The 114,742-nt window shown below is 60.1% G+C and carries 107 protein-coding genes and 2 pseudogenes (1 of these 109 only partly in view); 57 read left to right on the top strand and 52 right to left on the bottom strand.

The genetic code is table 11. The features are described 5' to 3' along the window. On the bottom strand, positions 1-65 hold the 5' end (the start) of the coding sequence (locus tag FHT76_RS27230) for an accessory factor UbiK family protein (protein ID WP_007534115.1). Its footprint begins 196 nt before the window's first position; only the first 65 of its 261 coding nucleotides appear in the window; its start codon is at positions 63-65; the stop codon falls past the left edge of the window. Positions 66-344: 279 nt separating this feature from the next. Between FHT76_RS27230 and lgt the strand changes: the two genes are divergently transcribed. The 7 genes from lgt to FHT76_RS41465 all read left to right on the top strand — a co-directional run bounded on the left by lgt (position 345) and on the right by FHT76_RS41465 (position 6,816). Next, complete coding sequence (gene lgt / locus FHT76_RS27225; RefSeq protein ID WP_183861169.1) at positions 345-1,226, top strand: prolipoprotein diacylglyceryl transferase; 882 nt, start codon at positions 345-347, stop codon at positions 1,224-1,226. A 25-nt stretch (positions 1,227-1,251) separates the two neighbouring features. Continuing rightward, entirely contained in the window at positions 1,252-2,352 is a 1,101-nt protein-coding gene (locus tag FHT76_RS27220; protein WP_183861171.1) for a class I SAM-dependent methyltransferase, read from the top strand. A gap of 90 nt (positions 2,353-2,442) precedes the next feature. After that, positions 2,443-3,237: a peptidoglycan editing factor PgeF gene (gene pgeF / locus FHT76_RS27215; protein ID WP_183861172.1), complete on the top strand. Its 795-nt coding sequence runs from the start codon at positions 2,443-2,445 to the stop codon at positions 3,235-3,237. A gap of 5 nt (positions 3,238-3,242) precedes the next feature. After that, on the top strand, positions 3,243-4,394 hold the full coding sequence (locus FHT76_RS27210) for a Xaa-Pro peptidase family protein (RefSeq protein WP_183754215.1): 1,152 nt from the start codon (positions 3,243-3,245) through the stop codon (positions 4,392-4,394). Between the two features lie 148 nt (positions 4,395-4,542). Next, entirely contained in the window at positions 4,543-5,367 is an 825-nt protein-coding gene (locus tag FHT76_RS27205; RefSeq protein WP_183861174.1) for a hypothetical protein, read from the top strand. Positions 5,368-5,473: 106 nt separating this feature from the next. Continuing rightward, entirely contained in the window at positions 5,474-6,406 is a 933-nt protein-coding gene (locus FHT76_RS27200; protein ID WP_183754212.1) for a ribose-phosphate pyrophosphokinase, read from the top strand. 47 nt (positions 6,407-6,453) lie between these two features. Beyond that, the gene (locus tag FHT76_RS41465) at positions 6,454-6,816 is read left to right on the top strand and encodes a Kazal-type serine protease inhibitor family protein (RefSeq protein ID WP_405049290.1); all 363 of its coding nucleotides are present in this window, start codon (positions 6,454-6,456) and stop codon (positions 6,814-6,816) included. A gap of 26 nt (positions 6,817-6,842) precedes the next feature. On the opposite strand, the gene FHT76_RS27195 is transcribed toward FHT76_RS41465, so the two are convergent. From FHT76_RS27195 to FHT76_RS27180, 4 genes are all read right to left on the bottom strand, one after another. Then, positions 6,843-7,520, bottom strand: coding sequence for a peroxiredoxin-like family protein (locus tag FHT76_RS27195; RefSeq protein ID WP_183754209.1), 678 nt, complete (start codon positions 7,518-7,520; stop codon positions 6,843-6,845). Positions 7,521-7,607: 87 nt separating this feature from the next. Next, on the bottom strand, positions 7,608-10,853 hold the full coding sequence (locus FHT76_RS27190; RefSeq protein WP_183861176.1) for an adenylate/guanylate cyclase domain-containing protein: 3,246 nt from the start codon (positions 10,851-10,853) through the stop codon (positions 7,608-7,610). A 127-nt stretch (positions 10,854-10,980) separates the two neighbouring features. Then, positions 10,981-12,435, bottom strand: a complete 1,455-nt coding sequence (locus FHT76_RS27185) for a hypothetical protein (RefSeq protein WP_183861178.1) — start codon at positions 12,433-12,435, stop codon at positions 10,981-10,983. A 79-nt stretch (positions 12,436-12,514) separates the two neighbouring features. After that, positions 12,515-14,581 (bottom strand): bifunctional diguanylate cyclase/phosphodiesterase, encoded by a 2,067-nt coding sequence (locus FHT76_RS27180; protein WP_183861180.1) that lies wholly within the window; start codon positions 14,579-14,581, stop codon positions 12,515-12,517. 336 nt (positions 14,582-14,917) lie between these two features. Between FHT76_RS27180 and FHT76_RS27175 the strand changes: the two genes are divergently transcribed. From FHT76_RS27175 to FHT76_RS27155, 5 genes are all read left to right on the top strand, one after another. After that, positions 14,918-15,538 carry a 50S ribosomal protein L25/general stress protein Ctc gene (locus tag FHT76_RS27175; protein WP_183861182.1) on the top strand — a complete coding sequence of 207 codons (621 nt, stop codon included), beginning with the start codon at positions 14,918-14,920 and terminating at the stop codon, positions 15,536-15,538. Positions 15,539-15,722: 184 nt separating this feature from the next. Then, a complete protein-coding gene (locus FHT76_RS27170) occupies positions 15,723-18,083 on the top strand; it encodes an EAL domain-containing protein (RefSeq protein ID WP_259129456.1) in 2,361 nt (786 codons plus the stop codon). 22 nt (positions 18,084-18,105) lie between these two features. Next, entirely contained in the window at positions 18,106-18,825 is a 720-nt protein-coding gene (locus FHT76_RS27165) for an ABC transporter substrate-binding protein (protein WP_183861186.1), read from the top strand. 91 nt (positions 18,826-18,916) lie between these two features. Beyond that, entirely contained in the window at positions 18,917-19,633 is a 717-nt protein-coding gene (pth, locus tag FHT76_RS27160) for an aminoacyl-tRNA hydrolase (RefSeq protein ID WP_183754195.1), read from the top strand. Positions 19,634-19,636: 3 nt separating this feature from the next. After that, positions 19,637-20,098 (top strand): GNAT family N-acetyltransferase, encoded by a 462-nt coding sequence (locus FHT76_RS27155; RefSeq protein WP_259129455.1) that lies wholly within the window; start codon positions 19,637-19,639, stop codon positions 20,096-20,098. A 2-nt stretch (positions 20,099-20,100) separates the two neighbouring features. Here the strand turns inward: FHT76_RS27155 and FHT76_RS27150 are convergent, their stop codons facing one another. Both FHT76_RS27150 and clpS read right to left on the bottom strand, forming a co-directional pair. Continuing rightward, positions 20,101-20,484 (bottom strand): hypothetical protein, encoded by a 384-nt coding sequence (locus tag FHT76_RS27150; protein ID WP_183861192.1) that lies wholly within the window; start codon positions 20,482-20,484, stop codon positions 20,101-20,103. Positions 20,485-20,563: 79 nt separating this feature from the next. Next, on the bottom strand, positions 20,564-20,875 hold the full coding sequence (gene clpS, locus FHT76_RS27145; RefSeq protein WP_183861194.1) for an ATP-dependent Clp protease adapter ClpS: 312 nt from the start codon (positions 20,873-20,875) through the stop codon (positions 20,564-20,566). A gap of 180 nt (positions 20,876-21,055) precedes the next feature. On the opposite strand from clpS, the gene ychF reads away from it, so the two are divergent. Genes ychF through FHT76_RS27130 form a run of 3 tightly spaced genes read left to right on the top strand, consistent with a single transcriptional unit; the run spans position 21,056 to position 23,110 of the window. Beyond that, positions 21,056-22,159 carry a redox-regulated ATPase YchF gene (gene ychF, locus FHT76_RS27140; RefSeq protein WP_183861196.1) on the top strand — a complete coding sequence of 368 codons (1,104 nt, stop codon included), beginning with the start codon at positions 21,056-21,058 and terminating at the stop codon, positions 22,157-22,159. A 28-nt stretch (positions 22,160-22,187) separates the two neighbouring features. Beyond that, positions 22,188-22,649, top strand: a complete 462-nt coding sequence (locus FHT76_RS27135; protein ID WP_405049517.1) for a MaoC family dehydratase — start codon at positions 22,188-22,190, stop codon at positions 22,647-22,649. Next, entirely contained in the window at positions 22,646-23,110 is a 465-nt protein-coding gene (locus FHT76_RS27130) for a MaoC/PaaZ C-terminal domain-containing protein (RefSeq protein ID WP_016554707.1), read from the top strand. The genes FHT76_RS27135 and FHT76_RS27130 overlap by 4 nt, the downstream gene beginning before the upstream one ends. 9 nt (positions 23,111-23,119) lie before the next feature. On the opposite strand, the gene FHT76_RS27125 is transcribed toward FHT76_RS27130, so the two are convergent. From FHT76_RS27125 to petA, 4 genes are all read right to left on the bottom strand, one after another. Next, on the bottom strand, positions 23,120-23,662 hold the full coding sequence (locus FHT76_RS27125; RefSeq protein WP_016554708.1) for an adenine phosphoribosyltransferase: 543 nt from the start codon (positions 23,660-23,662) through the stop codon (positions 23,120-23,122). A 115-nt stretch (positions 23,663-23,777) separates the two neighbouring features. Next, complete coding sequence (locus tag FHT76_RS27120; protein ID WP_183861200.1) at positions 23,778-24,671, bottom strand: cytochrome c1; 894 nt, start codon at positions 24,669-24,671, stop codon at positions 23,778-23,780. 26 nt (positions 24,672-24,697) lie between these two features. Then, positions 24,698-25,975, bottom strand: coding sequence for a cytochrome b N-terminal domain-containing protein (locus FHT76_RS27115; RefSeq protein WP_016554710.1), 1,278 nt, complete (start codon positions 25,973-25,975; stop codon positions 24,698-24,700). Between the two features lie 13 nt (positions 25,976-25,988). Further along, positions 25,989-26,567 (bottom strand): ubiquinol-cytochrome c reductase iron-sulfur subunit, encoded by a 579-nt coding sequence (gene petA, locus FHT76_RS27110; protein ID WP_016554711.1) that lies wholly within the window; start codon positions 26,565-26,567, stop codon positions 25,989-25,991. 282 nt (positions 26,568-26,849) lie between these two features. Between petA and FHT76_RS27105 the strand changes: the two genes are divergently transcribed. Then, positions 26,850-27,782 carry an endonuclease/exonuclease/phosphatase family protein gene (locus FHT76_RS27105; RefSeq protein ID WP_183861202.1) on the top strand — a complete coding sequence of 311 codons (933 nt, stop codon included), beginning with the start codon at positions 26,850-26,852 and terminating at the stop codon, positions 27,780-27,782. On the opposite strand, the gene FHT76_RS27100 is transcribed toward FHT76_RS27105, so the two are convergent. After that, positions 27,738-29,657, bottom strand: coding sequence for an ABC transporter ATP-binding protein (locus FHT76_RS27100; RefSeq protein WP_183861204.1), 1,920 nt, complete (start codon positions 29,655-29,657; stop codon positions 27,738-27,740). The two genes, FHT76_RS27105 and FHT76_RS27100, sit on opposite strands and share 45 nt — an antisense overlap. A 182-nt stretch (positions 29,658-29,839) precedes the next feature. Here FHT76_RS27100 and FHT76_RS27095 point away from each other — a divergent pair, with 182 nt between their 5' ends. Next, positions 29,840-30,049: a hypothetical protein gene (locus FHT76_RS27095; RefSeq protein WP_016554714.1), complete on the top strand. Its 210-nt coding sequence runs from the start codon at positions 29,840-29,842 to the stop codon at positions 30,047-30,049. Positions 30,050-30,108: 59 nt separating this feature from the next. On the opposite strand, the gene FHT76_RS27090 is transcribed toward FHT76_RS27095, so the two are convergent. Beyond that, positions 30,109-31,965, bottom strand: a complete 1,857-nt coding sequence (locus FHT76_RS27090; RefSeq protein WP_183861206.1) for an ABC transporter ATP-binding protein — start codon at positions 31,963-31,965, stop codon at positions 30,109-30,111. A gap of 383 nt (positions 31,966-32,348) precedes the next feature. Between FHT76_RS27090 and FHT76_RS27085 the strand changes: the two genes are divergently transcribed. Beyond that, the gene (locus FHT76_RS27085) at positions 32,349-32,810 is read left to right on the top strand and encodes a tRNA (cytidine(34)-2'-O)-methyltransferase (RefSeq protein WP_183861208.1); all 462 of its coding nucleotides are present in this window, start codon (positions 32,349-32,351) and stop codon (positions 32,808-32,810) included. Positions 32,811-33,009: 199 nt separating this feature from the next. Next, positions 33,010-34,656, top strand: a complete 1,647-nt coding sequence (locus tag FHT76_RS27080; protein ID WP_016554717.1) for a Na/Pi cotransporter family protein — start codon at positions 33,010-33,012, stop codon at positions 34,654-34,656. A 3-nt stretch (positions 34,657-34,659) separates the two neighbouring features. Here FHT76_RS27080 and FHT76_RS27075 read toward each other — a convergent pair whose 3' ends face one another. Beyond that, positions 34,660-34,920 carry a hypothetical protein gene (locus tag FHT76_RS27075; protein ID WP_007789934.1) on the bottom strand — a complete coding sequence of 87 codons (261 nt, stop codon included), beginning with the start codon at positions 34,918-34,920 and terminating at the stop codon, positions 34,660-34,662. Positions 34,921-35,089: 169 nt separating this feature from the next. On the opposite strand from FHT76_RS27075, the gene hemF reads away from it, so the two are divergent. From hemF to FHT76_RS27060, 3 genes are all read left to right on the top strand, one after another. Further along, a complete protein-coding gene (gene hemF / locus FHT76_RS27070; RefSeq protein WP_183861211.1) occupies positions 35,090-36,004 on the top strand; it encodes an oxygen-dependent coproporphyrinogen oxidase in 915 nt (304 codons plus the stop codon). 91 nt (positions 36,005-36,095) lie between these two features. Continuing rightward, complete coding sequence (locus FHT76_RS27065) at positions 36,096-36,356, top strand: hypothetical protein (protein ID WP_016554719.1); 261 nt, start codon at positions 36,096-36,098, stop codon at positions 36,354-36,356. A gap of 122 nt (positions 36,357-36,478) precedes the next feature. Then, positions 36,479-36,664: a DUF1059 domain-containing protein gene (locus FHT76_RS27060; protein ID WP_016554720.1), complete on the top strand. Its 186-nt coding sequence runs from the start codon at positions 36,479-36,481 to the stop codon at positions 36,662-36,664. A gap of 1 nt (position 36,665) precedes the next feature. Here FHT76_RS27060 and FHT76_RS27055 read toward each other — a convergent pair whose 3' ends face one another. From FHT76_RS27055 to FHT76_RS27045, 3 genes are read right to left on the bottom strand one after another with little or no spacing between them, the layout of a single operon-like run. After that, a complete protein-coding gene (locus FHT76_RS27055; RefSeq protein WP_183861213.1) occupies positions 36,666-37,919 on the bottom strand; it encodes a CCA tRNA nucleotidyltransferase in 1,254 nt (417 codons plus the stop codon). After that, on the bottom strand, positions 37,916-38,566 hold the full coding sequence (locus FHT76_RS27050; RefSeq protein ID WP_183861215.1) for a CoA pyrophosphatase: 651 nt from the start codon (positions 38,564-38,566) through the stop codon (positions 37,916-37,918). The genes FHT76_RS27055 and FHT76_RS27050 overlap by 4 nt, the downstream gene beginning before the upstream one ends. Beyond that, complete coding sequence (locus FHT76_RS27045; protein WP_183754161.1) at positions 38,563-39,186, bottom strand: DUF1285 domain-containing protein; 624 nt, start codon at positions 39,184-39,186, stop codon at positions 38,563-38,565. The genes FHT76_RS27050 and FHT76_RS27045 overlap by 4 nt, the downstream gene beginning before the upstream one ends. 158 nt (positions 39,187-39,344) lie before the next feature. On the opposite strand from FHT76_RS27045, the gene FHT76_RS27040 reads away from it, so the two are divergent. From FHT76_RS27040 to FHT76_RS27020, 5 genes are read left to right on the top strand one after another with little or no spacing between them, the layout of a single operon-like run. Then, positions 39,345-40,355: a MoxR family ATPase gene (locus tag FHT76_RS27040; protein ID WP_183754159.1), complete on the top strand. Its 1,011-nt coding sequence runs from the start codon at positions 39,345-39,347 to the stop codon at positions 40,353-40,355. A gap of 12 nt (positions 40,356-40,367) precedes the next feature. Beyond that, positions 40,368-41,288: a DUF58 domain-containing protein gene (locus FHT76_RS27035; RefSeq protein WP_183754157.1), complete on the top strand. Its 921-nt coding sequence runs from the start codon at positions 40,368-40,370 to the stop codon at positions 41,286-41,288. Beyond that, a complete protein-coding gene (locus tag FHT76_RS27030; RefSeq protein ID WP_183861217.1) occupies positions 41,285-44,095 on the top strand; it encodes a DUF4159 domain-containing protein in 2,811 nt (936 codons plus the stop codon). Before FHT76_RS27035 ends, FHT76_RS27030 begins: the two co-directional genes overlap by 4 nt. Before the next feature lies 1 nt (position 44,096). Beyond that, the gene (locus FHT76_RS27025; protein ID WP_183861219.1) at positions 44,097-46,166 is read left to right on the top strand and encodes a hypothetical protein; all 2,070 of its coding nucleotides are present in this window, start codon (positions 44,097-44,099) and stop codon (positions 46,164-46,166) included. Positions 46,167-46,170: 4 nt separating this feature from the next. Continuing rightward, entirely contained in the window at positions 46,171-46,599 is a 429-nt protein-coding gene (locus FHT76_RS27020) for an N-acetyltransferase (RefSeq protein WP_183861221.1), read from the top strand. Here the strand turns inward: FHT76_RS27020 and FHT76_RS27015 are convergent. Both FHT76_RS27015 and FHT76_RS27010 read right to left on the bottom strand, forming a co-directional pair. Further along, positions 46,592-47,902 carry an MFS transporter gene (locus FHT76_RS27015; RefSeq protein ID WP_183861222.1) on the bottom strand — a complete coding sequence of 437 codons (1,311 nt, stop codon included), beginning with the start codon at positions 47,900-47,902 and terminating at the stop codon, positions 46,592-46,594. The two genes, FHT76_RS27020 and FHT76_RS27015, sit on opposite strands and share 8 nt — an antisense overlap. Before the next feature lie 73 nt (positions 47,903-47,975). Then, a complete protein-coding gene (locus tag FHT76_RS27010) occupies positions 47,976-48,476 on the bottom strand; it encodes a GNAT family N-acetyltransferase (RefSeq protein ID WP_183754150.1) in 501 nt (166 codons plus the stop codon). 270 nt (positions 48,477-48,746) lie between these two features. Between FHT76_RS27010 and FHT76_RS27005 the strand changes: the two genes are divergently transcribed. Then, the gene (locus FHT76_RS27005; protein WP_183861224.1) at positions 48,747-49,733 is read left to right on the top strand and encodes a glutathione S-transferase family protein; all 987 of its coding nucleotides are present in this window, start codon (positions 48,747-48,749) and stop codon (positions 49,731-49,733) included. 7 nt (positions 49,734-49,740) lie between these two features. Here the strand turns inward: FHT76_RS27005 and FHT76_RS27000 are convergent, their stop codons facing one another. Further along, positions 49,741-50,178 (bottom strand): NUDIX domain-containing protein, encoded by a 438-nt coding sequence (locus FHT76_RS27000; RefSeq protein ID WP_183754769.1) that lies wholly within the window; start codon positions 50,176-50,178, stop codon positions 49,741-49,743. A gap of 113 nt (positions 50,179-50,291) precedes the next feature. Between FHT76_RS27000 and FHT76_RS26995 the strand changes: the two genes are divergently transcribed. The 4 genes from FHT76_RS26995 (at position 50,292) to FHT76_RS26980 (ending at position 53,432) form a co-directional block, all read left to right on the top strand. Further along, positions 50,292-51,200 carry a metallophosphoesterase family protein gene (locus tag FHT76_RS26995; RefSeq protein WP_405049288.1) on the top strand — a complete coding sequence of 303 codons (909 nt, stop codon included), beginning with the start codon at positions 50,292-50,294 and terminating at the stop codon, positions 51,198-51,200. Positions 51,201-51,350: 150 nt separating this feature from the next. After that, the gene (locus FHT76_RS26990; RefSeq protein WP_183861226.1) at positions 51,351-51,911 is read left to right on the top strand and encodes a hypothetical protein; all 561 of its coding nucleotides are present in this window, start codon (positions 51,351-51,353) and stop codon (positions 51,909-51,911) included. Positions 51,912-52,081: 170 nt separating this feature from the next. Beyond that, on the top strand, positions 52,082-52,588 hold the full coding sequence (locus FHT76_RS26985) for an RNA polymerase sigma factor (protein ID WP_183754146.1): 507 nt from the start codon (positions 52,082-52,084) through the stop codon (positions 52,586-52,588). A 1-nt stretch (position 52,589) separates the two neighbouring features. Continuing rightward, positions 52,590-53,432: an anti-sigma factor gene (locus FHT76_RS26980; RefSeq protein ID WP_183754144.1), complete on the top strand. Its 843-nt coding sequence runs from the start codon at positions 52,590-52,592 to the stop codon at positions 53,430-53,432. 104 nt (positions 53,433-53,536) lie between these two features. On the opposite strand, the gene leuA is transcribed toward FHT76_RS26980, so the two are convergent. The 3 genes from leuA to FHT76_RS26965 form a co-directional block, all read right to left on the bottom strand. Next, on the bottom strand, positions 53,537-55,252 hold the full coding sequence (leuA, locus tag FHT76_RS26975; protein ID WP_183861228.1) for a 2-isopropylmalate synthase: 1,716 nt from the start codon (positions 55,250-55,252) through the stop codon (positions 53,537-53,539). A 329-nt stretch (positions 55,253-55,581) separates the two neighbouring features. Continuing rightward, positions 55,582-56,766, bottom strand: coding sequence for a benzoate/H(+) symporter BenE family transporter (locus tag FHT76_RS26970; RefSeq protein WP_183861230.1), 1,185 nt, complete (start codon positions 56,764-56,766; stop codon positions 55,582-55,584). A 368-nt stretch (positions 56,767-57,134) separates the two neighbouring features. Beyond that, positions 57,135-57,722 carry an ATP-dependent Clp protease proteolytic subunit gene (locus FHT76_RS26965; RefSeq protein WP_114713385.1) on the bottom strand — a complete coding sequence of 196 codons (588 nt, stop codon included), beginning with the start codon at positions 57,720-57,722 and terminating at the stop codon, positions 57,135-57,137. Between the two features lie 214 nt (positions 57,723-57,936). Here FHT76_RS26965 and FHT76_RS26960 point away from each other — a divergent pair, with 214 nt between their 5' ends. Both FHT76_RS26960 and FHT76_RS26955 read left to right on the top strand, forming a co-directional pair. Then, entirely contained in the window at positions 57,937-58,749 is an 813-nt protein-coding gene (locus FHT76_RS26960; protein WP_183861233.1) for a DUF2076 domain-containing protein, read from the top strand. Between the two features lie 176 nt (positions 58,750-58,925). Then, positions 58,926-59,729, top strand: coding sequence for a glycosyltransferase family 25 protein (locus tag FHT76_RS26955; protein WP_183861235.1), 804 nt, complete (start codon positions 58,926-58,928; stop codon positions 59,727-59,729). Positions 59,730-59,753: 24 nt separating this feature from the next. On the opposite strand, the gene queF is transcribed toward FHT76_RS26955, so the two are convergent. From queF to FHT76_RS26925, 7 genes and pseudogenes are all read right to left on the bottom strand, one after another. Then, entirely contained in the window at positions 59,754-60,218 is a 465-nt protein-coding gene (gene queF / locus FHT76_RS26950) for a preQ(1) synthase (protein ID WP_183754127.1), read from the bottom strand. Further along, the gene (gene emfA, locus FHT76_RS26945; RefSeq protein ID WP_183861237.1) at positions 60,219-61,133 is read right to left on the bottom strand and encodes a CDF family cation efflux transporter EmfA; all 915 of its coding nucleotides are present in this window, start codon (positions 61,131-61,133) and stop codon (positions 60,219-60,221) included. A 261-nt stretch (positions 61,134-61,394) separates the two neighbouring features. After that, positions 61,395-61,478, bottom strand: a pseudogene (locus FHT76_RS41285) ((2Fe-2S)-binding protein); the annotation flags it as partial. Positions 61,479-61,669: 191 nt separating this feature from the next. Continuing rightward, complete coding sequence (locus FHT76_RS26940; protein ID WP_183861239.1) at positions 61,670-62,389, bottom strand: DUF2161 domain-containing phosphodiesterase; 720 nt, start codon at positions 62,387-62,389, stop codon at positions 61,670-61,672. Positions 62,390-62,399: 10 nt separating this feature from the next. Further along, positions 62,400-62,636, bottom strand: coding sequence for a hypothetical protein (locus tag FHT76_RS26935; RefSeq protein ID WP_183861426.1), 237 nt, complete (start codon positions 62,634-62,636; stop codon positions 62,400-62,402). Between the two features lie 179 nt (positions 62,637-62,815). Further along, entirely contained in the window at positions 62,816-65,005 is a 2,190-nt protein-coding gene (locus FHT76_RS26930) for an anthranilate synthase (protein ID WP_183861241.1), read from the bottom strand. Positions 65,006-65,264: 259 nt separating this feature from the next. After that, the gene (locus tag FHT76_RS26925; RefSeq protein WP_183861243.1) at positions 65,265-67,388 is read right to left on the bottom strand and encodes a TonB-dependent receptor domain-containing protein; all 2,124 of its coding nucleotides are present in this window, start codon (positions 67,386-67,388) and stop codon (positions 65,265-65,267) included. A 263-nt stretch (positions 67,389-67,651) separates the two neighbouring features. On the opposite strand from FHT76_RS26925, the gene FHT76_RS26920 reads away from it, so the two are divergent. Continuing rightward, positions 67,652-68,503, top strand: a complete 852-nt coding sequence (locus FHT76_RS26920) for an extensin family protein (RefSeq protein WP_183861429.1) — start codon at positions 67,652-67,654, stop codon at positions 68,501-68,503. Positions 68,504-68,575: 72 nt separating this feature from the next. Here the strand turns inward: FHT76_RS26920 and FHT76_RS26915 are convergent, their stop codons facing one another. Beyond that, positions 68,576-70,255: a formate--tetrahydrofolate ligase gene (locus FHT76_RS26915; protein WP_183754116.1), complete on the bottom strand. Its 1,680-nt coding sequence runs from the start codon at positions 70,253-70,255 to the stop codon at positions 68,576-68,578. A 151-nt stretch (positions 70,256-70,406) separates the two neighbouring features. Between FHT76_RS26915 and FHT76_RS26910 the strand changes: the two genes are divergently transcribed. Then, positions 70,407-70,913, top strand: coding sequence for a TIGR00645 family protein (locus FHT76_RS26910; RefSeq protein WP_183754114.1), 507 nt, complete (start codon positions 70,407-70,409; stop codon positions 70,911-70,913). A gap of 262 nt (positions 70,914-71,175) precedes the next feature. Then, entirely contained in the window at positions 71,176-71,901 is a 726-nt protein-coding gene (locus FHT76_RS26905; protein ID WP_183861245.1) for a LuxR family transcriptional regulator, read from the top strand. A 10-nt stretch (positions 71,902-71,911) separates the two neighbouring features. Here the strand turns inward: FHT76_RS26905 and FHT76_RS26900 are convergent, their stop codons facing one another. The 3 genes from FHT76_RS26900 to FHT76_RS26890 all read right to left on the bottom strand — a co-directional run bounded on the left by FHT76_RS26900 (position 71,912) and on the right by FHT76_RS26890 (position 74,883). Further along, positions 71,912-73,030, bottom strand: a complete 1,119-nt coding sequence (locus FHT76_RS26900; protein ID WP_183861247.1) for a DUF2333 family protein — start codon at positions 73,028-73,030, stop codon at positions 71,912-71,914. Between the two features lie 105 nt (positions 73,031-73,135). Then, the gene (locus FHT76_RS26895) at positions 73,136-74,206 is read right to left on the bottom strand and encodes a hypothetical protein (protein WP_183861249.1); all 1,071 of its coding nucleotides are present in this window, start codon (positions 74,204-74,206) and stop codon (positions 73,136-73,138) included. A 74-nt stretch (positions 74,207-74,280) separates the two neighbouring features. Then, positions 74,281-74,883, bottom strand: a complete 603-nt coding sequence (locus FHT76_RS26890; protein ID WP_183861251.1) for a thymidine kinase — start codon at positions 74,881-74,883, stop codon at positions 74,281-74,283. 236 nt (positions 74,884-75,119) lie between these two features. Here FHT76_RS26890 and FHT76_RS26885 point away from each other — a divergent pair, with 236 nt between their 5' ends. The 8 genes from FHT76_RS26885 (at position 75,120) to ade (ending at position 84,031) form a co-directional block, all read left to right on the top strand. Next, the gene (locus tag FHT76_RS26885; RefSeq protein ID WP_183754104.1) at positions 75,120-76,073 is read left to right on the top strand and encodes a choline ABC transporter substrate-binding protein; all 954 of its coding nucleotides are present in this window, start codon (positions 75,120-75,122) and stop codon (positions 76,071-76,073) included. Between the two features lie 75 nt (positions 76,074-76,148). Beyond that, positions 76,149-76,994: a choline ABC transporter permease subunit gene (gene choW / locus FHT76_RS26880; protein WP_114713399.1), complete on the top strand. Its 846-nt coding sequence runs from the start codon at positions 76,149-76,151 to the stop codon at positions 76,992-76,994. Further along, positions 76,991-78,043 carry a choline ABC transporter ATP-binding protein gene (gene choV, locus FHT76_RS26875; protein ID WP_183861253.1) on the top strand — a complete coding sequence of 351 codons (1,053 nt, stop codon included), beginning with the start codon at positions 76,991-76,993 and terminating at the stop codon, positions 78,041-78,043. The genes choW and choV overlap by 4 nt, the downstream gene beginning before the upstream one ends. Before the next feature lie 32 nt (positions 78,044-78,075). Next, a complete protein-coding gene (locus FHT76_RS26870; protein WP_183861255.1) occupies positions 78,076-78,828 on the top strand; it encodes a HugZ family protein in 753 nt (250 codons plus the stop codon). A gap of 96 nt (positions 78,829-78,924) precedes the next feature. Beyond that, positions 78,925-79,242 carry a helix-turn-helix transcriptional regulator gene (locus FHT76_RS26865; protein ID WP_016554762.1) on the top strand — a complete coding sequence of 106 codons (318 nt, stop codon included), beginning with the start codon at positions 78,925-78,927 and terminating at the stop codon, positions 79,240-79,242. A gap of 267 nt (positions 79,243-79,509) precedes the next feature. Then, positions 79,510-80,838 (top strand): aspartate aminotransferase family protein, encoded by a 1,329-nt coding sequence (locus tag FHT76_RS26860; protein ID WP_183861257.1) that lies wholly within the window; start codon positions 79,510-79,512, stop codon positions 80,836-80,838. 254 nt (positions 80,839-81,092) lie between these two features. Then, entirely contained in the window at positions 81,093-82,196 is a 1,104-nt protein-coding gene (locus tag FHT76_RS26855) for a branched-chain amino acid ABC transporter substrate-binding protein (protein ID WP_016554764.1), read from the top strand. Positions 82,197-82,333: 137 nt separating this feature from the next. Beyond that, positions 82,334-84,031, top strand: a complete 1,698-nt coding sequence (gene ade, locus FHT76_RS26850; RefSeq protein ID WP_183861259.1) for an adenine deaminase — start codon at positions 82,334-82,336, stop codon at positions 84,029-84,031. A 3-nt stretch (positions 84,032-84,034) separates the two neighbouring features. On the opposite strand, the gene FHT76_RS26845 is transcribed toward ade, so the two are convergent. Continuing rightward, positions 84,035-85,684 (bottom strand): alpha-glucosidase, encoded by a 1,650-nt coding sequence (locus tag FHT76_RS26845; RefSeq protein WP_183861430.1) that lies wholly within the window; start codon positions 85,682-85,684, stop codon positions 84,035-84,037. A gap of 454 nt (positions 85,685-86,138) precedes the next feature. Between FHT76_RS26845 and FHT76_RS26840 the strand changes: the two genes are divergently transcribed. Together FHT76_RS26840 and FHT76_RS26835 are read left to right on the top strand one after the other, a co-directional pair. Beyond that, positions 86,139-87,059, top strand: coding sequence for a sugar kinase (locus FHT76_RS26840; protein WP_259129448.1), 921 nt, complete (start codon positions 86,139-86,141; stop codon positions 87,057-87,059). Between the two features lie 156 nt (positions 87,060-87,215). Further along, complete coding sequence (locus FHT76_RS26835) at positions 87,216-88,382, top strand: glycosyltransferase family 1 protein (protein ID WP_183861432.1); 1,167 nt, start codon at positions 87,216-87,218, stop codon at positions 88,380-88,382. Positions 88,383-88,387: 5 nt separating this feature from the next. Here FHT76_RS26835 and FHT76_RS26830 read toward each other — a convergent pair whose 3' ends face one another. Continuing rightward, the gene (locus tag FHT76_RS26830; protein WP_183861262.1) at positions 88,388-89,401 is read right to left on the bottom strand and encodes an alpha/beta hydrolase; all 1,014 of its coding nucleotides are present in this window, start codon (positions 89,399-89,401) and stop codon (positions 88,388-88,390) included. Positions 89,402-89,560: 159 nt separating this feature from the next. Between FHT76_RS26830 and FHT76_RS26825 the strand changes: the two genes are divergently transcribed. Then, the gene (locus FHT76_RS26825; protein WP_183754086.1) at positions 89,561-89,998 is read left to right on the top strand and encodes a MarR family winged helix-turn-helix transcriptional regulator; all 438 of its coding nucleotides are present in this window, start codon (positions 89,561-89,563) and stop codon (positions 89,996-89,998) included. Between the two features lie 15 nt (positions 89,999-90,013). Here FHT76_RS26825 and der read toward each other — a convergent pair whose 3' ends face one another. The 4 genes from der to FHT76_RS26805 form a co-directional block, all read right to left on the bottom strand. Then, the gene (gene der, locus FHT76_RS26820) at positions 90,014-91,438 is read right to left on the bottom strand and encodes a ribosome biogenesis GTPase Der (protein ID WP_183861264.1); all 1,425 of its coding nucleotides are present in this window, start codon (positions 91,436-91,438) and stop codon (positions 90,014-90,016) included. A 15-nt stretch (positions 91,439-91,453) separates the two neighbouring features. Then, positions 91,454-92,137, bottom strand: coding sequence for a tetratricopeptide repeat protein (locus tag FHT76_RS26815; protein WP_183861266.1), 684 nt, complete (start codon positions 92,135-92,137; stop codon positions 91,454-91,456). A 104-nt stretch (positions 92,138-92,241) separates the two neighbouring features. After that, positions 92,242-92,826, bottom strand: a complete 585-nt coding sequence (locus tag FHT76_RS26810; protein ID WP_183861268.1) for an NnrU family protein — start codon at positions 92,824-92,826, stop codon at positions 92,242-92,244. A 27-nt stretch (positions 92,827-92,853) separates the two neighbouring features. Beyond that, positions 92,854-93,111, bottom strand: a complete 258-nt coding sequence (locus FHT76_RS26805) for a hypothetical protein (protein ID WP_259129503.1) — start codon at positions 93,109-93,111, stop codon at positions 92,854-92,856. On the opposite strand from FHT76_RS26805, the gene FHT76_RS26800 reads away from it, so the two are divergent. Continuing rightward, the gene (locus tag FHT76_RS26800; protein WP_259129502.1) at positions 92,998-93,942 is read left to right on the top strand and encodes a polysaccharide deacetylase; all 945 of its coding nucleotides are present in this window, start codon (positions 92,998-93,000) and stop codon (positions 93,940-93,942) included. The two genes, FHT76_RS26805 and FHT76_RS26800, sit on opposite strands and share 114 nt — an antisense overlap. 230 nt (positions 93,943-94,172) lie before the next feature. Beyond that, entirely contained in the window at positions 94,173-94,439 is a 267-nt protein-coding gene (locus tag FHT76_RS26795; protein ID WP_114713413.1) for a DUF2277 domain-containing protein, read from the top strand. Between the two features lie 132 nt (positions 94,440-94,571). On the opposite strand, the gene sbmA is transcribed toward FHT76_RS26795, so the two are convergent. Then, complete coding sequence (gene sbmA / locus FHT76_RS26790) at positions 94,572-95,837, bottom strand: peptide antibiotic transporter SbmA (RefSeq protein ID WP_183754076.1); 1,266 nt, start codon at positions 95,835-95,837, stop codon at positions 94,572-94,574. A gap of 124 nt (positions 95,838-95,961) precedes the next feature. Then, positions 95,962-97,170: an MFS transporter gene (locus FHT76_RS26785; RefSeq protein WP_259129447.1), complete on the bottom strand. Its 1,209-nt coding sequence runs from the start codon at positions 97,168-97,170 to the stop codon at positions 95,962-95,964. Between the two features lie 127 nt (positions 97,171-97,297). Between FHT76_RS26785 and FHT76_RS26780 the strand changes: the two genes are divergently transcribed. Beyond that, positions 97,298-97,867 carry a PadR family transcriptional regulator gene (locus FHT76_RS26780; RefSeq protein ID WP_183861274.1) on the top strand — a complete coding sequence of 190 codons (570 nt, stop codon included), beginning with the start codon at positions 97,298-97,300 and terminating at the stop codon, positions 97,865-97,867. Positions 97,868-97,871: 4 nt separating this feature from the next. On the opposite strand, the gene map is transcribed toward FHT76_RS26780, so the two are convergent. From map to FHT76_RS26740, 8 genes are all read right to left on the bottom strand, one after another. Then, on the bottom strand, positions 97,872-98,630 hold the full coding sequence (map, locus tag FHT76_RS26775) for a type I methionyl aminopeptidase (protein ID WP_183861276.1): 759 nt from the start codon (positions 98,628-98,630) through the stop codon (positions 97,872-97,874). 106 nt (positions 98,631-98,736) lie between these two features. After that, a complete protein-coding gene (locus FHT76_RS26770) occupies positions 98,737-99,798 on the bottom strand; it encodes an LLM class flavin-dependent oxidoreductase (RefSeq protein ID WP_183861278.1) in 1,062 nt (353 codons plus the stop codon). Positions 99,799-99,949: 151 nt separating this feature from the next. Beyond that, a complete protein-coding gene (locus FHT76_RS26765; protein WP_183861280.1) occupies positions 99,950-100,366 on the bottom strand; it encodes a DoxX family protein in 417 nt (138 codons plus the stop codon). A 29-nt stretch (positions 100,367-100,395) separates the two neighbouring features. Beyond that, complete coding sequence (locus FHT76_RS26760) at positions 100,396-100,863, bottom strand: SRPBCC family protein (RefSeq protein ID WP_037132577.1); 468 nt, start codon at positions 100,861-100,863, stop codon at positions 100,396-100,398. 101 nt (positions 100,864-100,964) lie between these two features. After that, positions 100,965-102,224, bottom strand: coding sequence for an RNA polymerase sigma factor (locus tag FHT76_RS26755; RefSeq protein WP_183754064.1), 1,260 nt, complete (start codon positions 102,222-102,224; stop codon positions 100,965-100,967). Beyond that, the gene (locus tag FHT76_RS26750; protein ID WP_016554785.1) at positions 102,221-102,595 is read right to left on the bottom strand and encodes a YciI family protein; all 375 of its coding nucleotides are present in this window, start codon (positions 102,593-102,595) and stop codon (positions 102,221-102,223) included. Before FHT76_RS26750 ends, FHT76_RS26755 begins: the two co-directional genes overlap by 4 nt. Before the next feature lie 199 nt (positions 102,596-102,794). After that, positions 102,795-103,724 carry an MYG1 family protein gene (locus tag FHT76_RS26745; protein WP_183861282.1) on the bottom strand — a complete coding sequence of 310 codons (930 nt, stop codon included), beginning with the start codon at positions 103,722-103,724 and terminating at the stop codon, positions 102,795-102,797. A gap of 247 nt (positions 103,725-103,971) precedes the next feature. Beyond that, positions 103,972-104,742: an SDR family NAD(P)-dependent oxidoreductase gene (locus FHT76_RS26740; protein ID WP_183861284.1), complete on the bottom strand. Its 771-nt coding sequence runs from the start codon at positions 104,740-104,742 to the stop codon at positions 103,972-103,974. Positions 104,743-104,960: 218 nt separating this feature from the next. On the opposite strand from FHT76_RS26740, the gene FHT76_RS26735 reads away from it, so the two are divergent. After that, positions 104,961-105,923, top strand: a complete 963-nt coding sequence (locus FHT76_RS26735; protein ID WP_259129445.1) for a hypothetical protein — start codon at positions 104,961-104,963, stop codon at positions 105,921-105,923. Between the two features lie 129 nt (positions 105,924-106,052). Further along, positions 106,053-107,075, top strand: coding sequence for an acyltransferase family protein (locus FHT76_RS26730; RefSeq protein ID WP_183861288.1), 1,023 nt, complete (start codon positions 106,053-106,055; stop codon positions 107,073-107,075). Between the two features lie 66 nt (positions 107,076-107,141). Here FHT76_RS26730 and FHT76_RS41460 read toward each other — a convergent pair. Then, positions 107,142-107,282 (bottom strand): annotated as a pseudogene (locus FHT76_RS41460) (OsmC family peroxiredoxin); the annotation flags it as partial. A 38-nt stretch (positions 107,283-107,320) separates the two neighbouring features. On the opposite strand from FHT76_RS41460, the gene FHT76_RS26725 reads away from it, so the two are divergent. After that, the gene (locus FHT76_RS26725) at positions 107,321-108,403 is read left to right on the top strand and encodes a hypothetical protein (RefSeq protein WP_259129443.1); all 1,083 of its coding nucleotides are present in this window, start codon (positions 107,321-107,323) and stop codon (positions 108,401-108,403) included. A gap of 36 nt (positions 108,404-108,439) precedes the next feature. On the opposite strand, the gene glpK is transcribed toward FHT76_RS26725, so the two are convergent. Beyond that, a complete protein-coding gene (gene glpK, locus FHT76_RS26720) occupies positions 108,440-109,933 on the bottom strand; it encodes a glycerol kinase GlpK (protein WP_183861290.1) in 1,494 nt (497 codons plus the stop codon). A 178-nt stretch (positions 109,934-110,111) separates the two neighbouring features. On the opposite strand from glpK, the gene FHT76_RS26715 reads away from it, so the two are divergent. From FHT76_RS26715 to xdhB, 3 genes are read left to right on the top strand one after another with little or no spacing between them, the layout of a single operon-like run. Next, the gene (locus FHT76_RS26715; RefSeq protein WP_183861292.1) at positions 110,112-110,888 is read left to right on the top strand and encodes a 3-hydroxybutyrate dehydrogenase; all 777 of its coding nucleotides are present in this window, start codon (positions 110,112-110,114) and stop codon (positions 110,886-110,888) included. Between the two features lie 34 nt (positions 110,889-110,922). Continuing rightward, on the top strand, positions 110,923-112,389 hold the full coding sequence (gene xdhA / locus FHT76_RS26710) for a xanthine dehydrogenase small subunit (RefSeq protein WP_183861294.1): 1,467 nt from the start codon (positions 110,923-110,925) through the stop codon (positions 112,387-112,389). Then, complete coding sequence (xdhB, locus tag FHT76_RS26705) at positions 112,389-114,728, top strand: xanthine dehydrogenase molybdopterin binding subunit (protein ID WP_183861434.1); 2,340 nt, start codon at positions 112,389-112,391, stop codon at positions 114,726-114,728. Before xdhA ends, xdhB begins: the two co-directional genes overlap by 1 nt. Positions 114,729-114,742 lie beyond the last annotated feature (14 nt).

Below are 114,742 nucleotides of genomic sequence, written 5' to 3'. Positions count from 1 at the left end.
GCACCGGCCGCGTCCGTCATCAGCTTGGCGAACTCGTCCATGATGCGGTTTGCTCCAGTCGTCATGGCGGTTTTCTCCCTTTGCAACATACAATTACGACCGTTAGGCCTTTCAGGGAATGAGGTAGGGCTTCGCCAGTAAGGATGCAAGCGCTTTACTCTGGATAAGCCGGCCCGCCCTTTCGCGATCGCCAACAATCGACTTGACCGCTTTTGATCGCAGCGCCATCTTCCGCCCACATCGAGCTTGGCGCGCCTTCAGAAAGTCGCAAAGGACGCCTTGAAGAGAACTGCGTCAGACGCCCGATTCCATACCTCGGGCTTGCGCCAGCGAATGGGAAACCCTTGCCGACAGTAGCCAATCTCATGGCGATCATGCCGTTCCCCGAGATCGATCCGATCGCCTTTTCGCTCGGCCCCCTCTCAATTCATTGGTACGGACTTGCCTATGTCGCCGGCATCATGCTCGGCTGGTACTATGCGCGTCAGATCGCTGGAAACAACAAGCTGTGGCCGGGCGATGTTTCGCCTATCACCAAGGTTCAGCTCGACGATTTCATCATCTGGGTCGCGCTCGGCATCGTTCTCGGAGGCCGCATCGGCTATATCCTCTTCTACGATATGCCGGCGGTGATCGAGAACCCGATCCGCGCGATCCAGATATGGAACGGCGGCATGTCGTTCCATGGCGGACTGACGGGCACCACCATCGCCATGGCGATCTTCGCCCGTCGCAACAGCGTACCGATCTGGAGCCTATTCGATATCGTGGCAGCGGTCGTGCCGATTGGCCTCTTCTGCGGCCGTATCGCCAACTTCATCAATGGTGAATTGTGGGGTCGCCTGACGGATGCGCCCTGGGGCATGGTTTTCTGCAACCAATACATCGAGAGGAACAATGGCTATTGCCCTGGCGGCGACTTCGTTCGCCACCCGAGCCAGCTATATGAAGCCGGCCTGGAAGGCATCGTGCTCCTGCTCGTGCTTGCTGTTCTGATTTACGGTTTCCGCGCCCTGAAGAGCCCTGGATTCATCACCGGCGTCTTCGTCTGCGGCTACGCGCTCTCTCGCATTTTCGTCGAATTCTTCCGTGAACCGGATGCACAGTTGGGCTACCTGCTGGGCACCAATTGGCTGACCATGGGCATGGTGCTTTCCACGCCGATGGTTCTGCTGGGAATCTGGGCCATGCTTCGCGCTCGCCGTCAGGCTGCCCTGCAGCACTAACCGCAGCTGGACAAGAGGGGGATCCATGAGCACCGCGCTCGGTGAGAAGATCAAGGCCATCATAGAGGCGAACGGCCCGATCAGCGTCACGGACTTTTTCTCGCTGTGCCTCGCCGATCCCGAATATGGGTACTACAGGACCCGCGAGCCTTTCGGGCGCTCCGGCGACTTCGTGACCGCGCCGGAGGTCAGCCAGCTTTTTGGCGAAATGATCGGCGTCTTCGTTGTCCATGCCTGGCAGCGCCACGGAACGCCTGCCGGTGTCCGCCTCGTCGAGATCGGCCCCGGTCGCGGCACCATGATGTCGGATATGCTGCGCGTCATCTCCCGCATCGCGCCGCCGCTGTTCGAGGACATGACGGTGCACCTCGTCGAAACCAGCGAACGACTGCGCGATATCCAACGGGAAACGCTGGCGCCTCATGGCGACAGGGTCAGCTGGCATCAGGGTTTCGATGAAGTGCCGCCAGGATTTTCGCTCGTCGCGGCGAACGAGTTGTTCGATGCGATCCCGATCCGTCAGTTCGTGAGAACGCCGGCTGGCTTCCGTGAAAGGATGGTCGGCACCGACGCCGCGGGCGAACTAACGTTCGGCGCCGGCGTGGCGGGGATCGATTCCAGCCTCCTGCCATGGCCGGAAGAGGACGTGCTTCCCGGAACAGTGTTTGAAGTCTCGCCGGCTCGCCAGTCGGTGATGATTGCGATCTGCGATCGGTTGAAGGCATTTGGCGGAACCGCTGTCGCCATCGACTACGGCCACCTTGTGAGCGGCTACGGCGATACGCTGCAAGCCGTGCGCATGCACGAGTATGATCCACCGTTGGCGAATCCCGGCGAAGCTGACCTGACGAGCCACGTCGACTTTCAGGCCCTTGCGCAAGCCGCCGCCTCCGCCGGCGTTCACATGAACGGCATGGTGCACCAAGGTGATTTTCTCGTCGGCCTCGGCATTCTCGATCGCGCAGCCGCCCTTGGCCGTGACCGCGAGGCACATACGCGGCAGATTATCCAGACAGCAGTCGATCGACTGGCCGGCGAAGGTGAAGGGCGCATGGGCGAACTCTTCAAGGTCCTGGCGGTCTCGTACCCGGCCGTGGATTTGATGCCTTTCCGTTCTGTGGATTGACAGCGCGAGCGCCGCTGGGCCAACATTCAGCACAACCGAGCAGGTCTCGCCATCGAGCAAGGTGCACAACAATCAATCTTGGAATTTCGAATGAATGAAGCAGCAACTCCGGCACCGATCCAAAGCGCGCTGCTGAAAGAGGCAACCGGTGACGCCATTCTCCATGGCTATTTCACCCGGCAGGGCGGCGTCTCGGATGGCATCTATCGCGGCTTGAACGTCGGCCTTGGCTCGAATGATGAGCGCGTGAAGGTTCAGGAAAACCGCCGCCGCGTGGCAAACTGGTTTGAGTTGCCGGTCGAGCGTCTCGCTACCGTGCACCAGGTCCATTCGCCCGACGTCGTCATCGTCGACAAGGATTATGACGGCGCCCGCCCGGCAGCAGATGCGCTGGTAACGGCAACTCCGGGCATAGCGCTCGGGGTGCTGGCAGCCGATTGCGGACCTATTCTCTTTGCCGATCCGCAAAACGGCGTTATCGGCGCCGCGCATGCCGGTTGGAAAGGCGCCCTTACCGGCGTGCTGGAGAACACCATCGACACCATGGTCCAACTGGGCGCGAAGCGGGACGCAATTGTTGCCTGCCTTGGGCCGTCGATCAGCCAGGCGAGCTATGAGGTTGGCCCGGAATTCGTGGAGCGCTTTGTCGTGCAGGATCCATCGTACGAGCGCTACTTCGAACCCTCCGAAAAGCCGGGCCACGCGATGTTCGACCTGCAGGCCCTCACCGTCGATCGACTGCGCGCCACTGGCGTCCGGGCAGAGAGCTTAGGTCTCTGCACTTATCCGGACGCCGAACGCTTCTTCTCGTATCGGCGGACCACACATAATAGGGAGCCGGACTACGGCCGGCAGATTTCAGCAATCGCAATCAGGGAGATTTGAGCGGCATGGCCCTGCACTTCGACAGACCCGAATTCGCCGTCCGCCTCGCGCGTCTGACTGACAAAATGCGCGAAGAGAAACTGGATGCCCTGCTGCTCTTCGCCCAGGAAAGCATGTACTGGCTGACCGGATACGATACCTTCGGCTACTGCTTCTTCCAGACCCTTGTCGTCAAGTCCGACGGGACGATGGCCCTGCTCACCCGCTCGGCCGATCTGCGTCAGGCCAAGCACACCTCAATCTTGGAAAACGTCCACATCTGGGTCGACCGCGTGAATGCCGACCCGACCGTCGACCTCCGGAACCTGCTGGTCGAGATGGATCTGCTCGGCGCCAGAATCGGCGTCGAATACGATACGCATGGCATGACCGGCCGCGTTGCCCGGATGCTGGATGCGCAGTTGACGTCCTTCGGTCAGATCGTCGACGCATCCTATCTCGTCAGCCGCCTGAGACTGGTCAAGAGTCCCGCTGAAGTGGCCTATGTGGAACGCGCCGCGGTGCTCGCCGACGATGCGCTCGATGCGGCGCTCGGGCTGACCAAGCCCGGCGCTGACGAAGCGGACATTCTCGCTGCCATGCAAGGCGCGGTCTTTACTGGCGGCGGCGACTATCCCGCCAACGAGTTCATTGTCGGATCCGCCGAGGATGCGCTGCTCTGCCGCTACAAGGCCGGCCGACGCAAGCTCGACGCGAACGACCAACTGACGCTCGAATGGGCCGGTACCTTTGCGCATTATCATGCAGGAATGATGCGAACGGTTGTCATCGGTGAGCCGAGTTACCGCCACCGCGAGCTCTACAATGCCTGCTTCGAGACGATCCAGGCGATCGAGACGGTACTGAAGCCGGGCTACAGCTTCGGCGATGTCTTCGATAAGCATGCGAAAATCATGGATGAGCGCGGTCTGTCGCGCCATCGCCTCAACGCCTGCGGCTATTCACTCGGCGCCCGTTTCTCGCCGTCCTGGATGGAGCACCAGATGTTCCATGTCGGCAATCCGCAGGCGATCGAGCCCAATATGTCGCTCTTCGTGCACATGATCATCATGGATTCCGACACTGGCACGGCGATGACCCTCGGGCAGACCTATCTGACGACCGACGACGCACCCCGCGCGCTTTCCCGTCACTCGCTGGACTTCATCAACGTCTAGGCGGGAGACGGAGAAGCGTGGACAGCTCAGAGAGCCAGTCATCCTAATACGGCGCAAACCATTGCGGGCAAGAATCCGGAATTGACACAGACCGGCGCCGGCCTTCATAAAGTGCACGGGGCCGGCACTTGGAAGGATGAAACGAGGGATGACGCGAGTTGCGACTGCGCCGATGCTCCTTGCCTGCTTTGCCCTGTCCGCCTGCAACACCACCGACGCCCTCGTTCCGCTGGTCGATATTGGCGATTCCTCAGCAAACATGCGTTCATCGCCGGTAACGCAGGGCGACGCGGAACGCATGGCCGGCACGCCGCCGCGCCAGCAGGCTTTCGCCTCCCTGCAGCGGGCGAACGGATATCATCCCGCTTACCATCAGATGACGTACCGCCAGGGTTCCGGCGCACCGCCGACAACGATGGAAGCCCAGGCCATTGCGCTCGAAAACAACCCCTCCTCTCCCGCGGCCTCCGCTCCGATCAAGACGCAGACGCTGCCGGAGCCCATATCGAACGCCCAGGCCGAGGAAGAGGATATGGTGGAAGCGCCTGCCCGCCAGCCGCGGCAGCAGACCCAGACGGCTGCGCTGACCGCGAGCTCATCGTCACGCGGCTCGACCGTTCGCTTCCTGCCGATCATCGGCGCGCCCGTCCAAGCCGTTACGCCGCTGTCGCGCCAGCTCGGAGCGGAAGCGCGGTCGCACGGCCTCTCGATCAAGAGCTCGAACGACAGCTCCACCGCCTACATACTGAAGGGTTACCTGTCGGCCTTTTCCGACAGCGGTAAGGTGACCGTGGTCTATGTGTGGGACGTTCTAGACGGCGCTGGTGCTCGCCTGCACCGCATCCAGGGACAAGAAAGCATCCCTTCGGATGCACAGGATCCCTGGGCCGCCGTCCCGGCTTCTGTGATGCAGCAAATCGCCTCCAAAACCATCACCGAATTCTCGACCTGGCGTGACGCCCGTGACGGCTAAGCCACAAGGTTTTTAGAAATATGAGCGCAGATGACGCGTTAGCCCTTGCATTCAGAAGCAAGCTGGCTAAAAAGCGCGGCTATCAGCAGGAAATAGGCGGACCAAGATGAAGGTTTTCGCAGGCAATTCGAACCGGCATCTCGCCGAAGCGATCTGCAGCTATCTCAATGTGCCCTTGGGCAAAGCCAGCGTCAGAAGATTTGCCGATCAGGAAATCTTTGTCGAAGTTCAGGAAAATGTTCGCGGCGAAGACGTGTTCGTCTTCCAGTCGACGTCTTTCCCGACGAACGATCACCTCATGGAACTGCTCATCATGATCGATGCGATGCGCCGCTCGTCTGCGCGCCGCATCACCGCCGTTCTTCCCTATTTCGGCTACGCCCGACAGGATCGACGCGCCTCCGGGCGTACGCCGATCTCGGCCAAACTCGTCGCAAACCTCATCACGGAAGCCGGCGCCGATCGTGTGCTGACGCTCGACTTGCACGCTGGCCAGATTCAAGGCTTCTTCGATATCCCGACGGATAACCTCTACGCCATCCCGGTCCTGACACGCGATATCAAGGCCAATTACGACATCAGCAACGTCATGGTCGTTTCGCCTGATGTCGGCGGCGTCGTTCGAGCCCGCGCGCTCGCGAAACGCCTCGACTGTCTGCTGGCGATCGTGGACAAGCGCCGCGACCGCCCGGGCGAATCCGAAGTCATGAACATCATCGGCGAAGTCGAAGGCAAGGACTGCCTGCTGATCGACGACATCGTCGATTCCGGCGGCACACTCTGCAATGCCGCGGATGCCCTTCTTGCCCAGGGCGCTGCAAGCGTTACCGCGTATATCACCCACGGCGTTCTTTCCGGCGGCGCGGTTACCCGCATCACCTCTTCGAAGCTTCGCGAGCTCGTAATCACCGACTCCATTCAGCCGACCACCGCCGTCCAGTCTGCCCACAACATCCGCGTCGTCAGCACTGCAAGTCTGATCGGCGAGGCGATCAACAGGACCAGCCAGGAAGAGTCGGTTTCGAGCCTGTTTGACTGATCTGTTAGAGATTATCAGCGGTCGCTGACGTTTGAACTTCCCCGCAAATGCAACTTGCGCTAGGATTTCGTAAGAAATCCAGCCATGGGGGAAGAGTTATGACACTCGCCGGATTCCTATCGACACGAAAGCTCGCCTTGCTTGCGCTCATCCCGCTTCTTTCTGCCTGCACAGCAGACATGGGGTCCGGCTACTCGCGCCCGTCAACATCGCCCCCTCCTCGCCTGCCGACCAACCCGGAGATATGCACCAGGGAATATGCTCCGGTCTGTGGCCAGCGAGGGCCGAGTGTCCGGACATTCTCCAATGCATGCGAGGCGCGCGCAGCCAACTTCACGGTGATCAATCGCGGCCAGTGCCGCAGACAGCCGGGCATCACGGTGCGTCCAGCGCAGCCGGGTGGTATGTGAACCTGCGAGTATGATGCCGTCGAACACTAGGCAGCGATATGGGATGCGGCCGACATAACCTCCTCAGGCGCGGGCACGCCGAACATATGGCGTCCCTCGTCGGCAACCTCAGTGAAGCACCATCTGACGACACCATCGCGGTCGAGCAGGAATTCACCAACCAACTGCCCCTCGCCCGTCGCGATCATGCGCTTATCGTCGTCGGAGAATTCGTAGCCGTCGGCATTGTCGAGGAATTCGACAGCCGCCATCGGCGCCATCGGCTCAGGCAAATCCGGGATATCGACACGCATGGACGTGAGCGTATCGAGACTGACTTTGTATGGCCAGACTGTCTCTGATTGCGTGAACTCGAGGTTCGGGAGCCCAAAGGCGCGATGCGATACCCTGTCGGGATCGGACGCTGCCACCAGATTGGGCAAGGGATGATAGCGGAAATAGAGGCGGGCCCGGTCGATGGGCGTGTTCACGATCGTCAGGCTCTCGACTCCCTTCTGCTGGAGTTCACCCGCAAGGCTCGCCATTGAGGCAATTTGCCGCCGGCAGAACGGACAGTGGAGCCCCCTAAACAGGCCGACCAGCACGGGCTTCTGCCCGCGGAAGTCGTCAATCGAGATCTTGCCCTGACGGGTGATCGCATCGAGAACGATATTCGGCGCGCGGTCGCCGGGCTGCAACGGTCTTTCGCTTCGATTTGCGGGCATGACACCCTCCCTCACTTGCACGTCGGCGAAACGCCGAGCGGAAGAACAAAATAGCGAAAACTCAACACCTTACGTGGCGGCATTGAATCAATCCAGGAAAGGCAGCACGACAAGCGCGTCGGGATCCAGCCCGTGCCTGACGCAAACCTCCTGGGCGAGCGAAAAGTATCGCTCGGCCTCGGCCATGTCGTCTCTTTCCAGGTTCAAAGTGGCCAGCCCATCATAGCATGGAAACAAAAGCTGTGGTTCGCCGATTTCACGCGCCAGCTGAAGCGCCTCCTCATAATAGGTCAAGGCCAAGGCCGGTTTGCCGTGACATTGATGAATCTGCCCAAGCACGATGAGCGGCACCGCCAAGTGATCGCGCTGATCCAGAGCCCGGTCGATCTCGATGGCCTTCTCCGCGGCAGGCACCCCCTCCTTGGCGCAATTGTCCGTGAAGGTGCAGCAGGCAACAGCGAGATTGGCGAACAGCCGGGCTTGAAAGCCGAGATCGGAAATGCGGGTAGCAACGTCGAGGCCGCGGCGGCAAACATGAATGGCGCGCCCCGGATCGACGATCGTATAGAGCACCCCAAGATTGGAATAGGCGCGGCAGGCTGCCCCGAGAAGACCCGCCGTTTCGGCGACCTCCAGACTTCGTTCGACTTCCCTGACAGCTTCGCGATGCTGCCCGAGTCGGGCCAATGCCACTCCTTTCGTATTCAGCGCCTCCGCGCGCACTTGTGCTGCGTCCCTTGCGACCGGACCACTTTGATCAAAGGCGGCCGCGCTGAGGCAGGATAGCGCGTCGTCAGCCCAGCGCGCAGCCGCGTTCTGGTCGCCCATGCGAAAGGCAAGATGCCCGCGCTCCTGAAGCAGGTGGGCAAGTTCGATGGGCGCATTGCTCTCACTCAGCAACGACGCGGCCTGCGCATAGTCGGCGTCTGCAAGATCGGATCTGCCGGCTGCGAGATTGAGACGACCGAGCTTGCGGAGGATTCGCGCCGCCCCAGTCTGATCATCGCTCTTTTTGAAGATGGCCAGCGCACGCCCGTAGTGATCGCGTGCCGCCTCCCGCTCGCCCGCCGGGCCGCAGAGATCGGCAAATCGCTCATAGAGGGCAACCAACTCCGAAGTGGTCTTCGGATGATCCGGAATCGCCGCAAGCGCTTCGCGGTAGAGGCGCATCGCATCGTCATTGGCGTAGGTCTGGCGGGCGAGATCGCCAGCAGCCATGAGGTACCGGATACCCTTACCCGACTCGTCGGCTCGGCAATAGTGACGACCGAGTTGTGCGATGTCCTCAAGCCGAGAGGGTATGCCGTGATGCATCCGCTCGATGGCCGCACCGATGCGCGCGTGCAACTGCTTGCGGCGCTGTAGCAAGAGGTTACCATAGATGGCATCGTGCAGAAGTTGCTGCGGAAAGCGATAGGAGATCGCATTTGCCGAGGTAGCACGGGGCGTCTCCTCGAGAATCTCTGCCTCGCAGAGATAGTCCAGCCCTCGCTCGATGCGCGCGGTATCCGACGCAACCGCACGAAGCAGCGCAAGATCGAAACGCGGGCCAATGACCGCAGCCTCCTGCGCCAACAGCTTGACGTCGGGCGGCAAACGGTCGACACGCGCAAGCAGCATCGCCTGCAGGTTCATCGGTATCTCGGTTCCCATCTCAGCGCTGGCGATACACCAGGATCCGCCCGCGGAATAAAGCGCACCTGTTTCGATTAGAGCCCGGACGATCTCCTCGATGAAGAGCGGATTGCCGCCCGCTCGTGCGAGAATTCGCGAGCGCCTTTCAGCAGGTACGGAACTGTCGGTGCCGAAGAACTGGCTAAGTAGCTCCTGGCCATCCTGAACCGAAAGCGGCGCAAGCCGCATCAGCGTGCGGTTGATCCGGCTCGACTCCAGGCCCTCGCCTTCGGCAACCGAGCGCCCCGTCGTCAGCATCATCAGACGCGTTCGCTCGAGCCTGTCTAGCACAAACCGCAGCGCCTCGATCGAAGCAGCATCGGCCCAGTGGAGGTCCTCCACAACCAGCAACAGCGGGCTGAGCGACAGCCGCCGCTCAAAGATGGTACGCGTAGCGTAGAAGATCTGTCGCCGCAGCTGCTCCGGCTCGACGTGACGCAGCGCGCCATCAGGATCGCCGAGGCCAAACACATACGAGAGAACCGGCGTGAGGCCGGCAACCTCGGTCTCGCTGAAGCCCAGATCGATCAGTCCAGACGTCAATAGTTCCGCCGTCCGCTCGGCAGTTTCCCGCTCGGCGATTCCATAGGCGCTGCGCAACACCGATGCGAGCGTGCCATAGGATTGCTCCCCAAGCGGTGAACAGACAGCACGGCGCACCACAACCTCTCCGAACCGCTCGGCTTGACTGACCCTCTCCAGGAGCTCACGAACCAGCCTTGACTTGCCGATGCCGGCTTCCCCGATCAGCTGGACGAGTTGCGCGTTGCCGCCACAGGCAGAATCCAGGCAATCGGACATCCGCGACAGGTCTGCGTCGCGCCCGATGAGTTCGGCGTGTAGGCCCAAGCTCTCCAATCCGCGCGCAGTGTGCGGTGTCTCCATCCGCCCGATCAGACGATGCACCTGCACGTTACCCGTCCTCCCGCGAAGGGCCAGGGAGCCGAGATTTTCGAACGCGAACGCATGCCGCGTCAGACGGTAAGTCACCGGCCCGACCAGAATTTCGCCCGGGCCGGCCAGGCTTTGCAACCGCTGCGCGGTGTTCACGGTATCGCCGGTCACGGAGTACGACCGGGCGGCAGCGGCACCGAAGCCGCCTGTCACCACCGGCCCTGTGTTGATACCGACATGGAGCTGCAGCGGATCGCCACCGGCCAGATCCACCCATTTGGCACCGGGGCGCTCCGCCCCTGCAATCATCTCGAGCGCTGCGCAAAGAGCACGATCGGGATCGTCCTCGTGCGCAGTCGGCGCCCCGAACAGCGCCAGCAGCGCATCGCCCACAAACTTGTCGACGAAGCCACCATAAGCCTCCACGGCACGCGTCAGTTCCTCGAACAGCTCGTTCTGCAGAGAGCGCATGAGCTCGGGATCTAGTTTCTCGCTGAGGGTTGTGAAACCGCAAAGATCCGCAAAGAGTACGGTCAACGGACGCCGATCGGCGGCATCGTCAGGCGTAGATGGATGCAGTAGCGGCTCGACAGGAACCGCACGAATCTCGCCTCGGCCAAGGGGTGTTCCACACTTCGGACAAAAGGCGAAATCGGGTTGGCAGGCCTCGCCACAGGAGGAGCAGACGATAGGCTGTCTTGCGCCGCACTTCGGGCAGAACGCAAAACTGCTCTCGATCGCAAAACCACAGGCAGCACAATTCATCGGCCCGCCCCTCGGCAGCGCAGTGGCCCTCACTTAACCTTGCGCCGCCAAGACAGCATGAACCGGACATTGATTGCCCGCAAGTGGTCTCCGCCCCAGCACTTGGCGCGGCAACGCTGCGATAGCGTCAGTCAGCGCCCTTGATGACCTGGCCGTTGATCGTCACGGATCCGTTGCGCGCAACGCTGATATCCCAGCGCTGGCGCCCATCGGGATCTGTCTTGGCAAAGCCCTTGGCCATCATCAGGCCGAACGATACCTGGTTGAGATCGGCATTGGTCTTTGCAAGTTCCTGAACGGCGGCGATGGTCTTGTCCAGATCGCGTGCCAAAACTGTTGCATCCATGGAATAATCCTTGGACGTGTCAATTCGCCCGCGAACCTGTCCGGAAAACTCGGCGTCGTAAACACCCGAGACTGCGCTGATCTTCGGGAAATCCATGACCAACTCGCCACCCTTGAAGAGCCGCTCAGCCGCCTTCTTGCCGCTATCCTCCGATGAAGTGTCGCCGCTGAAATCAACCTTGAGAAACTCGTCCCCGAAGGCCGCGAAATCCATGTCGGCAATGGCAAACTGCAGCTGAAACTCATGAGGCACGAATGCGGAATAGGCAGCCGGAACGATCGCGCTGGCGAAACTGATTTGCTCCGCTGTCACGCCAACTCCGAAACGCGTCGCATCAGTCGGGCCATCAAGCGTAATTGCATAGTTGACGTTCTTCGCACCGCCGTTACCCGCAGCGCTGGAGACGGTCAGATTGTTGAAGTCGATGGTTTCGTTGAAGCTCGTGAGCAACGGGAACGCCTCGCGAAGCATTCCCTTCAACTTGTCGCTATCCGCCACGGCAAGCTTCTTGTCGTCGGCGTGGTCGACCGCGAACATGATAATGTCGCGAACCTTGCTTGCTGGCAGGCCGTTCACCGCCGCCGCGAAATCGATCGCGTCGGCGCGAATTTCGACCGGTGGCACCTCACGGCTGCTGATCTTTTCCAAGAATCCCGAAGCAGAGCCGCTGGTGGCGAAATTGGCAGTACCAGCAGTGGCACCCTCAGACGAGGTCAGCTTGTACTTCATGCCGTCAAAGCTGGCACTGACTTCCTCGGCTTCGGTCTTCGACGAAAAGTTCACGGCCTTTGTTGAGAAATCGCCTGAGCGAAAATAACTGATCGCCGGGTCGAAGACGCCGCTGAAGAGGAAGGCATCGATGGCGTAGGTGAAATCAGTCTTCGGTTGTCCCGGCGCCTTGAAATTCCCGGAAACATTCAGGGAATTGTTCCCCTCCATGCTCCATAGACCAGTTTCCAGTGGCGTTGCGAACATCGACCACGGGGTCAAGCCGGTGATTGCAAAGGTGCCCGGTTCGATCTTCTTCAGAAGCTTTGCGAAATCATAAATGATCTCATAGCGTGTGCCCGCCGGCTTTACGGTCACGAAGCCATCTTTTGCCACGCTCTCCGGCACGACCTTCGTCAGGCTTTCCTCGAGCTGTTTCGCCCCCGCCTGATTGATGTCGACGGCATAGGCTGAAGATGCCAGTGCGATTGCAATCGTGCTTGTTGCCGCAATGAGATTGAGCCGCATACTGAATTCCTCCGCCGCTTGAGTTTTGTGAGCATGTGAGGTTTCCGCAGGGCCAATGTCAAGCCGGGTTGCAACGCGGTCAGGCTGCCGCGTCGGTCCTCGCGGCGTCCGTCGGGCCATTGCCGTCAGTATTGACGAACGCCTCGATGTCGAGACGCGGCATCGGCTTCCCGAACAGAAAGCCCTGGACCTGCAAGCAGCCTTCGCGGCGAAGAAACTCGATGTGCTCCTCCCGCTCCACACCTTCTGCCAGCACCGGAATATCAAGACTCTGCGCAAGAATGAGCGTCGAGCGAACGATGGCCGCCGACTGCTTGTTGGTAACGACGCCGTCGACGAAGGCGCGGTCGATCTTGATCTTGTCGAATGGGAAGCTCTGCAGGGTCGATAGTGAGGAATAGCCGGTTCCGTAATCGTCCATGGCCACCTTGACGCCCAATGCCTTCAGCCGGCGTATGGCGTTCAGCGCGTGCCCGTGGTCGGCGATAATGCCGGATTCGGTGATCTCAAGCTCGAGCCGCGACGCTGCCAAGCCGGTTTCCTGCAGGATCTGCTGTACGATCTGCGGCAAGCGACTATCGGCGAGCTGCTGGGCAGCCACGTTGACCGCAATCCCCAAGGGATTCTTCCAGCTGGCGGCCTCCGCGCAGGCGCTGCGCAGCACCCATTCCCCGAGTTCCATGATGAAACCCGTCTTTTCGGCGATCGGAATGAATTCAGCCGGCGAGATGTAGCCGCGCGTCGGATGCTTCCAGCGTAGCAAAACCTCGAAGCCGAGCACCTCGCGTGTAACGGTATCGTTCTGCTGTTGATAGAAAAGCTGGAATTCGCCGTTCTTCAACCCTTCACGCATCTCCATCGCCAGCGCGCTTCGTTCCCGCGCAGCCTCGTCCATCGAGGGATCGTAGAAGCAGATGCTGCTGCCGGCCGTCGTCTTGGCACGGTACATCGCGACATCGGCCTGCGAAAGCAGGTCATCGACGGTGCGCGCCCTGTCTGGATAGCTGGAAATACCGATGCTGGAGCCGACGCTCAGCGACTGGCCGTTCCACTCCACTGGCCGTTCAATTTCGTCGAGCAGACGCTGGGCCCCGATCTTCGTCTCCGAACGGCCAACGTGATCTCGCATCACAACGACAAATTCATCACCGCCGACGCGGGCCACAAATTGCCCCTTCTGCATGACCTTTGCCAGTCGCTCGCCGATCGCGCGCAGCACCGCATCGCCAGCCGCATGACCATGGACGTCGTTGATTTCCTTGAAGCGATCGAGGTCGAAGCAAAGGACCGCGACGTTCCAGCCGATTTCATGGGTGCTCTTGGTAGCCGCGGCGAGATGTTCGTTGAGCGCCGAACGGTTCGCAAGGTTAGTCAGCGGGTCATGAAGCGACAGATGACGGTAGCGAGCGACCGCCGCTTCTGTCGACTGCATGTCGATGATGTAGGTAGACGCGCCGAGGAGCAAGATGATGATCATCACCGCACCGACCAGGCTGGTCATCACGCCCACGGAAAGAATTTCACGCGGAACGGCGACCGTGGTATCCGGCACGATCGTCATGCCCGCCATGGCGAGAAAATGCGTTGAAACGATCGCGAGGATGAGCGGCAACGCCGCGCCGACCGGGCTGAAGCGGGCAGTCGGTCGCGCAACACGGGTTGCCATCAGCGCGCCGAAGCCAGCCGCTGCAATCAGCGAAGTGATCACATAAGCGCTGTCCCACTGAATGTCGCCTGCCACCTTGTAGCCGGCAATGCCGACATAGTGCATCGCCGCTACGCCAAGGCCGACGATCGCGCCCCCAGCTTCGACCAGCGCATCCTGGCTACGCACCGAGGCAATCGTAAAGCCGATCATCGCCGAAGCGACGCCGATGAAAAGCGAGAGCAGCGTGAGATCCGGCTCATAGCCGCTGAGCGTCGGCGCACGAAAGCCAAGCATGGCAATGAAATGGGTTGTCCAAATCGTCGCGCCGCCAACGAAGCCCGATAGAAAAAGCCAATTGAACTTCTGCAGTCCTTGCGTGCGCCGAACTCGCGAGAAAAGCCGCACGGTGAGCAAGCAGCCAAGCAGGCAAATCACCGTTGCAAAGATCAGATGCGGCCAGCTGTGTTCAGCGACAATGCAGGTAAGGAGACGTGGCATCGGGAGGACCAAGTTGCGTTTTGGCCTTCATATCTGCAGCAACATTTTGTATTACTTAATCTCGCGGAAAATCCGGCTATATGGTTAAGCCTTCTCGATTGCTTTCAACTTCTGGAAATGCTGCACCTGGATTGTTCGCCATCAGCTTGTCCCGGGCCATGACCATCGCCAGCATCAAGCGATCAGCTTGCGTTTCCGTCACATCTATACTATAGCGCACGCGTCCGCACAGACACCCTTGGAGGCAATGCGGATGAGGATGGGGAAACCCGCCTCCAGTTCAGCGACAGGCAATGCCTGCGTCGAGCTCTCCAAATAACCTCGGAAGGAAAAGTCATGAGCCACGAAAGCTACGAGCTCAAGGCCGAGGCGCGCGAACGGGTTGGTAAGGGGTCCGCCCGTGAACTTCGCCGCAATGGTCTCATCCCGGCTGTCATCTATGGTGACAAGCAGGCCCCCATTTCTATCGCTCTCAACACCAATGAGGTGACGAAGCGCATTCATGCCGGTGGTTTCATGACCACGATCGCGACCATCGAAGTCGACGGCAAGAAGTACAAGGTTCTGCCGAAGGACTACCAGCTGGATCCCGTACGTGACTTCACGATGCACGTGGATTTCCTGCGCGTTTCCGGCAACACCCAGGTTACCGTTGAAATCCCGGTTCACTTCATCAACGAAGAAAAGTCCCAGGGCCTCAAGGCTGGCGGCGTTCTGAACATCGTTCGTCACGAAATCGAAGTTCATTGCCCGGCCGATGCGATTCCGGAATTCTTCAACGTTGACCTCAACGGCAAGAAGATCGGCGACAGCATCCACATTTCTGACGTGACCCTGCCGAAGGGCGTGTCGCTCGTCATCGCAGACCGTGACTTCACGGTCGCCACGATCATTGCTCCGGCAGGCGGCGTCGATGAAACCGCTGAAGAAGCTGGCGAAGGCGAAGCTGAAGCTTAATCGCTTCCATAATTTGTAAAGTATAGGGCCCGCTTTCTCCCGAAAGCGGGCCTTTTCAATTACGCGCAAAGGTCCTGTTTCAGCAACATTTAATACATTTCATGGAACCATGCCGGTACGTTTTGGAGACCCGCGGGCGTAGAAACCGCGGGCGTAGGAAGTGCGGCGGGGAGCAAACGGAACGATGAGTAATTCCGTTGAAAATCGTTTTCTGGCAATCATTTGCGGAGCGCTGCTCCTTTTCGTTGCTCCACTGTTCGTGCTGTTCCTTTTTCTTTCGTCCGAGCGTGCGGATAAGGAAATACGCGACCACATCTCCGTTCTTCTTGTCGCCAATTCTCAGGCGCTCGCAAAGCCGCTCTGGGACCTCGACGACGACAGCGTGACCCAGATCAGCGCGACGATCGTTTCGCAGGGTGCCATCGTCAAGGTTCAGGTTCGCGATCAATCGGGCCAGCTCGACGTCACACAGTCGACCATACCGAAGTCATTCAATGGCAATCTCGTCCAGGTCTCGCGCGCGATCATATACAACACGATCGATGGCCCAAAGAATCTGGGTACCATCTCGGTCTTCTATCCGGCGCTCGGTCTCTTCTCCGGCCTCAAGCACGAAGAAATCGTCTTCATGTCGATCTTCATCTTCGCGGTGCTTGCCGTATTCACCGCGGCTTTGGTCGGCAATCGGATCTTCATCATCCGCCCGTTGATGCGCCTGACGGCCGCAGTCGAGGCCACGCGCCAACTCGGGTCGCGACATCACGTCAACTGGCAGTCGAACGACGAGATGGGACGCCTGGCCCGGGGCTTCAACGAGATGCAATCGAAGCTCGAAAGCGAGGAACGCGAACTGAAGCTCGCGCATCGCCGCGCCGTCGACATCTACGACCTGACGCCTGCCATGCTGTTCTCGCTCGATGAGACTGACCGCATAACCGCTGTCAGCGACTATTGGCTCGTCGCGACCGGCTACGATCGGCCCCGCGTGATCGGCCAAAGATTCGCCGACCTCGTGACATCAGATACGCGCGAAGCCTTCCTGAAGCGGAAGAACGAACTCGATGGCGGCGCCGCTCTTGACGTTACGGTCAAGTTCATGTGCGCCGACGGCAACATCATGGACGTACTCATTCTGGAGTCGACAGCAGCTTCGGCGGGTCACAACCGGCTCTCTCTTTCTGTCATGACTGATGTAACCGAGCTGAAGGCCTCGGAAGCCCGCAACCATCAGCAGGCCATCAGGGACCACTTGACCGGCCTCCTGAACCGTCAGGGGTTCGAAGCTGTGCTGGACGCCAAAATTCGCGAAGCAGACGCAGCAACCCAGGAACTGGCCTGCCTTTTCGTGGACCTTGATCGCTTCAAGTGGATCAACGACAATCTCGGGCATGCCGAAGGTGACAGGGCACTACGCGAGTTTGTCAGCCGTCTGAAGACGCACCTGGCCCCATCGGATCAGGCTGCTCGTCTTGGCGGTGACGAATTCGCGATCCTTCTGCCTGCAAAGGATGCCACCCGGCGGGCTAGCGCAATGGCCGAGCAGATCGCCTCCATCTTCGTCGAGCCGTTCGGCCCAGACCTGCATCTGAGCGCCAGCGTCGGCATCGCCATTTATCCGCGCCATGCAGCGAACGCGGCAGAGCTTTTGCAGAAATCCGACATGGCCATGTACGCGAAGAAGCGCGACGGCAAGAACGGCGCACAACTGTTCGACAACGGCATGATGGACCATACTCGGGCTCGCGCCGAGATCGAGAACTATATTGAGACCGGTCTCGCCGAGGATTGGTTCGACGCCTACCTGCAGCCGATCGTCAGCCTGAACGGCCGCGATATCGCCGGTTTCGAGGCCTTGATGCGATTGAACCATCCGCAACGGGGCTTGATGGCACCGGCCGAGATCATCAACGTGGCCGAGGAAACGGCAAAGATCGTGCGCGTCGGCAACGTGGTCATGGAGAAGGCGATCGCACATCTTGCGGCCATTTCCCGTCTCCCAGGAATGCAGGACAGCTATCTCGCCATCAACTTCTCGCCGCTACAATTCGAAACCACCCTGCCCGCGCGCCTTGCCGCACTGCTTGGCCGCCATAGTATCCGCCCCCAGCGCATCGTCGTGGAAATCACCGAGGCGGTGCTGATGCACAACAATCCGCAAATCCGCACGGTTGTCGCCGAGATGCGCCGTTTCGGCTGCCGGATTGCCCTCGACGACTTCGGTACGGGCTATTCCTCGCTGAGCTATCTCAATCGCTTCCCAGTCGACATCATCAAGATCGACCAGTCTTTCACCCGGTCGATCAACGATGGCAACGACGAGGTGCGCGAGAAGAGCCGAACTCTAGTGGAAAGCATCGCGACGCTGTCCCACAAAATGGGCTGCACTGTCATTGCCGAAGGCATTGAGACCGAGGACGAATGCCAGACGCTGCACGAAATGGGTCTCGACTTCGGCCAGGGATACCTGTTCCATCGCCCCCAGCATGCAGCCGCTCTGATCGAGCGCCTGTCGAAGGCCGAACCGCCCATCGCGCGCGCGTCCTGAGCGGCCAAGGAAAGGCAACACCATGAAGAAACTGCTGCTTTTCACTCTTCTGGGCTTCGCTGCCGCGACCCACGCCATTGCGGCCAGCGTCACGCTCGCCACGGAAGAATACCCTCCCTTCAGCTATCGCGACGGCAAGGCGATCAAAGGCGCCTCAGTCGAACAAGTCGACAAGCTGATGAAGGACGCTGGGATCGATTACAAGATCGAGATGATGCCTTGGGCCAGGGCCTATAATCTCGCCCAGACGACACCTTTGAGCTGCGTCTTCACGACCGCTCACAATGCGAAGCGCGACCCGATGTTTAGATGGGTCGAACCCCTTCTGGTTGATCGCAACATCCTCATCACCCGATCAGGCTCCGGCGTCGTGGCACGCGACCTGGAGGAGGCCAAGAAGTACACGATCGGGACCCAGCGCGAGGACTACACGGAGACGACGCTGAAGGAGAACGGCTTCACCAAGCTGGACGTCGCCACCGATTTCAACGCCACATTGCGCAAGCTCCTCAACGGCCGCATCGACATGATGCCGATCTCTGAGATCTACTTCGCCAAACTCAAGGCAGAACAGCCATTGGACAAGGTGACGGTGCTGTCCTCACAGCAAATGGGGATTGCCTGCGAGAAGAACTTCCCGAGCGATTTGCTCACCAAGATGCAGGCTGCACTGGACAGACTGATTGCCGACGGCACACAGAAGACCATCTTCATAAAGTACGGCTTGAGCTCCGCGGACTAATTTTCCGCGTTTATGGCGGCTTCGCCTTGACTTTGGCGTCATTTCGCGATGGTGAACGCATAAAGCACATTTGCAAGGAAATAGACGAGCCATGCTGATTATCGCGGGCCTCGGCAATCCCGGTGGAAAATACGCCGGAAACCGCCACAACATCGGCTTCATGGCGGTGGATGCGATCCATCGCCGCCACAATTTTTCGCCTTGGTCGAAGAAGTTCAAGGCCGAGATCGCCGAGGGCGAGATTGCGGGCGAAAGAGTGCTGCTCATCAAGCCGCAGACCTACATGAACCTCTCCGGCGAAGCTGTCGGCGAAGCCATGCGCTTCTACAAACTGCAGCCCGCCGACCTGGTGGCGATCTATGATGAACTCGACCTGCCGTCGGGCAAGGCGCGCCTGAAGACGGGTGGCGGCCATGGCGGCCACAACGGCATCAAGTCGCTGGACGCCCATTGCGGCAGGGAGTATCGCCGCCTGCGCCTCGGCATCGGCCATCCGGGCGTCAAGGAATTGGTGCAGCACCACGTCCTCGGCGACTTCGCCAAGGCCGACCAGGCCTGGCTCGAGCCGCTGCTCGATGCGCTCGCCGACAACGCCGACATGCTTGTTCGAAAGGAAGACTCGCAACTGATGAACAAGCTGGCGCTTGCGGTTGGCGGCAAGGCCGAAGAGGAAAAGCCGAAGTCCGAAAAGAAGCCGGCGGCGAAGTCCCACATCCACCAGGCTCGCAATCACAACCAGCCAAAGCTGCCGGCAACCGGGCCGATGGCCGAAATGCTGAAGAAGATGTTCGGCAGCAAGGGTGACTGAGCCATGCCGACCGGCGAACTCGTCATCCGCGCCGCCGAGATAGGCGACCTGCCGGAACTACTTGCCCTCTACCATGAGCTCAACCCGGCTGATCCGGCAATGGATCGCGCGCACGCCGAAGAGCGGTTCCAAGCGATCCTCGCACAACCTGGCATGACGATATTCGTCGGACTCGCGAGTCAAACCGCCGCGTCGTCGGTGACGCTGATCATCGTTCCCAATCTGACCCGGAGCGGCGCCTCTTATGCTTTCATCGAGAACGTTGTCACGGCCGCCGACCACAGGCAGCGCGGCTATGGCCGCGCCTTGATCAACCACGCGGTTGAAACCGCGTGGAAGGCCGGCTGTTACAAGGTGATGCTTCTGACCGGCTCGAAGGATCACGCCACGCTACGCTTCTACGAGAACTGCGGCTTCACACGGGACAAGACTGGCTACCAGATCCGGCGACCGGCTGGCGACTGAGCTCATAGCAATCCAACTGCGTGCAGCCTGAAGAGAAGAAGGTTCCAGATCCACAGAATGCCGCTGTCGATCAACCAGGCCACGGCAATGGAGACGCCCGGGGAAAACAGCATGGCCAACAGCCCACCAACCACGGTCAACACACAGGAAATGCGGAAATTCTTGAGGCTGTCGAGACGATAATAGCCGGCGTCGTCATATTCCGTCCCGAAGAGCAGATCCGGCAGATCGTAACCGGACGATAGCGGCAGGTCCATCAACGGCCGGTCAGTCACCCGATCAGGGAGAACGTTAAAGACGGCCCGGCAAACATGGCCGATCGCACCAAGAAACGCAAAAAGCCCTGCGGCGACGAGATAGTGCCATGTTGCTGCTTCCCCTTGCATGAACACCCCCACCGATGCGGGCATACTGCCGGAAAACAGCGGATGTCGAATTAACGAGGGTGGTTAAGAAATTGCCAACCTATTCCTCGGGCTCAGCCGTCAACATCAACGGGAAACCGGCGTCCTTGGCGTAGTCCATCGCTTCCTTGACCTTGGTCTCCGCGATGTCCTTGGTGCAGACCACAACCACGCTTGATCCCATCTTGTGGGCCGTCATCATCACGCGATAGCCAGTCTCTTCGCTCATGCGGAAGACGGCCTTGAGGATCATCACCACGAATTCTCGCGGCGTGTAGTCGTCGTTGAAAAGGATGACCTTGTAAAGCTTCGGCCGATCCAGCTTCGGTTTCGACTTCGTCTTCGGTTTAAGGGCAATATCGTTGTCACTCATCGGAAACCCACCCGTTGATGACATGGAGAGGCGAGAACAGTTCGCCGATACCTATATTGCGCCGCGAAGCCTGGCCTTCAACCCTCGGAATGCAACAGAGTTGCGCGAAAAGCTTGACCGCAAGGCGCGTTTTATCCCATAGCCAGCACCAACGAATTCAAGAATAGCAGGTTTCAGGTCATGGGCTTCAAATGCGGTATCGTCGGTCTGCCGAATGTCGGCAAATCGACCCTCTTCAACGCGCTCACCAAGACGGCGGCAGCGCAGGCGGCGAACTATCCCTTCTGCACGATCGAACCGAACACCGGCGAAGTCGCCGTTCCGGATCCCCGTATGCAGAAACTGGCAACAATTGCCGGCTCCAAGGAAATCATCCCGACGCGCATCTCCTTCGTCGATATCGCCGGTCTGGTTCGCGGTGCCTCGAAGGGTGAAGGTCTCGGCAACAAGTTCCTCGCCAACATCCGCGAAGTCGACGCCGTCGTGCATGTGCTGCGCTGCTTCGAGGACGACGACATCACCCACGTCGAGGGCCGCATCAACCCGGTCGGCGATGCCGATACGATCGAGACCGAGCTGATGCTTGCCGACCTCGAAAGCCTCGAGCGCCGCGTGGAGCAGACACGCAAGCGCGCCACCGGCAAGGACAAGGATTCTATTGCCCAGCTGCCGGTCATGGAGGCCGTCATCAAGCTGCTGAACGAAGGCAAGCCCGCACGCCTGCTCTTGAAGACACTGGCGCCCGAGGAGATAGAGATCCTCAAGGGCCTCAACCTGCTGACGTCTCATCCAGTGCTCTATGTCTGCAACGTCGCGGAAGCCGACGCTTCGACCGGCAACGAGCATACCAAGGCCGTCGCCGCCATGGCCGAACAGCAAGGCGCCGAATGCGTCATTATCTCGGCGGCCATCGAGTCGGAGGTGGCCCAGCTTCCCGAAGAGGAAGCAACGGAGTTCCTATCGGCGCTCGGCCTCGAGGAAGCCGGCCTCGACCGGCTTATCCGCGCGGGCTACCACCTGCTCGACCTGATCACCTATTTCACCGTCGGCCCCAAGGAGACGCGCGCTTGGACGATCGTGCGCGGCACCAAGGCACCGCAGGCGGCAGGCGTTATCCACACCGACTTCGAACGGGGTTTCATCCGCGCCTTCACCATCGGCTACGACGACTACATCAACTTCAAGGGTGAAGTCGGCGCCAAGGAAGCAGGCAAGGGCCGCGACGAAGGCAAGGAATACGTCGTTCAGGACGGCGACGTCATCCACTTCCGCTTCAACACCTGATCAGCAACGGCCGGGGAGATTGGGCCGCATGAAACTTTTCTACGAAGACTTCGAGCTGGGCCGACGTTTTACGCTCGGCCCGCGGACGGTCACGGCAGCAGAGATCATCGAGTTCGCGCGTGAATTCGATCCCCAGCCGATGCATGTCGACGAAGCGGCTGGCCGCGCGAGCATTCTCGGTGGGTTGGCGGCATCCGGCTGGCACACTTCGGCTCTCTTCATGCGTATGATGGCGGATAGTTTTCTCCTCGACTCGTTCTCCCAAGGCGCCCCCGGCGTGGACTTTATGGAATGGCGCAAGCCCGTTCTGGCTGGCGACACGCTCTCCGGCCATTCGACGGTTGTCGAGACTCGCACGCTGCGCTCGAGGCCCGGCATCGGCATGGTCAAGTTCCGCCACGAGGTGGAAAATCAGAAGAACGAACTCGTCTGCGCGTCGGAGAACTCGATCATGTTCGTCATGCGTGACGTGCTGGAGGAAACAGCATGATCATGGCCGAGCGTTACGCCAGCGGTGAAAAGACTGAAATCGGCAGCTATGTGTTTACGGCGGAGCGGATCGTCCACTTTGCCGAGCGCTTCGACCCTCAACCGTTCCACCTGGACGCGGAAGCTGCAAAGACTACCCTCTTTGGTGGTCTGTGCGCATCGGGATGGCACACCTGCGCGGCATGGATGAAGACCTTTGTTGCCTACTGGAGCGCGGAAAGCGCGCGACTGGCAAGCGAGGGCATCAAGCCCCCCACGCTCGGTCCCTCGCCCGGCTTCCAGAAGCTGCAATGGTTGCGGCCGGTCTTCGCCGACGAAGAAGTGACCTACTCCGTGACCTTCCTCTCAAGCCGCCCTCTGGTGTCCCGCCCAGGGCGTCGACTGAACACTATTCTGTGCGAGGGAACGATCGACGGTACGCCGGTGGTGCGGTTCGAAAGCACGGTCATCGAATTTGAATAGTCGCGGGCCTCAATGGCCCGCAAATTCCACCAGCGTCCGGACATCCACGCCAAGGTCTTCGAGCTTTTTACGACCGCCAAGATCCGGCAGGTCGATAACGAAACAGGCGGAAACGACCTCCGCACCCATCTGGCGGAGGAGTTGCGTAGCGGCGACGGCGGTTCCGCCGGTCGCAATCAGGTCATCAACCAGGATGACCTTTTCGCCGGGCTCCACGGCATCCCTGTGCATCTCCATCTCGTCGACACCGTATTCAAGGCTGTAGGCGACGCGCACCGTGTCGCGTGGCAGTTTGCCTTTCTTGCGGATCGGTACGAACCCTGCCGAAAGCTGGTGGGCAACCGCACCACCCAGAATGAAGCCTCGCGCTTCGGCCCCAGCGATCTTGTCGATCTTCATGCCGGCATAGGGCTGGACCAGTTCATCGACCGCGCGGCGAAACGCGCGTGGATTGCCGAGAAGCGTCGTAATGTCACGAAAGATGATGCCGGGCTTTGGGTAGTCCGGGATGGAGCGGATGCTGGCCGCAAGCTCCGAAATCGTATTGCTCATGGATTATCCATATTCTGCAGGGCTTCAATTCCGCGCACCCTACCAATTGCCACTCTCGGAACCAACAAAAAAGGCGGCCCGAAGGCCGCCTTTCCTAGGCTCTGGAACAAAGCGCTTAGTGTTCCTTGTTCGCGTAGACCGAACGCTTCGTAAGATAAATCAGTCCCGTGAAGATCACGAGGAAGACCATGACCATGAAGCCGGTGCGCTTGCGCTCTTCGAGATGCGGCTCGGCGGCCCACATCAGGAACGATGCGACGTCCTTGGCGTACTGGTCGACCGTCGCCGGCGCGCCATCGTCATAGGTGACCTGGCCGTCCGACAGAGGCTTCGGCATCGCCAGTGCGGCAGCGCCAGCGAAGTACGGGTTGTAGTGAGTTCCCTGAGCCACCTGGACGCCGGCTGGCGGCTGCTGGTCGTAGCCGGTCAGCAGCGAATAGATATAGTCGGGACCACCTTCCTGATAACCGCCGACAAATGGGATCATGTCGAATAGGAACTGCGGGAAGCCGCGCTCGATGCCGCGCGCCTTGGCGATCAGCGAGAAGTCCGGCGGCGCCGCGCCATTGTTGGCCGCTGCCGCCGCTTCGTGGTTCGGGAACGGCGACGGGAAGTAATCCGACGGAATGGCCTTGCGGGTGAACATGTCACCGCTGGCATTCGGCCCGTCCTGAACCTCGTAGTTGGCGGCAAAGGCCTTCACCTGGGCATCCGAGTAACCCAGCGCCCCGAGCGTTCTGAAGGGCACAAGGCTCATCGAGTGACAGGCGGCGCAGACTTCGGTGTAGACCTTCAGGCCGCGCTGCAGCTGGCCCTTGTCATAGTGACCGACCGGGCCCGCAAATGTCCAATGCTCATGCTTCGGATGGAGCAGCGGAAAATGTGGCGTCTCGCCTTCGGCATGTTTTGCCGGCTCGGCGCCGTTCGAGGCCGCTTCCTGGGCGAATGCTGCGCCGCTCAATCCTGCGACGACAGCAAGCGACAGGAGGCTTGTAACAAGCTTTTTCATGTTTCTCTTCCCTTCCTGCCGCACTCTCAGGCCTTGACCGGCTCAGCGGCCGCCGCCTTGTTGCGCTTTTCCAAAACCGCTTCGGTAATTGAATTTGGCAAGCGGCGCGGTGTCTCGACGAGGCCGAGAACCGGCATGGCAACCAGGAAGAAGGCGAAGTATAGCAGCGTGCAAATCTGCGAGATGGTGGTGTAAAGGCCTTCAGCCGGCTGGGAACCGAGCCAGCCAAGAACGATCGCATTGGCGACGAACAGCCAGTAGAACAGCTTGTACCACGGGCGATAGGCAGCCGAGCGAACCTTCGAGGTATCGAGCCAGGGCAGGAAGAACAGCACGATGATCGCGCCGAACATGACCAGAACGCCTGCGAGCTTCGAGTCGATCGGCCCGATGTTGAAGGTGATCGAACGCAGCATCGCGTAGAACGGCAGGAAGTACCACTCCGGGACGATGTGGGCAGGCGTCTTCAACGGATCAGCCGGGATGTAGTTGTCCGGGTGGCCGAGGAAGTTCGGCATGTAAAAGACGAAGTAGGCGTAGACTAGCAAGAAGATCGATACACCGAGCGCGTCCTTCAGGGTCGCGTAAGGCGTGAAGCGAACGGTATCCGTCTTGGTCTTGACCTCGACGCCTGTCGGATTCGTCTGGCCAACAACGTGCAGCGCCCAGATATGCAGGACCACAACGCCGGCAATGACGAAGGGCAGCAGGTAGTGCAGCGAGAAGAAGCGATTCAGCGTCGGGTTTTCGACAGCGAAGCCACCGAGCAGGAACTGCTGGATCCACTCGCCGACCAGCGGGAATGCCGAGAAGAAACCGGTGATAACCGTTGCACCCCAGAAGGACATCTGACCCCAGGGCAGAACGTAGCCCATGAAGCCGGTCGCCATCATCAGGAGGTAGATGAGCACGCCGAGGATCCAGAGGATTTCGCGCGGCGCCTTGTAGGAGCCGTAGTAGAGACCGCGGGCGATGTGCAGATAGACTGCAACGAAGAAGAACGAAGCACCGTTGGCGTGCATGTAGCGCAGCAGCCAGCCGTGGTTCACGTCACGCATGATCTTCTCGACGGAATTGAAGGCAACCGTCGTTTCCGCGGCGTAGTGCATGGCAAGCACGACGCCGGTGAGAATCTGCACGACAAGCATGACCGCGAGCATGGCGCCGAAGGTATAGGCATAATTCAGGTTCCGCGGAACCGGATATGCGACGAAACTGTCGTAGACCATGCGCGGCAAAGGCAGCCGCGAATCGATCCACTTCTCGAGGCCGGTTGATGGCTCGTAGCTGGAATGGCCACTCATAAATCAGTCCCCCTCAACCGATCTTGATTACTTTATCGGAAATGAATGAATAGGTCGGGATCGCCAGGTTCTGCGGTGCCGGACCTTTGCGAATGCGGCCGGCCGTATCGTAGACCGAGCCATGGCAGGGACAGAACCAACCATTGTATTCGCCAGCTTGGCCGAGCGGGATGCAGCCGAGATGGGTGCACGAGCCGATCATGACGATCCAGTTTTCCTTGTCCTTACCGGCGGAACGGTCGACGCCGGTTGCCTGCGCGTCGGAAGGCAGGTTGGCGTTGCGCGCTACCGGGTCCTTGAGATCGGACAGCGGAACCTCGTCAGCAGCCTTCACTTCCTCGGGCGTACGGTTGCGGATGAAGATCGGCTTGCCGCGCCACTTGGCGGTCAGCGACATCCCAGGCTCAAGGCTGGAAACGTCGACCTCTATGGATGCCAGAGCCAATGTCGAAGCATCCGGGCGCATCTGATCGATAAACGGCCATGCGACCGAAACGGCGCCAACAGCGCCCGCCATACCAGTGGTGAGATAAAGGAAATCACGGCGAGTGGGCTCACCCGTGATCTCGCTTGTCGTTTCGTGTTCGCTCACGGCTTAAACCATCCTCTACGCAATTTTTGCGGAACTCCGCCCTTCCCCTCGCGGCGGCGAATCTGTCGCGACACAATTCGACCATAGATTCCCCACCAATCCGGCGCGTTCTAAGCTTGATCGCAAATTATGTCCAGCCTTGGCAAGACCATGTGGGCACAATGTCGCGGGAATTTTCAGATGATTTTCGAAGACAATCACATGCTTGCCACAGTTGTGCGTTGCACCAATTCGCGCCCCATGCTAGCGACGGTCTGAAGCTTCCCTCTTCCATGTCCGGCGATGAAAGACACTTTATTCTGCATAGCGAGTGTCCTCCTTTCGCTGTTGCTGGCGCTGATGTCGCTGCGCTACGTCACGCACGTCTGGCTTCTGGCCTTTGTCTATAGCTTTCAGATCCATTTTGCCTTGGCGGCGGTCGCAGGGTGTTTGATCCTTCTGGTGCTCAAGCGCCACTGGTACGCCTACCTGCTACTCACCATCGCAGTGATGCTGCTGGGACATGGCGTAATAATGCTGAGAGAATTTGCGGCCATGCCCGCGAATACAGAAACGCGGCCCTCTTTCAAGCTGATGTCCTTCAACATCGAGCACGAGAATTTCGCCAATGCGGGTCGCATTGCGGATTTCATCATCGCCTCGAACGCGGACGTCGTGAACGTCCTGGAGGCCGCGCCGCTTCGCCCTCACATCGCTCGCTTGGCTGCCACCTATCCTTATCACATAGGCTGCGGTGCGGAGACCAACGAATGCGACACGCTCGTGCTTTCAAAGCGCCCATTTGTCGACAAGAAGGTGAGCAGCCTGGGCGATCTGTGGCGCAACCGGCTGACACGCTCAGCGATCGACTTCGACAGCACGAAGATCAATTTCCTCGCTGCCCACCTCGCCAAGCCCTATTTCGACGACTTCCTGACAGACGAACTCTTCGATCTCAGATCCATGGCAAGCGCGATCGATGGTCCCCTCGTTCTTGCCGGCGACTTCAATTCCGCGATTATCGACCCACGTATTCAGCGCTTCATGCGCGAAACCGGGTTTCAGACCGTCTTTCCGGAACCGGCGAGCTGGCCGATCAAGGCGGTCCGCTTCGGCATCAGCATCGACCACGTTCTCGCCCGCCCGCCGCTGCGGCTGAAGTCGGTCAAACGCATCGAAGACAATATGGGCTCAAACCACTTTGGCCTCATTGCCGAGTTTACCATCGACCGCTGAAGCAGGAGACGGCGCCTCGATATCGGTGGCGAGGAATCCACCGGATTGCCGGGCCCAGAGTTCTGCATAAAGACCTCCGCGCTTCAACAGGGTCTCGTGCGTGCCCTCCTCTATGATCTCGCCCTCATCGACGACAATCAATCGATCGAGCGCGGCGATGGTCGAGAGCCGATGCGCGATGGCGAGCACGGTCTTGCCTTCCATGAGGCCGATCAGATTGGATTGGATCGCCTCCTCCACCTCGGAATCCAGCGCCGAAGTCGCTTCGTCGAGAACGAGAATTGGCGCATCCTTCAGCATCACGCGCGCAATCGCAATGCGCTGGCGCTGGCCACCGGAGAGCTTCACACCTCGCTCCCCGACATGAGCCTCGAAGCCCCTGCGGCCGTTTTGGTCCTGCAGCCGCTCGATGAAGGCAAGCGCTTCCGCCCGCCGCGCCGCCTCGACGAGACGCGCTTCGCCCGCGTCGGGGCGACCGAACAGGATGTTGTCGCGAACCGAACGGTGCAGCAGTGACGTGTCCTGGCTGACGACCCCGATCTGCATGCGCAGGGACTCCTGCCTGACGGCGGCAATATCCTGGCCGTCGACCAATATCCGCCCACCTTCGACGTCGTAGAGGCGCAACAACAGGTTTACCAGAGTCGACTTGCCCGCCCCGGAGCGGCCGACGATGCCAACCTTTTCTCCTGGCTCAATAGTGAGCGAAAAGTCGTCAATGACGCCGCTTTTCCTGCCGTAGTGAAAAGAGACACTCTCAAAGCGGATTCCGGGCCGTCGGATAACGAGGTCGCGAGCGTCGGGCCGATCGACCAGCCCAAGCGGCTGCGAAATCAAATCGGCGGCATTCTGTATCGTGCCGAGGTTGCGCATGATGCCGTTGAACTGTGTCATCAAGCGGCCGAGAAGGAAGTTCAGACGCAGGACGAGCGCCAGCGAGAAAGCGACGGCGCCGGAACTCACGAGGCCTGCCAGCCACAGATGCACGCTGAGGCCGGCCATCATGACGATCATGATGCCCGAGAGCAGCGCCATAGAGGCACGTACACCGGTGATGAAGCGCGTGAACCGCAGCACGGTGTGCTGATAGAAGTCGAAGCCTTCTCGCATATAGCGGTCGCTCTCTTCGTCCCGCGCAAACAGCTTGAGGGTCTGGACGTTGCTGTAGGCATCGACCATGCGCCCGTTGATCATCGACGCGGCTTCAGCCGTTTCCCGGGAATGAAATCGGATGCGCGGCACGAAATAGCGCGCGAGAACGCCGAATACGCCCAGCCAACAAAGCACGACTGCGGCAAGTGAGAAGTCCAGCCGGGCGACGAGCACTAACGTCGTCGCCGCATAGATGCCAACGAACCAGACGCTCTCCATGAGCGACGTCACCAGATCGCCCGTGGCCTGGCCGGCCGACCAGACCTTCGTGACGACTCGGCCGGAGAAATCGCTTTGAAAGAAGGAGAGCGATTGCCGCGAGACATGCAGGTACGATTGCCAGCGCGCCAGATTATAGAAGCCGGGCGTAATCACCTGCTGGTCCACCAGCGCAATCAACAGCGCAACGACAAAGCGGACGATACCGATAAGGACGAGCATACCGAACAGTTCGGCGCCATGCGCGGCAAGGAGACCGCTCCAGCCTTCCGCCGGCTTGATCGTCGCAAGTATGTCCACGAGCCGTCCGACGAACCAGAAGAGCGCCGCTTCTATCGCCGCCGACATCCCGCCGAGCACGAGCATCGCAACGAAGGGCGCCTTAGCCTGGCCAATATAGAACCAGATGAATCCCGACGTTGAGCGCGGCGGCTGGATGTTTTCTCGCGGCGCAAAGGGATTAATCCAATTTTCGAAGGCATGGAGGAGTCGTTTTATAAGCATAAATGCGATATAGGCTTATTAGCCAGAGCGGGAAAGCAACGGCTCCAGGGCGCAACCTTATATTTTCGTAACAATCGGTAACAACAGCGGCATCGCTGTTGAATGCGACTGACCCCGCCACAATCTCGGGGTACAATGGGTTTTTACGGGAGACGGCCGCGATGCAAGCAAGGAAGACAGTCATGTCAAGTATTCCGCTGCCCCTTGCGGAACGACTTGATGCAATCGTCGAACAGCTGGAAATATCTTACGACGAGGCTATCGCCGAGGCGATCTCTGTGTGGGTCGATCGCGAGGAAGAGCGACGTCTGTTCGCGTTGCGTGCGCTTGCATCGACCAACAGCATGCTTGTCGAAGGAAACCGCGTGAAAGACTGGGCTGACAGCCTCTGAATCGACATCCATGCGCGAAAAATTGAAGCCCTCCCGGCATTCGCAGGGAGGGCTTCTGGTTATTCGGCCGCCTCTTCCGTCTCTTCCGAGTGATCTGCCAGGAAGCCGCCGGATTGGCGGTTCCAGAGGTCAGCGTAGACGCCACCTTGTTCGACAAGTTCGGCATGCGCGCCAGCCTCGATGATCTTGCCCTTGTCGAGCACGATCAGGCGGTCCATCTCGGTGAGCGTCGACAGCCGATGCGCGATCGCAATCACCGTCTTGCCTTCCATCAACGCAAACAGGTTCTCCTGGATCGCTGCTTCAACCTCGGAGTCGAGCGCCGATGTCGCCTCGTCGAGCACCAGGATCGGCGCGTCCTTCAGAAAGACGCGGGCGATCGCGATGCGCTGGCGCTGACCGCCGGAGAGCTTCACGCCACGCTCGCCAACCTGCGCGTCGAGTCCCTTGCGGCCCTGCATGTCGGAAAGCCCTTCGATGAACTCCCAGGCATTCGCTCGCTTGGCGGCCTCGATGATCTGGGCATCGCTCGCCTCTGGGCGGCCATAGGCAATGTTGTCGCGGATCGAACGGTGCAACAGGGACGTATCCTGTGTCACGACGCCGATCAGTTCACGCAGGCTCTCCTGCGACACAGCCGAGATGTCCTGTCCATCGATGGTGATGCGGCCCGCCTCCAGGTCATAGAAGCGCAGTAGCAGGTTCATCAGCGTCGTTTTGCCCGCGCCGGAGCGACCGACAAGACCAACCTTCTCGCCCGCCTTGATGTCGAGGGAGAGATTGTCGATGACGCCTTTGCCCTTGCCGTAGTGGAAACGGATGCGTTCGTAGTGGATCGCGCCCTTTTTTGCCGACAGTTGCTGCGCGTCCGGCTTGTCGACGATGTCGTGCTTCTTCGTCATCATCTCCATGCCGTCATAGACCGTGCCGATGTTCTCGAACAAGGCCGAGACTTCCCACATGATCCACTGCGACATGCCGTTAACACGCATCGCAAGACCAATAGCGATGGCGATCGCGCCGACCGAGATCTGTCCGTTCAGCCAGAACCAGATGGACAGGCCTGATACAACGAAGAGGGCCACGCAGTTGTTCATATAGACCGCTATATGAAACAGCGTGACGCGGCGCATTTGCGAGTGGACGGTTCCTAGGAACTCCTCCATGCCGCTCCGCGCATAGGTCTCCTCACGGCCGGCATGTGAGAACAGCTTGACCGTCGCGATGTTCGTGTAGCTATCGACCACCCGACCGGTCATCATCGAGCGCGCGTCCGCCTGCTGTGCCGCGATCTTGCGAAGCCGCGGCACGAAGTAGGAAACGATGCCGATATAGACGGCGAGCCAGACGAGGATCGGCACCATCAGCCGCACGTCGGCGGCCGCGATGACGATAATCATCGACAGGAAATAGGTGACGACATAGACGAAGACATCGAGGATCTTCATCGTCGTTTCACGAACGGCAAGCGAAGTCTGCATCACTTTCGTCGCAACGCGTCCGGCGAACTCGTTGGCGAAGAAGGTCATGCTGTGACGCAGCAGGAAGCGGTGCATCTGCCAGCGGGCGATCATCGGATAGTTGCCGAGAAGCACCTGATGCATGATGAGCGAGTCCAGGCCTGCTGCCAGCGGCAGACCGATCAGGATCAACGCTCCCATCCACGCGAGCCTCGGCCACTCCGTCTGCAGGAATGTCGCCTTGTCCGCCTTGGTAAGCCAGTCCACGATGTCACCGAGGAACTGAAAAAGTGCCACCTCGCCGACGGCAATCAGCGCCGTCAGGACCGCCATGATGGCGAGCCACGGTGCTGCCGGCTTCGTGTAGTGCCAGCAAAATGCAAAAAGGCCCTTCGGGGGAGCAACCGGCTCCTCACTGGGGAAGGGATTGAGTCGCTGTTCGAACCAGCCAAACATGAAAATGCTCCGAAACTTCGCAGTTCCGGCCTCCCGGCTCGCGCAAAAAGGCGCTTGAGCTCATATGGGAACCGGACGTTCACGGGGCGAGGCCACGACAGCCGCGCAATGGATTAGAAATGGGAATTCAGGAAAGAAATGGCACTAGGCGTGCCAGATCGCCACTCGCGGGTTCACGCGTCGAGAGCGCATACGCGGCAACATTTCCATCTGGCGCTCCCTTCTGGCGATTAAAAGATGTGCACCCTTAACGCGAAACAAGCTCAATTTCCAGTCCCGACGGGCCGGAAATTGAACAATTGTCGGCCAAAATGCGTCCTGTTGCGCCAAAATCACAGTTGCAATAGGTGTCTCTCGAGAAAACAGAAACGACGACATTCGCGATGGCCGACCTCAGACTAGCCCTTTATCAGCCCGACATTCCTGGTAACACCGGCACGATCTTGCGGCTTGCCGCCTGCCTCGGCTTTGCCGTTGACATCATCGAGCCTGCGGGCTTTGACATATCGGATCGCAATCTCAAGCGGGCCGGGATGGACTATATCGCTGCTGCAGCCCTCACCCGCCACGTCAATTGGGATTGTTTCGAAAACTGGCGAAAGTCTACCGGCCGCCGCCTCATACTGGCATCCACCAAGGCGGCCGAACGCTACACCGACTTGCAGTTCCGAGCCGACGACATTCTCCTGTTCGGCCGCGAGAGCTCCGGCGTCCCCGATCACGTGCACGCAGCAGCAGACGCCCGGATACTTGTCCCGATGATGGAAGGCCAACGCTCCATCAACGTCGCGGTCTCGGCTGCGATGATCGTCGGAGAGGCCATGCGGCAGACCGTCTGGCGTTGACTTCTGACCTCGCTGACTCAAATGCCGATGCAGCCTTAGAACATGTCGCAAACGGCGTTGTGAATTTTTCCAAGCGGCGTATAGTTTTTAGCCGGACAATGAACTCACTGTCCGGAAAGCTATGTTTTCAATCACTTGACAAAGAGAGATTCGAACAGAACGGCGCTTGTTGTCAAAAAAACGCAAGAGAAAAGGCAGCATGGAATCCACGATCGTTATGATCAATCTGTTTGGCGCGGTAGCTCTGCTGCTGTTCGGCCTTGCACAGGTGAAGGACGGTGTTTCTCGAGCGTTTGGAGCGCGGTTGCGCACCGGCCTTGCCACCGGCACGCGCAGCGGCCTCCGCTCGTTCGTGTCGGGCTTCTTCGCGACGATCGCGCTGCAGAGTTCGACGGCGACGGCGCTGATGGTCGCCTCTTTCGTCGAGCGCGAATTGGTGAAGCCGCGCATGGCGCAAATCGTTCTGCTCGGTGCCAACGTCGGAACCGCCGTAACCGCCTGGATCGTCGCCACCGGCATCGAGTGGCTGTCGCCGCTGGTGATCCTTGCCGGCACAGTCCTGCATCGCAGCGGCTCGTCGTCGCGCCAGAGCGGTGGCACAGCGCTGATCGGCATCGGCCTGATGCTGTTGTCGCTGCATCTGTTGAGCAGCGCCACCGAACCGATGCGGCAGTCGCCGGCGCTCGGCGCCTTCATCTCCCTGCTCGACAATGCCTGGCCAGTCGCATTGGCCTTTTCCGCCGCCATCGCCTTCATTTCCTCATCGAGCCTTGCCGCCGTCGTCCTCATTCTCTCGCTGGCTTCGACGGGCATCCTGTCCGCAGGATTGATCATCGTGCTGGTGCTAGGCGCCAATCTCGGCGGCGCCATTCCGCCCGTGATCGCCTCACTAGCCGGGCCCGCGGCGGCCAAGCGGGTCACGCTCGGCAATCTGATCGTGCGTGCCATCGGCTGCCTGATTGCATTGCCGCTTGCCGGCTACGGCGCGGATCTGCTCGGAACATTGCCGCTGACGCAGGCGAAACTACCGGTCGATGCGCATCTCGCCTTCAACCTTATGCTGGCAGCGCTGGCCTGGCCGTTCTCTCGCTCACTCTCGCGGCTCATGCTGAGACTGGTGCCGGAAGAGGCTCAGCCGGACGGTGGGCCACGGTATCTCGACCAACACGAGCTGGCGACGCCGGTCGTTGCGCTTGCCAGTGCGACGAGGGAGGTCCTCGGCGTCGGCGATCTGATCGAACGCATGCTGATACGCGCGTCGGATGCCTTCGAGGCCACCAATCTGGAGAATCTCAAGGAAATCCCGTCGCTGGAAAGGCGGGTCGACAGCCTGCAACAGGAGGTAAAGGTCTACCTTTCAAAGCTCGGCCGTGCCGGTCTGAGCGAAGAAGACGGTCGCCGCTCGATCGTGATTATCGACTACGCGATCAATCTCGAACACATCGGTGACATCATCGAAAAGGGTCTCATGCCGCAGGTGACGAAGAAGCTCTCGCTCGGGCTGAAGTTCTCCGAAGAAGGCTATGAGGAACTGAGGAAGCTGTTCCACCTGACGATCGACAATCTGCGGATCGCCCAGACGATCTTCGTCACTGGCGACTTCAATCTCGCTCGGCAATTGATGGAGGTGAAGGTCGAGGTTAGGCGAATGGAGAAACAATCCTCGGAGCGGCATCTGGAACGCTTGCGCGATGGCCGCGCCGACAGCCTTCAAACAAGCTCGCTCCATCTCGATATGCTGCGCGACCTGAAGCGGATCAACGCCCACATCGTCTCCGTCGCACACCCAATCCTGGACGAGAGCGGCCTCCTGATTGAAAGCAGGCTCAAAGGTGCCGCTGAATAGCGCTCAATCGGCAGATGGCAACCGCCGCATCGTGAATTCGATCTGATCGCCTTCGAGCTGTCGCCAGCTCTCGACTTCCGTCCAATACGCGGCCTTGGGGTATTCGTCGAACCATTCGCGCGCCTTGGCGCGGGCATCGAGCAGATTGAGACAATATGTCTGTCGTACGAAACGATCGTTCTTCCGGGGTGTGCCTTCCGCCCGGTGGGTAGCAATCCGTCGCTTGAGACCATCGAACGACGGAGGTCCAGGAATTTTCGTCATGAGCCTACCTCTGTAGGAAAAAGGTAATATCGAAAATCGCTTTTTGCGAGTCGAATCTGAGGAAGCCTCAGGCCGGTCCACTGCGCTGGTAGGACCCTGCCCTACCTGCTATCAGAGCAGCAAAGACGAAGGCACGAGTCGATCGTCGACCCGCTCGGAGAGAAACAGAATGGAAAGACCCGAACTTCCGATTGGCCTGCCTAACGATATCGAAGAAAAGAAGTCGACTGCCCGGGCATGGTTCGAAAGTCTCCGCGACACCATCTGCGAGTCTTTTGAAACGCTAGAAGACGAGGTCTCCGGCCCGCTTTCGGATAGAGCGCCGGGCCGCTTCGTGGCCAAGGACTGGTCCCGCGAAAACGGTGCAGGTGGCGGCGGCCGCATGTCGATGATGAACGGTCGCGTCTTCGAGAAGGTTGGCGTGCACACCTCCACCGTATATGGCGAATTCGCGCCGGACCTCCGCGCCCAGATGCCGGGCGCCAAGGAGGATCCACGCTTCTGGGCCTCGGGCATTTCGCTGATCGCCCATCCGGTCAACCCCAACGTGCCTGCCGTTCACATGAACACGCGCATGGTGGTGACCTCCAGCCGCTGGTTCGGCGGTGGCGCCGATCTGACGCCGGTGCTCGATCGCCGCCGCACCCAGGAGGACGAGGACAGCGAGCTGTTCCACAAAGCGATGGAGATCGCCTGCCGCAGCCACTCCGGCGTCGCCGATTATGCGGCCTACAAGACGTGGTGCGACGAGTATTTCTTCCTGAAGCACCGGAACGAGCCACGCGGCATCGGCGGCATCTTCTACGACTGGCTGCATTCAAGCGAGGAAGCAGGCGGCTGGGACGCCGATTTTGCCTTCACCCGCGACGTCGGACGGGCCTTCGCAATGGTTTATCCACGGATTGTTCGTTCGAACTTCAATAAACAGTGGACAGACGTGGATCGTGACGAACAATTGATTCGCCGTGGGCGCTATGTTGAGTTCAATCTCCTCTACGATCGAGGTACAATCTTTGGCCTCAAGACAGGAGGAAACGTAGAGTCCATTCTCTCATCCCTGCCCCCTCTCGTCCGCTGGCCGTGACCGCGTAAATAAAGACGACCGCGGGGCTTAAATTCGGAGACTGGACCACTAAGTCTAAAGGTGTACGCGTAACAATCGGAGGAGGATTGTCATGACGATACAAACTAGCTCTGCGGCATCCGCGACTGCCCATGAGCCGCCCCCACCCGCCGATACGCCGGAGTTTCTATACCGGATTGCCGAAGGGTTCAGGGCAAAGAGTGGATCAGACCTCCCACTTTCATGCTTTATCCAGCAAGTGAAGCTTCAACTGGCCAGTGGCAAGACGCCGGAAGAACTCGATCGTCTGGCCACGCGCCAGGACAACAAAGCAGCGACCGATTGCTACAGATCCTGGGCAATGCCCGAATAAGGATAAAATGACCACCCGGCCGGTCCTTCGCGCCGGCCGGCTCCGGAACCTTCCTACCGTTTCGAACATTCACGCATTGCAGCACCGCGCAATGGCATGAAATCCGACAGAAGGAGGAAATAATGAGACTCTTTGAATGTGGCACGCTCGTCCCCGGATGCGACTGGCATACCCGGGCGAATGATGATGCCGAAATCGTCCGTCGTGTCGTTGAGCACATGCGTAGCGCCCACGGCGAGACTGTCATCCGTGAAAACATGGTCGACAACATCAAGGCTCGGATCCGCAACGAAGCGACCGCGGCCTGAACTATCTGGTCAGATCTTTCAGCCGGGCGAGTAACGCCGCCCGGTCAGGCGAGAAATTTTGCTCGACCCAGAAGTCCTCCAGTGACAAAAGCATCTCGCCCACCCTCTTCCCGGCCGCCACGCCTGCATCCATGACGTCGCCGCCATTGATCGGAAACTGAGGTTTCTTCCAGTTTTCGGCGTGGTTCAGCAGATTGCCGAGCCTTGCCGAGCGAGCCATCTCCTGCATGTCGCCTTCTGCTTTGCCGCGCGCGGTAGCTAGCGCCAGCTTCAAGCGCGTCTTGATCCCATCCGCGCCGTAGCGATAAAGCAGCCGTGCGAAGGCGGACGACGATAATTCGTCGTTGACAACAGGCCCCTTGGACCAAGCCTTGAGGTAGGCGACCTCGGCATTGGCGAGCTTCAGGCGGCTTGCCATCTTCTCCAGCCGCTCGGTATCGGGAGGAACGATGGCGGCGAGGCGCAAAAGCGGGTCGGGCCGCCAATCAAGTGCCCGCTCCGTGTCGATCAACGCCGGAATGGTATCGATGCCCCATTTCTCCGTTTCCGGGAGGATCTCAGTGAGCACGCCCACCTGCCGCATCCAAAGGAGCGCCCGCCCAGGGTCCTCGGCGCTCAGCAATTTGCGGAGTTCCGACCATACCCTTTCGGCGGAAAGCGTCTTCAGTTTGGAGCGAGCGGATGCGCACGCCCTCAAGCCGTCGGCGTCTGGACGGCCAGTGCCGTAGTAAGCAAAAAAACGGAAAAAACGCAGGATACGCAGATAGTCCTCGGCAACACGCGTCGGCGCATCACCGATGAAGCGGATGTTGCGCTTCTCGATATCTGCAAGGCCACCGACCAGATCGATGACATCGCCCTTGGCATCGACATAGAGCGCATTGATCGTCAGGTCACGGCGCTCCGCGTCCGTTTGCCAATCCGAACTGAAGGCCACCTTGGCGCGCCGCCCATCGGTTTCCAAGTCGGCCCTCAGCGTCGTGACCTCAAAGGGCTTTCCGTCGATAACGAGCGTTACAGTACCGTGTGCAACACCGGTCGGAACGGCCTTGATTCCCGCAGCAGCCGCGCGCTCGATGACCTGTTCCGGCGTCAGCGTTGTTGCCACGTCAATATCGCTCACGGCGAGACCCATGAGGCTGTTGCGGACGGCACCGCCTACGACACGCCCCTCGCCTCCATCGGCGTTGAGCAGCGAAAAGACGCGCGTCAGAGTCGGGTCCTTGAACCATGCCTCGTTGCCAAGGTTGGTCATGCATAGAGCCTTTCATAGAGGGTGCGAACGATGCCGGCGGTAATGCCCCAGATCATCCGGCTTTCATAGGGCATACGGTAGAAATGCCGCTCTAGTCCGTCGAGCACGCGCTGGTCACGGCTATGGTTGGCCGGGTTCATCAGAAAAGACAGCGGCACTTCGAAGACGTCATCGACCTCGGCCGGGTTGAGTTTCAATTCGAAGCCACGCTGGACCACAGCAAGCACCGGCGTAATACGGAAACCGGTCGATGCAAGGTAGTTCGGAAGCCGCGCTACAGTCTCGACAAAGGAACCGTCGATACCGATCTCCTCATGGGTCTCCCTGATTGCAGCCTTTTCGGCGGAGCCGTCGACAGCGTCGATCTTCCCACCCGGAAACGCGATCTGCCCCGAATGCTTGCGCAGCGTCGCCGTGCGTTGGGTGAAAATCACCTGCGCATCGTCACCATCGTCGATGACCGGCACCAGCACCGCGGCATCGCGAAGTTTGAAGCTTTCCACCTGCGAAACAATGTCGGGGTTGAGAATATGATCGCCGTGATCGCGCCAGGAAAGATCCACGGGGCCGCCGGTCTGGTGAAGCGCGCGCCGGCGAAACTCAGCCGCCGAATAGAGCGAACGGTTTTCGGTCAGAACATTGGTCATCGGGAGAGTACATCCAGTTCATCCGCCGGCATAACGGGAAACGTGACTCCGCCGGAGCGAAGGCAGAACATCGTCGTGCCGTCAACGTCGAGACGTTCGCCACGTTCGACGAGTTCGTACATGATGGGGCGGGAGATCAGTGCCTCCAATTGCCCGCGCACATGAAGATAGGGTTTCAACTCGCTGTTTTCGCCGTGGATTGCAAAGCGGAGCGGATGCTCCGGCCCAGCTTCGACAACATCGCCGACATTCGTCCGGAAGGTCAGTAGCGGCGCCCCATCCCGTTCACCGGCATTCATTTCAACGGCCACGAACGGCGCATCCACAACGCGAATACCCACCCTTTCCACAGGCGTCACAAGATAAGTCTTCCCGTCCTCGTCCTTGCGCAAGACCGTTGAAAACAACCTGACGAGCGGCGCCCTGCCGATCGGCGTTCCCATGTAGAACCATGTGCCATCCGCTCGGATTTCCATGTCGATATCGCCGCAGAACGGCGGATTCCACCTGTCGACTGGCGGAAGACCCCGGGCTTTGCCACCAGCATCGCCGGCGGCGCGCGCAATCAGCGCGGCAAGACCGGCCGCGTCCGTTGTCGCCTTGATCTCTTCGGCTGCCATTCTTCTGTCCCGGTTTGTCTTTAACTCCAGAAGGTCACGAGATAGTCATTCGGAACGAACTTGTCAGCCCGCAACATCTCCATAACTCTATCTGGTATGACGCTTGCGTGTAAGCCTGACGATTCGCGACGAATGATATCAGCCGCTGGAGATGCCTTATGGGTATGATGAAGACCGACGCCCCCCTCGATGAAAAGGCGATCATCGCCGCGGCCGAGAAGGCCCTCGCAGATATTGCCGCTGTTCGGGGCGAAGTCTCCAAGGTCATCTTCGGCCAGGAAAGCGTCGTTGAGAACACTCTTCTCGCGGTTCTCTCGGGCGGTCACGCCCTGTTGGTCGGCGTGCCGGGTCTCGCCAAGACGAAACTCGTCACAACGCTCGGCGAAGTGCTCGGCCTTGCCTCCAACCGCATCCAGTTTACACCAGACCTCATGCCCTCTGATATTCTGGGTTCTGAGGTCATGGACCAGGATGACAGCGGCCGCCGCTCCTTCCGTTTCGTCAAAGGTCCGGTGTTTGCCCAGCTGTTGATGGCCGACGAAATCAACCGCGCGTCGCCGCGCACGCAATCGGCCTTGCTGCAATCCATGCAGGAATACCATATCACCGTCGCCGGCCACCGCTACGACTTGCCCGTGCCCTTCCACGTCCTTGCCACCCAGAACCCGCTGGAACAGGAAGGTACCTATCCTCTGCCGGAGGCACAGCTCGACCGCTTCCTTCTTCAGGTCGATGTCCACTACCCCGAACTAGCGGCCGAGCGGCAGATCCTGCTTGAGACGACGGGCATCAGCGAAACCAAGCCGCAAGCGATCCTGAATGCAGAGCGCCTTGTCGAAATCCAGACACTGATCCGTCAGATGCCCGTCAGCGAAACCGTTGTCGACGCCATCCTCGCGCTCGTCCGCTCCGCCCGTCCAGGCCAGGGCAACGCCTCGACGGACAAAAACGTCGCCTGGGGTCCCGGCCCGCGCGCTGGCCAGGCGATGATGCTTTGCGCCCGCGCTCGCGCCCTATATGAGGGCCGTCTCGCACCATCCGTTGACGACGTCCATGCGCTCGCCGAGCCGATCCTGCAGCACCGCATGGCACTGACATTCGCAGCGCGGGCGGAAGGCATGTCGGTCCGCGATGTCGTTGGCGGGCTGGTCAAGCAGGCCAAGGGATAAGGAAGCGTCTGCGTGGCACCCATCGGACAGATCGTCAATCCGACTTCGGGCACCGATGCCCTTGCTCGCGCAAGGCAGCGGGCGAGCCTGGTGCCGGATTGCCTGGTGGAGGCCAAGCGGATCGCGAATAGCGTGATCGCCGGCTGGCACGGCCGCCGCAAACGTGGCATTGGCGAGAACTTCTGGCAGTTCCGCCCCTATAGCGAAGGCGAGAGCCTGTCCCGCATCGATTGGCGCCGCTCGGCACGCGACGACCACACTTACATCCGCGACCGCGAGTGGGAGGCAGCCCACACGGTGTGGCTCTGGGCCGACATGTCTCCCTCGATGATGTACAAGTCGACCTTTGGAAACGCCTCCAAGGAAGGTCGGGCTCTCGTCATCATGCTTGCGCTTGCCGAGATCCTCGCACGCTCCGGCGAACGCATCGGGTGTCCCGGCGTCATGGAACCGATTGCCGCACGCAACGCTGCCGAACGGCTCGCAACAGCATTGATGCATGCGCCGCTGAGTGGAGGACTGCCCGACACGGCCATGATCCGCGGCTGGAGCGAACTCGTGCTGATTGGTGACTTTCTTGACGATGCAGCCGCAGTCATGGCGCGCATCAGCCCCTTGGCGCGGCGCGGTCTGCGCGGCCACGTCATCGAGATCGCCGACCCGGCCGAAGAACTTTTCCCTTATGATGGCCGCACCGAATTCACTGATCCCGAGACAGGCTCGAAGCTGACCTCGGGCCGCGCCGAGCATGTTCGCGAGGCCTATACCCACGCCTATCTCGGCCGTCGGTACGATCTCGGCCAGGCGCTGCGCCACATGGGCTGGACCTTTGTCAGCCATCGGACCGATCATCTTGCCTCTGAAGCGCTGGTGGCCGTTCATATGTATCTGTCAGGCATGCCGGCAAAGGCGACGCATGGAGGGCAACCATGAGCTCTCTCCCCTTCGCATTCGCCTACCCGGCAATCCTCGGCGCGCTTCTTGCCTTGCCGATCATCTGGTGGCTGCTCAGATTGACGCCACCCCGCCCGAAGACGGAGGTCTTCCCGCCTCTGAGAATCCTCGCGACAGTCCTGAAGCGGGAGGAAACCCCGGCCCAGAGCCCCTGGTGGTTGACCTTGTTGCGCATGCTGTTGGCCACAGCCGTCATTCTGGCGATCGCTGACCCGGTCTTCAATCCGCGAGCGAATTCAATCGCTTCCGGAGGTCCGCTCGTGCTCTTTGTTGACAATGGCTGGGCCACATCCCCGGATTGGGATCGCCGCGTAAAGACAGCGGAGGCGCTGATAGATGACGCTGAAGCGGCCGGAACGCCGGTTGCCATCGCCTTCACGGCAGATCCGACAAACGATGCGGTCCCGGGAACGGCCGCGACGGCCCGCGACAAGCTGCGGGCCGCTGAACCGAAGCCACTTGTGCCGGATCGGCAGCGCGCCTTCGAAGCTCTCCGTGCTGCACTAAACGGCGTTCATCCCGGTACCCTCGCCTTCCTGACGGATGGAGCGGCTGCGGGCGATAACGACGCGACCGTCCGCCAGCTCTCCGACCTCTCGCCGGCTCAACTGCGTTTGGTCTCAGGTGACGCGACCGAGACGATGGCAATTACGTCGGCCAGCAATGCCGCCGACACCATGACGGTCACTGCAACCCGCCTCAATAGTGCCGCTGCCGCTTCGTATCCCATAACGGCGCAAGACACTCAGGGGCGTGCGATCGCCGCCGGCGCGATCGATTTCCAACCGGGTCAGAGCGTCGCGACCGGATCGATCACGGCGCCGTTCGAAATGCGCAACGATTTCGCGCGCGTCAGCATGGATAACCACGCCACTGCTGGCGCCGTGCATCTGCTCGACGACGGCTTCAAGCGTCGCCGCGTCGTCCTGCTGTCCGGTGAAGTCGGTGATACGTTCCAGCCGCTGCTTTCGCCGCTTTATTACATTCAGCGCGCCCTGCAGCCCTACGCCGACCTGATCGAGCCGAACACACCCGATCTCGCGACGTCGATACCCGACCTGCTGTCGCAGAATCCGTCGGTGATCATCATGGCGGATATCGGTCGCCTTCCCCAGCAGACCTATGAGCCTCTGCAGCGCTGGATCGCCAATGGCGGCACGTTGGTCCGCTTTGCCGGACCGCGCCTTGCCGCCGCTCCCGCCGACGACCCCTTGGTTCCGGTCATATTACGACAGGGTGAACGCGCGCTTGGTGGTGCGCTGTCCTGGGCCGAGCCGCAGCCGCTGGCGGAGTTCCCCACCTTCGGCCCGTTCGCCGGAATGCCAAAGCCCACGGATGTCACGGTCAAACGCCAGGTTCTTGCTGAACCGACGCCAGATCTTGCCGAGCGCACCTGGGCGAGCCTCGCTGACGGTACGCCGCTGGTAACGACGAAGCCGATCAATGCCGGCCGCATTGTCCTCTTCCACGTCAGTGCCGAGGCGACGTGGTCCGACCTGCCGATCTCGGGTAACTTCGTCGAAATGCTACGCCGCCTCGTCCAACTGTCACGCTCGGGTGGCGTCACCGCCGAAGCCGGTGCTTCCACGGCAGAAGCCTTGCCGCCTTTCCGCCTCTTGACCGCCAAAGGCGCGTTGACGACGGAGACCGGGACGGCGCGTCCGTTGATCCCCAGCGCCAAGGTCACCCCAGTTGCCAGCTTTGACAATCCTCCGGGCCTCTACGGCTCCGAGGAAGGATTTACCGCGCTGAACGTGTTGCCGAAGGATGCCGAGTTGAAGCCTATCGATACGTCGGGCATTACCGTTGTGCGCGAAGGGTTGATTGGAGGGGAGACATGGTCTGCAAAGCCTGCCCTGTTCCTGATTGCCTTCCTGCTCCTGTTGGCTGACAGCCTGATCGTGCTGTTCATGAGCGGTGCCTTTTCGCGCCTTCGCCCAACGGCGCGCGCGGCAGCGCTTGTTGCCGTGGCGATCAGCGCCGCCTTCCTCCTCCAACCTGGGCAATCGCGAGCCGACGACGCAAAGCCGGGCGACGATCAGATTTTTCAGCGTCTCGACAATACGCACCTCGCCTATGTGGTTACCGGTGAGCAGGAGGTTGACCGGATCTCAGAGCGCGGACTTGTCGGCCTGACGGACTTCCTGACCTATCGCACCACGCTCGAACCGTCGCCACCGGTCGGTCTGGATCTCACGAAGGACGAGCTTTCCTTCTATCCGATCATCTATTGGCCTATTTCGGCAACCGCCCCCATGCCCTCGTCGGCAGCGATCAACAGGATCGACGCCTATATGCGCGCTGGCGGGACGGTACTCTTCGACACCCGCGACCAGTTCAGCGCGCTCGACAACAACGGCGGTTCGGTCAGCGCCAACGGCGAGCGACTGCAGCAGATCCTTGCCAACCTCGATATCCCGCCGCTCGAGCCGGTACCCTCGGACCACGTGCTGACGAAGTCCTTCTACCTCCTGTCGAGCTTTCCCGGCCGTTATACCGGGAGCCCGCTCTGGATCGAGGCGCGCCAGGAAAACCGCGCGACCAATGCCAAGTCGACGGCGACGGCCGATGGCGTTTCGCCGATCCTCATCACGGGCAACGACTTTGCTGGCGCCTGGGCCGTCGATGACAACGGGGTGCCCATGCTGCCGACAGTTCCGCCTGATGAGACACAGCGGGAATATGCCTACCGCAGCGGCGTCAATATCATGATGTATATGCTGACCGGCAACTACAAGACCGATCAGGTCCACGTTCCCGCTCTCTTGGAACGGTTGGGCCAGTGACATGACGATTGATTTTTCGCCCTTCGTTCCTTGGCCGCTCCTGGCGGGTCTGGCGATCATTGTCCTGGTGACCGCAGCATTTGCCATTTGGCGCCGTGTGCGCGGCGCCTGGGTTCGCTCGATTGCCGCCGTTGCTTTGCTGGCCGCCCTCGCCAATCCGCTGTTGCTGCAGGAGGATCGCGAACAACTATCGACTGTCGTGCCGGTCATCGTCGATCGCAGCCAGAGCCAGCAGACACCCGAACGCATCAAGATGACCGACGATGCTCTGGCGCAGTTGAAGGAGCGCCTCGCCCGCTTCCCCAATGTCGAACCACGCTACATCGACGCAAGCGAACCAGAGGACTCCGACGCGCCGTCGACGCGGCTGTTCAACGCGCTGTCTGCGGCGGTCGCGGATGTACCGCCCGCCCGCATCGGCGGTGCGATCATGCTGACGGATGGCGAAGTCCACGATGTCCCCGGCGTCAACCAGGCGCTCGCCTTCGACGCGCCGATCCACGGCTTGATCACCGGCAAGGCCAACGAATTCGATCGCCGCATCGAAGTCGTCAAGGCACCGCGCTTCGGCATCGTCAACGAGGAGCAGCAATTGCTGCTGCGCGTCTTCGACGACGGCCCGAGCCCCGGGGGAACCGCTGACGTCACGGTGAAGCTTAACGGCAATGAGATCGCCACGCTCCAGGCAACACCGGGACGCGACACGCCTTTTTCTTTCAAGGTCGAGCGCGGCGGCAGCAACGTCCTCGAATTTTCGGTTGCCGGCCTTCCCGGTGAGGTTACCGAGGCGAACAACCGCGCCGTCCATGTGATTGACGGCATTCGCGAGAACCTGCGCGTTCTGTTGGTCTCCGGCGAGCCGCACGCAGGTGAGCGGGCGTGGCGCAACCTCCTGAAGTCGGATGCGTCTGTGGATTTGGTGCATTTCACCATCCTGCGCCCGCCTGAAAAGCAGGACGGTACGCCGATCAACGAACTATCGCTGATTGCTTTCCCGACCCGCGAGCTGTTCGTCGACAAGATCAAGGACTTCGACCTGATCATCTTCGACCGCTACCAGCATCGTGGCGTCCTGCCGATCCTCTACTACGACTACATCGCCCAGTATGTGGAAAACGGTGGTGCCTTGCTGATTGCCGCCGGACCCGAACATGCCGGCCAAGATTCGATTGCGCTGACGCCGTTGTCGTCCGTATTGCCGGCCGCGCCGACCGGCCAGATGATCGAGAAGGCCTTCTATCCCAGGCTCTCGGAGGAAGGCCGCAAACACCCGGTCACCCGCGGTCTCGATGGATCCGCAGACGAGCCGCCGCATTGGGGCCGCTGGTTCCGCAGCGTCGATGTCGAACAGCCGCAGGGCCAGACCGTAATGGTCGGCGCGGACAACCATCCGCTGCTCGTTCTCAATCGCGCCGGACAGGGACGCGTCGCGATGCTGCTCTCCGATCAGGGCTGGCTCTGGGCGCGCGGCTTTGAAGGCGGTGGCCCGCACGTGTCGCTCTATCGTCGCGTCGCGCATTGGCTCATGAAGGAACCAGCCCTTGAGGAAGAGGCGCTGACTGCACGGGCAGCCGGCCGCACGCTGGAGATTACGCGGCAGACGATCGGGGGCAACCCTGGCGATGCGACGGTCCGCTACCCCTCCGGCAAGACGGAAACACTGCCGCTGACGCAAGCTGAGCCAGGTCTCTTCAAGGCGGAAAAGAAGATGGACGAGATCGGCCTCTTCGAAATCAGGAACGGCGAAATGACGACGCTCGTTCATGTCGGCGCGGTCGATGCTCCGGAATTCAAGGCGATGATCTCGACGACCGATGCATTGAAGCCCATTGCCGACAAGTCGAAAGGCCTCGTCACCCGTGTTTCCAACAATGACGGCGCGATCAGCATCCCGCCGATCTTGCCGGTTCGTGGCCAGATCCGCGTTGCCGACAACGATCGTATGCAGATCCACCTCACGAATGAAACGGTGCTGAAGGGCATCAACACCCTGCCGCTGTTTGCCGGTTTTGCCGGCGTCGGCATCCTGCTCCTTGCCTTCGGCGCCATGTGGTGGCGCGAAGGGCGTTAGCGGCATGGCCGAATTTGAGCTAACGGGCTCGCCCGCAGCCGATGATCTCACGACGATCGGCGACGCACTCTCGGCCTTCAACGTCCATGACGTCGGCCCTGCCGAGCGCCGGCCGCTTGCGGTTCTCATCCGCGATACCGACGGCAACGTCTCCGGTGGGCTTTCCGGCTATACTGCCTGGGGCTGGCTTTTCACGCAGTTGCTGTACATTCCCGACGACGAACGCGGTAAGGGCATGGCCGGCAAGATCCTTGCCCTGGCCGAAGAGGAGGCAATCGCACGCGGCTGCCACGGTGCCTGGATCGATACCTTCAATCCACAAGCGCTACGGGCATACCAACGTCAAGGCTACCAGATATTCGGCGAATTGTCTGAGTTTCCAAAAGGCCGAACGCGCACATTTCTGCGCAAGGTGCTGGCCGAAGTTAGCTGAGCGCAGCCAGCCGCGTCTCCGTATCGATTGCCGTCGTGGCTATTGCTGCCACGACCAACAGGCCCGCGAACAGGCCGATGGCCAAGCCCAATCCGCCTGAAACGACGTATGCCATCAGGGAAGGCGCAAGCAAGCCACCGAGGCGCGCCATCGCCCCTGCCGATCCCATGCCCGTCGCTCGCGATGCGGTGGGGTAGAGTTCCGGCGTATAGGCGTAGAGTGCTCCCCAGGTTCCGAGCAGCGCGAAGCTCATAACCAGCAGCGACGCGCCGACAAGCATATCGCTTGGAGAAACGACAAAGAGCAGGCACCCGAGCGCCGACAGCAGGCAGAACCCGATCAATGTCGGCTTGCGGCCCCAGGCCTCGACCCCATAGGCGGCAAGTGCATAACCTGGCACCTGCGCAAGTGCAACGAACACCAGGAAGCCGTATCCGCGCACAAAGCCGAACCCATCGCCCGCCAGCTTCGCCGGCATCCACGTGAAGACGCCGTAGTAGGAAACGGAAACCAGGAACCAGATCGCCAGGATCAACAGGCTACGGCGCCGCAACTCGTCGGAGAATATGCCTTCCGCTGCATATGGCGTTGCGACGATTTCGTCGTCCGACGGCAGGGGCGCTTTCTGATTCACAGCCAGCATCCTGTTGACGATCACCTTCGCCTCGGCTGTCCGTCCGGTCCGTAACAGGTAAAGCGGTGATTCAGGAACGAAGAAGCGCAGCGTAAGACCCACCAGGGCCGGCACAGCCGTGACCGCGAAAATATAGCGCCAGGGGTCGGTCACTCCGGCAACGCTCGCAGCCCAGGCGGCCAGCGCGACAATCAGCGTTCCGATCGCCCAGAAACCTTCGAGCGCAACCAACCAGCGGCCACGGCTCTTGGCAGGTAGGAATTCGGCCATCATCGCGTAGTCCACCGGCAGCGTGCCGCCAACCGCCATGCCGGTGAGGAATCGCAATGCAAGCAGAGCGACAAAACTGGGAGCGAAGATAGAAAGAATGCCGAAAAGCGCATCGAAGGCGACCGTCACGATCAGCACTTGGCGGCGTCCGACCCTGTCGGCAAGCCGCCCGAAGGCGACGGCTCCGATAAGCATGCCGAGAAAGAATAGTGTACCAGTCTGCAGGGCTTGCGGAACGGACAAGCCGAAAGTGGCAGCGATAGAAGCTGCGGTGAAGCCGACAGCAAGCACCTGCATGGCATCCGCCGCCCACACAAGACCGAAGATACCGATCAGGCGTCGCTGGAACGCCCCGGTGCCGGCGCGATCCAGCGCCTCGTCCATGGAAATGCCGCTCATGCTCTAGCCCTTCAAGCCACTGAAAGATCACGCAAAGCGCGCTTCAGGCATAAGGCTCAATACCGCACGCGACCTATTTTCGCCAGCCAATAGTTCCCTTGAGCCTGCTTTGCGCATCCTCGGCGAGTGGTACGACCAATACGCGCGCCGGATCGACGGGACCGGGAAATGCCAGTGCGTTATGAGCAACTCTCTCGAAACCGAGCGGGCAGTAGTAGGGAGGATCGCCGATGAGGATGACTGCCTCCGATCCCTTGCGGCGCGCGGCATCAATGGCGATCCGAACCAGTTCCCGGCCGATACCGCGACCCTTGTGGGACGGTCGCACGGCCAGTGGCCCCAGCAGGTGCGCATTGACCGAACCCGCCAGGACGGGCGTCATGCGCACTGATGCAATCGTTTCGCCGTCGTCGGCGCATATGAAGGAGAGCGAGAGGTCGTGCGGCCCCTGCTCGCGAATCCGCGCGGCGGCCCGGGTATGCCGCCCGGGACCGAATGCTTCTTCGTTGATGTGTTCGATGGCAGCGTCGTGCGACGCATCCTCAGTGAGGTAGACCAGATCGTGCTTGTGCATGATGAGACGGAAACCGGGTAGACAGAATTGATGGATCTCGAGCACGCCCTTCGGCGTTCGGGAGCATCAGCGTCGTCGCAGGTTTCTCGGTGCAAACATCAAATCGGGTTCCTGAAGTATAAAATGGCCGATAGCAGGAAAAATTTCGGCCGTCCAATGGAAATTTAGCGCAAGGCAACGCTGCGTGACGCACTGTTCAATCTTTACCGCCCTGCAAATGCGCCGGACCTGCGATATGTGTGGGCCAAGGAAAAATTGAAGGATCACAACATGGGCATGCTGGTTGATGGCGTCTGGCATGACGTCTGGTACGATACGAAAGAAACCAAAGGGCACTTCAAGCGCGCCGCTTCCCAGTTTCGCAACTGGATTACCGCCGACGGCGCAGCCGGACCGTCCGGTATCGGTGGCTTCAAAGCCGAGGCTGACCGTTACCATCTCTATGTTTCGGTGGCCTGCCCTTGGGCGCATCGCACGCTCATCTTCCGCAAGCTCAAGAAGCTCGAGAATCTTATCAGCGTTTCGGTCGTCGATCCGCTAATGTTGTCGAACGGCTGGGAGTTCAAGGTCGGCGACGGCGCAACGGGCGATCATCTCTTCGGTTCCAAGACGCTGTGGGAAGTCTATGTGAAGGCCGACCCACATTATTCCGGCCGCGTGACCGTGCCTGTCTTGTGGGACAAGAAGACCAACACGATCGTCAACAACGAGTCGTCCGAAATCATCCGGATGTTCAACAGCGCCTTTGATCATTTGACCGGCTCGACTGCTGATTTTTATCCGCAAGGCCTGCGCGCCGATATCGATGAGCTTAATTCCGTCGTCTATGACACCGTCAACAACGGTGTCTATAAGGCCGGCTTTGCCACGACCCAGGAAGCCTACGGGGAGAATGTGGTCAAGCTTTTCGAAACACTCGATATGCTTGAAGACCGTCTGGGCAAGGGTCGTTATCTCTTCGGCGATCGGCTGACCGAGGCCGACTGGCGGCTGTTCACGACGCTGGTTCGTTTTGATGCCGTGTATGTCGGTCACTTCAAGTGCAACATCCGCCGTATCGAAGACTATCCTAATTTGTCGGCTTACCTGCGCGATCTCTACCAGACGCCGGGCGTCAAGGAGACGGTCAATTTCAGTCACATCAAGGACCACTATTACCGCAGCCACAAGACGATCAATCCGACCGGCATCGTGCCTGTCGGCCCAGCGCTAGATCTCGATCGCCCGCATGGCCGGGCGCGATTGGCTGCAGCCTAGCGCTGGTCTACCACACGTGGGCGAGCTCCTGCTCGCCCGCGAGTTCCGCCAGCCGGCGGCGTGTTGCCTCCGTGGTATCTGCTGGCAGGTCATCGATGGCGAAAAAGCCGCACTCGACGATTTCGCGATCCGGTGGACGGGGTGCGGTTTGCTCCACCTGCGTCTTATAGAAGAGGACATGGTCGCGTCGGCTCGCCGCCTTGTTAAAATAGACGTGAAACAGCTGCGGCCGTCCGAGAATACGCAAATTCCCCTCCTCGCGGAGTTCTTTGATCAACGCTTCCTCGGCAGTTTCATGGCGCTCGAGCCCTCCGCCCGGCATATGCCAGCCGGGTATGTAGCTGTGCCGCACGAGGAAGATGCGCCCCGTCTCATCGAAGCAGGCAGCCCGCACGCCCATCGTCATTCCACGCGCGACCGCAAAATACGCATGCACAATGCGCATCAGTGCGCGCGACTGCCAAGGGCGGATGGTTCCGATCACGCTTTTTCCAATTCCATTAATCCGTTCAAGCAGATGTGTTTGAATTGCAAACTTACTGGGCTATGTGTCGTGGCATGTTCAAGCTCGCACATATCTCCGATATCCATCTCGGCCCCCTCCCTCGCCTTTCGGTCCGCGAGCTCTTCTCCAAACGCATTACCGGCTTTGTGAACTGGCATCGCAACAGGCGCAAGCACCTTTTCGGCAGCACGCTGGATGTATTGCTCGATGACATCCGCACGAAGCAGGCCGATCATCTGGCGGTTACCGGCGATCTCGTGAATCTCGCGAGCGGGCTGGAAATCCGAGCCGCCGCCGCATGGCTGCAGGAACTCGGCGATCCCGCAGACAATTCCGTCGTGCCCGGAAACCACGATGCCTACGTCCCTGGCGCCTACGAAAAATCGGTGCGCGCATGGTATGACAATGTGCGCGGCGACCTCGCCCCGCCCGAATGGCAGGAAGACCGCCACGTCTTTCCTTACCTCCGCGTTCGCGGCAAGGTCGCCATTGTCGGCTGCTCGACAGCCGTGGCAACGCCCCCTTTTGCGGCCAGCGGCTTCTTCGGTGAGCGACAGGCGCGTGACACCGTGAACATGCTGCGCGCGGCCGGCGAGGCCGGCCTGTTTCGAGTAGTGATGATCCACCACCCGCCCATCCGCGGCGCGACCTCCTTCCACAAGCGAATGATCGGCATCCGCCGCTTTGGCGCCGTGATCTCCACCGGCGGCGCCGAATTGGTGCTCCACGGCCATACCCATTTGAATACGCTCCACTGGCTGCGTGGCCAAACAGGTCCCGTTCCCGTGGTCGGCATCGCCTCCGCATCGCAGGGGCCGGGAGGATTAAAACCCCGAGCCGCCTATAATCTGTTCTCGATCGACGGCTCTCCGGGCGCATGGGAACTCACAGGAGAGCGCTTCAGCATCAACTCCATGGGCGACAGCGTTTGCAGCGAAAGTGTCGATATTTTCACACGTTAGCGCCGCTTTCGGAATCATCGCCTCGGCAAATTGATTCAGAAACTGAAAGATGACGATATCTTGAATTTCAGAAGGCATCCGAGGACTTGGCAAGTGGCGATTGCCACGTAAACTTGTTGTCTCTGCAGCACCAATTCACGGAGTCATTGCATGCCCATGGCATCCCCCAGGCTTCGCAGCCTGGCCCTAGCCGCTTCGTTCATCATCGCCGCCTCTTCATCCGCCTTTGGCATCGGTGATGAGAGCGACGAAACCAAGCCGCCGCCAAAGACCGAAACGACGACAAAATGTGCTGATGGCAAGGTCTGGGATGGGAAGCGCAAGGAATGCGTGGTCCCGAAGAAGAATTCGTTCAACGACGATGATCTCTACAAGGCAGCCCGCGAATTCGCCTATGCCGGTCAGTACGACAACGCCCTGACCGTGCTTCGGCTTGCCAATAACCAGAACGATCCGCGCATCCTGAATTATCTCGGCTATGCCAACCGCAAGGCGGGCAGAATGGAACTGGGGGTGTCGTACTACCGCAAGGCGTTGCAGGCGGACGAGAATTATATTCTGGCACGGTCATACATGGGACAAGCTTTGGTGGAACAGGGTGACGTGCAGGGAGCGCGCGTTCAGCTCGTCGAGATCCGGGATCGGGGCGGCGAGCAAACCTGGGCTTATCGTTCGCTGCTGCAGGCACTGAACGGTTACCGCACGTACTGAGGTTGAGCCGAGCCGGGCCTGACGAAGAAAAGCTTTGAGAACCCGTGGGATACGCTGCCGGATGCTTGCGAAGCATCAGCTACTTGTTTCATAAAGGACACAGAAGCGATATAAAATCGATCTCCTGCTGGGTGCTCTCCCCGAGCACTCATGCATTACCTGGAAAGACCATGCGTCAACCCGTGACGACCATCGATCTCAGACGCGACCTAGTGGGCCTTCTGCCTCGGCTACGGCGTTTCGCGATGACCCTTGCCGGTGACGCAGCCAGCGCGGACGAACTCGCGCAGGTGGCGTGCGAGCGCGCCATTGCAAAGGGCAATCAATGGAATGGCGAAGGCCGTCTGGAAAGTTGGGTGTACGCCCTCGCCCGCCAGCATTGGAGCGACGACCATCGCCGACGCAAGCCGCATCCCGCTTCCCGGAGCAATGTCACTGATATCCGGGAAGCGAACCGCGATCGCACTTCCCTCGTCGACCCCGATGTCATCCACCGCATGATCGCCGACATGCCCGAAGGCACATCCAGCGCCTTTTTGCTGGTTGTTGTCGAAGGTCATAGCTATCAGCAGGCAGCCGACATTATGGGTGTCACCATCAACATCGTTGTATCCCAGCTGGCGGCGGCGAGACTGCATTTCGCTAGCGTCGCTGACAATTATACTTACAGGTACTGAATTGCTCGATTTCAAAAAACTGCCGCTCGATGCACAGCTAGCCGCCCTGCTGGATGGCGAGACGACGGCCGAACAGAAGCACGAACTCGAGCAGCGCCTGGCCACCGACGAAGGCGCCAAGCGGCTCTACGACAAGCTGCGGCACGGCGCCGACTTCGGAAAGCACCGCCTCGACGACGTTCTCAAGGAACCGGTTCCTCTCGCCCTCGTTCGGTCGATCAAGAGTGCACAGCCGCCAAAGGCTCCAGTCGCACCGCGCATTTCACGGCCCTCGTTCAAGCTTACGCCGACGGGGCCACAGGCTCTGGCGGCAGCCGTCATCCTCTTCATCGCCGGCTGTGGCATCGGCTTTTTCGCCGCCGGCAGCACTGGCGCAATGAAGTCGGGCGCCTCAACAACGATCGAAGCCGCCCCGGATTCCGGCGAATGGTTGATCGACGTTATCGCCAACCAGCGGCTTGTCGCGCGCCAGCCGCGCCATATTGTCGAGGTTCCCTCGACGCAGGCGGAAGAAATTTCCACCTGGCTGACGTCGACAGTGGGCGTTGCGTTCCGAGTCCCCGACCTTTCAGACCAGGGCTGGACCTTCCAGGGTGCACGCGTCTTTATCGGCGACGGCCGACCGGTCGGTCAGCTCGTCTACACGAGTTCGGATGGCGACCTCGCCTCGATCTGTTTCCGCAAGGACAACTTGCCCTCGGAGGCCGACGACTTCAGGGAAACAATCAAGGATGAGATCGGCGTGGTCTCCTGGCATAATGCCGGCACATCCTATGTGCTCGTCGGCCCGTCGTCGGAAGCGTCGCTCGACCAACTCGCCATGCAGGTTGCAACATCCATCTGATCCCCGGACGAACTGCAACGGAGCGGCCGACCTCAGGACGTCGCCCAATTTTCCCACACTATTTACGAGAATGTGCAGCGGAACACTCCGCTGCACAGATCGCGTCAGGCCTTGCCGGCCTTTACGTCGAGCACGCGGTTCGCTGCAGACACAATTGCTTCGAGAGAAGCGCCTACGATGTTGGTGCTGATGCCGGCGCCGAAGAGCTTGCCATCAGGATAGGACGTCTCGACGTAGGAGATCGCGGCAGCGTTCGAGCCATGCTGCAGCGAATGCTCCGAATAGTCCTCGACCGACATGTCGATGCCGAGATAGTGCGAGAGCGCGTTTATGAAGCCATCGACCGGGCCGTTGCCCCTGCCCTCGATACGCTTCGTCTCACCGTTATCGGTGATCTCGGCGGCAACGATGCGCTGCCCCTTGTGCTCGGGATCCGCATAGGTGTGGTGGTCAACGAACTTGATGCGGCCTTCCGGCTGCGTCACATAGCGCTCGATGAAACGGTCGTAGATCCGTTTCGACGGCAACTCCTTGCCCTCTTCGTCGGTGATCCTCTGAATGTCCTCGCGGAACTCGACCTGCAGGTTGCGCGGCAGGTTCAGCCCGTAATCCTGCTGCAGGATGTAAGCGATACCGCCCTTGCCCGACTGCGAGTTGATACGGATGATCGCCTCGTAGGAGCGGCCGACATCCTGCGGGTCGATCGGCAGGTAAGGCACTTCCCAAACCGGGTGGTTGGCGACCTTGATCGCCTTCATACCCTTGTTGATCGCGTCCTGGTGCGAACCGGAGAACGCCGTATAGACCAGTTCGCCGACATAGGGGTGGCGCTCGCCGATCGGCATCTGGTTCGAATATTCGAAGACTTCCTTCATGCGCACGATGTTTGAGCAGTCGATCTCGGGATCGACACCCTGCGTGAACATGTTTAGCGCCATGGTGACAACGTCGACGTTGCCGGTGCGCTCGCCGTTGCCGAACAGCGTGCCTTCGACGCGGTCAGCGCCCGCCAGCAGCGCCAGTTCGGCGGCGGCGATGCCGGTGCCGCGGTCATTGTGCGGATGCAGCGAAATGATCAGGTTCTCGCGATTGTCGAGATTGCGGCACATCCACTCGATCTGGTCGGCATAGACGTTCGGCGTTGCCATCTCGACTGTCGACGGCAGGTTGATGATCAGCTTGTTGTCGGGCGTCGGCTTCATCACCTCGATCACCGCGTTGCAGATCTCCAGCGCTACATCGAGTTCGGTGCCGGTGAAGCTTTCCGGCGAATATTCGAAGCGGTAGCCGCCGCCGGCCTTTGCCGCCATGTCTGAAATCATCTTCGCAGCATCCACGGCGATCTGCTTGATGCCCTGGACATCCTTGGCAAACACGACACGACGCTGCAATTCGCTGGTCGAATTGTAGAAGTGAACGATCGGGCGGTTCGCGCCTTCCAGCGCCTCGAAGGTGCGGGTGATCAGCTCCGGGCGGCACTGCACCAGCACCTGCAGCGAAACATCGTCAGACACATTGCCCTGCTCGACGCACCAGCGCGCGAAATCGAAGTCGGTCTGCGATGCGGACGGGAAGCCGATCTCGATTTCCTTGAAGCCCATGTCGAGCAGCAGCTGGAACATGCGGGCCTTGCGGTCGTGGCCCATCGGGTCGACCAGCGCCTGGTTGCCGTCGCGCAGATCTACTGAGCACCAGACCGGGGCCTTGGTCAGCGTCTTGGACGGCCAGGTGCGGTCAGGGATGTTCACCTGCGGATAGGCGCGATACTTGATCGCCGCCTCGGGCATGCCTTTGGTTTGGGAGCGGGTGTTCGTGTCCATGTGTTCTCTTCCTCTTCCCGTCATCTGGCCAGCCGCGTCATAGCGTATCGGGCCTGGCTTGGCGATGACGAATCCGGTGCTAAGCATCCGGTTGATCAGTTTCGGGAGTGGTCACGAGGAGCGATGGCCTGGGCGGGCTTTCGGCCGCCGGGCGCTCCTCAACGGACCCGGCAACCGCGCGTAAGGCCGAGGAGAAGAAGCGAGGTAAGGGCGCGCGTGCTGTCACGCAGCGCGATGCGCCCGCGAGCAACCTGCTCAGAAATGATGATGCCCGTGTTCTTCATGGCAGCGTGTATAACCGGGGTACAAAAAACTGGCAATCCCTCCGTCTATTTTTTCGCCGCTTGCACAAAACGCGAGAGCGCCAGCATCAAACCGCCGGCAAGCAATCCCCAGAAGGCGCCGGAGATACCGGCGAACGACACGCCCGATGCCGTCACCAGAAAGGTGATGGCCGCAGCCTCCCGCGACTCCGGTGCCTGGAAAGCCGACATGGCAGAACTTGAAAATGCACCGACCAGTGCCAGACCCGCCACCGCCTGGATCAGGATCGGCGGCGCTAAAGCCACGAAGGTTGTCACCGCACCCGCGAGCAACCCGAGAATGACATAGGAGATGCCCGAGACGAGAACGGCCCAATAGCGCCGCGCCGGATCGGGATGCGCATCCTGACCGGCGCACATCGCCGCCGTGATCGCGGCGAGATTCACCGCATGACCGCCGAACGGCGCTGCGAGGATCGAGAACAGGCCAGTTACCGAAAACAGCGGCCCAGGCTTCGGCGCATAGCCGTTCACCTTCAGGACCGCGATGCCGGGAATGTTCTGCGAGGCCATGGTCACGATGAAAAGTGGCAGCGCGATGGAGACGAAAGCCGGCAGATTGAAGACAGGCATCACGAACTCGACGGGCGGCCGCAGCGCCTGTTCGATCGAACCGATCGCACCATCGGGAATGTCCACGGCGAAGGCAACCACCAGCACGAAAGCCGCAAGTGCCGCCGGCACCGCCCAGAGCCGCTTGAATGCGCCGACGACGATCCATGCGAGTACGATCGGCAAACCAAGCAACGGGTTGAACCCAATCGCCCTGACAGGGGCAAAGCACAAACCGATCAGCACACCAGCGAGCATCGCGTTGGCCAGCGGCGCGGGGATCGCCGCAACCGCACGACCAAGCGGCTTGAACAGGCCGGCAACCACGATCAGCACCGCACAGATGAGAAACGCGCCGACCGCCGCATTGAACCCACCCTCGACAACGCCGGTACTTGCCAGCAAGGCGCCACCCGGGGTGGACCAGGCGATGCTGATTGGCAGGCGCGTCACGGTGCTGAGCACGATCGCACAAAGCCCCAGTGCGATCGACAAAGCCATGAGGCCCGACGCCGCCTGCGCATCCGTCGCGCCGACACTCTGCAGGCCGTGCAGCACAACCGCAAAGGAACTGGCAAATCCCACGAAGGTGGTGAGGATGCCCATGAACAGGCTCTGAATGGAAAAGTCTTTAAGCATGGCGCAACTCGAGGAGCGGAAACTCCGCATGGAAGCCGTATCAGGCGGAGTTGCGCAAGTGCAGATTGACACCATTCGGTACCATCAACTTGCTCCGTGCACCTAGGCGTGCCGGACCCACGAAGATCAACTCCTGTCCGTTGGTCGAAAAGTCCGCAGTTCCATCACCATAGAAGGTCTCGCCCTGCAGCCCGGAAGTGTGGGAGCCGTTCGATCTCCCGCGCGACTGGAACGAAAGCGCTTTCGACACCAGCGTGCGGGTGCTCGTGATGCAGATTGGGCACCTCGCCGCGGTTTGGTCGCGGAACACAAAAAAAACGCCCCCGCCTGCCTTCCGGCAAGCAGGGGCGCTTCTCATAGTGCAAAAATCAGATCTCGGACTGCGACGTCACGATGCGCGAAACGAGGCCGTAGGCCTTGGCTTCTTCGGCGGACAGCCAGTAGTCGCGATCGGTATCGGCAGCGATCTTCTCGTAAGGCTGCCCCGTTGCTTCCGACATAATCTTGTTCAGGCGCTCGTTCATCTTGATGATCTCGCGAGCCTGGATTTCGATGTCGGACGCCATGCCGCGCGTGCCACCGGACGGTTGGTGGAGCAGGAAGCGCGTGTTCGGCAGGCAAATGCGCTGTTCCTTCGGCGCCGCGACATAGATCAGCGCGCCGGCCGAGGCGACCCAGCCGGTCCCGATCATCCAAACCTTCGGCTTGATGAACTTGATCATGTCGTGGATCGAATCGCCGGATTCGACATGACCGCCGGGCGAGTTGACGTAGATGCGAATATCGTCGTCATTGGCGGCCGCGAGCGCCACAAGCTGCGTGCAGACTTTCTGCGCCAGTTCCTGCGTGATCGGCCCGTAGATGAAGATCGAACGCGACTTGAAAAGGTTCGCCTCCGTTTCCTTGCCGAGCGGCAGTTCCTTCGTCTTGTCGTCCTGTTCTTCTTCTTCGTACATTCGAACCTCTCTTACGTCCAATTCGGTTCACCGCACATAGTGCGACTCCATGCGTAAAACAATGCGGGAAAAAGACAAGCCACGGAACGGGTGAAGATATGGTTAGGCAGCCAGGCCAGATTACCGCAATGTAACTTGGCGTGGCTTTGAAAAGTCGAAATCCATACCTACGTCATCTCTTAGCGAACGATCGCGAGAAACAAGGAGACCGGCCATGTCCCCCGAAGAACGCCAATTGTTGACGGCCCTTTTCGACCGTGTCCGCACCGCCTCGACGACGCCGCGTGACCATGACGCCGAGGCATTGATTGATCAGGGAACACGTCAGCAGCCCTACGCCGCCTACTATCTCGCACAGGCCGTGATCGTGCAGGAAAAGGGGCTGGAAGCGGCAGCCAATCATATCAAGCAACTGGAAGAGCGCGTTCGCTTGCTCGAGGCCGACCAAAGCGAATACCACAAGGCCGAACAGGGCGGCGGCTTCCTCAGTTCGATCTTCGGCAGCAGCCAGACGCCGCAGCAGCCGGCATCTCCGACGCCTTCCACGGGTCCTTGGGGAAGTACCCCGCGGCAGCAAATCCAGCAGGACCGCGGCTTCGATGCCACGCCTCGCGCAATACAGCAGCCTACCGGACCATGGAGCTCACCGGCGGCCTCCCCCTCCGCTGGCGGCAGCTTCTTGCAGGGCGCGCTCGGAACCGCAGCCGGCGTCGCCGGCGGCATGTTGCTTGCCAATTCGCTGAGCGGTATTTTCGGCAGCCACGCATCGTCGCTTGGCTGGGGCTCGCCGCTCGCCGGCAACAATCCCTTCGGCAACGCGCCGACCGAAGAGACCGTCATCAACAACTATTTCAATAACGACGGCGACAAGCAGCAGGCAGCCGGCAACGCCGCGAATAGCAACAACGACGATAACAGCAACGACGACGCTGACGTTGTGCAGCAGGCCAGCTACGACAACAACGACGACGACGTTGCTGACGATGATCAGTCCGATTTCGGCAATGACGACAGCTTCAACGCTTAGCTGCTCGCGTCGCCGCGAACCTGAGATATGGGAGCGCGGGGCCTTTGCGCACATCGTCTGTGACGAAATACGTCTTCGCTGCCGGCTAGGTTTCGGTGGGCACAACGGGAGGCCGATTGATAAGCCGGGAGCGGACGAATAAGGTCCGGCGACATGACCTATCTGGCGGAGCAGCGGTGAAGATCCTCATTATCAGTCGGAAAGCCGAGGAAAAAAGACGAGAGTTTCAATCGCGGCAAATGCAAAAGCTGGGACTGGATTTCGAGTTTCTGGACGCGTTCGAAGCAGGCGACCTGTCCGTCGAAGAGTGCCAGAAGGCAGCAAACACCTGGCCGAGTCCGACACTGCGCGAGGATGTCGCCTGCTTCACCTCGCACAGGATGGCCTGGAAAGTCATCATCGAACGAAACGAACGAACACTGATCCTCGAAGACGACGCGGTATTATCCGAGAACTTTAACGACGCGATCAGGAGCATCAAAGGCCGCGGCGACAACTGGGACCGGGTCTACGATCTGGAATTCGCGCCTCGCCCACATATCCTCGCAAGGTCACCCGTTTGGACCGATGGCATCCATCGCGCGACGCGGGTGTTTCAGAACCGCGTCGGCACCGCCGGCTACATCATCGGTCCGCGTGCGGCTGCGAAAATGCTGGCAGATACCAAGAACTACGCCCTCATCGACGCTTATTTCTGGCATCGCGCATGGCTGAAGGCCTACCAGATCGAGCCGGCACCCGTCGTCCAGATGCAATTCCTCGACGGTAGCGCCGACAGGTCGGCGTTTGTGCGCAAATCCATAGACCGAGCTTTCACGCCGCAAGGCAGGCTGCGCAAGAACCTGCTGCGGCTCTGGCTTGAAAGCATCAAGGCGAGAAATCTTGTCAGAGGCTGGCTCGGCGGCGAAAAGCGCCCGCTGCAGATCGACCGAGCGAGCTTCGTGTCCGATGCTGAGCCCGCAGCGACAGCTTCCGCCTAGTCAACGCCCACACCGCAAAAGCTCCTAGCCGCGGCCGCGGTAAGTCGCAACGCCCTGATCCGGCAGCCACACGCCCTCCGGCGGCTTGCCGGTCTGCCAGAAGACGTCGATCGGAATGCCCCCGCGCGGATACCAGTAGGCGCCTATCCTCAGCCACTTCGGATCGAGCAACTCGACCAGCCGCTTGGCGATGTAGATCGAGCAATCCTCGTGGAAGGCACCATGGTTGCGGAACGCATGCAGAAAAAGCTTCAGCGACTTCGATTCCACCAACCATTCGTTCGGGATGTAGTCGATGACGATATGGGCGAAATCCGGCTGACCGGTCATCGGGCAAAGCGACGTGAACTCCGGCGCCGTGAAGCGGACGACATAGTCGGTGCCGACGTGGCTCGCGGGCACCTTCTCCAACACCGCTTCCTCGGGTGACTTGGGTGATTCCGTTTGGCTGCCCAGCATGGACAGGTTGGATACGTCTGTTGTGGGCATTCAAGCCTCCTTGATGACTTTGACGCGAATGCCGTGGGCCTTTTCGCCCTCGGGTTCCACGTGAATGGCGATGCTGGAGCCCGGATGCACGGTACGGATGGCATCTTCAAGGCGATCGCAGATATCGTGCGCCTGCCTTACAGACATGGCGGCGGGCACGACAAGATGGAAATCGACGAAGGTGACGGCGCCCGCGCGCCGGGTCTTCAGATCGTGAACCCCGATTGAGCCTGCGGCGTGGGTGGCAATGGCCTGCTTGATCGCCTCTTCCTCTTCGAGTGTGACGGCCTGATCCATCAATCCGCCAATCGAATGCGAGATGACCTTCCAGCCCTGATAGAGAATGTTGATGGCGACCAGGATCGCGAGCACGGGGTCGAAGATCGCGTAACCGGTGGCTAGCGCCAGCAGCAGACCGATGAGGACTCCGACGGACGTGACGACGTCGGACATAATGTGCTGGCCGTCCGCTGTCAGCGCTGCCGAGCGATACTTGCGCCCGGTCCGGATCAGCAACTGCGCCCAAACCGCATTAATCACACCGGCGACAAAGTTGATGGCAAGGCCGAGCACGGGCGCATCCAGCATCCGCGGATCGGAAAGATGCCCGATCGCCTCGTTGACGATCAACAGCGCCGCGACGACAATCAGCACGCCCTCGGTGACCGCCGAAAGATATTCCGCCTTGTGATGGCCGAAGGGGTGATCGTGGTCGGCCGGTTTTTGCGCATAGCGGATGACGAAGAATGCGATGAAGGCGGCGACGACGTTCACCGTCGATTCGAGTCCGTCCGACAGCAGCGCCACCGAACCGGTCACCCACCATGCAACCATCTTCAGACCCATGACGCCGAGCGACATCGGGATCCCCCAGAGCGCCAGCCTCCGAACCGTGAGATTTCCTTTTCCGTTCATATCGATACCCCTGCGCCGATCTTCAGTGCGGATGCGAACGAATTGCAGAAACCATGCCATTCAAACGCAAAACCGCCCACGCGAAAATCGCGCAGGCGGCCAATGGCCGGTGATATGTGCCAAAATGCTTATTTTGTCAAACAGCCTGTGCGAAGTCCTAACCGGCACTCCACGGAAAAGTTGACCGACTTTCGGCAATACTCTGGGCGGCTAGGTGCCGGATATTGCAGGCGCCTCTTCAACTTGCGGGGCAGGCTGCGCGAAATCGCGAATGACCCAAAGAAGCGGAGTGTCCGGACCACCGTCGAAAGTTGTCGTCTGTCCATTGAGCGTGAAAGTAACCATCGTCGAGCGTCAATTTCTCGGCCGGACCCGCTGCGGGCCCAGCGAGCATCGCACGACGGCTAAGCTAGGGCATCACGGAGGCTTGACCATGCGCTGCCTATAAAGGTTGCCTTACGGAAGGCCGACCCAACATATCTGGAGAGCGCGTAGCTCCGCGGTGGACTTCGAGTTGAGCAGAGCTGACTAGGTCGTCAGGAGTTCTCTGCCGAGCCCACGGCGCTGAAGGCCCCCGAAGCGCAGTCCCTTTCAACAGCAACGCTGATTGTTTGCGGCCACCGAAGGAGGGCCGCCTCGCCAGCTGGCGTCAATGCATAGACGCCCTTCTCCTGGCGCTCGAACCAGCCATAGACATTGCCAAGCAGGATGTTGCCCGCATCCGGCGCCAGCGCCTTCATGTCGCGGGGCCGCACCAGCCCTTGCTGTAGCGCAGCGGCGCAGAGCAGAGCCCGCTGTCGGTAGGCCGTCATGACAGGGGCGCGCGAGCCGCCGCCTACCACCGGATCACCGCGCCGACGCTGATGCTCTCTAACAAGCCGCGACCGACGCTTCGGATTGGTGCGCGGCATCGGCGAGACCGAGCTGACGATGACACTGACCTCGCCGGCATCGGAGACACCCAGCATACCGATCCCCAGCCGACGGCAGAGATCACGATAGCGCTTGTCAGCCTCGCGCCCCCGTCCCTTGGCGGAAACGCGAGCGGCGATCCACACTTCATCGCTTACCGCTGCTCGATCGACCGCCTGTAGCACAAGTTCGAGGTTGAAACTCAGCTTCAACTCACACACCACGACGACGGGCGGGTCTCCCTCGCTCAGGCCGACGAGATCGCATCCGCCGATTTCGCCTTTCACGACATAGCCCGCCGCTTCCAGGAAGGCTTTGACCGGCAAATAGAGCGAGGTTTCCATTGCGCTGTGATCAGGAATTGAGGTCGGCAATCTCACCATGCCGGGCAAGCAGCCGCGGCGACGACATATCGCCAGTCTCCTCGTCGACCATTACGGCATAAGCCGCAACACCGACGAAGCGCGAGGCCATCGAGGTCGCAATCTTCTCCGCACTGACCGCGTTCGATGCCTGGCGCATCTCACCTGGCACAAGGTTGCCGCGGTTCTTGCGGTACGGGAGGACGATAAACTTCTCAGCAGCCACGATGATATTCCTCATTTATCGTTCTTGAAATGTTCTGATTTGACGTCAGGAGTCAACCGCTTAACGCCATGGGCACCGACCTTCTGGGAGCGTCGACAGCGAACGTGCTCTCCTCGACCGGAGGAAAGCACATCGCCCAATTCAGGAACTGCCAACTCAGAAAATCCCGAGTGCTGTCGTGGTCACGCCGCCTTGGTCTTTGCCTTGCGCGACAGATGCGCCACCACATTCTCGATCATCCGCATGCCGGCGTCGCCGCCGAGCGTCATGATCGATTCCGGGTGGAACTGCACCGCGGCGATCGGCTCCTTCTCGTGCTCGATCCCCATGATCGTGCCGTCTTCGCTTTCCGCCGTGATGATGAAGTCGCGCGGCAGCGTCGAAGGATCGGCAAAGATCGAGTGGTAGCGCCCGACTGTCACCTCCTTGCCGAGACCAGAAAACACGATTCCCGGCTCCAGCACCCGGATGCGCGACGGCTTGCCATGCATCGGCAACGCCAGATGCCTGAGCTCGCCCCCATAGGCTTCCGCCAGTGCCTGCAGGCCAAGGCAGACACCGAAGATCGGTAGGTTGCGCGCCCGCGCCTTCTTGATCGTCGCCTTGCAATCGAAATCCTTCGGATTGCCCGGCCCAGGCGACAGCACGACGAGATCGGGATCCAGCCGGTCGAAGATTTCCTCCGGCACTGGCGTGCGCACCGTAGAAACGGTGGCGCCCGTCTGCCGGAAGTAGTTGGCAAGCGTATGGACGAAGCTGTCTTCGTGATCAACGAGCAGGATCTTGACGCCCTTGCCGACGGCAGCAACGTCGCGGCTAACCTTGCTAGAATTGCCGGCCTTGGCATCGCGGATGGCGGAAAGCATGGCGGAGGCCTTCAGTTCGGTTTCGGCTTCTTCTTCGTTCGGATCGGAATCGTTGAGCAAGGTCGCCCCTGCCCGCACTTCCGCGATCCCGTCCTTGATCCTGACGGTACGCAGCGTCAGGCCGGTGTTCATGTCACCGTTGAAGCCGACCATGCCGATGGCACCGCCATACCAGGCGCGCGGGCTCTTTTCGTGGCTCTCGATGAAGCGCATCGCCCAGAGCTTCGGCGCGCCGGTGACAGTCACGGCCCAGGCGTGGCTGAGGAAGCCGTCGAAGGCATCCATATCGTCGCGCAGTCGGCCCTCGATATGATCGACGGTGTGGATCAATCGCGAATACATCTCGATCTGGCGGCGACCGATGACCTTCACCGAACCCGGCTCGCAAACGCGGCTCTTGTCGTTGCGGTCGACGTCCGAGCACATTGTCAGTTCGGATTCATCCTTCTTGGAGTTCAGCAGCTTAAGGATCTGCTCGCTGTCGGCGATCGGATCGTCGCCCCGCTTGATCGTGCCTGAAATGGGGCAGGTCTCGATGCGGCGGCCCGAGACGCGTACGAACATTTCAGGCGACGCACCGACCAGATATTCCTGATTGCCGAGATTAATGAAGAAGGAATAGGGCGACGGATTGATCGCCTTCAGCCGCTTGGAAATGTCGGACGGCTTGCTGTCGCACCTCTCCATGAACTTCTGCCCAGGCACCACCTCGAAAAGGTCACCCTTGCGGAAGCTCTCCTTCGCCTTGACAACGAGGTCGGCATATTCCCCCGGGCGATGATCGCTCTTCGGCGGAATGGCGTCGGTGCGCTGGAACGGCTCGGCCGGAATGTCGCCGGCCTTGCCCTCTGTCGACAGCCCGTCCTTTTCAAAATCGTAGCGGTCGATCCAGGCCTTGGCCGAGTAGTTGTCGACGACGAGAATTTCGTCCGGGAGATAGAGCACCATGTCCCGCTGGTCGGACGGGCGAGTCAGCTTCAGGTTGATCGCATCGAACTGGAAGGCGAGATCGTAGCCAAAGGCACCGTAGAACCCGAGGTTGGCATCCGCCTGCGAATAAAAGAGGTCGGTGATGGCGCGCAGCACGGTGAAGACAGTCGGAATCTTCGAGCGTTCCTCTTCGGTAAACGCGCGCTCCGGCGCCTTCACCGTTAGGTCGAGGCGGCGGGTCGTGGAACCACCGAGCACCAGGTCTGAAATCGTCTTCAGGCGCTCGGCAATCAAGGAGAGAATCACCTCACCGCGCTCGTTGTAGGCTTCGATCCAGACCTCGCGGCCATGGCAGGAAATGCCGAGCGGTGGATCGACGATGGCAGTGTCCCAACGGGTGTAGCGGCCCGGATATTCATAGTTCGACGAGAAGACAGCGCCGCGGCGCTCGTCGAGTTTGTCGACATAGGACGAAACCGCATCGCCATAGGGGATCGCCCGCCGCTGCCGGGTGACGGTGATGCCACCTCGTGTCTCGTAGATTTCCGCTCCGTCATCCCGAAGGATCGTTACCATTGTTCCACTCCGTTATCGGGCCCGGATGACAGGCAGCCTTAAAAACAAAAAAGCCGCCTGGCGTTTTCCGGGCGGCTCACTCGTCGTCTTTGGACACGATTGGTCGAGGCCGCCTCAGCGAGCCCACCACCAAACTGCAATGTTCAAGGACGTGTTCATGGGCGAAATTGTTAGCGTGAGATCGAACCGAGCGCAAGGGCCGAATCTGGGAATGAAAAGGGCGGCACAATGGCCGCCCTTCGCTTGACTAAGCTTTGGTTTAGAACCAGGCCTTCGCAGTCACCATGAATGTCCGGCCGCGACCCGTATCGATCGTCGTCGTCTGGATCGTGCTCGAGGCCGGAGTGTAGGTCTTGTCAAAGACGTTGGTCACGCTTGCCGTCAACTCCAGGCCGTTCTCCCACTGATAGTTGGCGAAGAGATCGACAACGCCATAGCCGCTCATGAATCGCGGCCGTCCGCCATTCGTTGCATTGATTTGTCCAATGTCTGCCTGTCCGGCAGCGAATAGGCGTGTACCGACTGTCAGGCGTTGATCTTCAAGGAAGCGACCGCCGAGCGTGGCACTGAAGATGTTTTCCGGCAGGAAGCTTTGCACGCCGAAGCCGTTGATCTGCGGAGGCAGGTCGGTGTTTGTATGGGTGTAGGCAAGCTCCCCGAAGACGAAGCCGGCATCATAGGCCGCCTGGATTTCTATACCGTCCACCTTCGACGTGCCGGGATTGTTGACGAAGAAGGTCTGCCTGCCGCCGCCCGCAAACGCACCGGTGATGTAGTTGTCGATGCGGTCGTTGAAGTAGTTGGCCTTGAAGCGGAAACTGTCGCCGGCATCGAGAATGCCATCCACCTTGATGTTGGCGCCGATTTCCCAGCCCTTGGAGGTTTCCGGCTCAAGGAAGGGATTCGGGAAGAAGGCCTGCCCCGTAGCGCCTGGATGCGATCCGCCGGCGAAGGTTTCGCTAATCGTCGGTGCGCGCTGCGTCTCGGCATATGTCACATAAGGCTGGAACCATTCAGTAGGATTCAGCGCGAAGGTGACGCTTGGGTTCAGGCGCCCATCGGACTTATCGACGGTGTAAGGACCGGCCGGCATTCCGAGGGGGTTGCTGGCAACGACCGAGCCCGAGCCGTCGAGATCGAAATGGTCATAGCGCAGGCCAAGCGTCAGGTCCGCCATGCCGTAGGTGAACGTCGTCGTGTCGAAGACGCCGAGGATGCCGCTCTTGCCATCACCGTTGACGCCACCCGAAGGCTGCGTCCGGCTGTTGATCACATCGTATTTGTCGTGGAAGTATTCGACACCGTAGTTGGTGGAAACGGCAACGTTGCCAATGTCGAATTTGGACGTGTTGGAGACGTCGAAGCCGATGCCCGTGTCGGTAATGCGGCGACCGGCGGCCGTACCACCGCCCGTGGCGTTCGTGTCATACTGCATCTCAAGGCGGTTGTAGTAGAAGTTCGTCTTGAAATCGATGAGCTCGTTGTCGCCAGGCGTATAGGCGTAGCTCGCGGCAAACGTCTTGTTCTTGACGTTTTGGAAATAGGAATTCGCGAGGAAGTCGTTGTCATAGCTGATGCCGCCGAGCTTGATCGTGTTTTCGGCGTTCGGCGTAATCTCTGCCTTCAGCATGCCGGAAAGCAGGTCCTGCTCGGTATAGGGGACGGTAACGCCGTCGCCGTTCTCATAGTTGCCCGGATCACTCTTGCTGATGCCGCCGAGAACAGCAAAGACATCGTTGAACCGGTAAGCGCCGATGGCCGACTCGGACCAACCGAGTTCGTTGGTTCCGACCGTCGCCGAGACGATGCCGCCGTAGTTCTTATCACCTAGAATCAGGTCATCGATGTCGTAGGTGCGGAAATTGACCGTACCGGCCAGTGCCCCGCCACCGATGCCGGTGACTGCGCCGCGGGTCACGTCGATGCCCGCCAGGAACGCCGGGTCCACATAGGTGAAGCCCTGCGCCTCATGGCCGGTGAAGCGGAAATTCTGGCGAACGCCGTCGATCGACATGTTCACGCGGCCGGAGCCTTCGAAACCGCGAATGTTGACAGCAACGCCGGGGTTCTGCGGATTGTTGGCCGTCGACGTCCCGGGAACACTGCGCAGCAGATCGTCGGTACCCTGGCCGGCCTGCAGGTTGATCTGGTCCGCCGTGACGGTGCTGGAAGGTCCCGGCTTGTTGTAGGGATCGTTGGCCGCCTGTCGGCTGCCCTTCACGATAATGGGCGAGAGGAAAGTATCCCCCTCTGGCGCCGCCTTCTGCTCTTCGGCTGTCTGGGCAGTCGAGGGCGCACTTTGTGCAAAGGCGATGGCGGAAGGTGTAACAATGGCAAGTGCCGTGCAGGCAAGTAGAACCGAGCGCGAGTGCCGGACGATCATGAAGTCAACCCCTTGAGAGAAATGTCACCGGGCTGGCTGGTCGTGACGCGTCCGCGTTTCGATGGGCTGGCTAGGCTTTCAGACGAAGATTTTCGCCTTCTTTTTGCCGCATAAAAAACATGACTCAAATTGTCAATATATCGGATCACCGTTATCTTGATTTAATAAATCATCTTTTTGAGCATAGACATCAACGTTGCGAAATTGCAACGAAATCCGCATCCATGCGTTCTGTCCCGGGGCAACGTACAACGGGTGGATGCGTGAAGAACATCGTTGTGATTTTAGCGGCACTGAGTTGCATAGGGTTCCTGACCAGTGCACGCCTGCCGGAAAACGGCCCTCTCCCGGCAACTCGCCCCGGTAAATCAAATACGACAACGTCCGCACCGGCACCTCCCCCGATACCCGAACAGAAACCCGAAAGCGGCAAGCCCGAAACGCCGCCGGTCACGGAGGATTCTCCGAAATCCTCTGCCATCCCGGAAAAGCAGGGGCCGAAGCTTCCGTCACAACAAACGCTGGAAGAACAGCATCTGACGATTGCCGCAGAGAGTGATGCCGAGCACTCCGAATGTGTGAGGGAGTTGCAGAATCTTGGCGTCGTCTTCAAGGACATATCGCGTATCGATGATGGCAACGGCTGCGGGATCGACAAACCAATCAAGGTGTCCGAGGTGCTGCCCGGCATTACGATAAAGCCTGACGCCGTCTTTCGCTGCCCGGTCGCGCTGGCCCTTGCCCGCTGGATGAAAGAAAGCGTGATTCCCGCCGCCCGCATTGCCGCGCCTGATCAGGGAAATATCATCGGCGTCAATCAGGCTTCCTCCTACATCTGCCGCCTGCGCAATGGCGCCGAAACCGGCAAGGTGTCTGAGCACGCTCGTGGCAATGCGATTGACGTTGCGAGCTTCAGCTTTGAAAAAGGGAAGGACATCGCGGTCCAACCGCGACGCGAGGATTCCACATTGATCGGTGCGTTCCAGCGCACGGTGAGCGCCGCGGGTTGCCTCTTCTTTACCACGGTCCTCGACCCGGAAAGCGACGCTGCGCACGAAACCCACTTCCATCTCGATGTGCTGGAGCGCAAGGGCGGCTATCGGTATTGCCATTAGTTTTCAGCGACTTGCGCGAATCCTCTGAATCAAGCCGTCAGCGGCTTGATTCAGTTTCGAAACGTCGCCGCCCTAGAACAGTCCCTCGATGTAGCCCTGATCGTTGAGATAGATCCGCTCCGCCGACGGTGACCTCGGCAGGCCGGGCATGGTCATGATCTCGCCCGTAATGGCGACGACAAAACCAGCGCCCGCCGCAAGACGCACCTCGCGAACCGGGACGATATGCCCTTCCGGCGCGCCCCGAAGGTTCGGATCGGTCGAAAACGAGTACTGCGTCTTCGCCATGCAGACCGGCAGATGCCCGTAGCCCTGTTCCTCCCAGGCTACGAGTTGATCCCTCACCGCCTTGTCCGCGGTCACCTCCCCCGCATGATAAATCTTCGAAGCCACTATCTCGATCTTCTCGAACAGCGAAACATCGTCGGGGTAGAGCGGCTCAAATCGCGACTGTCCCGATTCCGCGAGCTCGACCACTTTGTAGGCGAGCTCTTCGATGCCGGCGGAGCCCTCCGCCCAGTGCCGGCAGAGGATCGCCTCTGCTCCCAGCCGCGAGACATACTCTTTCACCGCAATGATTTCCGCGTCGGTGTCCGAGACGAAGTGATTGATGGCGACAACGACGGGAACGCCGAACTTGCGAACATTGGCGACATGGCGGCCGAGATTGGAGCAGCCCTTCTTCAGCGCGGCGACGTTCTCGGCTCCAAGATCATCCTTCTTCACACCGCCATTCATCTTGAGCGCGCGCACAGTCGCAACGATGACGGCGGCATCCGGCTTGAGGCCCGCCTTGCGGCATTTGATGTCAAAGAACTTCTCAGCCCCGAGATCCGCGCCGAAGCCCGCCTCGGTCACGACATAGTCGCCAAGCTTCAACGCCGTCTTCGTGGCGATCACCGAGTTGCAACCGTGGGCGATATTGGCGAAGGGACCGCCGTGCACGAAAGCCGGATTGTTTTCCAGCGTCTGGACGAGATTGGGCTGCATGGCGTCCTTCAGAAGAACTGCCATCGCGCCATCCGCTTTCAAATCACGCGCATAGACGGCCGTTTTGTCGCGCCGGTAGCCGACGATGATGTTGCCGAGACGCTCTTCCAGATCTTTGAGATCGCGGGCAAGGCAGAGGATCGCCATCACCTCGGAAGCGACGGTGATGTCGAAACCGTTCTGCCGGGGAAAGCCGTTGGCGACACCACCAAGCGAAGAGACCATTTCGCGTAGCGCCCGGTCGTTCATGTCCATCACGCGTCGCCATGTGACGCGCCTGAGGTCGATATCCTGCTCGTTGCCCCAATAGATATGATTGTCGATCATCGCGGCGAGCAGATTGTGGGCCGATGTGATCGCATGGAAGTCGCCGGTAAAATGCAGGTTGATGTCTTCCATCGGAATGACTTGTGCATAGCCGCCGCCGGCAGCTCCGCCCTTCACGCCGAAGCACGGCCCGAGCGAGGCCTCGCGGATACAGACGATTGCCTTCTTGCCGATCCGGTTCAATCCGTCGCCAAGACCGACTGTCGTCGTCGTCTTGCCCTCACCCGCGGGTGTTGGATTGATTGCCGTCACAAGGATCAGCCTGCCATCGGGCTTATCAGCTTGCTCCGCGATGAACTCGGCGCTGAGCTTGGCTTTATCGTGGCCATACGGCGCGAGTTGCGCCTGAGGGATTCCAAGCTTTGAACCGATTTCGAAGATCGGCTTCTTTTCAGCGGCGCGCGCAATCTCGATGTCGGACTTATATGCTGCCATCCCCGTTCCCCAGTTTTCCGCGCTCGATCGGCGCCCCATTTGTTACAACGGGATAGCGAAATATGCCGACTGTGGATAGTGCGCAGGTTGCCCAAGGCTCATCCAAGCCGCTATCTCTAGGCATCGATTCCGTACGTCACGAGGACAAGCCATGAAATCACTCGAACTCATTGTCGAGCGCATCATTCTTTCTAGCCGCTGGATACTCGTGGCCTTCTACCTCGGCCTGTCCCTGGCGCTGGCGGTTTATGCCGTCTCATTCGGCTATAAATTCCTGAAGGTCGCGGGCGGCGTATTCGTGCTCGATGAGGGTGAAATGATCCTCGCCATGCTCGGGCTGATCGACGCCGCGCTGGTCGCCAGCCTGATCGTCATGGTGATGATCTCCGGTTACGAGAACTTCGTCAGCCGCTTCGACGAAAGTGACACCGATGTCTCGTTCATCGGCAAGCTCGACGCAGGCAGCCTCAAGATCAAGGTAGCTTCGTCGATCGTAGCCATTTCATCGATCCACCTGCTGCAGGTCTTCCTCAACGCTGAACAATATACCGACGGTAAGATTATGTGGCTGACGGCGATGCATCTCGCCTTCGTCGTCTCGGCGGTACTGCTCGGCTTTCTCGAGCAACTGACTAAAAAGAGCAAAACGACAGACTAGGTTTAATTGTAATATGATTCGGGGCCGCGTCCCTGAGCGCCTCCAATTTTATGTCACGCGGCGGACCTCTGCGCTTTCGCGTTCGCAGGTTCGTCGCCCTGAGTTGCGGTCCAAGCAAGCTCAAACACAACCGCAGATCGATATTCTGTGGTTAAATTAATACATCGAAATTAATCACTGCGCGCCAGGCCGTTTCGTACTAGCAAATATATCAGTTTGCATATTTTATCGCGGCAACTTGAAGGTAAGCAGGGACGCATTGATGTCTTACGTGACTACCTCGGAACGGCAGATGTCCCTCGTCGCGGAGATTTCAGCTGCCTGTACCAGGGCCGAATACGCAGAAGTTCTAGTCAAAGTGGCACGTGCCTTCGGTTTTCGGCACATAACGCTGATGCATGCGCCCACGCCCGAGAGCGTCCTTCTCAGAACTCTACTCATCGAAACGTCCATACCATCTCAATACTTCAACCAGTTCGACCGCGCTCGAATTATGCGCTTTCCCATGCTTTCTGGAGGAATCGGCGATTCCGCGCTGCCGCGCTCGTGGAGCCTTTTCGACAATTCTTCGGCCGCTATTTTCCCGAATGAGTTGAGCGAACTGTTGCGCAATTTCGGCATCCCGACGGGCGTCGCGGTTCCTGCCTATGCAGGCGACGGCGAGCGTGTCCTGTTCTGGCTCGGCGGCGACCGCCCGCTACTTGCCCAAACGGAACTCAACGAATTGACGATGGTGACGCTCCATCTGCTCGACGCCTATAACCGCACGAAGCAGTCGAAGCTTGCCGAACACACGCCTTTGTCTGCCCGCGAACGCGAGGTCGTCCGCTGGACGGCACAGGGAAAGACATCCATCGAGATCGGACAAATCCTTTCGCTGTCCGACCACACCGTCAACGCCTACATGACGAGCGCCATCAAAAAGCTCGACTGCGTGAACCGGGCGCAGCTTGTCGCCAAGGCGATCCGCATGAAACTGATCAATTAAACACGCTGCTTCATCGATCGAGCACGGAACGCGTCTCGACGAGGTTCGAGCGCACGCGGAGAATGTAGAAGCCCATCGTCGCCAGATGGCTCGGCATGATCCAGCCGTCTTCCCGGCCGTTGGAAATGATTGCCGGCTGGATCTGCAACGCCGCTTGGAACTGCCGCATCGTTGCGCCGAAGATGGCGCTCAGGTTGCGTTCCGCGACCACCTGCGAAAAATCGGACTGCGCCGCCGCAAGGATCGCGTAGTAGGCATAGAGCTGCCCATAAGCAAACCAGAACCGATCGTCCGCGCGGGTATCGAACCAACCGCGATGGTGGTTCTGAGAGCGGTCCGCAAGCACATCGGACGTGCTGCCGAGATCGTTGGCGATGCGATCAATGAACTGAATGAGGTTGTCTGCACGGCCATCGAAGACCGCGTTGCAGGCGGCCAAATCGGTGTTGAACTTGCGCAAGCTTTCAATCGCCGAACGGTAGTAGCTCGGCGTCGGCGTCTTCGGCCCGAACGGATTCAGTCCGAAATACCAGCTGTATTCATCGAACTGCAGCTTACCGCGGGCGTCTTGCAGATCATTGTTGATACCCGAGGTACCACGCACCCGACCGAGCGAGTCGACGAGCTCTGCTGAAGTGCGGCGCACCGCCTGGTTCACGCCGCGCTGGAACGACGCCTTGTTGTCGAGAAAAGGCGTGTGGTCCCAATCGACACCGAAGAAGCCAAGACGGTAAAGGAGCATGGAGGAGATCCATGCATTCTGATTGACGTTGAAGTCCGTTAGATCGGCCGCGACATCGACAATGGCCGAGCGCTGGCAGGTCTTCGCCGCGCCGTCCGTTGCTGGCAATTCCTGTCCAGCGGCAACCTTGCGTTCGGAAAGCCGGTACTCATTCACGAAGGACGGATCGAAGCCGGACCAGACCTGCGTCTGCCAGATGAAGTAGCAATAGAGAACGGCAAGCAGCCCGATCAGGCCCAGGATCGGCAACCGGATCATCCATGTCCGTTGAACGTACCAGCCGCGGGCGGCGATAAATGGCCAGAAAGCCCAGGCGAACAGGAGTCGCGCCCAGCGTCCGATGGTACGGCCGATCAGCCTGAAAAAACCGGCGATCCGGTCGAGCATCGTTTTCTCCTTGCCGTGGTGGACCAACATTGTCTGCGCACTGACATATGCGCTCGCTCCGGCAAGGACAATATCGTGCTGATATTATTGTTTCTTCGGCGCGAGCTAGAACGGAAAGCGCAAGCGCAGCCGCTTGGAGATTTTCGTCGTATCGATGACCGGGTCTCCGGAGCTGTCTTCCTGATCCGGCCGGAACGCCTCGAACTTGCTCGCAAAGGCAGCATCCGCGGTCCGCTTGCGATGTTCCAGCTCCTGCGGCACCAGCATATTGCGCTCGAACAGTTCGATCGGCCCGGCAATGGCGGGAAAAAGTTCGGCTGAAATCTGGACCTTCGATCCCGGAATATCGGTGTCGACCTGTGCCTGATAAATCAACAGCCTTTCTTCGGTGTCGATGACGACCTTGCGCGTCAGCGCATTGCACCGACCAACCTGGGTATTGAGTGCATCGACGAAAACCTGGAACAGATTGATGAAGCGCTCGCGGCGCTGGCTATCCTCCCGCATGCCGCGCTCTTCGTCAGCAACGCGCTCGGCGTCCGCCTTCAGCGCGCGGCGCTCCTCTTCCATGCGCTCCCATTCGGCTTTGCTGCCGTAGAGGCCAATCCTGCCCTGCGTGGTGAGCGCCTTGGCATTCAATTCCCGGATACGAAGGCGCGCGATATCAATCTTGTCCACCAGCCGACGGCGCTGTTCGACGATGCCGATCAGGCCATGCTCTCCCAGCTTGTGAAAGTCGATCGCGATTGTGCGGTAGCTCGCGATAACATCAGCGGTGGCATCGGACTTGACCAGCAGGTTACGCAGCCGCTCCACGACAGGGGCAGCGCGCACCCGCGCGCTATGACGACGCCACATCCGCTGGCGCGAAAAGCGTCCGATGAATTTCTCGCCGGCGGTAAGGCCACGGAAGCTGTCGAGGTCCGCCGAAACCTTGATCGTCAGCGTGTCGAGAACGGATACGAGCTCCGCAAGCAGATTGGTCAGGCTCGTGCCGTTTGCCACAAATGCCTGGAAGCGGCCGTTCTCGACAAGGAAGCGCTCGTCGTCGACTGCCGCCCCTTGGCGGGCGAACTCGTTAATGAAATCGACGCAGACTCTAGCCTCAAGACGCAACTGTTCCACGAGCGCTCGCGCGGCTTCCAGCTGAGTGTCAAAGGAGAAAGGCTTGCGCACCGGGACGCCTCCATGAATCGGTTTCCGCGAAACTAGCGCATAAGCCGCCAATCCGGAATCGATTTGAGGAGTGCCTACACCGCCTCCGCTCGCCACTCCCCGTTCATGGCGTCATCCCAATGGCGCCGGCAGAGCGACACGTATTTTTCGTTGCCACCGACGTCGATCTGCGCACCTTCGTGCAGGACCCTTCCGTCCGCATCGAGGCGCACCACCATCGTCGCCTTGCGCCCGCAATGGCAGATCGTCCTGACCTCACGCATCTCGTCGGCAATCGCGAGCAGTTCTTCCGATGCCGGAAACAGCTTTCCCTGGAAATCGGTCCGCAGGCCGTAGACCATCACTGGGATGTTCATCCGGTCGACGATGCGCGCAAGCTGCCAGACATGCTCGCGCGTCATGAAGTGAGCCTCGTCGACGAAGACGCAAGCGATTGGCTCCCCTTCCTTGCCGAGCTCGCCGATCAAAGCCTGCAGGTCCGCGTCCGGTTCGAAGGCAATCGCGCTCGCCTGCAGCCCGATCCGGGAGCCGATAATTCCCTTTCCGGCGCGCTCGTCGAAGGCCGCGATCAGCAGAACGACGCGCATGCCGCGCTCCTCGTAATTGTAGGAGGCCTGCAGCAGCATCGTCGACTTGCCGGCGTTCATGGTCGAGTAGTTGAAATAGAGTTTTGCCATCGTTTTCTCCGTCTTTCGCTTCTTGGAAGCTCGAAACCGCGAAGAAAAGTCCCCCATTTTGATAATCACAAGAAATTCACGCCGGAAAATCGCCAAAACCCTTGAAATCCCGGCACTCCGCGAAAAAATGCCCTACGTCGCAATCGGGTACTCCAATGCGGCGCAAACGCACTCAGGTCGCTTGTAAAACTCGGCTATTGGTGATTGGCTTGGGAACGTAAGACTGGGAGTCTAAAATGAAAACGACAAGCGCATTCAAACTGACTACCGCCACCGCAGTTGCCGCTCTCTCTGTTGCAACAGCAGCATTTGCCGCGGACCCCGATAGCTGCTCCGCCGTCCGTCTTTCAGACGTCGGCTGGACGGATATCACCGCTACCACCGCCACCACAGCGGTCATTCTGAAGAACCTAGGCTACGAGCCCGACATTAAGGTTCTGTCGGTTCCGGTTACTTATCAGTCGCTCAAGAACAAGGACATCGACGTGTTCCTTGGCAACTGGATGCCGGCCCAGAAGAAGGACGTCCAACCCTACCTCGATGAGAAGACCGTCGATTCCCTCGGCGTCAATCTCGAAGGCGCCAAGTACACGCTCGCTACCAACGCCAAGGGCGCTGAACTCGGCATCAAGGATTTTAGCGATATCGGCAAGCACAAGGACGAGCTTGACGGCAAGATCTACGGGATCGAGCCCGGCAACGACGGCAACCGCCTCGTCATGACGCTGATCGAGAAGAACGAGATGGGAATGGGCGGGCTTGAACTCGTCGAGTCCTCCGAACAGGGCATGCTCGCGCAGGTCGCCCGTGCCGACAAGGACGGCAAGCCGGTCGTGTTCCTGGGTTGGGCGCCCCACCCCATGAACGAAAACTTCAAGATGACCTACCTTACCGGCGGTGACAGCACCTTCGGCCCGAACTTCGGCGGTGCGACGGTCTACACCAATACCCGTGCCGGCTACACCACCGAATGCCCGAACGTCGGCAAGCTCATCTCGAACCTGAAGTTCAATCTGGAAATGGAAAACCAGATCATGGGCAAGATCCTCAACGACGGTGAGGATCCGCAGGTTGCCGCGACCGAATGGCTGAAGGCAAATCCGAACGCAGTTGATCCGTGGCTGGCAGGCGTCACGACGAAGGATGGCAAGGACGCCCTTGCCGCCGTGAAGTCCGGCCTCGGCCTCTGAAACTGATGACGGGGCGGCCCTCGCCGCCCCTTCTTGTTTCACCTCGATCTTTGCTCTTTCGGATAGGCGCGCTCCTTGAATTGGATCACCGACTATAAAATTCCTATTGGCCCCTTCGCCAAAACGACCGTCGATTGGTTGACGTCGAGCGGCGAGTGGTTCTTTAACCAGCTTGCTTTCGTTTTATCGCACGTTATCAATGCGTTGCTCTTTATCTTGCAGGCTCCGCATCCCCTGATCGTGCTGGCCGCGATCGTCGGCATTGCATACTGGCTACGCCGCTCCATCGGCGTCGCGGTCTTCACCCTGCTCGGCTTGCTGCTGATCATGAACCAGGGCTATTGGAAGGAAACGACGGAAACACTGGCACTCGTCCTGGCGTCGACGTTCGTCAGCATGGCCGTCGGCATTCCGCTCGGTATCGCCGGTGCGCGGCGCGCATGGGTGTTTTCGATCATGCGGCCGGTCCTCGACCTCATGCAAACCATCCCGACCTTCGTCTATCTGATCCCTGCGCTCATCCTTTTCGGCCTTGGGATGGTTCCGGGCCTGATCGCAACCGTGATTTTTGCGATCCCCGCTCCGATCCGCCTGACCCGCCTCGGCATCATATCGACGCCGCCCTCTTTGGTTGAAGCCGCAGAGTCATTTGGCGCGACACCGATGCAGGTACTGCGTAAAGTCGAGCTTCCCTTTGCCATGCCGCAGATCATGGCCGGCCTCACGCAGACAATTATGCTCTCCCTCTCGATGGTGGTCATCGCCGCTCTGGTTGGCGCCGACGGTCTCGGAAAGCCTGTCGTGCGCGCGCTCAATACGGTCAACGTCGCCATGGGCTTCCAGGCGGGCCTCTGTATCGTCATCCTCGCAATTATTCTCGACCGCATGTTCCGCGCGACGGGTGAAGGAGAAAGCGCATGACCGCGGTCCGTTTCGACAACGTCAGCATCGTCTTCGGCGACAAGCCGGAGAGTGCCCTCGCCCTCGCGGACCAGGGCAAGAACCGTGACGAGATCAGCGCCGCAACCGGACTCGTGCTCGGCGTGGCAGACGCCTCCCTGAGCGTCCAGGAAGGCGAAATTCTCGTCCTGATGGGCCTTTCCGGTTCAGGCAAGTCGACCCTGTTACGCGCCGTGAACGGGTTGGCGCCCGTCGTGCGCGGCGAGGTGTCGGTCGCAACGCCGAATGGCCCCTGCAGCCCTTACAAAACGACGGCCAAAGGTCTGCGTGACCTGCGCATGCACACCGTTTCCATGGTCTTCCAGCAGTTCGCGCTGCTGCCATGGCGAACGGTCGCGGAAAACGTCGGCTTTGGCCTTGAACTCGCGGGTATGCCGGACGCCGAACGCAAGAAGCGCGTCGGCGAGCAACTCGAACTCGTCAACCTGACCAAATGGGCTGACCGCAAGGTCAATGAGCTGTCCGGCGGCATGCAACAGCGCGTCGGCCTTGCCCGCGCCTTTGCCACCGGTGCGCCTATCCTGCTGATGGATGAGCCGTTCTCGGCGCTCGATCCGCTGATCCGCACACGCCTGCAGGACGAGCTCCTCGAGTTCCAGCGACGCCTGAAGAAGACCATCCTGTTCGTGAGCCACGATCTCGACGAAGCGTTCCGTATCGGCAACCGCATCGCCATCATGGAAGGCGGGCGCATCATCCAGTGCGGCACCCCGCAGGAGATCGTGAAGAACCCCGCGGACCAGTACGTCGCCGATTTCGTCCAGCACATGAACCCGATCAGCATGCTGACGGCCGAGGACGTGATGCAACGCGGTCTCGGCCACGCGGCCGCCGGTGCAAGCGTCAGCGGCACGGCGCGTGCGGAAACGCCGCTCATCGACATCCTTGATGCGCTGTCGCGCCAGCCCGGCAGTATTGGCGTCGTGGAAAACGGCGCGATCATTGGGACCATCTCGGCGCAGGATATCGTCGAAGGCCTCACGCAGCATCGGCGCAAAGAACAGGCTTGATCCCTGCGTCCGCTTCCGCCAAGAAAGTGGACATGAAAGATCAAGCTTCCGTTCTCAGGGAAACGGACGGAGAAGCCCGCAAGCTCGCTCGCACGCTTCTCCGCTCCGCCCGTTATGCCGCAATTGCCGTTCTCGATCCCGGGACCGGCTTTCCCTTTGCCAGCCGGGTTCTCCTCGGCACGGACATTGACGGCGTACCCGTCATTCTCGTCTCAGGCCTGTCGACGCATACTCGTGCGCTCGACGCCGACCGCCGCGCGTCGCTTCTGACGGGCGAGCCCGGCAAGGGCGATCCGCTCGCCTATACCCGCCTGACGACCCAATGCCTAGCCGAACCGGTCGAGCGCGACAGCGAGATCCACGCGCGCATCCGCAGCCGCTTCCTCAATCGCCATGCCAAGGCCAAGCTCTACATCGATTTTCCGGATTTCCGTTTTTTCCGGCTCATGCCGCAGTCGGCCAGCCTCAATGGCGGCTTTGGTCGCGCCTATGTCTTGGAAGGCGAGGACCTGACGATTCGATCCCCCGGCAATGAAGCCGTGGCAGCTCAGTCAGACACGATAGTGCAAAAATTGCTAGCTGAGCGCCCAGATCTGGCAGCGACAGCCGCAGCGGGCCTCAAGGCTGGCAACGGCGATTGGCGCATTTGTGGAGTGGATTGCGCCGGTTTCGATCTCATTTCGGGTGATTTGCTTCTGCGCTGCGAGTTCGAGACCGTCGCACAGGGGGTCGATGATATTTATTCACATATATCTAACATGAAATACGCAATACCTGAAATTTAGCTATATACAATCTTGAAGCGGTATTGATAGTTTTCGCCGTCCGGCATTGAGCGGGAACACGCGTTCTTGAAATTAGTTTCACACCAGGAAGAAAATATGGACACAATCGATTTAACCGCCAATGCAAACGTTGCAGCTGCCCTTTTGTCGGCAATGGCAAACCCCAAGAGACTTCTGATCCTCTGCAACCTGGTCAAGGGCGAGATCCCCGTCGGCGCGTTGGCGCAGGAAGTCGGTTTGAGCCAGTCCGCGCTGTCGCAGCACCTATCCAAGCTGCGCGCCCAGAAGCTGGTCAAGACGCGACGCGACGCACAGACGATCTACTATTCAAGCAATTCCGAGCCGGTCCTCAAGATCCTCGAAGCCCTCACCGACATCTATGCTGTTCAAAGCCGCGCAAAGTCTGCGGCGTAAGGACGCGCTGACATAACGTCAGCCTATAAGCCCCACTGCCGAGGGATGCATCCGGAATAGTGCGGCACCTTATTTCAGTACGTCTTCATACTCTTAGACCGGCAGCAATGCCGGTCTATTTTTTTGCACTGCGCCAGCCGGCGCGAGCGCCCGCTGGCAACGGCAGCCGCTTGACGCCCGGACAAGCGCTGATAATTTGACCGGGCAGTAAAAAAACCGCCTCAGCCAATAACGGGAACGGCCTCCGAAACGGCCATGGAGAACAGCATGTCCAACCGCCTCAATACCACGCCAAACGACCTCCGGGCCTTTTGGATGCCCTTCACCGCGAACCGACAGTTCAAGAAGGAGCCGCGTCTCTTTGTCGGCGCGAAGGACATGTACTACCAGACCCACGACGGCCGCCAGGTGCTCGACGGCACTGCCGGCCTCTGGTGCGTCAATGCCGGCCACTGCCGGCCGAAGATCACCGAGGCGATCCGCGAACAGGCTGGCGAACTCGATTACGCGCCAGCCTTCCAGCTCGGTCATCCGAAGGCCTTCGAGCTGGCAAACCGCCTCGTCGACATTGCACCCGAAGGGATGGATCACGTTCTCTACACCAATTCGGGATCTGAATCGGTCGAAACGGCTCTTAAGGTCGCCCTCGCCTACCATCGGGTGAAGGGTAACGGTTCGCGGTTCCGTCTCATCGGCCGCGAGCGCGGCTATCACGGCGTCAACTTCGGCGGCATCTCCGTCGGCGGCATCGTTTCCAACCGCAAGATGTTCGGTGCCCTGCTGACCGGTGTCGATCACCTGCCACACACACATCAGCCAGGCAAGAACGCCTTTACCCGCGGCCAGCCGGAGCATGGCGGCGATCTGGCGACGGAACTCGAGCGCATCGTCACACTGCACGACGCTTCGACGATCGCAGCCGTCATCGTCGAACCGATCGCCGGCTCGACCGGCGTCCTGATCCCGCCTAAGGGCTACCTGCAGAAGCTCCGCGAAATCTGCACCAAGCACGGCATCCTGTTGATCTTCGACGAAGTCATCACCGGTTTCGGCCGCCTCGGTGCCCCGTTCGCCGCCCAATACTACGACGTCAAGCCTGACATGATCACCACCGCAAAGGGCCTGACCAACGGCGTCATCCCGATGGGCGCGGTTTTCGTGACGTCGGAGATCCATGACGCGTTCATGAGTGGTCCAGAACACATGATCGAGTTCTTCCACGGCTACACTTATTCCGGCAACCCGATCGCCTGCGCGGCAGCTCTCGGCACGCTCGACACCTACAAGGAAGAAGGGCTGCTGACCCGCGCCGCGGAGCTTGCGGACTACTGGGCCGACGGACTGCACTCCTTGAAGGATTGCCCGAATGTCATCGACATCCGGAACACCGGCCTGATCGGCGCCATCGAACTTGATCCGATCGCCGGCGAGCCCACCAAGCGCGCCTTCACCGCCTTCCTGAAGGCCTATGAGAAGGGCCTGTTGATCCGCACCACCGGCGACATCATCGCGCTCTCGCCGCCACTGATCATCGAAAAGCACCACATCGACGAACTCTTCGGAAAACTCCGCGAAATTCTTCAAAACAACATCTGATCGATGCGCTTTGGGGCCCGTTTTTGCCAGATCAGGCAAAAACGGGCCCCATTTCTTTATCTTCTTGCGAAATCCGCGGTAAATTCCTAAGAAACTTGCTGTGCACTCGCCGAAGCCAAACATGGCAGGCGGATGCTTCGGCCGTGCGGCTGCTCATCGTCTCTTGGCGCATCCCGCAAGGGCTGTTGTACGATCTGGGCACACTGCTGCGGTACTTAATCGCGGGTTTGAAAACCCACCCAAGGAGAAAGAAAATGAGTCTGAAGACTTTGTCGGCGGCCCTTGTCGCCTCGCTTGCCTTTGCGCCGCTCGCCCATGCAGATATCACCATTGGCCTCATCGCGCCGCTGACCGGTCCGGTTGCCGCCTATGGCGACCAGGTGAAGAATGGCGCACAGGCTGCTGTTGACGAGATCAACAAGAAGGGCGGCATCCTCGGCGAAAAAGTCATCCTCAAATACGCCGACGATGCCGGCGAACCGAAGCAGGGCGTTTCCGCCGCAAACCAGCTCGTCGGCGACGGCATCCGCTTCGTCGTTGGCCCGGTCACCTCGGGCGTCGCCATCCCGGCTTCTGACGTTCTCGCCGAAAACGGCGTGCTGATGGTGACCCCGACGGCAACGGCTCCCGATCTCACCAAGCGTGGTCTCGCCAACGTTCTGCGCACCTGCGGTCGCGACGACCAGCAGGCTGAGGTCGCCGCCAACTACGTTCTGAAGAATTTCAAGGACAAGCGCGTCGCGATCATCAACGACAAGGGCGCTTACGGCAAGGGTCTGGCCGACTCGTTCAAGGCAACCCTGAACGCCGGTGGTATCAAGGAAGTGCTCGACGACTCCCTGAGCCCCGGCGACAAGGACTTCAGCGCGCTCACGACCCGTCTGAAGGCCGAGAACGTCGATGTTGTCTATTTCGGCGGCTATCACCCGGAAGGCGGCCTGCTGGCCCGTCAGCTGCATGACCTCTCCGTCAAGGCCGTCATCATCGGCGGCGACGGCCTATCGAACAGCGAGTTCTGGAACATCGGCACCGACGCAGCCGGTGGCACGATCTTCACCAATGCCATGGACGCAACGAAGAGCCCGGACTCGCAGGCAGCTGCGGACGCACTTAAGGCCAAGGGCATCCCGGCCGAGGCCTTCACGCTCAACGCCTACGCCGCAGTCGAAGTCCTGAAGGCGGGTATCGAGAAGGCCGGTAGCGCTGAAGATTCGGAAGCAGTCGCCAAGGCGCTGAAGGGCGGCGAAGCGATCCCGACGGCAATCGGCAAGCTGACCTACGGCGAAACCGGCGACCTGACCTCGCAAAGCTTCGCGCTCTACAAGTGGGAAGCCGGCAAGATCGTTCCGGCCGAATAAGCCTTCGATCTCCCGATTTCGATCGCCGGGCGTCCCTCTGGGGCACCCGGTTTTCGTTTGTGGACCGGCCGACAAAGCCGATCTCGCTTTGTCGGACACATGGGCTATAACTGGTGAAACGCCAGCACGAGGATGCCATGACTGCCAAGCTTGAACGCCTCATCGACCAGGGAACGGGCCGCCTGCCCGCCGACATCGTTCTGAAAGGCGGCCGTTTCTTCGACCTTGTGACCGGCGAACTGGTGGCATCCGATGTCGCGATCGCACAGGATCTTATCGTCGGCACGTGCGGCAGCTACGACGGCGAAACCGAGATCGATATCTCGGGCAAGATCGTGGTGCCGGGCTTCATCGATACGCATCTCCACATCGAGTCGTCGCTGGTGACGCCACACGAATTCGACCGCTGCGTCCTGCCCTATGGCGTAACGACAGTCATCTGCGACCCGCACGAGATCGCAAATGTTCTCGGCACCGAAGGCATTCAGTATTTCCTCGATTCGTCCCTCGAAACGATCATGGACATCCGTGTCCAGCTCTCCTCCTGCGTGCCTGCGACGCATCTGGAGACATCGGGCGCCGACCTTCCGATCGAGCGCCTCCTTCCCTTCCGCCATCATCCGAAGGTAATCGGCCTTGCCGAGTTCATGAATTTCCCCGGCGTGATCCACAAGGATCCGATCTGCATGGCGAAGCTCGACGCCTTCCAGGGCGAGCACATTGACGGCCACGCCCCTCTGCTCTCGGGCAACGACCTCAACGGCTATCTCGCCGCCGGCATCCGCACCGAGCACGAATGCACGAGTGCTGCCGAAGCGCTGGAAAAGATCCGCAAGGGCATGCACATCCTCGTGCGCGAGGGCTCTGTTTCGAAAGATCTCGCAGCCCTGATGCCCATCATCACCGAGCGCCTGTCGCCCTACATCGCCCTTTGCACCGATGATCGCAACCCGCTCGACATCGCCGAGCAAGGGCATCTCGACTACATGATCCGTACCGCGATCAAGAGCGGGGTGGAGCCGCTTGCCGTCTACCGCGCCGCCTCGATCTCGGCTGCCCGGGCCTTCGGCTTGAGGGACCGCGGTCTCGTCGCCCCAGGCTGGCGCGCGGACCTCGTGGTCATCGACAGCCTCGAAAACTGCCGCGCGGATCTGGTCTTTGCTGCCGGCCGCCAGGTGACCACGGAACTTTTCGCCACACGCAAGCCGGTGGAGCCGGTCGGCCTCGACAGCGTCAAGGCCCGGCCCGTGAACGCCGCCCACTTCGGCGTTCCTGTGGCCGATGGCGAAACGCCTGTCATCGGTGTCACTCCCGGCAAGATCATTACCGAACACCGCCGCTACCGGCTACCGGTGAAAGGCAACCAGACCGCCGTCGATCTCGGCAACGACATCATCAAGGTCGCTGTGATCGAAAGGCACGGCAAGAACGGCAACCATGCCAATGGCTTCGTCCAGGGCTTCGGCCTGAAGAAGGGTGCGATTGCCTCCACCGTCGGCCATGACAGCCACAACATCTGCGTCGTTGGCGTCAGCGAGGACGACATGGCGCTCGCCGCCAATCGCCTCGGCGAAATCAACGGCGGCTTCGTGGTTGTGGAGGATGGCAAGGTCACCGGCGAGATCGCCCTGCCCATTGCCGGCCTGATGAGCCTCGAGCCCTACGAGACGGTGCGCGACACGCTCCACCATCTACGCAAGGCCGCCTACGCGCTCGGCACGACGCTTGAGGAACCCTTCCTGCAGGTGGCCTTCCTGCCGCTCCCGGTCATTCCGCACCTGAAGATCTCGGATCGGGGAATGGTCGATGTCGACAAGTTTGCGCTGATCGGCTGACGTCTAGCCAGCCACCCGCGCACAGAACGCGTCGAGCGCGACAAGCTTGATTGGGCCGGTTGCCGCTCCCGCCGCAAAGCCCGGCATAGCCAACCGTTCTCCTATCACCATTCCCGCCGGCGGAATGAACTGTGCTGGCTTGCGCGTCAGGTTGAAGACAAAGAGCAGCGTCTCGCTTCCCTTGGTGCGCGTGAAGGCGAGCAGGTCCTGATTGGTCCCGATGAACTCCATCGCGCCGTCAAGCAATGCCGGATGGCCTTTCCGGAATTCGAGCGTCTGCCGGTAGTGGTTCAGAACGGAATGCGGATCGCTCTCCTGCGTGTCGACGGAAAGCGCTGCCTGCTCGTAAGGAACAGGCAACCAGGATTTTTCGGCCATGGTAAAGCCGGCATGCGCCTTCGCAGCCTCCCAGGGCATCGGCGTGCGGCATCCGTCGCGTCCCTTGAAGGCCGGCCAGAAACGGATGCCGTAGGGGTCACGCAGATCCTCGAAGGCCAACTCGGCCTCCGGCAGGCCGAGTTCTTCCCCCTGATAGAGGCAGATCGAGCCGCGCAGCGTCGCCAGCACCGACATGGCGAGCTTGGCAACGACTGGCCGCTCCTCCGGGGTCTTTGCGAAGCGGCTCACATGACGGTTGACGTCATGGTTCGAGAAGGCCCAGCAGACCCAGCCATTGGCAACCGACTTCTGGAAGGCATCGACGCAACTGCGGATATGGGTAGCGGTAAACTCCGGTCCGAGCAGGTCGAAGGTGTAGCACATGTTCAGCTTGTCGCCGCCGGCGGTATAGGCAGCCACCGTCTTCAACGAGCGTGCTCCGTCGCCGACCTCGCCTACCGTCGCGCGCGCTTCGTAGTGGTCGAGCAAGGCCCGGAAGCGCTGGAGGAAGCCGATGTTTTCCGGCTGCGTCTTGTCATAGAGGTGGTTCTGCATGCCGTAAGGGTTCGTATCGGGCGCATCGAGACCGGCATCGCTCTCGTCGGGCGCATGCGGGGGATTGTCGCGAAGAAGCTTATCGCAGAAGTAGTAGTTCACTGTATCAAGGCGGAAGCCATCGACGCCACGGTCGAGCCAGAACTTCACGGTGGCGAGCACGGCATCCTGAACCTGTGGATTGTGGAAGTTCAGATCCGGCTGCGAGGTCAGGAAGTTGTGCTGGTAATATTGCCGGCGTACGCCATCCCATTCCCATCCAGGCCCGCCGAAGATCGAGAGCCAGTTGTTGGGTGCCGTGCCATCTGGCTTCGGATCTGCCCAGACATACCAGTCGGCCTTGGGATTGCTTCGGCTTGAGCGGCTTTCGACGAACCAGGGATGAACATCGGACGTGTGCGATATCACTTGGTCGATGATGATCTTGATGCCGAGCCGGTGAGCCGCCGCCATCATCTCGTCGAAATCATCGAGCGTTCCGAAGATCGGATCGACATCGCAATAGTCGGAAACGTCATAGCCCATATCGGCCATCGGTGACTTGAAGAATGGCGACAGCCAGATGGCGTCTACGCCGAGGCTGGCGATATGGGGCAATCTCCGGGTAATGCCCTTCAGGTCTCCGAGGCCATCTCCGTTCGTATCCTGAAAGGATCGTGGATAGACCTGATAGATAACCGCACCTCGCCACCAGTCCGCTGTTTTGCCCGCAACCGACATCAGCCGTCTATCTCCTACCTTCATTCGATGATGCCAACACTAAAGCGGGCGGGACAAAAAACAACCTTCAGCCGAAATCAGTCGAACATCCCAGCTTCTGCATTTTGCGCTTTAGCTTTTCGCGGTGCTTGATGTCCTTGCTAGGCAGCTTACCGCCCACCGTGTTTCGTTCCTGCAAGGCGAGTGTCTGACAATCCCACTTTCGCTTGCCTCCGCCTCCGTGTGCGGAAGCGAGACCGGTTGAAAGCGATAGCGCCGCAACCAGCGAAATACCAATCAGAGGGCCTGAGATCGTCTGCAAGCGTGTGTCCCCGTAACTGCGCGAGTGCCACTATGCGCGCTGCAGATAGGGTCAACAATCCGGCCTAGAGTCGCAGCCACATGCCGCTCGTGGCTTGTCAGGAACAGCCTCTACGCGTATCAGCGAAAGCGGGAAAATTCAGGGAGGCTTTCTGTGAGCGGGCGTTTTCTATCGATCGGTGAATGCATGGTAGAGCTTTCGCATGCAGGCGCCGGCTTGCTGCGCAAGGGCTTTGCCGGCGACACGCTGAATACAGCCTGGTACGCCCGCGCCTGCCTGCCGGCGGATTGGTCGGTCGAGTATTTTACCGCGCTCGGCGACGAAGCCATGTCCGATGAGATGATCGCCTTCTACAAGCAGGCTGGCATCGGCACGGAATTTATCAGGCGCATCAAGGGCAAGGCGCCGGGTCTCTACATGATCAGCCTCAAGGATGGCGAGCGCTCCTTTAGTTACTGGCGCGACAACTCCGCCGCCCGCCAGCTCGCAGCCGACGCGGAACTCCTTCGCGAGGCGATCGAGGCCAGCGACGTTGTCTACTTCTCCGGCATCACACTTGCGATCCTGTCTCGCAACGACGCCGACACCCTGCTCACCGAAGTCCGCCGCGCCAAGGCCGCCGGCAAGATCGTGGCCTTCGATCCCAATATCCGCCCGCGGCTCTGGTCGGGCTATGACGTGATGCATGCGACGATTAGCGAAGGTGCGCGTGCCTCTTCCCTGGTGCTGCCGAGTTTTGATGACGAGGCAACGCACTTCGGCGACGTTTCGATTGCAGCAACGATCCAGCGCTATCGCACCCTCGGCGCGACGGACGTGGTGGTCAAGAACGGCGCAGAAGGAGCAACGTTGAGCTTCGACGGCGTGGAGAGATTCGTCCCGGCTGAGAAGGTCGAGCAGGTCGTCGACACGACCAGCGCCGGCGACAGCTTCAACGGCGCATTTCTCGCCCGCTACCTCGAGACCAAGGACGCGCCCGCCGCCGCCGCATTTGCTGCAAAGGTTGCCGCACGCGTCGTCAGCGAACATGGAGCCCTCGTTGCCTGGGAAAAACTTGGTATCAACCACGCCTGAGCAACACCGGACGATCGGTGTAGCGCAACTGTAATATTTCCATCATCGACGGTCGCCAGAATGTGAAGCGCGGGAATCGAGTCCCCGGGTCTGCCGGGAGTTTGGCCGGCGCCCCCGCGGGCGCGGCTTGGATGGAATTGGGGCGTGCTGCAGCATATGTCGGATGTTGGGGGCAACGAAGGCCGGAACGCATCTCGGCCGGGGGTGGCGGAACGGCTGGTCATTGTCAGCGATGCCTGGCATCCGCAGGTCAACGGCGTCGTCCGTTCGATCGAGAACACCAACCGCGAACTGGCGAAAATGGGCATTGACGTGGCAATGGTGACGCCGCAGGGCTTTCACAGTGTGCCCTGCCCCACCTACCCCGAAATTCGTCTTTCCATCGCCAGCTACCGCCGCGTCGCGCGCGAGATCAGAAAACACATGCCCTCCTACGTTCATATCGCAACGGAGGGTCCTTTGGGGCTGACGGCGCGGCGCTGGTGCCTGAAGAACCGCATGCCCTTTTCGACCAGTTACCACACCCGCTTTCCGGAATATGTTTCGGCCCGTTTGCCCATACCGAAGAGCTGGCTTTATGCGTTCGTCCGTTGGTTCCACAATTCCGGCGCCGGTTGCATGGTCGCGACCCCAAGCCTCGCGCGCGAACTCTCCGACAAGGGCATTCGAAACCTCATGCCGTGGAGCCGCGGCATCGATGCCGATCATTTCCGCCCCATGCCCCTGGACGACGCGCCGTTCGGCCTTGCCCGCCCGATCTTCATGACAGTCGGCCGCGTTGCCCTGGAAAAGAACTTGCCGGCCTTCCTGGATCTCGACCTACCGGGATCGAAGGTCGTCGTCGGTGACGGGCCGGCTCGTGCCGAGCTCGAGAAGCGCTATCCAGATGTCCACTTCGCCGGCCTGAAGGTCGGCGAGGAACTGGCGAAGGCCTACGCCCAGGCGGATGTCTTCGTCTTCCCCTCGCTGACGGATACGTTCGGAAATACGATCCTCGAGGCCCTCGCGTCAGGCGTTCCCGTCGCCGCCTACCCTGTCACCGGCCCCCTCGACATCATCGCAGACGACAACGACGTCGGAGCACTCGACGACGACCTGAAAACGGCCTGCCTAACGGCGTTTTCAGCGTCGCGCGAGAAGGCACGCGAACTCGCGCTTCAATATTCCTGGGAAGCGGCGACGACACAGTTCATCAACAACATCCGCGCCGCCAACGGCGTCATTACGCCGAAGTGGAAGAAAGCCTGGCAATTTGCTGCCAAGTCGCTGCCAAGAACGAAAAAGCCCGGTGATGCCGCCGGGCCCGTCTCGTCAGGAACCTGAACCGGTTATTTGCTGAGCGCGTCGCGGAGCGTCTGGCTGGCAACGGAGATTGCGCTGCGCACAGCGGGCGTCTCGGCAATGGCGTTCAGAAGCACGAAGTCGTGGATCGTGCCGTTGTAGCGGATCGAGGTCACCTTCACGCCCGCCTGACTTAATTTGCGGCCATAGGCCTCGCCTTCGTCTCGCAGCACGTCATTCTCGTCGGTGATGATCAATGCCGGAGGCAACCCGTTCAGCTGATCGAGTGAAGCCTGGAGCGGGGAAGCAGTCGGCTCCCTGCGCTTGGCTTCATCGGGGAGATACGCATTCCAGAACCACTTCATCGCTTCCTTCGTTAGCCAAGGACCGTTGGCGAACTGATTGTAGGAGCCGGTCTCGAAGTTGGCGTCGGTCACGGGATAGAACATGACCTGCTGAGCGATTGCAGGACCGCCGCGCTCCTTGGCAAGCAGCGTGACCGCCGCGGTCATGTTGCCGCCGACGCTGTCGCCGGCCACCGCCAGGCGGGTGGCGTCGACATTGAATTCCTTCTGGTGTTCAGTGACGTATTTCGTTGCGGCGTAGGCCTGCTCGATCGCGATCGGATAGCGAGCCTCCGGCGAGCGCTCATAGTCGACAAAGACAACAGTGGCCTTGGCGCCATTGGCGATCTCGCGAACGAGACGGTCATGCGTATCGGCATCGCCAAGCACCCAGCCGCCGCCGTGGAAATACATGACGACAGGAAGCTTGCCCTTCACGCCTTCTGGACGAACGACACGCAGCTTGATGCTGCCGGTCGGTCCAGCCTTGATCGTCAGGTTCTCTTCCTTGGCGGCAAGCTTCTTGGCGTCACCCTTCTGCGCCCCGGCAAGGACATTGCGGGCGTCGGAAGGAGACAGTGCATAGATTGGCTTGGAGCCAGCGAGCGCATCGATGAACTTCTGGGTTGTCACTTCCAATACCGGATCGGCAGCGGCACCCAAAGTGGTTGCTGCGAGGATGGCTGCTGCGGAGAGTGCGGTCTTTGCGGTCGACATTGTCCTGTCCTTTTCGGTTGCTATTCGTCGTTGGCGCATCATCTATATATTGCACTATTATATATCGCACGATATAAACAGGCACAGCTCTCATGCAGAAAGATTGGTTGCGATTGTTTATTGCGCGATATATGTTGTCGCGCTTTCGGAGAATTGGATATGAGCGACGATCTGAACCTAGATGATTTTATGTGCTTCGCCCTCTACACCGCAAATCACGCGATGAATCGGGTCTACAAGCCACTGCTTGATGCGCTGGACCTCACATACCCGCAGTACCTGGCAATGGTCACCCTATGGAAAGAAGACAACCAGACAGTCGGCGACATCAGCGAGAAGCTTCACCTTGAATCGAGCACCCTCACCCCTCTCCTGAAGCGTTTGGAAACGGCCGGCTACGTCAAACGCGAGCGCGGCAAGGACGACGAGCGTGTAGTCATCATCCGGTTGACGAAGGAGGGTCGCGAACTCAAAAGACGCGCAGCATCCATTCCCGGCTGCATCCTCGATGCATCGGGCCGAGAATTTGCTGACTTGAAACGGTTGGCGGCAGACGTGATCGTATTGCGCGACACGCTGACGCGTCACTCAAAATAAGGAGCAGCGGACCTATCAGGACCGCTTTTTCTTCGACTCATACGGATTGTCCGGAGAACGATAGTGAATCCGGATCGGCACGCTCGGCATGTCGAAATCGTTGCGCAGACCGTTGATCAAATAGCGGGTGTACGATTCCGGCAGCGCGTCGGAGCGTGTGCAGGAGATCATGAACGCCGGCGGACGGGCCTTCACCTGCGTCATATACTTGAGCTTGATGCGGCGACCGGAGACTGCTGGTGGCGGATGCTGAACCTGCTGCTGCTCCAGCCAGCGATTGAGGCGGGCAGTCGAGATGCGCTTGTTCCAGACCTTATCCGTATCGATGATAGACTGCATCAGCTTGTCGAGACCACGGCCGGTCTGGCCGGAGATCGGCACGGCACGAATCCCGCGCGCCTGCGGCAGCAAGCGGTCGGTCTTCTCGCGCAGGTCCGCGAGAACAGCCTGCGGCTCCTCGATCATGTCCCACTTGTTGAAGGCGAGCACGGCAGCACGGCCCTCACGGAGCACGAGATCGACGATGTGCAGATCCTGCTTCTCGAACGGGATCGTCGCATCGAAGACGATGACGACGAGCTCAGCAAAACGGATGGCACGTAGCGTATCGGCCACCGAGAGCTTTTCGAGCTTCTCGATCACCTTCGCCTTGCGGCGCATGCCTGCCGTATCGAACATCTTGATGGTGCGGCCGCGCCAGTCCCATTCAACGGAGATGGAATCGCGCGTGATGCCGGCTTCCGGCCCCGTCAGCAGTCGGTCTTCACCGAGGAAGCGATTGATCAGCGTCGACTTACCGGCGTTCGGGCGACCGACGATCGCCACGCGCAGCGGCTTCGTGTCGTCATATACCGGTTCTTCCTCTTCCTCGCCTTCCTCATCGATCGGCTGAGGGATATCGACGTCGGTGACGGCGACATCTTCCTTAGGCGGAAATGCGCGGTCTTCACCAAGGGCGGCAACGATCGCATCCCTAAGGTCGAGCATGCCCTGCCCGTGTTCGGCCGAGATCGGAGTCGGTTCACCAAGACCGAGCGAATAGGCGTCGTAAAACCCGGCGTCCGAGCCACGGGCTTCCGACTTGTTGGCCACGAGAACCACGGGCTTGCCACGGCGGCGCAACATTTCGGCGAGCGCCGTGTCGACGGGCGTCAGCCCGGTCTTGGCATCGACTACGAACAAAGAAAGGTCAGCCTCGTCGATCGCCGCCTCTGTCTGGGCGCGCATGCGGCCCTGCAGGCTCTCTTCATGGGCCTCCTCAAGACCAGCCGTATCAACGATGGTGAAACGCAGGTCGACGAGCCGTGCTTCGCCCGGGCGGCGGTCGCGGGTAACGCCCGGCGTGTCATCGACAAGCGCCAGCTTCTTTCCAACCAACCGGTTGAAAAGCGTCGACTTGCCGACATTCGGGCGACCGACAATGGCGACCGTGAAGCTCATTGAAATTCCTTACATTCAGCCCTGTGCGGCGGGCGCCTTGCCGGATGCGGTGATGTTATCAAGCATCATCTGGGCACGATTGGCAACATTGCGCGGGCTCTGCGCATCGTCGGCAATTGCCTGGTACCATTGGCGAGCCTGCGCCATGTTGCCAGCCTTGTAGGCGGCAAGGCCGAGCGCTTCGCGGGAGGAGTGACGGAAGGCATTACCGGGAACAGCCATTTCCTCGACATGGGCGGAAACCTGGTCGTAGGTGCCGCTTTCAATCAGCAGCCATCCGGCGCGCATCTTGGCGGCATCGCGTACGGCTGCCGGAGCAGCGTTGTCCTTGCCGATCAAATCGAAGGCAGCAACGGCGCCAGCCGTGTCGCCCTTCTGGGCCAGAACGCTTGCGGCACGCAGGCGGGCAAGGATCGGATAGGCACCATGTCCTTCCTTTTCCAACGTCTCGAGCGCGGCCAGCGCCTCGTCGTTCTTGTTCTCGTCGGCAAGCTTCATCGCGGCGATGAACTTGTCACCCGTGCCGGAGGACTGGTTATCGTCCCAGTATTCGTAGACCTTGTAGCCGATGGTACCGAGCACGATCAGGACGGCGAGCGCAATCAGGTAACGACCAAACCGGCGCCATGCGCCCTTCACCTGGTCGGAACGCAGTTCCTCATTGACTTCACGAATGAAGCTGTCGTCGTTGAATGCCATTCTCGTCTCCGGCCGCGGATATGCTTCGGCATGCGGGTTGCACGCACATTGTGGGGCCTTCTACCCCATTTTTCAGCAGTTGTAAGGGGGATTGAAAAGATTCGTCACATAGCGATCGGGGCCACACCGATCAACAGCTCGTGCAGCTTGAACGTGATGAGCGCCCAGACAACCACACCGATGACGACGGCATATAGATCATACTTACCCGAGACGAAGGGACGAAGGGTGAGTTCGCCAGCACGTTCGCGCCTTTTCAGCGCAATGCGCAGGATGACGCCCCATGCAAGAAAGGCCGCAAACAGCAACACTGATGAGGTCTCGCCGTTGGCCAGGAGATGCGCGAAGGCCCAGATCTTCACCGACAGGACCATCGGATGCTTCGTCTTCACCGCGATACGCCCCGCCGGCAGCAGCGAGGCGACTAGACAGATAAGGGCGATCAGCATCAGCGTAACGGCGATATGCGCCATCCAGACCGGTGGGGTGTAGAGCACGCCGGTCACCTGACGGGCCTGACCGAAGCCGTAGATCAACAGGATGAGCGATAGGATACTGAGGACTGAATAGACGCCCTTCCAACCGTTCTCGCCGAGCCTGTCGATCATGGACTGACGAAGGCCGGGGGCGATCACACGGATAAGATGAAGCCCGAGGAAAATAATGATGCCGACGATGAGCAATGCCATGACGATCTCCTGTGCGTTTTCCGAGACTTAGCTGGGCTGACAGAAAAACGCCAGCGCCACCGCAGCTTCGCCGCATTTCTGTAACAGGAAAGCCGCAAACAAATTGTCGCGGTGCCCATGTTTCGTTCGTTTTTCAAAGCCTCCCTCGCTCTTTCCTTGTTTGTCCCAAGCGTGGCGAGTGCCGGCGATCAGCCAAAGCAGCTGGTGATCATCTCGTTTGACGGTGCGCACGATAACGCGCTCTGGCAGAAGAGCCGTGAAATGGCGGCAAAGAACGGTGCGCATTTCACCTATTTCCTCTCCTGCACCTTCCTGATGAACCAGGCCGCTAAGAAAGCCTATCAGGCGCCGCATCAGAAAATGGGCAAATCCAACGTCGGCTTTGCCCAGAGCGATGACGAGATCCGCGAACGGCTGGGCAATATCTGGCATGCCCATCTCGAGGGCCACGATATTTCGAGCCATGCCTGTGGCCATTTCGACGGGCGGCAGTGGAGTGAAGTCGACTGGCGTAGGGAGTTCGCAACTTTCCACGCCACGCTGCGGAACGCCTGGAAAAGCGTTGACCTCGAAGAGCCGAAAGGCTGGCAGGATCTGGTCAATCATGGCATCCACGGCTTCCGCGCCCCTTACCTCTCGGCAACGCCGGGCGCCGACATGATCGCTGCGGAGAAGAAGGCCGGCTTCACCTACGACGCAAGCCTCGTGACCAAGGGTCCCGCCATGCCGGTCGAGGAAGCCGGCATCGTCCGCTTCGGCCTACCTCTCATTCCTGAGGGCCCCCGCGAGAAGCCGATCATCGGCATGGACTACAACCTCTTCGTCCGCCACTCCAACGGCACCGAGGACAAGGCCGACTCGAAGGCATTCGAAGACCGCTCCTACGCCGCCTTCAAGGAAGCCTTCGACAAACAATACACCGGCAACCGCATTCCGCTGCAGCTCGGTTTCCATTTCGTCGAGATGAACGGCGGCGCCTACTGGCGCGCGCTCGACCGACTTGTCAGCGATGTCTGCCACCGTCCGGACGTCTCCTGTGTCAGCTATTCCGAGGCGATCCCGATCATCGAGGCGCGCGGCAAGCTGCAGGAGCAGACGCAAACCTCGGGTCTTTAGGCGAGCGTTGCCGTTCGCTAGCCTTTGCCCAGGGTGGGCAACATCGCGCCAATTGAACGCGCTGTGTTTTCGCTGGGTCGTATCCACCAGTATCGAAGTGCGACCTGCTCCTGCTGCCCTGCGGTGCACGGTTGCTCGTCTCTGGTGCGTTTGCAATTAGCGCCGGCGCGACTACTTTTTAGCGACGCCACTCTTCTCAGTGGCAGCGAGAAGCAGACCAGGAGCAGATCATGTGCCGAAACATCAAACCCCTGTTCAATTTCGATCCGCCTGCTACAGATGAAGAGATCCATGATGCGGCGCTTCAGTTTGTGCGGAAATTGAGCGGAACGACCAAGCCATCGAAACGCAACGAGGCCGCGTTCGAGCGCGCAGTCAATTCGATCACGAAATGCGCCCAAGAACTGCTCAATTCACTGGAAACGTCCCAACCTCCTCGTGATCGCGAGGAAGTCGCCGCAAAAGCCCGGGCCAGAACAGCGATGCGGTTCGCGTAGGCCAAACCCATCGCACGCAGAAGGTCTCATTTCGACCCGTCGGGCAAGTGACTATCCGCCGCTCAAAGTCGCCGTGAAAGTCATCGCCAGAACATGGCGATGACCAAGGGTCGGCTTCTCCAGCCGGCGGCACTAGCCGTCGGCGTGGATGATGCCCGCTTCGCGCTCCAGATAGCGCTGGTCGATATCAGGCAACGGCTCGCCTTCGATCGCCGACTCGAACGTGCGCAAGCGCTTGTAGATCGACAACAGTTCGACGATCGTCGTCCACGAATTGACCAGATACTGGAAGGATCCGCGAACCTGATCAAAGACATTGTTGATCTGCGTCATCAGGCCGAGCGTCAGCTTGCCGGCGACGATCGATGGCACCAGCACGATCAGGCTGAACAGATTGTCGGCCTGCAGGTAGAAAATGCGGGCGACGTTGAAATACATGTAGTGGAAATAGAGCCGGAAATAGTTGCGGCGCACGTTGGCGAAAAGCTCAGCCACGGTCGGCGGCGTCGCGCGGTCAGCATGGTCTTCGCCGTAGACAAGCTCCTTGCGGTAGGACGCTTCCACGCGCTGATTTCGGAACTCCAGGCCAGGCAGCTTGATACCGACCAGACCAAGGAAAACCGTCCCGAAGATCGACCAGAACAGTGCGGCCCAGACCAGCGCGTGCGGCACTTCGCCGATCAGCGGCAGTTCCGTGATGTTGGTGCCAATCTTGAACAGCACCGGCAGGAAGGCAATCAGCGTCATGACCGAGCTGACCAGGCTGACGCCAAGGCTTTCCACCGTTGAGGAGAAGCGCATCGTGTCTTCCTGAACGCGCTGCGAAGCGCCTTCGATGTGCCGGAGCTTCGGCCAATGCGCCATGTAGTATTCGTTCATCGCCGTGCGCCAGCGGAAGATCCAGTGGCTGACAAAGAACAGATTGAGCACGCCAACGGTGATCGCCACGAAGGCAATGCCGGCAAAGCCAAGCATGCCGAGATAGAGCTGCGACGCGGTGACAGGTGCCGTCTTCGCGAGCGCCTGCTGGATCAGGTCATAGAACGGCCCGTACCATGCGTTGATCGCGACGCTGACCTGAACCGAAAAATACGTGTTGAAGATGATCAGCGCCGAACCCAGCACCGACCACATCTGCCAGCGATGCGGGCTGTAGGTAAACCAGAAAGCGGCAAAGAGCGCGACGGCCACCGTGTAGTAGATGTAGAACCAAAGGAACGGCGCCGACCAGAAGACCGAGACACCGATCGGAGATTCCTCGCCCGCCGCCAGCGGCGGCAAGCCAACGATGGCGCCGAGGCCGGATCCCACGAAATACCAAAAGAGAACGGCAAGAAGCGCCCAAGCAACAGCTGAGATAAAGAAGAGCCTGGGCTTGGGGAAATACGATACGAACACGGGAGAGCTTGCTTTCCTGAACTGGAGTCTTCGGAGTCTCTAAACAGACCAATTGCGGCGAAAACTACGGCAGTTCGCGAAGAGCGGCAATGGCCTCTCCCCATTGTTACGCACTTGTAACGCGCTATGACAGCTTCTTGACGACCGGTATCACCAGCATTGCGCACACCAGCAAAGCCCCCGCGGCGGCATATGTCGGCGTCGTGAAACTTCCGGTCCGCTCCGCCATCCAGCCTGCCACAATGGGGCCGACAATCTGCCCGACGCCAAATGCGGCTGTCATCGTCGCAAGGATCCTGCGCGGGCTCGCCGGGGATAACTTGCGGCCGATCTGCAGGCCATAAGCAGTGATCGCGAGGAAAGTTGCACCAAACAGCGCACCACCGATCAGCGGCGCCACCGAATGCGGCAAGAGAACGGTCGCGAGCACACCAACTGCCTCGATGAGGAGCGCAGCCACGTAGACCCACCCCAACCCGAGCGGGCGGACGAAGGGCTTCCAGGCGAAAAGCGCGACCGAAGCAGTCAGTCCGGCGATGAACCAGCAAAGAAATTCAATGATCGGTCCGGCAGCATCCATGCGGGCGATCGTAACCAGAAACGTGCCGGTGATCACATATCCGAACCCAAAGAGCCCATAAGACGCCGTCACGAGTATCATCGGCAGGCTCCAGGCGATCTTCGGCTCCTTGCCGGTCTGCGCGGCTGCCGCCGGGCCTGTCGGCAATAGCCACCAGACTGCCACCAGGCTGACCGCCGAATAGATCGCGCCGCCGATCCAGGATGCCCGCCAGGCGTCTGCGCTTCCGCTAAACAGCAGTCCGACCAGCAACACCATCACCGACGAGAGCGCGATGCCGGCGCCCGGACCGCCGAAATGCGCCGCCTGGACATGGTCGTTTCCGGCCATTGCTCCGTGGCTGAGCACGATCTGCGAGCTGAAGACAAGAGCAAAGGCACTCGCAACACCGGCGAGGAAGCGAATGACTGCAAAACCCATGACCGATGTCGTCATCGCCATGGCTGCAAGCAGCAACGCTGTTGCCGCAAGCGCAAGAAGCGCGACCTTGCGCTCGCGTCCTGTCGCCCAGCCATAGGCGGCGAGAACCGCGCCGACGAGATAGCCGACGAAATTCGCCGAAGCGATGAAGCCGGCATCGGCAGCGGACAGCGGCACGCCGCTGATCATGCTCGGCAGGATCGGGGTGTAGGAAAAACGGCCGAAACCCATGGCGGCAGCCATGGCGATCGCCCCTGCCAGTCCGGTTCGAAAGAGGCTTTCGGGAAGGTTTTCATTGCGTGCCAACATGGCATGCTTATCGCGCTGCAGCATGGCGCCGACAATCAAGAATTTCTGATCGAACGATCAATCGTACGAAATCATCTCCGAGTTCTTGAAAGCAATTATCGTAAGATATATGTTTTACGACATAGTGAACGATACATCAAAGGAGTGACCTATGAGAGGTTTTAGAGGCGGAATGATGGGTGGCGGCGGTTTTCGCATGGGAAGGAAGTTTGCGTCAGGCGATCTGCAACTGGTGATCCTGGCGCTGCTGGTGGAACAGCCCCGCCACGGCTACGAGCTGATCAAGCTCCTGGAAGAGCGTTCGGGCGGCTTTTATGTTCCAAGCCCTGGCGTGATCTATCCTGCGTTGACCTACCTGGAAGAAACCGGCCTTGCCGACGTGGAGAGCGAAGGCACCAAGAAGCTCTACCGCATCACGGAAAGCGGCCGCAGGCTTGTCGAAGAAAACCAGTCGATGATCGACATGACGCTTGGAAAGCTCGAGAAGATCGGCGCGAAGATGGCGCATGTGCGCAAGATCTTCGACCCGGAAAGCCGCAATGGCGATCGGGACGATGACGCCTTCCCGGAAGACAAGAGCGAGGTCGCAGCAGCCCGTATGCTGCTCAAATCGGCGCTCCGGCTGCGCTATCCCTGGTCGAAGGACGAGGCCAAACGCATTGCCGGCATTCTGGAGCGCGCTGCCGGCGAAATTCTTGCCGGCGGACGTTCGGGCGAATGAAGCCTCAGGCGCCGCCCTCCGGCAGCGTCAGGATCAGTGGACCATTTCGCGTGGCGACGACCGTGTGCTCGTATTGCACGGTCGGAGCCTCCGGGTCAGCGTAGAGTGTCCAGGCGTCGTCGCCTCCCTCCGCCCATGTCGCGCCAAGCGAGAGGAACGGCTCGACCGTGAAGACAAGGCCTTCCGTAATCATCCGCTTCTCGGACGGATCCGGCCAGGTCGAGAGCTCAGCCGGCTCTTCGTGCAGCGAACGGCCGATCCCGTGGCTCGCCAGATTGGCGACGAGCGTATAGCGATTTTTCAGCGCAAAGGCGCCGACCGCCTGGCCGATCTTGGCGAGCGGTTCGCCCGGTTTCACCTGATTGAGGCCAACCCACAGCGCCCTCTTGCCGTCACGGCAGAGCTTTTCGATCTTCGACTTGTGTGGTAGCAGGCTGAACGACGCGCCGGTGTCGGAAAAGAACCCGTCCTTCTCGGCAGATACGTCGATGTTGACCAAGTCTCCCGGTCGAATAACGCGCGGACCCGGAATGCCGTGGGCGATTTCCTCGTTGACGCTGATGCAGGTTGCACCGGGAAACTGGTAGCAAAGTTCGGGCGCCGAACGCGCGCCGGCGTCCTCAAGCATCTTGCGGCCGATCTGATCAAGCTCCAGCGTCGTAATGCCCGGTTCGAGCGAAGTGCTCATCACCTGCAAGGCATTGGCGCAGATCCGGCCGATTTCCTTCAGCTTGAGGAGTTCGTCTTCGCTTTCGATGATCATGAATGACTATCCGGCCTTCTGCGGCCGGTCGACCGGCACTCGATCAGGATGAGAGCACGACGACGCTCGGATTCCAACTCATCCTTTACGGCATCATGCTCCAATTTCAGGCCGTGGCTTTCGCCTCTTCGTCGCTTTCAGTCAATGCCTTTCTGACGATCGGCGCGACTTTCGTGCCGTACAGTTCGATGCCGCGCATGATCTGATCGTGAGGCATCAGGCCGATCGCCATCTGCAGCAGAAAGCGGTCGTTCTTGAACAGCCGATGATGCGCGATGATCTTCTCGGCCACCAGTCCCGGCTCGCCCACGAAGAGCGCGCCGTTCGGCCCGCGCGACATGTCGAAGTGCGCCCGGTTCGTTGGCCCCCACCCGCGCTCGCGGCCGATCCGGTTCATGACCTCGGCCTGCGGACCATAGAACTGATCGGCGGCGGCATCCGTTGTGTCCGCGATGAAGCCGTGAACATTGATGCTGGTCTTGAGCTTCGATGCCTCCTGCCCTGCCCGTCGAGCGGCCTCGCGGTAGAGATCGAACAACGGCGCGAAACGGCGTGGCTCGCCTCCGATGATCGCCAACGCTACCGGCAAGCCCATGGCGCCGGCGCGAGCAACCGATTGCGGCGTGCCGCCGACCGCGACCCACAAAGGCAGCGGGTCCTGCAGCGGGCGAGGATAGACACCACGCCCATTGATCGGCGCACGCAGTTCGCCTGACCAAGTGACGGTTTCCTGATCGCGGAGCGCCATCAGCAAGTCGAGCTTTTCCTCGAACAGCTGATCGTAATCCTCCAGATTGTAGCCAAAGAGCGGGAACGACTCGATGAATGAACCCCGTCCCGCCATGATTTCGGCACGGCCGTTGGACAGAAGATCGAGCGTTGCGAACTGCTGGAATACGCGAACCGGATCGTCCGAGCTCAACACGGTCACGGCGCTGGTCAGCCGAATGCGCTTGGTTTTCACGGCAGCGGCAGCCAAAGCGACTGCGGGCGCCGAAGCCGCATAGTCCGGCCGGTGATGCTCGCCCAAGCCGAAGACATCGAGCCCGACCTGATCGGCGAGCTCGATTTCCTCGAGCAGATGCTTCAGTCGTTCTGCGCCTTCCTCACCCTTGCTTCGGCTCGGAGTCGGGTTCACGTCGGCAAAGGTGTAGAGGCCTAGTTCCATGGCTCGCATCCCGTTGAATCTACAGATGGAGATAAGGATGGAGCGGCCTCAGCGCAAATACAAATTCTGGAACCGATCGTTCGAGAATATCGATAAGCAGCATCGCCGCAACTTGGCATCGCGGCGAACTTCTATCCTGAAATCAATGACTTCAGAGCTTGAACGGAATCATTTTTCGAACGGCCTCGCACCTGAGATAGAGGCCACCCCAGGCAATCAGCCCGAGATAGACGCCGAACAGCAGGTGCGAGAAGATCGGGCTCCCAACACGCAGATGTGTGGCGATTGCGCCGCCGAGCAAACCGGTGAGCAGGATCGCGCCTAGCACCGACGTTCGTGGAATGGCGTAAAGCAGCGCGCATAGAAGCGTCACGATCCCGAGGCCGCGGGCAAGCATCGGATCTCCCGAATAGCCAAGCGCAGTCATCGTCTCCGTGACCGGCGCGATCGGCACCAGCTTGATCGCGCCGTCGAAAACCAGGAAGGCAACGATCAGGCCGCTCATGACTGTGCCGGTGACGGTCTGCCAGCGCGGAAGCCGGGCCGTTGAATCAACAATTGCAGACATACCTCGATCCCCCTGTTTCGATTCCGATTTCAGATTCTCGGGAGCAGCTCAGCAAGCTGATCGGCGCATTTGCCCCAGCCCTCATGGAAGCCCATCTGCTCGTGCTGCTCCTTGTCGGCCGCCGTCCAGTGTCTCGCCTTGGCGGTGTATTTCGTCCGCCCGTTGCCCAGGTCCTCCAGCAGGATGATGCCGACGAAGAACGGCTTTTCGGACGGCACCCAGGAACTGGTAAAGGCGTCGGTAAAGACGATTTTCTCGTTTTCGACGATTTCGAGATAGACGCCGCGGTTGGGGAACTCCTGGCCCTCGGGGCTGCGCATGACGATGAGGTTCGAGCCGCCCGGCCGTGCATCGATCTGCACGTCAGCAATGCTCCAGGGACGTGGCACAAACCATTCCTTCATCAGAACAGGATCGGTCCAGGCTTTGAAAATTTTCTCGCGCGGGGCATCGAATTCACGCACGAGAACCAGTTCGTGTTGAGCTTCCTCGGTCATTTCAGCATTCTCCTGTTGAACGAAACCTGTTTTCGATCAGGTTGTTACAAGGACGTGGGAGGTTTTCCAGTTCCGACAACTAGACAGGATCTTTTTGAAGATTATTTCGCGATCGGCTGAGCGGCGGAATGAACGAGGCTGTCTATCTGCTGGCGGATGTGGGCGGCCTCGGCTGCCGAGTGAGCCAGCGCGATGGCGCGATCAAATGCCTCGTGCGCCTCACGGGCGCGCCCGAGTTGCTTCAGCAGGCCGCCACGCAAACCGTGATAGTAGAAATAGCCATCGAGCTTTTCACCAAGCGTTTCGACAAGGGCCAACGCCTCCTCTGGCCCTTTGAGCTTGGAGACAGCAACGGCGCGGTTGAGCGTAATCACGGGCGACGGCTGAACACGCTCAAGCGCCCGGTAAAGCAGCTCGATTTCCTCCCAATCCGTATCTTCGGCGCGCTTGGCGCGCGAATGCAGCGCGGCAATGGCCGCTTGCAGCTGGTAAGGCCCGGGCTGGCGATGACGGATCGCCTTGTCGAGCAACGCCAGCGCTTCGTTAATGAGCTCGCGGTTCCATAGCGAACGATCCTGATCCTCGAGCAACACGATGTCGTTCTCACCGTTGAAGCGGGCCTGGCGCCGTGAGATCTGCAGCAGCATCAGCGCCAACAGACCCATCAGCTCCGGCTCGCTGGGGAAAATGCGCAGCAGAAGCCGTGCAAGCCGGATCGCCTCGTCGCTGAAGGCGCAGGCCTCGTGCTTCGGATCGGCTTGACTATAGCCCTCGTTGAAGATGAGGTAGATCATCGTGCTGACGATCGAGAGTCGCTCGGCGCGCTCTTGCGCATCCGGCGTCTCGAAGGGCACACCGGCCTTGGCAACGCGCGCCTTGGCCCGCGTGATCCGTTGCTCCATGGCGCTTTCGCCAACGAGGAAGGCACGGGCGATCTGCTGCACGGTAAGTCCGGAGACGATGCGGAGCGCCAGTGCGATCTGTTGCGTGGCCGGCAGATCCGGATGGCAGCAGATGAACAGCAGTCGCAGGATATCGTCACGATAGTTGGAATCATCAAGCCGTTCGGCGATATCGCTTTCAGCGTCACTGGTGTCCGAAATCAGTTCCTCATCCGGAAGCGCCTGCGTCTTCGAGCGTTTGCGCACCGCGTCGATACCGCTGTTGCGGCCGACGAAGATCAGCCATGCCGTCGGATCGCGCGGCGGCCCCTTGTCCGGCCAGGTGCGGATGGCGCGCAGGCAGGCCTCCTGAAAGGCCTCCTCCGCGATATCGAGGTCGCGGAAGTATCTGAGCAGCGCGCCAAGCGCCTTCGGCCGGGCCGAAGCAAGCGTCACGTCGATCCAGGCAATGTCTGTCATGTCGAAGAATCTCCCGGCCGGAACACGTAGAACGGCCGAATTTCGTAAGAGGTCGAACCCGGATTGACCGAGGAAAGCTCCTTGGAGAAGGCAACGGCCTCCTCGAGAGTGTCGAAATCAACCACGTAAAAGCCGAGGAGCGCTTCCTTCGTTTCCGCGAAGGGACCGTCGAGAACGAGCGGTTCCTCTTTGCCCTTGCGCACGGTGGTCGCCGCCGTCGTCGGCATCAGCCGACCAACCGGACCAAGCTTGCCGCGTTCGGCAAGGGGTGCCTGGACGGCGTAGAGCTTCGCCATCACGGCGTCCTCTTCCTCCTTAGTCCAGGAGAACACGGTTTCTTCATTGGCATAACAAAGGATTGCATAAAGCATCTCTTACTCCTCTTCCCGAATGACGAAGGAGTAGCGCGACATCCGACAGGACGCAGCAAAAAAATACAGCTTGGAGAAGGAGATGGCTAAACGTGCGGCGACTGAAGGAGGCCAGCGCAGCACAAGAGAAACAACCGGCCACGCGCTGCGCGGCCGTTGTGGCAGACATCTGTCAGAGCGAGCCCTTTTCAGGCCTGTCTCAGCTAGCGGCTCCGACGGCAACGGCCTCTTGCACGGCCAACTCGGCCATCGCCAATGCGGCCTCGCGAGTCCGGGCAGCCGCCACGAAGCGGCCGTTGTGACAGAAGGTTGCGCCCTCGACGCCGCAGACAGCTTCGAGGTCGTGATTGGTCAGGCCGGCCCAGGCGGACGGCAGATCCGCGCGAAGCTCGAACCCCTCGTCCCCACGACGAATCCCGGTAACGCACCAGTCCTTTTCTCGCGGGTGAACGACAAGCAGAAGATGATCGGCGCCCGCCTTGACGATCGCAGGGCGGAAAGGCATTCCCATCGGAAGCTCGAGAACGCGCCCCCGCCCCGCGCGCTCGATGGCCTCAAGGACAAGTGTCTCCGCCCGCAATTTGGCAGCGCTTTGGGCGATCCTTGCCTCGACGAAACTGCGGGCAATCGCGACGGCGTCCTGAAATCTCCGATCATCGGCATTCGGATCAGTGTCGTCGAACACCGGCTTCAAAGTTTCTAGCAAAGCCGGCAGCGTCAGCCCGGCCAACGGCCCCGACGGGCTGAGGGCGCCGTTGTCCGTCAGGTCGATCGGCAGCACGAAGGCGAGATCGAACGAGGCATGCAATGCCTCGACGTGAGCTTCGGGAATGTCCGTGGCAACAAGGTAGTCGCGACCGTAATGCTTCCAAATCAGGCCGAACGAGCTATAGGGCTGCCCATCGTCGCGCAAAGGTGCGCCACGCTGATGGTGGTCGAAGATGCCCTGCGAGGCATCATACGCGCCGCCGACGTCATAGATGATCCGATCGGGGGCCGGTTTGATCCACTCCGGGGCTCTGCTCCGGATCACACGGGCCTGCGGGAAGAGCCGGGTCAGGATGACGCTCGACAGCACTTCATCGGCATGGAAGCCACCGGAATGAGTGACGAGGAAATCTGGAGTCATGCCAGGATGCACCTTGTTGTTTGCGAAAGCCGCTTGCGGTCGGCAGCACATACCTCTTGCTGATGGCTATCTCAACCCGTCACCGGTCCGGTTCTTGCTTTGATCCGGCGAGCAGCCAGCCTCTAGGTGCCTTAGTTGCTGGGGATTGCCCCAAGGTTCAGGTTCCTGTCCTTGTCAAAGGCTACTCGCTATTGGGATGGCGACCTGCGTCGGCTGTTGGGGCATGGTCAGCGGGAGCGCCTCGATCTCAGGCGACGGACCATCCACCATCCACCAGCAGGTTCGCTCCGGTGATCAGGCTTGCCGCCGGTGATGCAAGGAAGACGACGGCGCCCACCACATCATCGGTTTCACCGATCCGGCCGAGCGGAATGTGATCGAGCGTCGCCTTGCGATTGTCGGTGTCGGACAAGAACGGTGCTGTACCATCCGTGTGTATGAACGTCGGCGACACGGTGTTTACGGTGACGTTATAGCGTGCCCATTCGGCTGCAAGGCAGCGCGTCAGGTGATTAATGGCCGCCTTGCTCATGCAATAGATAGCCTCGCCGCGCAGCGCCACGGTACCCGCCTGTGAGCTGATATTGATGATGCGCCCCCCATTGCGCTCGATCATGTGACGACCAACGGCCTGCGTCATCAGAAAGGTGCCCTTGATGTTGACGTCAAGTATCTCGTCAAGGTCTTTCTCTTCAACGAGTTCCGCGAGATTGCCCGGAGCCACGCCGACGTTGTTGACGAGGACGTCGATCCGGCCGAACGTAGCAAGTGCTGCGTCGACGGCTTCTGCGATATGGGCCTTGTTGGGAATCTCCAGTCTAACGGGGAGAACCTTTCGTCCCACACTTTCCAGTTCGGCAACAAGGGCCGCCGAGGCTGCGACATCCCGCACCCCCAAAACAATATCGGAGCCTGCTGCAGCACATGCAGCGGCACAAGCTCGACCGATGCCGCGGCTTGCTCCCGTCACCAAAGTCACCTTACCAGCAAGGCTGAAGTCCGGCGCATTCTTCTGCATGGCGATACCTCCCTCGATGAACCTCATTTATGGCAGTGTCGGCGCGCGGATTCCAGACGTTCCGCTCATGCTGGCATGGGCCAATAAGCGATCCAGCTGTGGACATGAGCCTCCCGCCAAGTATCGCCACGCCTGCGCCATCAAGCCGCCCATTTTGCTCGGGATTGCTGAACCTCTCACGGCCATCCAGCGACCCCCAGAGAAATGTCGAGACTAGAATGAAGACCCCCCTCAGCCTGCTTGCCGCCTGCGCCCTTCTGTTTTGCATGCACAGCACGACAAGTGCGGCATCTGCGCCGGAAAATTTCATCTACACCAGCTCTGGCGATCTTGAAGGGGCGAGCATATTCATCAGCCGGCCGGACATCGGCGGCGTGCAGATCGTCTACAACTGGCGCCAGCTCGAGACGGCGAAGGGGCAATATGATTTTTCTGCCATCGAGGCCGATCTTGCCATCATCAAGCGTCTGAACAAGAAGCTCTTCATCCAAATCCAGGATCGCTTCTTCGAACCGAAAGCGAGAAACGTCCCTGACTACCTGATGGTCGACAAGGCGTATGGCGGCGGCATAACCGCGCAGTTCGACAATCCCGGCGAAAGCAAGCCCGTTGGATCCGGCTGGGTGGCACAGCAATGGAACCCCGCTGTGCGCGAACGCTATCAGGCGCTGCTGGCCGCCCTTGCCGCAAGGTTCGACGGCGAGATCTACGGCGTCAATCTGCCGGAGACGGCGATCGATCTCGATCCGAAACACGAGCCGGATGGCTACAGCTGCGACGCCTACTTCCAGGCCGAGATGGAAAATCTCGCCTTCGCCCGTAAGGCCTTCAACAAGAGCAAAGTCGTCCAGTACGTCAATTTCTGGCCCTGCGAATGGGAAAACGACCACAACTATATGGGACGGCTTTTCGAGTTCGCGGCAAGGAATGACGTCGGTCTCGGCGGTCCGGATATCGTTCCTTACCGCAAAGGCCAGATGAAGAACTCTTATCCGTTCTTCAACAAATACAAGGCCAAGCTAGCCTTCGTCGGCCTCGCTGTGCAGGAACCGACTTTGACCTACAAGAATCCGAAGACGAAGAAGCCGTTCACCAAAGAGGAGTTCACCGCCTTCGCCGACGATTATCTCGGTGCCGACGTGATCTTCTGGAGTACCGCCACGCCGTGGCTGCGTCGCTGATGCGGGCGAAAGGCGGCGGCACTTAAAACCGTACAATGCACGCTCGCAGTGCAATTTTTTCCCCACCCCTCGTTTTTGACGCATTTGATCTATCTATCTCGCTGCATTGCACAAATCGGAGAGCGGCCATTGCAGCAGAAAACCCGCATCGATTGGCTGGATATCGCCAAGGGTATGTCCATCATTCTCGTGGTGATCTACCATACCCTCCTCTATCACGACTTCCACAACATCGCGCCCGACCTTTATGCCCGCCTGAGCAGCATCATGACGCCCATCCGGATGCCGTTGTTTTTTACGGTCTCCGGCTTTCTGGCAGCCTCCGCCATGCGCGCGCCATGGGGCGATTTCCTGCGTCGGAAGATCTGGCTGCTCGTCTATCTCTTCGCGATCTGGAGTACCGCCCGCTGGCTGTTCTTCCGTTACATCCAGACCAATGTCCTGGTGCCGACGGAAGGAAGCGATCCCTATCAATTGCTTGAAATGTGGTGGGCACCGAACACCGGCATATGGTTCATCTGGGCGCTCGCTATCTTCATGATCGCGACGAAGCTTCTCTCCTCTGCCCACCGCCCGACCGCAATGGTTCTCGCGGCGTCGCTATCGATCCTGACCTTCGGCGAGCACCTGCCGATCGATCTCTTCACCCATCGCAACGTGCTGCAGTATTTCGTCTTCTTTCTCTTCGGCTGCTGGTACGGAAGATCCGTGGTCGACGCGATCACGGAGCGGCCACTGCTGACCGCCTGCGCGGGTTTACTCATCTTCACCGCGCTCTACGGGCTGCGCTGGCGCCTGCAGGCCATTGAGAAAGGCAGTTGGGCGTTGGCCTCCTCCATCGCCGGCCTGGCATGGCTGTGCGGAACGGCTGTGCTGATGTCGCGCCTGCAGCCAGTGCGCCACGCCTTCGCCTACTTCGGGCGCAACACGCTTCCCGTCTACGTGACACATGTCATGATCGTCTCGCTTGTAGTCGCGATGGTCGCCACCATCGTTGGAAGCAATGCTACAAGTGGCTACATCACCGCGCCGCTGGTGGTCGTCTTTGCGATTGGTCTCTCGCTTGCGATCCGGGCAATCGCCGATCGCAGCGGCGCCGCCTGGCTCTATACGCCACCCACGCGGCGGCAGCGGCAGGCGGTTCCCGCTTGATCGTAGCTAGGCAGCACGTTCGATCGAAACCGCCACGCCGCGGCGCAGGGAATTGGTCACCAGGGAGATCTCCTTTGCCAAAAGCTGCGCACCGTTGAAGCCGAGTCCCTGCCCGCCGGCTTTCCCCTCAGGACGATCGACGACAATGGTATGCGACCCGACCCATCCTAGCGCCGCCAGCGTGCCCTCGACATTCCGTAACTCCAGAGCGCGCCGCAGTTTAGGGCGACGTGGCGGGAAACTCGGTGCATATTGTGCGCATCGACCCGACGGGAGACAAGGACATGGCGCCCTCACCGTATTTGAATGACCCCAAGGTCTACATCGATACCGACACCTTTATCGATCTCGTCAGCGAAAGGACACGGTGCCTAATCTGCTGTGAACCTCTCAACGGCAAAGTGGCCAATCGGGAACACGTCCTGCCCAAATGGATCCTGCGGAAGTACGACCTTTATGACAAGGAAATCACTCTCCCGCATGATTACAAGGCCAGGCAGTACGGCGGCCATACGATGCCCTGCTGCAAGGATTGCAATTCGTTGCTTGGAAAGAAGCTCGAGCAGCCGGTGCGGCAACTGACACAAGGGGGCTATGCGAAGCTCCAGCGGCTTCTCGACGAGAACGGCCAGCGCCTGCTGTTTACCTGGCTTTCCTGGGTCTTCCTGAAGTTCTTGATCAAGGACGGCGCCATCCCAATCAACCCGGATCAGCGGGTAAAGGCCGTCATGCAGGACAAGGATACCGACTGGACGACGCTCCATCACATCCATTGCCTCGCCCGCTCTCCCTACACCGGCGCGCACCTTTCGCCGGAGGTCCTCGGCTCCGTCGTCATCCTGGCGATTGACGACGACCGCTATCGCGAGGACTTCGATCTGATAACCGTTCACGAGACGCAGACAATCATGGTTCGCCTGGGCGATCTCGCCATCATCGCCAACTTGAGCGACAGCGGCCGGTCGATGGATATCGTGCATCGCTTCGTCCTGCCCGCAAGGCAGGAGAGGTTCACCGTCCTGCAGGCTCTGGAAATCTGCGCCGACATGGCGGTAACGACCACGCGGATTCAGAGCAAGCCGGTCTACTTCACGCGTATCGACCGGGCCACGGGCCACCCTTCAATCCACGCAGACCTACCTGTCTACGAGGCGAACCCCGTCGATCCGGACACGCGCGCCGCAATATTCGAGCTCGTCTACAGAGAGCATTTGCCTCACCTGAAAATAGCGGGCAGCGACATGTCGGCTCTGCAGGCCATCAGGGAAAACCGTCTGACATTTCTGGAACATCGCATCAGCCGGGCGACCGGAGAAATACGGGAATAGACGCCCACCGACCTGCTCAGGAAACGATCGCGCTCGTCACACATCGGCGATCGTGCGCTTGACGGCACTACGCCAGCCCTTGAGCTTTGCTGCGCGCGTCTTCTCGTCCATAGCCGGCTCGAAGCGGCGGTTGCGTTGCCAACTCTTGGCAAAGCCTCCGCGATCCGGCCAGACGCCTGCCTTGCTGCCGGCAAGCCAGGCGGCGCCGAGCGCCGTGGTTTCGAGGATAACGGGCCGGTCGACCGGCGCGTCGAGAATGTCGGCGAGCCGTTGCATCGTCCAGTCGGACGCGACCATGCCGCCATCGACGCGAAGAACGGTGTTGTCCACACCGCCCTTCCAATCCTTGTGCATGGCATCGAGCAGGTCGCGCGACTGGTAGCAAACCGCTTCGAGCGCGGCACGTGCGAACTCCTTCGGGCCGCTGTTGCGCGTTAGACCGAACATCGCGCCGCGGGCGTTTGCATCCCAATGCGGTGCACCGAGACCGGTGAACGCGGGAACCAGATAGACGTCCTGCGTCGGATCCGCGGCGTCGGCGAGCTCGCCAGTGCGCGAGGCCGTATCGATGATGCCAAGCCCGTCACGAAGCCACTGCACGGCCGCGCCCGCAATAAAGATCGACCCTTCGAGCGCGTAGGTCGTCTCGCCGTTCAGCCGGTAGGCGATCGTCGTCAGCAACCGGTTCTTCGAGCGAACAATGTCGCTGCCAGTGTTGAGCAGCGCAAAGCAACCGGTTCCGTAGGTCGACTTCATCATGCCGGGTTCGAAGCATGCCTGCCCGATGGTCGCGGCGTGCTGGTCGCCGGCGACACCAAGGATCGGGATCTCCGCTCCAAGTATCCGCTTCTCGGTTGTACCGAAGTCGTCTGCACAGTCCTTCACCTCGGGTAGCATCGCCGCCGGAACCCGCAGGATATCAAGGAGATCCTTGTCCCAGCTGTTGTCGGCAATGTTGTACATCAGTGTGCGGGAGGCGTTCGTCGCATCGGTCGTGAACACCTTGCCGCCCGTCAGCCGCCAGATCAGAAAGGTATCGACCGTGCCGAAGCACAATTCTCCCTTGGCGGCGCGTGCCCGCGCACCCTTGACGTTGGCGAGCAGCCACGAAAGCTTGGTGCCGGAGAAATATGGATCAAGGAGAAGGCCGGTCTTCCTGGTGAAGGTCCTTTCGAGATCTTGCCTCTTCAGCTTGTCGCAATAGCTAGCCGTGCGGCGATCCTGCCAGACGATCGCGTTGTGGATCGGCTTACCGCTCTCACGCTCCCAGACGACGACAGTCTCACGCTGGTTTGTAATCCCGAGCGCCGCGATGTCCTTTGCCTCGATCCTGGCTTCGCGGATCGCCATCTTGATCGTCGAGACGACAGAATCCCAGATTTCCTCCGGATCGTGCTCCACCCAGCCGGACTGAGGATAGATCTGGCGGAACTCCTTCTGGCCCGCACCGGCGATCTGCATCTCGCCGTCGAAGACGATCGCCCGGGTCGATGTCGTCCCCTGATCGATTGCCAGAACATATCCGCTCATGCTTGTCCCCCCGCTGATCGTGATTGTCGGGAGAAATCAATAGGACAGGAGGGCGGGCGAGGAAAGAACCCCGCCTCTCTTCGACACAAGAGATTTGGCATCAGCGCAATTGCCAGCAACGATGCTTTGCGCATAACCTCATCTCTATTGCGTCGCAAAATGGCTTGAGGAGAAGAGAATGGCCAGAACAGTCGTCGTCACCGGATCCACCAGCGGCATCGGCCTTGCGATCGCGACAGCCTTCGCTGGCAAGGGCGACAATATCGTCATCAACGGCTTCGGAAAGCCTGAGGAAATCAAGGCGATAATCGAGAAACTTGAATCGACCTCGGAGGCGAAGGTTATCCACCATCCGGCAGACATGACGAAGCCGGTTGAAATCGCGGATCTGATCGAAACAGGCGCCAAGACCTTCGGCAGCGTCGATGTGCTGGTTAACAATGCCGGGATTCAGCATGTCGAGAAGATCGAGGATTTCCCGATCGAAAAGTGGGACCAGATTATTGCGATCAACCTATCGAGTTCGTTTCATACAATGCGGGCCGCTATTCCGCTGATGAAGACAAAAAAGCAGGGCCGCATCATCAACATCGCCTCTGCGCATGGCCTGGTCGCGTCGCCATTCAAATCCGCCTATGTCGCGGCAAAGCATGGTATATTGGGCCTGACGAAGACGGCGGCGCTGGAGCTTGCCGAGTTTGGCGTGACCGTGAACGCAATCTGCCCGGGCTACGTGCTGACGCCTCTCGTCGAGAAGCAGATACCGGATACGGCGAAGGCACGCGGCATCACCGAGGAGCAGGTCAAGACTGACGTGATCCTCAAGGCCCAGCCGACGCATGAATTCGTCAAGGCGGAAGAGATTGGCGCGCTGGCTCTCTATCTCGCAAGCGACGAAGCCCGGCAGGTAACCGGCACCCACATCTCGATTGACGGTGGCTGGACCGCGGCATAACCATTCAAAATAAAGATAAAAACCAGGGAACGACATGAACGACAGCATCCGCTTCATCCTGAATGGCGAGGACGTCTCGCTCAGCGCTGTCCGACCGACCGAGACTCTTCTTGACTATCTTCGGTTGAAGCGCCGGCTGATGGGCACGAAAGAAGGATGCGCGGAAGGCGATTGTGGCGCCTGCACCGTCCTCGTCGGTCGGCTGATCGACGGCAAGCTGCACTACGAGTCCGTCAATGCCTGCATCCGCTTCATGGGATCGCTGAACGCCACCCATGTCGTCACGGTCGAGCATCTGGCCGCCAAGGATGGCACGCTTCATCCGGTACAGCAGGCAATGGTCGATTGCCACGGTTCGCAGTGCGGGTTCTGCACGCCAGGCTTCATCATGTCGATGTATGGTCTCTGGCTTTCCAACGACAAGCCGAGCCGGGCCGACATCGAAAAGGCACTGCAAGGCAATCTCTGTCGTTGCACCGGTTACGAGCCGATCGTGAAAGCCGCCGAGCAGGTGAGCCACACCCGCCCGAGCGCGCTCTTCGACCCGCTCGAGAAGACCCGCTCCGAGATCATTTCGCGCCTCTGGGCGATGCGGACCAGCCAGACCATTTCGATCACCACGGCAGAGGGCCGGCTGGTCGTCCCGGCCTCGCTGGACGCGCTGGCGCGCGTTCTGGCCGAGGAACCAAACGCCACCATTGTTGCCGGCTCTACCGATGTCGGGCTCTGGGTGACCAAGCAGATGCGTGCCTTGGATCCGATTGTCTTCATCAACCATCTGACCGATCTGCAGTCGATCACCGCGGGCGATGGCGGTTTTACCATCGGCGCAGGCGTCACCTACAGCCGCGCCTTCGAGATCATTGCCAAGAAGGTGCCCACACTTGGCCGTCTCATCGACCGTATCGGTGGCGATCAGGTCCGCAACATGGGCACGATCGGCGGCAATATCGCGAACGGCTCGCCGATCGGCGATACGCCGCCACCCTTGATCGCCCTAGGCGCCACGGTGACGCTGCGCTCTGTTGCCGGTCCGCGGATGCTACGGCTCGAGGACTTCTTCATCGCTTACGGCAAGCAGGATCGGCGTCCCGGCGAATTCGTCGAGAGCATCTTCGTACCCTATCCCGCCGAGGACACGCGATTTGCCGTCTACAAGATCACCAAGCGCCGCGATGAGGACATCACCGCGGTTCTCGGCGCATTCTATCTGACGCTGGACGGCGAAGGCGACGTCAACGACATCCGGATTGCCTTTGGGGGCATGGCGGCAACGCCGAAGCGCGCGCGCCAGGTCGAGAACGCGCTGATGGGCAAACCTTGGAACGAACAGACGATCGAGGCGGTGCGGGCCGAGTTCGATGCCGACTTCCAGCCACTGACCGACTGGCGCGCAACGGCCGAATATCGCCAACTGACGGCGAAGAACCTGCTGATGCGCTTTTTCCTGGAAACATCAGGAACGCCGGCTGAACTCCACCGCTTCGAAGAGGTGGCATGATGGACAAGTCGACCTTCGGCGATCCAAAATTCATCATCAACGGCGCCATGCACGACGCACAGCGCCACGATTCCGCACACAAGCATGTCACCGGCTCTGCCGACTATATCGACGACCTGCCTGAGCCTGTCGACCTGCTGCACGGCGCCTTGGGCCTGTCAGACCGAGCCCACGCCGAGATCGTCAGCATGGACCTCTCCGAGGTCGAAGCCACACGAGGCGTCATCTGGGTGTTCACCGGCAAGGACGTCCCGGGCGTCAACGACGTCAGTTCAAACGGTAGCCACGATGAACCGTTGCTCGCGGAACAAAAGGTCGAATTCCACAACCAACCGATTTTCGCCGTCATTGCCGAGACGCGCGAGATTGCCCGGCGAGCCGCCCGCAAGGCGAAGATCGAATACCGCGAGCTGCCGCATTGGAGCGATATCGACGGCGCGCTTGCCAACGGCAGCCCGCTCGTCATCACCCCGATGACCCTGCAGCGCGGCGATGCGAAAACGGAAATGGAAAACGCGGCGCGGCGCCTGAAGGGCCAAATGCGGATCGGCGGCCAGGAGCATTTCTATCTCGAAAGCCATGTCGCCATGGCAATTCCCGGCGAGGACGACGAGGTTACGGTCTGGTCGTCAACCCAGCATCCGAGTGAGATCCAGCACATCGTCGGCCACGTCCTCGATATCCCATCGAATGCGGTGACGGTGAACGTTCGCCGCATGGGTGGCGGCTTCGGCGGCAAGGAAACGCAGGGCAACCAGTTTGCAGCCCTTGCTGCAATCGCCGCCAAGAAGCTGAAGCGTGCCATCAAGTTCCGGCCCGACCGCGACGAGGATATGGCTGCTACCGGCAAGCGCCACGATTTTCTCGTCGATTATGAACTGGGCTTCGACGACGATGGGCGGATCCACGCCGTCGATGCCACCTACGCCGCCCGCTGTGGCTTCTCCTCCGACCTCTCCGGGCCGGTGACCGACCGCGCGCTGTTTCATGCGGATTCCAGCTACTTCTACCCGCATGTTCACCTGGCATCCAAGCCGCTGAAAACTCACACCGTCTCGAACACCGCCTTCCGCGGTTTCGGTGGCCCGCAAGGCATGCTCGGTGCGGAACGCTTCATCGAAGAAATTGCCTACGTCGTCGGCAAGGATCCGCTCGAAATCCGCAAACTCAACTTCTACGGACAACCCGGTTCGGGTCGCACGCTCACCCCCTATCACCAGGAGGTCGAAGACAACATCATCGGCCGCATCGTCAATGAGTTGGAGGAAAGCGCCGACTATCAGGCGCGCCGCAACGCAATCATCGAGTTCAACCGCAACAGCCGCTTCATCCGCAAGGGCATCGCGCTGACGCCAGTGAAGTTCGGCATCTCCTTCACGCTGACGGCTTTCAACCAGGCAGGCGCTCTTGTTCATGTCTATCAGGATGGCTCGATCCACCTGAACCATGGCGGCACGGAGATGGGCCAAGGTCTCTACACGAAGGTGGCGCAGGTGCTGGCCGACAGCTTCCAGGTCGACATCGAGCGGGTGAAGATCACAGCCACGACCACAGGTAAGGTGCCGAATACCTCGGCAACGGCCGCGTCGTCCGGATCGGATCTGAACGGCATGGCGGCTTATGATGCCGCCCGCCAGATCAAGGAGCGGCTGGTCGCCTTTGCCGCCGAGAAATGGGCGGTGCCGCCAAAGGATGTCGTCTTCCTGCCGAACCGTGTACGAGTCGGCGACAAGGAATTCGCCTTTCCTGACTTCATCAAGCAGGCATATTTTGCCCGCGTTCAGCTTTCCGCTGCGGGCTTTTACAAGACGCCCAAGATCCATTGGGATCGCGCGGCCGGCCGAGGCACTCCGTTCTACTACTACTCCTACGGCGCCGCCTGCTCGGAAGTGTCGATCGATACGCTGACCGGCGAATACATGATTGAACGCACCGATATCCTGCACGATGTCGGGCGCTCGCTGAACCCGGCCATCGATATCGGCCAGGTCGAAGGTGCTTTCGTGCAGGGCATGGGCTGGCTGACGACCGAAGAGTTGTGGTGGGACGAAAAAGGCAGGCTGCGCACACATGCGCCCTCGACTTACAAGATTCCTCTCGCCTCCGATCGCCCGAAGAGCTTCAACGTCCGGCTGGCGGAATGGTCGGAAAATACGGAAGCCACCATCGGCCGCTCAAAGGCAGTCGGCGAACCACCGTTCATGCTGGCGATTTCGGTGCTGGAAGCACTCTCGATGGCTGTCGCCAGTGTTGCGAACTACAAGGTCTGCCCTCGGCTCGACGCGCCGGCAACACCGGAGCGCGTGCTGATGGCCGTCGAGCGTATGAAGCAGGCCTGAGAAAAAGCAGCACT

The sequence above is a fragment of the Rhizobium sp. BK176 genome, from assembly GCF_024808055.1.
This window is presented reverse-complemented; position numbering and strand designations above follow the sequence as displayed.

Coding starts and splice junctions, on each gene's coding strand:
- FHT76_RS27015 (WP_183861222.1), bottom strand. CDS start 47,902: ATGAGCGGCATTTCCATGGACGAGGCGCTGGATCGCGCCGGCACCGGG.
- FHT76_RS27190 (WP_183861176.1), bottom strand. CDS start 10,853: ATGAATTGTGCTGCCTGTGGTTTTGCGATCGAGAGCAGTTTTGCGTTC.
- FHT76_RS26995 (WP_405049288.1), top strand. CDS start 50,292: ATGTTCAAGCTCGCACATATCTCCGATATCCATCTCGGCCCCCTCCCT.
- FHT76_RS27135 (WP_405049517.1), top strand. CDS start 22,188: ATGAAACTTTTCTACGAAGACTTCGAGCTGGGCCGACGTTTTACGCTC.
- hemF (WP_183861211.1), top strand. CDS start 35,090: ATGGAAAGACCCGAACTTCCGATTGGCCTGCCTAACGATATCGAAGAA.
- FHT76_RS27050 (WP_183861215.1), bottom strand. CDS start 38,566: ATGACCAATGTTCTGACCGAAAACCGTTCGCTCTATTCGGCGGCTGAG.
- FHT76_RS26985 (WP_183754146.1), top strand. CDS start 52,082: ATGCGTCAACCCGTGACGACCATCGATCTCAGACGCGACCTAGTGGGC.
- FHT76_RS27055 (WP_183861213.1), bottom strand. CDS start 37,919: ATGACCAACCTTGGCAACGAGGCATGGTTCAAGGACCCGACTCTGACG.
- map (WP_183861276.1), bottom strand. CDS start 98,630: ATGATCATCGAAAGCGAAGACGAACTCCTCAAGCTGAAGGAAATCGGC.
- FHT76_RS27095 (WP_016554714.1), top strand. CDS start 29,840: ATGTCAAGTATTCCGCTGCCCCTTGCGGAACGACTTGATGCAATCGTC.
- FHT76_RS26900 (WP_183861247.1), bottom strand. CDS start 73,030: ATGCTCGACCGGATCGCCGGTTTTTTCAGGCTGATCGGCCGTACCATC.
- FHT76_RS27170 (WP_259129456.1), top strand. CDS start 15,723: ATGAGTAATTCCGTTGAAAATCGTTTTCTGGCAATCATTTGCGGAGCG.
- FHT76_RS26835 (WP_183861432.1), top strand. CDS start 87,216: ATGTCGGATGTTGGGGGCAACGAAGGCCGGAACGCATCTCGGCCGGGG.
- FHT76_RS27200 (WP_183754212.1), top strand. CDS start 5,474: ATGAAGGTTTTCGCAGGCAATTCGAACCGGCATCTCGCCGAAGCGATC.
- FHT76_RS27210 (WP_183754215.1), top strand. CDS start 3,243: ATGGCCCTGCACTTCGACAGACCCGAATTCGCCGTCCGCCTCGCGCGT.
- FHT76_RS27205 (WP_183861174.1), top strand. CDS start 4,543: ATGACGCGAGTTGCGACTGCGCCGATGCTCCTTGCCTGCTTTGCCCTG.
- FHT76_RS26815 (WP_183861266.1), bottom strand. CDS start 92,137: ATGGCATTCAACGACGACAGCTTCATTCGTGAAGTCAATGAGGAACTG.
- FHT76_RS26910 (WP_183754114.1), top strand. CDS start 70,407: ATGAAATCACTCGAACTCATTGTCGAGCGCATCATTCTTTCTAGCCGC.
- FHT76_RS27195 (WP_183754209.1), bottom strand. CDS start 7,520: ATGCCCGCAAATCGAAGCGAAAGACCGTTGCAGCCCGGCGACCGCGCG.
- FHT76_RS27010 (WP_183754150.1), bottom strand. CDS start 48,476: ATGCACAAGCACGATCTGGTCTACCTCACTGAGGATGCGTCGCACGAC.
- FHT76_RS27115 (WP_016554710.1), bottom strand. CDS start 25,975: ATGAGTGGCCATTCCAGCTACGAGCCATCAACCGGCCTCGAGAAGTGG.
- FHT76_RS26845 (WP_183861430.1), bottom strand. CDS start 85,684: ATGTCGGTTGCGGGCAAAACAGCGGACTGGTGGCGAGGTGCGGTTATC.
- FHT76_RS26890 (WP_183861251.1), bottom strand. CDS start 74,883: ATGGCAAAACTCTATTTCAACTACTCGACCATGAACGCCGGCAAGTCG.
- FHT76_RS26825 (WP_183754086.1), top strand. CDS start 89,561: ATGAGCGACGATCTGAACCTAGATGATTTTATGTGCTTCGCCCTCTAC.
- FHT76_RS26785 (WP_259129447.1), bottom strand. CDS start 97,170: ATGCTGCAGCGCGATAAGCATGCCATGTTGGCACGCAATGAAAACCTT.
- choV (WP_183861253.1), top strand. CDS start 76,991: ATGACCGCGGTCCGTTTCGACAACGTCAGCATCGTCTTCGGCGACAAG.
- FHT76_RS27000 (WP_183754769.1), bottom strand. CDS start 50,178: ATGCGCATTGTGCATGCGTATTTTGCGGTCGCGCGTGGAATGACGATG.
- FHT76_RS27155 (WP_259129455.1), top strand. CDS start 19,637: ATGCCGACCGGCGAACTCGTCATCCGCGCCGCCGAGATAGGCGACCTG.
- FHT76_RS26965 (WP_114713385.1), bottom strand. CDS start 57,722: ATGTACGAAGAAGAAGAACAGGACGACAAGACGAAGGAACTGCCGCTC.
- FHT76_RS41465 (WP_405049290.1), top strand. CDS start 6,454: ATGCAACTTGCGCTAGGATTTCGTAAGAAATCCAGCCATGGGGGAAGA.
- FHT76_RS26855 (WP_016554764.1), top strand. CDS start 81,093: ATGAGTCTGAAGACTTTGTCGGCGGCCCTTGTCGCCTCGCTTGCCTTT.
- FHT76_RS26865 (WP_016554762.1), top strand. CDS start 78,925: ATGGACACAATCGATTTAACCGCCAATGCAAACGTTGCAGCTGCCCTT.
- FHT76_RS27125 (WP_016554708.1), bottom strand. CDS start 23,662: ATGAGCAATACGATTTCGGAGCTTGCGGCCAGCATCCGCTCCATCCCG.
- pth (WP_183754195.1), top strand. CDS start 18,917: ATGCTGATTATCGCGGGCCTCGGCAATCCCGGTGGAAAATACGCCGGA.
- FHT76_RS27150 (WP_183861192.1), bottom strand. CDS start 20,484: ATGCAAGGGGAAGCAGCAACATGGCACTATCTCGTCGCCGCAGGGCTT.
- FHT76_RS26870 (WP_183861255.1), top strand. CDS start 78,076: ATGAAAGATCAAGCTTCCGTTCTCAGGGAAACGGACGGAGAAGCCCGC.
- FHT76_RS26810 (WP_183861268.1), bottom strand. CDS start 92,826: ATGGCATTGCTCATCGTCGGCATCATTATTTTCCTCGGGCTTCATCTT.
- glpK (WP_183861290.1), bottom strand. CDS start 109,933: ATGAGCGGATATGTTCTGGCAATCGATCAGGGGACGACATCGACCCGG.
- queF (WP_183754127.1), bottom strand. CDS start 60,218: ATGCCCACAACAGACGTATCCAACCTGTCCATGCTGGGCAGCCAAACG.
- ychF (WP_183861196.1), top strand. CDS start 21,056: ATGGGCTTCAAATGCGGTATCGTCGGTCTGCCGAATGTCGGCAAATCG.
- FHT76_RS27075 (WP_007789934.1), bottom strand. CDS start 34,920: ATGACGAAAATTCCTGGACCTCCGTCGTTCGATGGTCTCAAGCGACGG.
- FHT76_RS26990 (WP_183861226.1), top strand. CDS start 51,351: ATGCCCATGGCATCCCCCAGGCTTCGCAGCCTGGCCCTAGCCGCTTCG.
- FHT76_RS27030 (WP_183861217.1), top strand. CDS start 41,285: ATGAGCTCTCTCCCCTTCGCATTCGCCTACCCGGCAATCCTCGGCGCG.
- FHT76_RS26755 (WP_183754064.1), bottom strand. CDS start 102,224: ATGACAGACATTGCCTGGATCGACGTGACGCTTGCTTCGGCCCGGCCG.
- FHT76_RS26940 (WP_183861239.1), bottom strand. CDS start 62,389: ATGGAAACCTCGCTCTATTTGCCGGTCAAAGCCTTCCTGGAAGCGGCG.
- FHT76_RS26745 (WP_183861282.1), bottom strand. CDS start 103,724: ATGACTCCAGATTTCCTCGTCACTCATTCCGGTGGCTTCCATGCCGAT.
- ade (WP_183861259.1), top strand. CDS start 82,334: ATGACTGCCAAGCTTGAACGCCTCATCGACCAGGGAACGGGCCGCCTG.
- FHT76_RS27100 (WP_183861204.1), bottom strand. CDS start 29,657: ATGCTTATAAAACGACTCCTCCATGCCTTCGAAAATTGGATTAATCCC.
- FHT76_RS27090 (WP_183861206.1), bottom strand. CDS start 31,965: ATGTTTGGCTGGTTCGAACAGCGACTCAATCCCTTCCCCAGTGAGGAG.
- FHT76_RS27065 (WP_016554719.1), top strand. CDS start 36,096: ATGACGATACAAACTAGCTCTGCGGCATCCGCGACTGCCCATGAGCCG.
- xdhA (WP_183861294.1), top strand. CDS start 110,923: ATGAACGACAGCATCCGCTTCATCCTGAATGGCGAGGACGTCTCGCTC.
- FHT76_RS26795 (WP_114713413.1), top strand. CDS start 94,173: ATGTGCCGAAACATCAAACCCCTGTTCAATTTCGATCCGCCTGCTACA.
- FHT76_RS27060 (WP_016554720.1), top strand. CDS start 36,479: ATGAGACTCTTTGAATGTGGCACGCTCGTCCCCGGATGCGACTGGCAT.
- FHT76_RS27040 (WP_183754159.1), top strand. CDS start 39,345: ATGGGTATGATGAAGACCGACGCCCCCCTCGATGAAAAGGCGATCATC.
- FHT76_RS26905 (WP_183861245.1), top strand. CDS start 71,176: ATGTCTTACGTGACTACCTCGGAACGGCAGATGTCCCTCGTCGCGGAG.
- FHT76_RS26740 (WP_183861284.1), bottom strand. CDS start 104,742: ATGCAGAAGAATGCGCCGGACTTCAGCCTTGCTGGTAAGGTGACTTTG.
- FHT76_RS26715 (WP_183861292.1), top strand. CDS start 110,112: ATGGCCAGAACAGTCGTCGTCACCGGATCCACCAGCGGCATCGGCCTT.
- FHT76_RS27005 (WP_183861224.1), top strand. CDS start 48,747: ATGGGCATGCTGGTTGATGGCGTCTGGCATGACGTCTGGTACGATACG.
- clpS (WP_183861194.1), bottom strand. CDS start 20,875: ATGAGTGACAACGATATTGCCCTTAAACCGAAGACGAAGTCGAAACCG.
- FHT76_RS27105 (WP_183861202.1), top strand. CDS start 26,850: ATGAAAGACACTTTATTCTGCATAGCGAGTGTCCTCCTTTCGCTGTTG.
- FHT76_RS26930 (WP_183861241.1), bottom strand. CDS start 65,005: ATGGTAACGATCCTTCGGGATGACGGAGCGGAAATCTACGAGACACGA.
- FHT76_RS26960 (WP_183861233.1), top strand. CDS start 57,937: ATGTCCCCCGAAGAACGCCAATTGTTGACGGCCCTTTTCGACCGTGTC.
- FHT76_RS27185 (WP_183861178.1), bottom strand. CDS start 12,435: ATGCGGCTCAATCTCATTGCGGCAACAAGCACGATTGCAATCGCACTG.
- FHT76_RS27080 (WP_016554717.1), top strand. CDS start 33,010: ATGGAATCCACGATCGTTATGATCAATCTGTTTGGCGCGGTAGCTCTG.
- FHT76_RS26925 (WP_183861243.1), bottom strand. CDS start 67,388: ATGATCGTCCGGCACTCGCGCTCGGTTCTACTTGCCTGCACGGCACTT.
- FHT76_RS27085 (WP_183861208.1), top strand. CDS start 32,349: ATGGCCGACCTCAGACTAGCCCTTTATCAGCCCGACATTCCTGGTAAC.
- FHT76_RS26885 (WP_183754104.1), top strand. CDS start 75,120: ATGAAAACGACAAGCGCATTCAAACTGACTACCGCCACCGCAGTTGCC.
- pgeF (WP_183861172.1), top strand. CDS start 2,443: ATGAATGAAGCAGCAACTCCGGCACCGATCCAAAGCGCGCTGCTGAAA.
- FHT76_RS26970 (WP_183861230.1), bottom strand. CDS start 56,766: ATGCTTAAAGACTTTTCCATTCAGAGCCTGTTCATGGGCATCCTCACC.
- emfA (WP_183861237.1), bottom strand. CDS start 61,133: ATGAACGGAAAAGGAAATCTCACGGTTCGGAGGCTGGCGCTCTGGGGG.
- FHT76_RS27130 (WP_016554707.1), top strand. CDS start 22,646: ATGATCATGGCCGAGCGTTACGCCAGCGGTGAAAAGACTGAAATCGGC.
- FHT76_RS27025 (WP_183861219.1), top strand. CDS start 44,097: ATGACGATTGATTTTTCGCCCTTCGTTCCTTGGCCGCTCCTGGCGGGT.
- FHT76_RS26830 (WP_183861262.1), bottom strand. CDS start 89,401: ATGTCGACCGCAAAGACCGCACTCTCCGCAGCAGCCATCCTCGCAGCA.
- FHT76_RS27220 (WP_183861171.1), top strand. CDS start 1,252: ATGAGCACCGCGCTCGGTGAGAAGATCAAGGCCATCATAGAGGCGAAC.
- leuA (WP_183861228.1), bottom strand. CDS start 55,252: ATGGACACGAACACCCGCTCCCAAACCAAAGGCATGCCCGAGGCGGCG.
- FHT76_RS26765 (WP_183861280.1), bottom strand. CDS start 100,366: ATGTCTGCAATTGTTGATTCAACGGCCCGGCTTCCGCGCTGGCAGACC.
- FHT76_RS26735 (WP_259129445.1), top strand. CDS start 104,961: ATGAAGACCCCCCTCAGCCTGCTTGCCGCCTGCGCCCTTCTGTTTTGC.
- der (WP_183861264.1), bottom strand. CDS start 91,438: ATGAGCTTCACGGTCGCCATTGTCGGTCGCCCGAATGTCGGCAAGTCG.
- FHT76_RS27175 (WP_183861182.1), top strand. CDS start 14,918: ATGAGCCACGAAAGCTACGAGCTCAAGGCCGAGGCGCGCGAACGGGTT.
- FHT76_RS27165 (WP_183861186.1), top strand. CDS start 18,106: ATGAAGAAACTGCTGCTTTTCACTCTTCTGGGCTTCGCTGCCGCGACC.
- FHT76_RS27045 (WP_183754161.1), bottom strand. CDS start 39,186: ATGGCAGCCGAAGAGATCAAGGCGACAACGGACGCGGCCGGTCTTGCC.
- FHT76_RS26770 (WP_183861278.1), bottom strand. CDS start 99,798: ATGGAACTAGGCCTCTACACCTTTGCCGACGTGAACCCGACTCCGAGC.
- FHT76_RS26780 (WP_183861274.1), top strand. CDS start 97,298: ATGAGAGGTTTTAGAGGCGGAATGATGGGTGGCGGCGGTTTTCGCATG.
- FHT76_RS26760 (WP_037132577.1), bottom strand. CDS start 100,863: ATGACCGAGGAAGCTCAACACGAACTGGTTCTCGTGCGTGAATTCGAT.
- FHT76_RS26860 (WP_183861257.1), top strand. CDS start 79,510: ATGTCCAACCGCCTCAATACCACGCCAAACGACCTCCGGGCCTTTTGG.
- xdhB (WP_183861434.1), top strand. CDS start 112,389: ATGGACAAGTCGACCTTCGGCGATCCAAAATTCATCATCAACGGCGCC.
- FHT76_RS26750 (WP_016554785.1), bottom strand. CDS start 102,595: ATGCTTTATGCAATCCTTTGTTATGCCAATGAAGAAACCGTGTTCTCC.
- FHT76_RS26915 (WP_183754116.1), bottom strand. CDS start 70,255: ATGGCAGCATATAAGTCCGACATCGAGATTGCGCGCGCCGCTGAAAAG.
- FHT76_RS26805 (WP_259129503.1), bottom strand. CDS start 93,111: ATGCGCACCGTTCTTTGCCGCCATTTCACGGCTCTTCTGCCAGAGCGC.
- FHT76_RS27180 (WP_183861180.1), bottom strand. CDS start 14,581: ATGCCACGTCTCCTTACCTGCATTGTCGCTGAACACAGCTGGCCGCAT.
- FHT76_RS27120 (WP_183861200.1), bottom strand. CDS start 24,671: ATGAAAAAGCTTGTTACAAGCCTCCTGTCGCTTGCTGTCGTCGCAGGA.
- FHT76_RS27020 (WP_183861221.1), top strand. CDS start 46,171: ATGGCCGAATTTGAGCTAACGGGCTCGCCCGCAGCCGATGATCTCACG.